We start from the raw sequence: 112,538 nt of genomic DNA on the forward strand, positions 1-112,538 counted from the left end.
ATCACTGACCTGGGACCAAGGCAACGAGATGGCCCAGCACGCCCAGTTCACCCTCGACACCGGCCTGCAGGTCTACTTCTGCAACCCACACAGCCCCTGGGAACGCGGCAGCAACGAAAACACCAACGGCCTGCTACGCCAGTACTGGCCCAAAAGCTCAGACCTGCGCCACCTCACCCAAACCCACTGCGACACCGTCGCCCTCCGCCTCAACACCCGACCACGCCCTACACTCGGCCTGCTCACACCAGCACAAGCACTAGACAAAGCACTACTTGCAACAACCAGTTGAAACCACCCCACTTTAGTCAGATAAGACCTGACGAAAGCCACTTTCGGGCTTTCACTGTTAGGCGAGGGGGTGGCCGCCGGTCGACAGGAGCTGGCCGATGGGCAGGGTGGCCGCGCCCAGTGCGACGGCCTCCTGGCCGAGCTGGCCGAGTTCGATCTCGGTCTGGCCGTACATGTAGTCGAGGGCGTGGCGGCGGACCGCGTCGCGGACGGCCGGGAGGATCGCGGGGCCGAGGGTTTCGCCGGCCCAGCCCGAGAGGACCACGCGGTCGGGCGCGAGGAGGTTGACCAGGTTGGAGATCCCGATGCCCAGATACTCGGCGGTCGTGTCGAGGACGGTGGCCGCCGCGCCCGGCTCGGCGGCGCGGGTGACCAGTTCGACCAATCGGGATTCTGTGTCTGAGGCCCGCAGACGCGTGGCCCCCGGTAACGCTCGGTAACTCCGCAGGATGGCTTCGGCGCCGACGTAAGCCTCGAGGCAGCCGCGCGAGCCGCACCGGCACGCGGCGCCGCCGACCTGGATGACCGTGTGGCCCCACTCGCTGGTCGTGCTGGTCACGCCGCGGCCGGAGTCCGCGGTCATGGCCGCGCCGATGCCGACGCCGAGCAGCGCGATGATCGCCCGGTCCGCGCCCCGGCCCGCGCCGCGCCACATCTCGGCCTGGCCCAGCGTGCGGGCGCAGTTGTCGACGAACAGCGGGCCGTCGACGCCCGCGCGGACCATCGAGGTGAACGGCACCCCGGACCAGCCCAGGGTCGGCGCGTGCACGAGACCGCCGGATTTGACCACGCCGGGCACGCCGATCCCGACACCGAGCACCGGGCCCGGCACCTGCGCGATCACATCGGCGATGCCCGAGATGGCCAGCGCGGCCAGCTTCTCCGGGTCGAGCTTGGCGTCGGCGATGGGGTACGTGGCGGTCGCGACCGTCGTCAGCGCGAAGTCGAACAGCCCCGCCTGCAGGTGCGTCTCGCCGATGTCCACCCCGACCACGTGGCCGAACTCGGGCCGGACCCGCAACAATGTGCGGGGACGGCCACCGTCGGAGTCGATCGAACCGGCCTCGGCGACCAGCCCGTCCGCGACGAGATCGGACACGACATTGCTCACCGTGGCGGAACTCAGCCCCGACGCGCGCATCAGTTCCAGCCTGCTGCCGGGGCCGTGCAAGTACAGCTGCGACAGCAGCGCGGCCCGGTTGTGGCGGCGGAGGTCCCGCGTTGTCTGTTGTACCGCGCGAGTCACACCGGGGATTGTGCCAGACAGTAACCGGATCGGCTGAGGAATCAGTCTTAATTCACTAGTTAATTCATGGCCACAAAATAGGCGATCAGGCATGCTGTCTCATATATGCCCGAAGCCGAGATGGGGAGCTCATGGCAGCGAAGCGCACCACAGTCCGGGACCTCCGGCGCCACAACCGGTCCCTGCTGCTGTCGAAGCTGTACTTCGACGGTCCGCTGAGCCGTCACGAACTCAGCCAGCTGACCGGGTTGAGCGCCGCCACCGTCAGCAATGTCACCGGTGAGCTCGCCGAGGAGCAGCTCATCGTCGAGGCCGGGCTGGTCGAATCGGACGGCGGACGCCCGCGCGTGCTCCTGCGCGTCGATCCGGAGTACGGGCACGTGGCCGGCATCGACATCGGCGAGACCGGGGTCAAGGTCGAGCTGTTCGACCTGGCGATGAACCGGCTCGCCACGGTCGACCACGCGCTGCCGTCGTCGCGCCCGTCGCCGTCCGCGGTGGTCGCGCAGGTCGGCTCCGGGCTGCGCGAGGTGCTCGCGGAGACCGGCGTCGACGAGTCGAGCCTGCTCGGCGTCGGCATCGGCGTGCCCGGCACGGTCGAGCACGGCGACGAGGTGCTGGTGCACGCGCCGACCGTCGGCTGGAACGACGTCGCGCTCGAAGACCTGCTGCGCGCCGAGGGCATCGATCTCCCGCTGTACATCGACAACGGCGCGAAGACCCAGGGCCAGGCCGAGATGTGGTTCGGCGCGGGCCGGGGCGCGCGGCACGCGGTGATACTGCTCATCGGCTCCGGCGTCGGCGCCGCGGTGATCACCGATGGCAACACCTACCGCGGTTCCACGAGCAGCGCGGGCGAATGGGGCCACACGACCATCGCGTACGGCGGGCAGGTCTGCCGCTGTGGTTCGCACGGCTGCCTCGAGGCGTACGTCGGCGCCGCCGGAATACTCGAGCGCTACCGCAAGGCACGCGGCGGGCGGACGGTCCCCGGCGCGGACGAGCCCGCGCAGCTCGAAAGTCTCGTCGCCGCGGCCGCGAAGTCCAAGTCGGCCGCACGCGTGCTCGAAGAGACCGCGGGCTACCTCGGCGCCGGCATCGCGAACCTGATCAACCTGTTCAACCCGGAGCGGATCGTGCTCGGCGGCTGGGCAGGCCTGACCATCGGCGAGGCGTCGCTGGCCGACATCACCGAGTCGGCCAGGCGGCATTCGCTGGACCATCCGTTCGGCCAGACCTCGATCGAACTCGGTCAGCTGGGGCCGGACGCGGTGGCGATAGGAGCCGCCACGCTGCCCGTCGCGGCGTTGCTGGAGCAGGGCGCGGACACCCGGACGGGCGCGCACGGGAGCGCCGTGGCTTAGTTCCCCACCTTTGTTCGTGACTTAAAGTTAGTAGTTGTCTCCATGGTATGGACCATGGATACTCGTTTGTTGCCACGCGCAACAAACGAGAGGTGACAATGATGTCAACCCGACTCGGGCGGTTCGGCCTCCTGCTGGCGACTGCCGCTCTCCTCGTCCCCACGATCACCACCACGATCACCACAGCAGCGTCAGCGGGGCCCGCCGCCATCGAGGCCGCCACCTTCACCGACGACTTCAACGGTCCGGCGAACAGCGGGATCGACGGCTCGAAATGGCAGTTCGAGACCGGCGACAACGTGAACAACCACGAACGCCAGTGGTACACCTCGGGCACGAACAACGCGAAGCTCGACGGCCAGGGCAACCTGGTGATCACCGCCAAGAAAGAGAATCCCGGCAACTACAACTGCTGGTACGGCCGCTGCGAGTACACCTCCGCGCGGCTTTCGACGGCGAGCAAGTTCACCCAGACCTACGGCCGCTACGAAGCGCGGATGAAACTCCCGCGCGGCCAGGGCATGTGGCCGGCGTTCTGGATGCTGGGCAACGACATCGGCAGCGTCGGCTGGCCCAACAGCGGCGAGATCGACATCATGGAGAACGTCGGTTTCGAGCCGAACACCGTGCACGGCACGCTGCACGGCCCCGGTTACTCGGGCAGCGGCGGCATCGGCGCCGGCTACAGCGGCCCCAACTTCTCCGACGGTTTCCACACGTTCGCGATCGACTGGGCGCCCAACAAGATCACGTGGTCCGTCGACGGCAACGTCTACCAGACCCGCACCCCGGCCGACCTCAACGGCAACCGCTGGGTCTTCGACCACCCCTTCTACATCATCCTGAACCTCGCGGTCGGCGGCTACTGGCCTGGCGATCCCAATGGCAGCACCGTCTTCCCGCAGCAGCTGGTCGTCGACTACGTGCACGTCACCACCAGCAACACCGGCTCGGGCAACACCGGGCCGATCACCGGGCTGGCAGGTAAGTGCGTCGACGTCGCGGGCGCCAACAGCGCCAACGGAACCGCCGTGCAGTTGTACGACTGCAACGGCACCGGCGCTCAGCAGTGGACGGTCGGCGGCGGCGCGGTGAAAGCGCTCGGCAAATGCCTCGACGTGACCAGCGCGGGAACGGCCAACGGCACCCCGATCCAGCTCTACGACTGCAACGGTTCCGGTGCGCAGCAATGGACCGCGAACGGGTCCAAACAGCTCGTGAACTCCGGCTCCGGCAGGTGTTTGGACGTCACCGGCAACAACTCCGCCAACGGGACCAGGCTGCAGATCTGGGACTGCGGTGGCGGCGCCAACCAGCAGTGGAACGTGCCCGGCGCGTCACTGGCGAAGACCGAGTCCGTCCAAGCAGGACCGACCGCGGCCCAGCTACTCGCGAAAGTCTCATCGTGTCAGCAGATTTCGAACGGTAAGTACGCCACCGACGAGGGCGGCGCGGCGACCATTCCGGTCTGCAAGACGGGCAGCGCGGTCCACTTCACCGGTGACCTGGACATCGACTGCGACGGCGTCCGTACCACGCAATGCAACGAGAACACCGACTGCTGCTTTTACAACGACACCGCGTTCCACACCTCGACCGACCAGCCGCTGAACGCCGCGCAGCTGCCGTATGTGGTGCTGCCGCAGCCTTCGGGCACCTGGGACTACCGCTCGCAGGGCATCGACGGCGGAGACGTGGTGGCGGTCATCTACAACAACAAAGTCGAATACGCGGTCGTCGGCGACACCGGCCCGGCGGGCATCGCCGGTGAGGCGTCGTACGCGACGGCGGTCGACCTCGGCATCAACCCCGACCCGAAGAACGGCGGCACCGCAGGCCCGGTGACCTACATCGTCTTCCCCGGCTCGCGGGTGAACCCGATCGAAGACCACGGCCGCGCGGTCTCGGTCGGTGAGCAGGCCGCCTCGCAGTTCGTCGGGGGCGGCACCCCGCCGAGCGGCGGCGTCGGGCAGATCACCGGCTACGGCGGCAAGTGCGTCGACGTCGCGGGCGCCAACAGCGCCAACGGGACCGCCGTGCAGCTCTACGACTGCAATGGCACGAACGCTCAACAGTGGACGGTCGGCGGCGGCGCGGTGAAGGCGCTCGGCAAGTGCCTCGCGGTACCCGGCACCGCCAACGGAACCCAGGCGCAGATCACCACCTGCGACGGGTCCGGCGGCCAGCAGTGGACGGCCAACTCGTCACAACAGCTGGTGAATTCGGGCTCCGGCAAGTGTCTCGACGCCACCGGCGTCTCCTCGGCCAACGGCACCCGCCTGCAGATCTGGACCTGCGGCTCGGGCGCCAACCAGAAGTGGACGGTCCCCTCGGCATGAAACGTCTTCTCCCCCTTCTCTCAGCGGCGCTGGTGACCGCCGCGCTCGTCAACGTCCCGGCTCAGGCCGCGGGCGAGAGCGTGAACATCTGGCTCACCACCACTGACGACGGCCGCGGCGTGCACGTCACCCGCGGTCTCCAGCAGCAGGCTTCGATCAACTTCTCGCCGGGCACCGGCTCCGGCGGGCAGACGATCAATGTCAACGAGAACACCAGATATCAGCAGTTCGAAGGTGGCGGAGCGTCCTTCACGGACACCGCGGCCTGGCTCATGAACTCCAGCGGCGCGCTCAGCCAGGCCACCCGCGACGACGTCATGCGCAAGCTGTTCGACCCGGGCAGCGGCATCGGGCTGAGCTTCATCCGCAACCCGATGGCGTCTTCGGATCTCGCCAGGTTCAGCTATTCCTACGACGACCTGCCCGCCGGGCAGACCGACCCGAGCCTGAGCAAGTTCTCCATCCAGCACGACCTCGCCGACGTCGTGCCGCTGACCAAGCAGGCCAAGCAGCTCAACCCGGCGATCAAGATCATGGGCTCGCCCTGGAGCCCGCCGCCGTGGATGAAGGACAACGGCGACTTCAAGCAGGGCTGGCTCAAGTCGGAGTTCTACCAGGCGTACGCGCAATACTTCGTCAAGTACATCCAGGCGTATGCGGGACAAGGGATCCCGATCGACTACGTGTCCGTCCAGAACGAGCCGACCTGCTGTCCCAGCTATCCGTCGATGAACTGGAACGGTTCCGGGCTCGCCTACTTCACCAAGACCAACCTGCTGCCCTCGCTGCGGGGCGCCGGTCTGTCCACCAAGGTACTCGCGCTGGACTGGAACTGGGACAAGTACGACGAGTTCGCCGCGCCGACGGTCGACGACGCCGCCATCCGCAACGACCCGAACTTCGGCGGCATGGCCTGGCACGGCTACGGCGGCGATGTCAACCAGCAGACCGTGGTGCACAACCGGTACCCGTCGATGAACGCGTACAGCACCGAGCACTCCGGCGGCACCTGGGTCTCGAACCAGCACGCCGAGGACATGCTCAACATCGTCGACTACACGCGCAACTGGAGCCGCAGCATCGTCAAGTGGAGCCTGGCGCTGGACCAGGATATGAAGCCGCACAACGGCGGCTGCGACGTCTGCACCGGGTTCATCACCGTCCACAATGGAGACTCCAGGCACGGGCAGGTCGACTACACGGTCGAGTACTACACGATGGGGCACCTGACCAAGTTCGTGAAGCCGGGCGCGTACCGGATCGAGTCGAACGACACGGCCGTGCGCAATGTCGCGTGGAAGAACCCCGACGGCTCGAAGGCGCTGATCGCGTACAACCCGGGAGCGGGCGCGCAGAGCGTGCGGGTCAACTGGGGCAACCAGTCGTTCACGTACAACCTGCCCGGCAAGACTTCGGCGACGTTCACCTGGAACGGCACGCAGGGCAGCGGCGGCGGCAAGACCGGTCCGATCACCGGGCTCGCCGGCAAGTGCGTCGACGTCGCGGGCGCCAACAGCGCCAACGGCACCGCCGTGCAGCTCTACGACTGCAACGGCAGCGGCGCGCAGCAATGGACCGTCGGCGCCGACGGCACCCTCCGCGCGCTCGGCAAGTGCCTCGACGTCACCGGTCAGTCCACAGCGGACGGAGCGCAGCTGCAGCTGTGGGACTGCGCGGGCGGCGGCAACCAGAGATGGACGGCCAACGGGTCGAAACAGCTGGTCGGTGCGGGTTCCGGCAAATGCCTGGACGTCACCGGCAACAACTCGGCCAACGGCACCCGCCTGCAGATCTGGTCTTGTGGATCGGGTGCCAACCAGCAGTGGAACCTCCCAGCGTGAAGGAGTTCACCATGCGTAAGGTTTTCGCGCTGCTAGGCGGCGCGGCCATCCTCACCTCGCTCTTCGCCGTGCCCGCGCAAGCCGCGACCGGCGCGATCACCGGTCTGGCGGGCAAATGCGTCGATGTCGCGGGCGCCAACAGCGCCAACGGCACGGCGATCCAGCTCTACGACTGCAACGGCACCGGGGCGCAGACCTGGACCACCAACGCCGACGGCTCGGTGCAGGCGCTCGGGAAGTGTCTCGACGTGACCGCGGCGTCGACCGCCGACGGCGCGCAGATCCAGTTGTACGACTGCAACGGGACCGGCGCGCAGAAATGGTCCGCGAACGCGTCCAAACAGCTCGTGAACACCGGCTCCGGTAAGTGTTTGGACGTCACCGGCAACACTTCGGCCAACGGGACCCGGTTGCAGATCTGGACCTGTGGCGGTGGCGCGAATCAGCAGTGGAACCTGCCGACCGGCACGTCCGTGCCGCCGGGCCCCGGCGCGATGGCCGTCGCGCCGTACCTCTACAACGGCTGGGGCAACCCGCCGAGCCCGACCACGATCATGCAGGCCACCGGCGTCAAGTGGTTCACGCTCGCCTTCGTGCTGTCCAATGGCTACTGCAACCCGCAGTGGGACGGCGGCCGCGCGCTCACCGGCGGCGTCGACCAGAGCACGGTCAACGCGATTCGCGGCGCGGGCGGCGACGTCATCCCGTCGTTCGGCGGCTACAGCGGCAACAAGCTGGAGTCGTCGTGCGGCAGCGCGGGCGAGCTGGCGGCGGCGTATCAGAAGGTGATCAACGGGCTGGGCTTCAAGGCGATCGACCTCGATCTGGAGGCAGACGCGTACTCGAACCCGACCGTGCAGCAGCGCACGATCGACGCGCTGAAGACCATTCGCGCCAACAACCCCGGAATCAAGCTGTACTTCACGATCGGCACCGGCCAGAGCGGGCCGGACACCAGCCTGATCAACCGGGCGGCGGCCTCCGGGCTGACCATGGACGGCTGGACGATCATGCCGTTCGACTTCGGCGGCGCGGGCCAGAACATGGGCAACCTGACCGTTCAAGCCGCGGAAGGGCTCAAGAACGCGGTCAAGAACGCCTACGGGTACAGCGACGACCAGGCGTACCGGCGCATGGGGATCTCGTCGATGAACGGCATCACCGACGTCAACGAGACGGTGACGCTCAACGACTTCCGCACGATCCTGAACTACGCCAACGCGCACCACCTGGCGCGGCTGACGTTCTGGTCGACCAACCGGGACCGGCCGTGTCCCGGCGGCTACCCGAACAACGACACCTGCTCCGGGGTCGCCCAGCAGAACTGGGACTTCACCCGCATCTTCGCGCAGTACGCGGGCTAACGATTTAGCGGGCTTTATCCCGGTGCTTTCCCGGGATAAAGCCCGCTAAATCCCGTTCTGCCTGCCCGCCGCCGTGGGGAACCCTAGAGTGGCGGGCATGAACATCTGGCAGGGCCGGTTCGCCGGCGCGGACCGCTTCCTCTCCGGCCACCGGCGCCTGACCAGCCGCGAATGGCTGGCGCACCTCGCGGACGCGCCCGGCGCGGACGACGCGCCGGACCTGTACAACGAAGGTCCCGCCCTGCAGCAGCTCGAAACCGATGTCGCGCGGCTGCTCGGCAAGCCGAAAGGTCGTTTTGTCGTCAAAGGCGTGATGGCACAGCAGGCTTTGCTGCGCGTATGGGCCGAACGGTCCCGCCGCCGGACCGTAGCGCTCCATGCGCTCAGCCACATCGAACGCGACGAAGACGACGGCTACCGGCGGCTGCACGGGCTGGAAGGCATCACGCTCGGCGGCACCGGCCCGTTCACCCTCGACGACCTGCGCAAGGTCAACCAGCCGCTCGGGGTGGTCACGGTCGAGCTGCCGATCAGCATGGGCGGGCACCAGCTGCCGAGCTGGGACGAGCTGACCGCGATCTCGCACTGGTGCCGCGAGAACCGCGTCCCGCTGCATTTCGACGGCGCGCGACTGTGGGAGAGCGCGCCGTACTACGGCAAGTCGCTCGCCGAGGTCGCCGCGCTCGCCGATTCGGTGTACGTGTCGTTCTACAAGACGATCGGCGGGCTCGCGGGCTGCGTGATCGCGGGCGACGAGGACGTCATCGACGAAACCGTCCCGTGGACGACGCGGCATGGCGGCAACGTCTTCACCGTGTTCCCGTACGTGCTCGCCGCGCGCGAAGGCCTGCGCGCCCGATTGCCGAAGATCGACGGGTACCGCACGCGTGCCCGTAGCCTGGCCGCGGCGATCGCCCAGGTGCCCGGGGTGTCGGTCAATCCGGATCCGCCGCACACGAACGCGTTCCGGGTCTTCCTGCCCGGCACGCCCGAGCAGCTCACCGAGGCGCACCGCGCGCTCGTCGACGCCGAGGCCGTGTGGTTGTTCAACGCTTTCGAGGCGACCGGGCTGCCGGGGCTGAGCCAGACCGGGGTCACCGTGGGCGACGCGACCGAAGAGCTCACCGACGACGAGGTCGCCAGGCTGATCGGGCTGCTGGTCGCCAAGCTCTGATGGGGTCGTGAGTGGTACGGCCGGTTCTAACCGGCCAAAACACTCACGACTCCAGTTTCGTGTAGGCGTCGACGAGCTGGCGTTCGGCGTCGTTGAGGTAGGACGAGAGCAGCGCGGCGGCGCCCGGGCCTTCGCCCTTGCCGATGAACTCGAGGATGTCGTGGTTGCGCGGCAGGTAGCGCTCGTGGAACCGGCGTGGATCGGTCATCTGCTGGAAGACCAGGCGCAGCTCGGCCGAGAGCACGGTCATCAGCTCGTTGACGCGCTCGCTGTGCGCGAGCGACGCGATGGCGCCGTGGAAGTGGATGTTCGCCGTGCCGAGGTCACGCCAGCGCTCTTCGCGGGCGGCCAGGTCACCGTCGGCGACCGCCTTGGCGAGCTTTTCGTACTCCGCGGGGCGCTTGGTGAGCGCCTGGACCGCCGAGCATTCGATGAGCCTGCGGACCCGGTAGATGTCGCGGACGTCTTCGACCGTCGGCTTGCGCACTGAGACACCGCGGTTGAGCTCATGGGTCAGCAGCCGCTGGTGGGTGAGCAGGCGGAAGGCCTCGCGCAAGGTGTTGCGGGAGACGCCGAGCGCCGTGCCGATGTCGAGCTCGGACAGCCGCTCGCCCGGCTTGAAGAAACCCTCCGCGATGCGCGTGCCGAGGATGTCCGCGACGCGTTGCGCCGTGCTCGTGCGGCCCAGCAGGGCTCTGTCTGCCGCAAGCCCGTCGGCCGCTGGCCCGTCATCGGCGGTGATCACCTTGTCATCTTACTCAACATGAGGCTTTGTCACCATGAGACTCTGTCATCAATAGGACAAGAGTCTTGTGGAATTGTTCAACAATCATCTACCGTGTGAGCCATGCCACGATGAGGTCCTTCGAAGCGAGGTGCTGATGAACGCGATAGCCGCCACAGACGAAGACACCCGGCCGTTCGCCTGGTACCGCACGCTCAGCCCGCGCGGACGCCGTGCGTTCGCCGGCGCGTTCGGCGGGTACGGGCTGGACTCCTACGACTACTGGGTGCTGCCGTTCAGCATCGGCGCGATCATCGCCTACTTCCACATCTCGACCGGGACCGGCGGCCTGCTCGGCACGGTCACGCTCGTGGTCTCCGCGATCGGCGGCGCGGGCGCCGGCATCCTCGCGGACCGGATCGGCCGCGTCAAAACCCTGCAGCTGACGGTCGCGACGTACACCATCTTCACCGTGGCCTGCGGATTCGCGCCCAACTTCGAAACGCTGCTCGTGCTGCGTGGCCTGCAAGGTCTGGGGTTCGGCGGCGAGTGGGCGGCGGGCGCGATCCTGATCGCCGAATACGCCAAGCCGAAGTTCCGCGGCCGCACGGTCGCCTTCGTGCAGAGCTCGTGGGCGGTCGGCTGGGGCCTGCTCGTGTTCGTGCAGACGATCGTGTTCACCGCGGCGCCGGACGACATCGCCTGGCGGATCCTGTTCTGGACCGGTGTCATCCCCGCGCTGCTCGTCCTTTGGGTGCGCCGCAACGTCCAAGACGCCGACGAGGCCACCGAACGCCGCGAGCGTTCGGCGTCGAAAGGCTCGTTCACCGCGATCTTCAAAGGCGACCTGCTCCGCACCACGCTGTTCGCGGCGCTGCTGTCCACCGGTGTGCAGGGCGGCTATTACACGCTCGCGACCTGGCTGCCGACGTACCTGAAGAAGACCCGCGAGCTGACGGTCATCAACAGCACCGGCTACTACGCCGTGCTCATCGCGGGCGCGTTCATCGGCTACGTCTGCGGCGGCTATCTCACGGACCTGTTGGGGCGCAAGAAGAACATCTGGATCTTCGCGGTGCTCTCGGCCGTGCTGATCTTCGCGTACACGCAGGTCCCGCACGGCGCGAACGGGCTGATCCTGGTGCTGAGCTTCCCGCTCGGCTTCTCGATGTCGGCGATCTTCGCGGGCTTCGGCTCGTTCCTCGCGGAGCTGTACCCGACCGAGGTGCGCGGCACCGGCCAGGGCTTCACCTACAACTTCGGCCGCGCGATCGGCGCCGTCTTCCCGACCGTGGTCGGTTTCTACGGCGTCGGCGGCGCGCTCGTGCTCGGCGCGGTCGGCTACGGCATCGCCGCGCTCGCGTTGTTCGGCCTGCCGGAGACCCGGGGCCGCGTCCTCACCTAGGAAGGGGCTGGAGATGACCACCATGCAGGACCCGTCGACGCTCACCCCGGCCGCCGCCCGCGCGTTGTTCCGCTCCGGCAAGACCAGGCCGACGGCGGGCTGGGCGTCCGGCTTCACCCAGGCGAACCTGATCGCCGTGCCCGAGGACTGGGCCTACGACGTGCTGCTGTTCTGCCAGCGCAACCCGAAGCCGTGCCCGGTGCTCGACGTCAGCGAACCCGGCGACCCGACCACCACGCTCGCGCCCGGTGCGGACCTCCGATCCGACCTGCCGCTCTACCGAGTGTGGGAGAACGGCCAGCTCGCGGGCGAGGTGTCGGACGTCAGCGGGTTGTGGCGGACGGACCTGGTCGCGTTCTCGATCGGCTGCAGTTTCACGTTCGAGACCGCGCTCGCCGAAGCGGGCATCCCGTTGCGGCACGTCGATCAAGGCCGCAACGTTGCGATGTACGTGACGAACGTCGAGTGCAGGCCTGCGGGCAGGCTGCACGGGCCGATGGTGGTCTCGATGCGGCAGATCCCGGCGGACCGGGTCGAGGACGCGACCCGGATCAGCGCCGCGATGCCCGCGGTGCACGGCGCACCCGTGCACGTGGGCGATCCCGCCCGGCTGGGTATCCGTGACCTCGGGCGGCCGGACTTCGGCGACCCGGTCGACGCGGAACCCGGTGACGTGCCGATGTTCTGGGCCTGCGGGGTGACGCCGCAGGCCGCACTGATGGCGTCGCGGCCGCCGTTCGCGATCACGCACGCGCCAGGACACATGTTCGTCTCAGACCGGCGAGACTCGGACTATCGGGTGGTGTGAATGGACCTCAACAGTGATTTAGGCGAGGGCTTCGGGGCCTGGAAGATGGGCGACGACGAGGCGATGCTCGACATCGTCTCCAGCGCCAACATCGCGTGCGGCTTCCACGCGGGCGACCCGAGCGTGATGCGCCGCGTCTGCGAGCGGGCGGCCGGACGCGGGGTCACGATCGGCGCGCACGTCGGGTACCGCGACCTGGCCGGGTTCGGCAGGCGCGCGCTCGACATCGCGCCGGACGACCTGACCAACGAGGTGATGTACCAGATCGGCGCGCTCGACACGTTCGCGATCGCGGCGGGCTCCGGCGTGAAGTACGTGAAACCGCACGGCGCGCTGTACAACACGGCCACCGTGGACAGCGCGCAGGCGGCGGCCGTGCTCGACGGGATCCGGCGGTACGGCACCGATCTGGCGGTGCTGTGCCTGCCGGGCTCCGAGCTGGAGCGGCTGGCGCCGGAGTTCGGGCTGACCGCGGTCGCCGAGGCGTTCGCGGACCGCGCGTACACCCCGGCCGGCACGCTGGTCTCCCGCAAGGAACCCGGCGCGGTGCTGCACGACCCCGATCTCGTCGCGAAACGCGCGGTCACCATGGCGACCGCTGGCGAGGTCGAGACGACCGAAGGCGTCCTCAAGCTCGAACCGGCGTCGTTGTGCGTGCACGGCGACACCCCCGGCGCTGTCGAGCTGGCCCGCCGGATCCGCGAGGGACTCGTGGCGGCCGGTGTCGACATCGGATCGTTCGCCTGATGCGCATCCTGCGTTATGGGGCACGGGCCGCGCTGGTCGACTTCGACCGGATCGAAGAGGTGCTCGGCCTGCAGGCCGCGATCGACGGCGAGCCACCGGACGGTCTCGTCGAGCTGGTGCCCGCGGCTCGCACGATCCTGCTGCGCTACGACCCGGACCGCACGAGTTTCGAACGGCTCTGCGACACGGTCCGGCAATACTCGTTCACCGAGACCGACCGTTCCGGTGGCAGCGAGGTCGCCGTGCCCGTGACCTACGACGGTGAAGATCTCGCGCACGTGGCTGCCGAAACCGGGTTCAGCGAGCGTGAGGTGATCGCCCGGCACACCGCAGGCGCGTACACGGTCGCGTTCTGCGGGTTCGCGCCCGGTTTCGGCTACCTGACCGGGCTCGACCCCGCGCTGCGGCTGCCTCGCCGCCGGACACCGCGCACCCGCGTGCCCGCCGGTTCCGTCGCCATCGCCGACGAGTACACCGCCATCTATCCGAACGAGTCGCCCGGCGGCTGGCAGCTGCTCGGGCACACCTCGCTCGCGGTCTGGGACGTCGACCGCGACCCGCCGCAGCTGCTCGCGCCCGGGACCAGGGTCCGGTTCCATGAAGTTTGAGGTTCTCGCGCCCGGTCCGCAGACCACCGTCCAGGATCTGGGGCGGCCCGGCTTGGCCGCGCTGGGTGTCGGCCGTGCGGGTGCGGCGGACCGGGCGTCGCTGCGGCTGGCCAATCGCCTGGTCGGCAACCCCGAGTCGCACGCGGCGCTCGAGGTGACCTTCGGCGGGCTGCGCGTGCGTTTCTCGGAAGACACCTGGGTGGCCGTCACCGGAGCCGTTTGTGTGGTGCGCGGTGGCCGTTCGCCGGGACTGGGCGTGCCGATCCTGGTGCGAGCCGGAGAGGACTTCTCGCTCGACGCACCTTCTCAAGGCTTACGAAACTACGTAGCCATGCGGGGTGGGATCGAGGTCACGCCGGTGCTGGGCTCCCGTTCGACGGACACGCTCGCCAAGCTCGGCCCTCCCGCGCTGACGCCGGGAATGACCGTGCCGCTCGGTCGCGGAACACTGCCGTTCCCAGCCGCGGATTTGGCTCCACAGTGTGCTTTCCCGGACGAATTGGTCCTGCACGTGACCCCGGGGCCGCGCTGGGACTGGTTCGTCACGGGCACTTTGGCCCAGTTGGCCTCGGCCCCGTTCCAAGTGACCTCCGACGTGAGCCGGGTCGGCGTCCGCTTGGCGGGCCCCACTTTGGTGCGCGCCAACGACGCCGAGTTGCCGCCGGAGGCCGCAGTCCCCGGCGCACTGCAGGTCCCGCCCGCGGGCGATCCGATCCTGTTCCTGGCCGATCACCCCGTGACCGGCGGCTACCCCGTGGTCGCCGTGGTGGACGAACCCGACGTGGATCTCGCCGCGCAGGCGCGACCGGGCCAGCATGTGCGGTTCGTGCTCAGAAACCAGAAACCCGGAGCGTGATGTTCAGCCGCCCGCTCAAGTCCAGATCGGGATCACCGTGGTCCGGCAACGTCTTCGTGACGCCGTGAAACGCGAGCCGCGAAGGCCCGCCGAACACGAACAGGTCACCTGAGCGCAGCTCGACGTCGGTCCACGGCCGTCCCCGGTGCTCGGTGTTCCCGAACCGGAACACGCACGCGTCGCCCAGGCTCAGCGACACCACCGGCTCCAGGCTCGCTTCGTCCTTGTCCTGGTGCAGCCCCATTTTCGCGGCGCTGTCGTAGTGGTTGATCAGCGCGATGTCCGGCTGATACTCGACAGCCGCGCCATAAGCGTCCGACACCGCCCGCTGCCCCAGCTCGGCCAGCCATCCGGGGAACGGCGTGACCGGCGCGCCGTCGACGTCGTCGATGGTCTTCGAATACTTGTACGGGTACCAGTGCCAGCCGAGACAGACCGTTCGCACCGACATCACCCCACCATTGGGGAGCCGCGCGGCCCGGAAGCCCGCCCGCGGCGTCGCCCATTCCCGGCAAGCGGCGACCAATCGCCGCCGGGTTTCCAGGTCCAGCCAATCGGGGACGTGCACCGCGCCGGGCGCGACCTCGGCGCGGGGCCGCGGGATGAGGTCCATGCCCCGAAATTACCCTCGCGAACGCTCAACCTTTCCGGCGGCCGCTCGGTCTAGGGGAGGTCTGGGTACGAAGGGGGCAGCTGTGCGGAAGGTCGATGAACGGTTCGAGGCGTTCGTGCTCAGGCACTACGCCGAGCTGTTCCGCTACGCGATGATCCTGTGCGGCGATCGCGCCGACGCCGAGGACCTGGTGCACGACGCGCTGCTGAAACTGGTCCGTCACCTGCGCCGCCTCGACATCGACCACGAGCGCGCGTACGCACGCAAAGCCGTCTTCAACCTCTTCCTCACCGGCAAGCGGCGCAAGCTCAAGGAGTTCCTCACCGACAACCGGCGCCTCGTCCAACCGGACATGGCGCCGGACGTGGTGTCGCGCGACGAGATGCTCGCGTTGCTGCTCACCCTGCCCAGGCGCGAACGGGCCGTGATCACCGCCCGCTTCTACCTCGACCTGTCCGAAGCGGACACCGCCGCGCTGCTCGGCTGCAGCGTCGGCACCGTGAAGTCATCGGCCAGCCGAGGTCTCGCCAAGCTCCGCGAACTGCACACCGAGGTGACACAATGACCGACTTTTCCACTGAGGTACGCGCCCGGCTCGCCGCCGCCACCGTGCCGGGACCGGGCGAAGATCAGGCCGCGCGCGCGGTCCGCGGCGTGCTCCGCGCCCGCGATCGCCGACGCCAGCGCCTGGCCGTCTCAGCGGTCGCGGCCGTCGTGCTCGCCGGGGGTGGAGTGACCGCGATCATGCGGACAAGCGCAGCGCCGGACGTATCCACGCCCGCCTCGAATGTGCTGTCCGAGTCGTCGTCATGGCCTCAACGCGGGCAGTTCACCGGCGACACCAGGTTGATCGACAGCTCGCTCGAAGCGTGGAGCCGGGCGTTCCCCAATGATCGCGCGGCGAACCCGGCAGTGCTTTTCGCCGGGTCGGCCGGCGGCAGCCACGGGGGGCTGATGACGGTCGTCGTCGTGCTGCGAGGCACCGACGAGAACGGCCGCACAGTGGTCGCTTTCGCCACCACGCCGCTGGAAGACGCACTTCCGTCGTACGGCGCGAAGGTGACGATTCGCGCACGGCAGGTGCTCGACAAGCCGCTGGACTCGGTTCCGGTGGTCGGCTTCGTGACCACGAAGCCGTTGGACGGCGAACAGTTCGACTCCAGCTTCGCCTTCGCGCTGACCGCTGCAGGCGTCAGCGACGCCAGGATCGTGTCTTCCATCGACGACGGCCCCGCCACGCCGATGGTGGACGGCGCGTTCTCCGTGGTGCTGCGGCAAGGCGCCGGTAGGTGGAACACCGCGGCGCTGCTCCGCGGGCGCGGCACGTTCGAACTCGCCTCGGGTGTCACTGACGTCGTCGCGCGTGACGTCAAGGTGGTCAAGAGCGACAACAAGCTGATGATCGACGGCCAAGCCGCCGTCGGTGACTTGGTCATAACGGGGTCGGGCGTAGTCGGCATCGTCGCGGCGGGCGGTGTGATCGACACGAACCTCGACCGCCTCAACGAGCTGCAAGCCGTCGACGGCACCTTCGACGGGACGAAGTATCTGCCGGAGCCGGGCAAGAACCCTGCTGACGGCAGCAGTCTCGTCCTCGATCACTTCGGGAGCGCGCTCGTCAAGATCAGCGTGGGCACCATCCACCGGGAAGCCGGCACCTGGCAGGTCACCCGCAGCGTGCCGATACCTGACGGAGTCGAGGGGGCGATGGTGATCAGCCGGTGAACTTTTGTCACGACCTGAAAGAAGTCTGCTAGTTTGCGCCCATGGCCTCCGAACTGGCGAAATCACAGCTTTCAGTCACCATTGTGGACAACATCGAGCACCTCAAAGGCACCCACGCGGGCTACCGTCGCGCCCACGCGCGCGGGGTTTGCTACGACGCCACGTTCACCCCGACCGGCGACGCGGGGCCGCTCACCACTGCGGCCCACCTGCGCGGCGAGCCGGTCAGCGCGACCGTGCGGTTCTCGCACACCGACACCAACCCGCACGTGCCCGACGGTGACCGGGCCGTGCGCGGGTTCGCCACGAAGTTCCACCTGCCGGACGGCACGAACACCGACCTGATCATGGTGAACCTCGACAGGTTCGTCGCGTCCACCCCGGAGTCCTTCCTCGAACTGCTGCACGCCGCCGAGCCGGATCCCGCGACCGGCGCGCCGAATTTGGACAACATCAAGGCGCATGTGGGCGCCCACCCTGAGGCAGGCCCCGGCCTCGCGGCCGCCGCGGTCGTCGGCATCCCGGTCAGCTACGCGGCCACGACCTACTGGGCCATTCACGCGTTCTTCTGGCGCGACGCCGACGGCGCCGCCCGCCCGGTCAAGTACCGCTGGGAGCCGGACCTCGACCCCGCGAACGCCGAAGACACCTCGGGCTGGTCGGCCGAGCACCTCGCCGAAGAACTGGCCGAGCGCCTCAAGTCCGGCCCCGTCGGGTTCAGGCTGATCGTGCAACTCGGCGAAGAGGGCGACAACACCGACGACTCCACGCAGGTTTGGCCCGCGGAGCGGACCGAAATCGTCGCGGGACACCTGTCGATCACCGGCGAGGCGGCCGATCAGGAGTACTGGCACAACCAGGTCTTCGATCCGACACTGCTCACGCCGGGCATCGAAGCCTCCGACGACCCGGTGCTCGCGGCACGCAGCACGATCTACGCGGTCTCCTACGACCGGCGCGTGCACAAGCGTTAGCCGACCCGCGATCCGGCCGAGCTAGCGGGTTTCCACCTTGGACTTGACCTCGGCCGGGTCACGGGGACTCTGAAGGACCCGGTGACCACGGAAAGTGACGCCCGCCTGGCGAATCGTGAGAAGAATTCGGTTCCGCCGATCATGCGCTGAATTCTTTGTCACCACGCGCCGGACATTAGCATTTCCCGCACGGAAAACACAGTTTCTTATCTGTTGGAAATATTTGCTTACCGCCCGTTAGTGGAAAATTCCACCACCGTGACGCCAGCGTGCGGGGGAATTGGATCATTCATCGCGGCCAGCGCGGCGGGCACGTCCTCGAGTCCAATCCGTTTACCGATCATCCGCGCGAGATCGATTCCGGAATCGGCGACCACGCGCAGCATCTCCGGATATTCGTGCGCCTGCAGCCCGTGCGTGCCGATGATCTGCAATTCACCGCCGATCACCCGGTGCATCGGGATCGGCGCGACCCCCTGCGCAGGCGGCATCAATCCGACCTGCACGTGCTTGCCGCGTTTGCGCAGGCTGCCCACGCTCGCCGCGCAGGTCGACGGCGTGCCGACGCAGTCGAGCGAGACATGCGCGCCGCCGCCGGTGATCGTGCGGACGGTCTCGGCGACCGCCTCCGGCCCGTCGAACTCACCCGCGTCGACGGCCGCGACCGCGCCCAGGCTCATCGCGAGCGCACGCGCCTCGGCGGACAGGTCGACGGCGACCACTCGCGCACCCGCGGCGACCGCGAGCATCACCGCCGAGATCCCGGCGCCGCCGCAGCCGTAGACCGCCACCCACTGCCCGGCCTGCAGCGCGCCGTGCCGCAGCACCGCGCGGAACGCGGTGCCGAACCGGCAGCCGAGCGCGGCCGCCTCGGCCGAGCTGAGCGACTCGGGCAGCGCGACCAGGTTGACCTCGGCGAAGTCGATCGCGACGCGCTCGGCGAACGAACCCCAGTGCGTGGCGCCCGGCTGGAACTCCCGGTCGCAGATCTGCTGGTTGCCGCTCGCGCACTGCGCGCACGACCCGCACGCGCACACGAACGGCACGGTCACCCAGTCACCGACCCGCCAGCCGCGCACGCCTTCGCCGAGTTCGGCGATCCGGCCAGCCAGCTCGTGGCCCGCGACGTGCGGGAGCACGACGGCGGCGTCATGACCGAGCCAGGAGTGCCAGTCGCTGCGGCACACCCCGGTCGCCTCGACCTCGATGACCACCCCGCCCGGCGCGGCGACCGGCTCGGGCACCTCTCGCACCGTGGGCAGCACGCCGAACTCTTCGAAGACAACTGCCCGCACCGCACGCTCCCCTTCGTAGGCTTGATCGAGACCTATCCTGCCTTGGTGCGCGGGAGCGACAGGAGATGGGTGAGCGACCCTGGCGGAACCTCCAAAACCTCTTCCAGATGATCGAGCACGAGCAGTGATTCCGCCCGCTCCGGACGGCACCGGCCCGACTGCCAGTGACTGAGCGTGGCGAGACTGATGGACACGCCGCGCCCCCGCAGCCGGTACCTGATGCGGTCCAGCCCGAGCCCCCTGGCGCGGATCGCGGCGCGCAGCGCCGCTTCGAATGGACCGGATTCGAGCAGTCGCTCGACGTCCTGTCCGGTGGCCCCCCGGTCGATGGTGCGCGTTCGCTGACCGGTCATGTTCGCTCCCAAAAGAACAAGCTGGGCCATGCAGCGTAGGCGTGTCTTCGCTTGATCGCCAGGGTCTTGCGACCCGTGATCAGTCCCCTACCAGCCGCTCCACAATGGGCGCGAACTGTTGCAGGTAGCCGGAATTGATGGTGATGTAGGAAATCCCCCACTGGGCACGCCAGCGGCGAAGCGTGTCCGCGGCATGATCGGGGTCTTCCGGCAGCACCGAGACGGCGCCGGACTCGGCGAGCTCTTGAACATCGATACCGTACTGCTTCAGCCACGGCGCGGGTTTCCCAGCGACGGCGGTGAGATTCATCGCCAGCTCCACGTCACGGCCGGGTTCGAAACCGTCCACAATAGACTTCGCCTCGGCCTCGATGGTCTGCGGACGCCACGCGAAACTGAGCGTGTCGGCCTCACGCGCGGCGAGCGCGAGCATCTTCGGACGGCTGCCCGCGAGCAACAGCCGAGGCCCGGGCGCGTGCTCCTTGAGGTAGCCGATCGTCTCGCTCAGCCGCGCCAGCCTCTTTGCGGGAGAAGGGAATTCCCCGCCGAGCGCGACGGAACGCTCACCGGCGCCGGGGTGCCCGACACCCAGCCCGAGCTCGAACCGGCCGCCGGTGATGTCGTGCAGGCTCTTGACCTGCCAGGCCAGCTGCCGCCGGTCGCGGTACGGATCGGCGAGCACGAAGGTGCCGAGCTTCAGCGTGCTGGTGACCGCGGCGGCGGCCGAGAGCAACGTCAGCGGATCGGCGTCGACGACCGGATCGGTCGCCAGGAAGGTGTCGAATCCGAGGTCTTCGGCCTGCCTCGCGAGCTCGGTCCAGGTGGGGAGGTCTCGTGCCATGCCGGCGACGATCCCGAAGCGGAAAGGTTTCATGCCCCCATGGTGGTCAGCACAGCGCGTAACCACATCCGCCCGGCTACGACACTCGCGCGTACGCCCGCTAGCGCAACGCCACGCTGAGTGCCTGCGCGATCTCCTTGCCGATGGCGTGCGTGGCCGCGTCCGGCGGCGACCCGACCTTGACCACCATCGGTCCCCCGAACGGCTGCCGCTCGACGACCTCGATCCGCTCACCGAGCCCGATCGCGTGCTCGGTCAGATAGCGCAGCAGCTCGGGATCGGTGTCCCAGACCCGCACGATCTCCCCGACCGCGCCCGGCGGCAGATCGTCGAGGATGCGCATCGGCAGCTCCTCGACGCTCCCGTCCTCATCCGGGATCGGGTCCCCGTGCGGGTCGCGCACGGGGTTGCCGAGCTTGGCCGCGATCCGCTTGACCAGCCGGTCCGAGACGGCGTGCTCCAGCGCGTCGGCCTCGGCGTGCACCTCGTCCCAGGTGTAGCCCAGCTCGGAGACGAGGTAGGTCTCGATCAGCCGGTGCCTGCGCAGCACCGACCGCGCGAGCTGGCGCCCCTCGCCGGTGAGCTCGATGCCCCGGTACGGGACGTGCGCGACCAGCCCCAGCTGCGAAAGCTTGGTGACCATGCCGGAGGCGGACGACGGGCTGACCTCGAGCCTGCCCGCCAGCGTGGTGTTGGTGACGTCTTCACCGCGCTCGGCCAGTCCATAGATCACCCGCACGTAGTCCTCGATGGACGACGACCGCCGGCTCACACTCATGGTCCCTACTTTACGGTCACGCCTCCCACGCGTACCGCGTCCATTCATGGACCGGGTGCGCCCCGAGCCGCTTGTAGAACTCGGCGGCCTTCTCGTTCCCCTTCTGCATGTCCCACGAGATCCGCCCGGTGGTCCGCGTCCGCAGCGCCATCAGCAGCTCACGCCCCAGCCCGTGCCGCCGGTGCTCCGGCCGGATGAAGAGGTCATCGAGCCAGATCCCCGGCTGAGCCATCCAGGTGGAGAAGTTCCAGTTGCAGAACGCGAACCCCGCGACCCGCCCAGGAGCATCCGGCGCCTCGGCGATCAGCACCCACGCCTTGGGGTCGGGCCCGAACAGGTACTTCGTCATCTCGGCGCGATCGAGGCGCAGGTCGTCCTTGCCCTCGTAGACGGCGTGCTCCTCGATGAGGGCACAGATCTCTTCGAGGTCACCGACCTCGGCGTCACGCACGGGCATCAGGGGTCCTCCTGCTCGGCCGTTCACAGCTGTCCGGCCACTGTATCCAGCGGCCGGTCCGACTTCACCGGACTGAGAGCGAGGTCGCTCAGCGTCCACAGTGACCTAGTCCATGAGCCTCTCCGGCTCCGAACTCAGTGGATCCGTTCGCCTGCCCCGCGCGTCTCACTCTCGTGAGCGACGCCGACGGCTGCCCGAGACGACCGATGAAGCCATTTCGCCCCATCGGGGAAAACCCATGCGGTAATCTCACGCGCGGGCAGTCACATGGGGTGAGGGGATAAAACGCATGGCTACCGCGGGCGACAGCTACCTGAGCAACATCCTCAGAGAACTCGACGAACCACAGGCCATCAAGGCCGCGTCCAGCACCACCGGTGGCGCTCCGGCCGCGCCACGTGACGCCCCGAATCCGCACCCAAAGCCCGGAAAAGACGAGCGCCACGACAAGGCCGAAACCGAGATCGAGGCAGAGCGTCGCCGTGCCCGCGAAGAGGAAGAGGAGCGCACCAACCCGTGGGCGCACCTCAATCCCTGGGAGCACGAAGAGCCCAAGCCCGGCAAAGGCGGCGGTTCCGGCCCTGGCGGCTACAAGTTCGACGACGAAGTCATCGCCAAGAAGATCACCGAGTGGGAGAAACTCCGTGACGACCTCGGCGACGACAATAACAAGCTCTCAGTCGCACGAGACTCCATCAGGCCTCCGTCTCCAGATCAGCCTGCGGCGGAACAGGCGGAAGCGACCAAGAAGTCCATCGGCGCCGCGATGATCCACAACGCGAAGATGCAGGATTACGCGCAGGCATACATCATCAGCCTCAAAAAAGCCAGTGGGAAGTATGTCGAGCAGGACGAAAATTCGCGAATGGATCGCGGCGTCGGCTCCATGGATGCGTAAGGGATAACGGTGTTCACACGCAAAGGGTTCATTCAAACGGCTGCCGCGCTGACAGCACTGGCGATGTTGACTGGGTGCTCGGCAAAGGAACCAGGGACCGCCAGCCCCACCCCGAATCAGCCCGGGTCCTCGGCGGCATCGCCAAACCAGCCGTCCACGAGCAACGGAACCGATTTGTCCGGCGCTCCGCCGGTCAAGACACCTCTGAACGCGGCTAAATTCTACGCCGATCCGTGCCTGACCCTTACGCAGGCGCAACTGCAGTCCTTCAACGTTTCATCGAATCCCCGACGCCTCGACAGCGACCACGGTGTCGGATGCGCCTGGAATTTCGGCGCCGATGGAGGCGTATCAGCAGGCGTAAACTTCCCAAAGCCCGAAAAAGGCCTCAGCCTCCTTTATGCCAATAAGAAAGATGGCACGTACAGGGACGGCTACTTCGATGAAACCAATGTTTCAGGATACCCAGCGATACAGTACGACAGCAATGACCTTCGCCCTGACGGCGACTGCACCGTCGCCGTCGGGATCTCGGATAACCTGTACCTCAGCGTGATCCTCCAGGGTCCGCCTGGATCAGACGGCTGCAAACGAGCGATGAACGTGGCCAAAGACGTCATAGCCACAATCCAAGGGGGGCAGTGAATTGTCATTCTGGGATATCTTCGGCGGCAACGTCTGCATGGACGGCCAGGCGATCTACGAGAACTTCACCAGCAAGGCACAAGGCCCTCGAGGCCTTGTGCAGGGCAGCGTTGAGCTAGGAAAAGTCGAAGCGCTGTACACCCTTCGGGAACAGCAGATCACGGACCTCGCCGCCTCAATGGAGGAAGGCTGGACCGGCGACTCATCGGGTGCGGCCCAGCGTGGCGCGGGTCCCCTCGCTGTGGAGCACGGCCGCGCGGCCCAGGAAATGGCCACCGCGCGCAATCTGCTGATGGACCAGACGGAGAGCTTCTCGAACGCCCAGACCACGGTCGTTCCCGTGCCCAAGACGCCCGAAGAGCCGTCGACGTTCAAGAAGGTCATCACGCTCGGCGGCGCGCAGTCCGACTACGAAAAGGGTGTCCGCGAGTCGCAAGAGGCATCGCAGAAGAACGTCACGGCGATGGACGGCTGGACCAGCGCGTCCAACTACAACGGCTCGATGATGCCGACCGAATACGGTGATCTGCCGAAGAACACGTTCACCATCGAGCGGAACGAACCCAAGATCCCGCCGATCATCGAGCCGCACTGGCCTGGCCCTGGCCCCTATCCCGGCGGGGATGGCGACGGCGACAAGAACAAGCGGGGCAAGCCCGGCACGATCGATCCCGGCAAGGGCAGTGTCGACCCCGGCAAGGACGACGGCCGCAAGCCCGGCGACATCAAGCCTCCGCCGACGGACACCGGCAGGCCGCCCACGCGTGACGAGCGGACCACGCCCGAGGACGACAAGTCCAAGGTGAAGCCGCCGCCTCAGTGGCCGGACGACAGGATTCCGGGCAAGACCGGCAAGACGCCTGGCGACGACACCATCGGCGGTGGCGGCTGGAACACCGGTGGCAACCGGAACCTCGACACCGGAACCGGGTCCGGTCGCAGCATCGGCACCGGTGGTGGGTCCAACAGCGGCTCCGGCAGCGCTGGCGGCAGGCTGACCGGCGGTGGCTCTTCCGGCGCAGGCGCGACCGGGGCGAGCGACCGGCTCGGTGGTGGCCGCGGCAGCGGCGCGGGCGCGATGGGACCGGGTGAGCCCGGTGCCCGCGGTGGCGCTGGTGCGCGCGGTGCCGGTGGACGCGGCGCCGGTCAGGGTATGGGCGGTATGGGTCACGGTGGCCGTGGCGGAGGCGAAGAGGACGAGGAGCACCAGCGGAAGTACGTGCTCGAGGACGACGCCGCCTTCCAGCTGACCGATGAGGACGGCGAGAAGTACGTCGACCCGAGGACCGGCATGTCTCCCGTCACCCCGGTGATCGGCGAGTAGATGTGGTTTGAGAAGCCCGAACAGTTTCGGGTCGAAGAGCTTGCGGCCATCGTGACGAAGACGACCGGCGGCGACCTGCACATCGTGCTGGCGCCGCAGGCCGTCTGGCTTCCGCCCGATGTGAAGGCCCAAGCGGACAGGGCCGTCGAGGAAGCGCTGATGCGCTACCCCGATGACCCTGACGAACGCGATGAGCCGGACTTCAAGGCGATCTGCGAGCTGCTCAGCCGCCCGCCGGAGGCGCGGTACGGCTGGATCAGCGACACCGTCAACGGCACCAAACTGAGCGTGCTGGTGGCGGGCACGTCGTGGTTCGGCCTCATCGCGGTGCGCGAGGGCCATGACGTCTGGGTGCGCACGTTCCACCCGGATCGGCTCAGCCTCATCCTCGCCGAGGTGCTTCCCGAAGCCACCGCCAAGGCGAGCGGCCATCCGATCAGCGTGCTCCGCAGCGAGATGCTCGAGGCGGAGAAGACCGGCAACGGCAGCCAATCGGTACGCCGCGCGCAGCGGTTCGCCGAGCTGACTCCGCACGTGCTCGCCGAGTTCAACGCGGAAACCCGCACGCCCGGTGGCCGGCGGCATCGCAACCAGAGCCCGCTGCGGGTCTACGACACCGAAGAGGGACGCTGGACGCTGCTCATCCGCCCGCACTATGGGGATGAGCAGCTCAACCTGGCGCCCGCCGGTGTCAACGAGGTAGCCGCTCTGCTGGACGAACTCCGGCGCGAACTCGCTTGAGGTCGTGAGCGTTGCGGGCGGTTAGAACCGCCCGCAACGCTCACGAGCCCCTACGCCTCAAACGCCAAGTCCCCACCCACGACGGTGCCCAGCACGCGGATGTCGTCCAAAGCGTCCTCATCCAGCGGATCAGCCGACAGCGCGACGAAGTCGGCGAGCTTGCCGACCTCCAAAGTCCCGAGATCCTGTTCTCGGAACGCCGAGTAAGCGGACCCGTAGGTGTAGGCGCGCAAAGCTTGCGAAGGCGTCAGCCGCTCGTCAGGCCCGAGCAAAACGCCCGAAGCCGTACGCCGGCGGACCATATCGGCCAAGCCCAGCAACGGCGCGCCCGAAACGACCGGCCGATCAGAGCTGGCAGGCAGCACACAACCCGCGTCGAGAACGCTCCGCAAGCGATACAACCAGGCCTCACGCGAAGACCCGACCGCCGCCCGCATGCCGTCGCCGATCTCGTTGACGAACCGGCCTTGGGGTGACGGGATCAGGCCGAGCGAGGCCAGGCGCTTCAGTTCGGCGGGTGGGAGGACCGCGCAATGCTCGATGCGGTGGCGGTGATCGAGGCGGGGGAAGCGGGCCAAAGCCGCTGCGTACGCGTCCAAGACGACCGAGATCGCGCGGTCGCCGATGGCGTGGGTGGCTATCTGCCAGCCTGCGGCGTGGGCGCGCATGATCGTGGTCGCGAGGTCTTCCTCGGGGACCTGGAAGTAGCCGATGTTGTCCGGCTCGCCCTCGAAGGGCTCGTGCATGGCACACGTGCGGCCGATCAGGGAGCCGTCGGCGAAGAGTTTCATCGCGCCGACGCGGAGCCAGTCGTCGCCGAAACCCGTGCGCAGGCCCAAATCGAGGCCGAATTCGATGTCGTCCGCCGGTGAATGCTCGAGTGGGTGCAGCACGCTGGCGGCGACCATGACCGAGGCGCGGACGCGCAGGACGCCTGCTTCGCGGGCCTGCTGATAGGCGGCGAGTTCGATCGGGGTTTGGCCGACCAGGCCGCCGCCGATGCCCGCTTCCTGCACGCTCGTGATGCCTTCGGACAGGTACTGGCGCGACGCGTGATCGAGGCCGCGGACGACGTCCTCGACCGGGGTCGGGTAGATCAGGGGGTTGAGCAGGAGCTGGGCCTGCTCGCGCAGGAGGCCGGTCGGGGAACCGTCCACTTGGACCACGTCGCCGCCGACGGGGACGTGATCCAAGTCCAACTGGGACAGGACGCGGGAGTTCACGACCGTCATGTGGCCGGAAGTGTGCTTGACGCGGACCAAATGCTCCGGCGCCGCGCGGTCGAGGCCTTGGCGGGCGGGGTGGCCGCCGACGAGCTTGTTCTGGTCGTAGCCGCTGGCGACGATCCAGGTGCCCGGCGGCTGGGTCGCCGCGCGGGCGGCGATGGCGTCGTACACCTCGTCGACCGAGTTCAGGCCCGCCAGCGGGACGTCCGTGAGGCTCATGCCGAACCACGCCATGTGGTTGTGGGCGTCGTGGAAACCGGGGGCCACGTGCGCGCCACCGAGATCGATCCGCCGGGATGTCGACAAAGCGACAGCGTCTTCGCCGAGTGCGACGATGCGGCCGTTCAGGACCGCCAGCGCACCGATGACCTGGGCGTTCTCGTAGATCGCGTCAACCCGCATACCTTCGGACCCTATCGATCGATCGATCGGTCGTCTAGGCTCCGGGAGTATGAGCACTGTTGAGCTGACCGTCGACGACGGTGTCGCCACGATCTGGCTGAACCGCCCGGAGCGGCTGAACGCCGTCGTCTCCGGCCTCGTCGACGACTTCCTGACCGCGCTGGACACGGTCGCGGGCTCCGGGGCGGGCGCGGTCGTGCTCGCGGGGCGCGGGCGCGCCTTCTGCGCCGGGCATGACCTCAAGGAGGTGCCGGAGGGGGACTCGCGCCGCCGGCTCGACCGGCTGCAGGACGTCACGCGGCGGCTTCGCGGGCTGCCGCAGCCGGTGATCGCCGCCGTGCACGGCTACGCGATCGGCGCCGGCGCCGAGTTCGCCATGGGATGCGACATGGTGCTTGCCGCCGAAGACGCCGTTTTCGCGTTTCCGGAGGTCTCGCTCGGGCTGAGTGTGACCGGGGCGGCGTCGCGGCTGCTGCCGCTGATGGTCGGGCCGCTCAAGGCCAAGGAACTGCTGCTGCTCGGCGAGCGGATCGACGGGGTGACCGCGCAGCGGATCGGGCTGGTCAACGCGACCGCGCCCGCCGATCAGCTCATGGAGAAGGCCATCGAGTGGGCCCAGCGCATCGCGGGCCACCCGCGCGAGGCCGCGACCATGGCCAAGCGCGCGCTCGACGCGAGCATCGACATCGAGTCCGCGCTGGAGATCGAGGTCGGCCACGCGCTGATCACCGAGCACTCGGCCGCCGTCAAGGCGTCCACCGACGCGTTTCGGAGCCGGGCATGAAGCTGTCCGAAGTGGACGACCTGGTCAAGCTCGTCACCAGGGCCGCGCACATCTGGCCGGACAAGACCGCCTGGGTGTTCGACGCGCTCGGCGAGACGCTCACCTTCGGCGACATCGACCGCCGCAGCAGCAAGCTCGCGCTCGCGCTGCTCGAACTCGGCGTCTCGCGCGGCGACCGCGTCGGCGTGATGCTGCGTAACCAGCCCGAATTCCCGCTGACCTGGCTGGCGCTGGCCAAGATCGGCGCCGCGCTGGTGCCGGTCAACACCAACTACCAGGAGCTCGACGGAGCGCACGTGCTCGCGCACTCCGGCGCGCGGTTCGTGATCGCGGCGGACGAGTTCGTCGGCCTGCTGAACCGGATCGCGCCGCAGACGAGCGTCGAGCGCGTGCTCACGCCGTCGGAGCTCGAAGCGCCGTCGACCGCCGCCACCCACTTCGCCACGGTGCCCGAGCAGCCGGTCAACATCCAGTACACGTCCGGGACCACCGGCGCGCCCAAGGGCTGTGTGCTGACGCATCGCTACTGGACGACGCTGGCCGCCGGGCTGGTCAACGACTTCCCCGCGGTCAACGACACCGACACCCTGCTCACCGCGCAGCCGTTCCACTACATCGATCCACAGTGGAATGTCGCGCTGGGACTCGCCGCGGGCGCGACGCTCGTGGTGCTGGACCGGTTCCACCCCAAGACCTTCTGGGCCAAGATCCGCGAGCACGAGGTCACCTGGTTCTACTGCCTCGGCCTGATGCCGACGCTGCTGCTGCGCATCCCCGAATCGCCGGAGGACAAGAAGCACAAGGTGCGCGCGGTCTCCGCCTCGGCCATCCCGCACGAGCTGCACGCCGATCTCGAGGCGCGCTGGGGTGTGCCGTGGTACGAGGCGTTCGGGATGACCGAGACCGGCGGCGACATCCGGATGGACGACGCCGATCACGACGCGCACGTCGGCACCGGCTGCATCGGGCGGCCGACCCGCGACCGCGAGGTCATGATCGCCGACGACGCCGGGAAACCCCTGCCACGCGGGGAAACCGGCGAGCTGCTGATCCGCGGCACCGGGCTGATGCACGGCTACTTCGATGACGCCGAAGCCACCGCGAAAGCCTTCCAGGGTGGGTGGTTCCACACCGGCGATCTGGCCAGGATGGACGCAGACGGCCGGGTCTACTACGTCGGCCGCACCAAGGACATGATCCGGCGCAGCGGTGAGAACGTCTCGGCCGACGAGGTCGAGCGGGCGCTGCTGCTGCATCCGGCGGTCAAGCTCGCGGCCGTGATCGCGGTGCCGGACGAGCTGCGCGGCGAGGAGATCAAGGCGTATCTCGTGTTCGAGGACGGGCAGCGGCCGGAGCCGGGGGAACTGGCCGAGTTCTGTTCGGGCAAACTCGCCTACTTCAAGGTGCCGCGTTACTGGGCGTTCGCCGATTCGCTGCCGATGACGCCGTCCGAACGCGTCGCGAAGGGTGAGCTGCGCAAGGCGGCCGAACCGACCAAGGGGGCGTACGACCGGGTGGACGAACTGTGGCGATAGGCAAGGACCGTGTCCGCGGTGCGGCGGTGAAGCTGTTCGCGGACAAGGGTTTCCACGGCACCGGGATCCGGGATCTCGCGCAGGAGGCCAACCTTTCCTCGGCGAGCCTCTACCACTACATGGGCACCAAGGAAGAACTGCTCGCCGGCATCATGCGCGAGTCACTGGAACGGCTGATCGCCGCGGCGCGCGAAGCCACTGACGGTGTCACCGATCCGGTGAACCGGCTCGGCATACTGGTCGCGCTCCATGTGATCACGCACGCGGTGCGGCCGGACGAGACGCGCGTGGTGGACAACGAGGTCGCGTCGCTGTCGCCGCACGCCAAGGCGGCGGTCGTCGCGCTGCGCGACGAATATGAGTCCCTCTGGGCGGAAACCATCGACAAGGGGGTCCGTGACGGGGTTTTCCGCACCGATCAGCCCGCCGTGACGAGGTTGGCGTTGCTGGAGATGTGCAGCGGCGTGGCCAGGTGGTACTCCTCACGCGGCCCGCTCGGCCTCGAAGAGCTGGCGGAGCACTACGCACAGCTCGCGATGCGCGCGCTCGGGCGGCTTGACGAGGGCGAACCACCCGATCTGGCTAATTGTCGCGCTGTGGTCTCAAAAACGTGGTCCGTGGCTGTGTAAAGGGCCCTTTTAGGCCGGTACGCCTTGCTCAGACGGCCTCTCTGAGGGACGCTCGAAGGGTGACTGAGCAAACGATCCAACTGGAACTGGACGACTCGGGTCTCTCCCCCAGGTTGCCGGCGCCAAAACACCCTCGGGATCAGGTGCAGGACGTTCCCTATCGCCCCGTCGAATTTCGTGATGACGACCTGCCCTCGGCCCTGGAACGGGCATCGCAGTGGCTGCGCGAGGCACAGGAATGGCTGGGTGAGGCCGTCGACGTGCTGGCCATCCACCTCGACTACGACGACCGCAAGGGTTCGCCGTACTACGACGTGAAGCTCCTGTGCAACGAAGAGGATCTCGCGGGCGTCCCGATCGCGCTCCGCGCCCAAGACAGCGAATCCTGACCACCCGACGTGATTTAGCAGGCTTTACTCCCGGCGCTGGGCGCCAGGAGTAAAGCCCGCTAAATCGCGAGCCCGTTTTCAGCCCAGCGTCCCGCCGACCTTGACGTGGCCCTTCAGCAGGTTGCGCGCGATGGTCCGGCGCTGGATCTCGTCGGTGCCCTCGTAGATCCGCAGCAGGCGGAGCTCGCGGTACCAGCGCTCGACCGGCAGTTCACGCGTGTAGCCCATGCCACCGTGGATCTGCAGCACCCGGTCGACGATCTCGTTCGCCTTCACGCCGCCGTAGAGCTTCGCGACGGACTGCGCGTGGCGCGAGTCCATGCCCTGGTCGACCTGCCACGCGGCGTGCAGCACCAGCCAGCGCAGCGCCTCCAGCTCGACGCCGGAGTCGGCGATCATCCACTGGATGGCCTGGCGCTCGGCGATCTTCTGCCCGAACGTCTCGCGGGTGTTGGCGTGCTCGATGGCCATCGAGATCAGCCGCTCGCACGAGCCGATCGCGCGGGCGGGCAGCAGGTAGCGGCCCGCGCCGATCCACTGCATCGCGAGGTCGAAACCGTGCCCGAGCTCGCCGAGGATCTGAGTCTCCGGCACGCGGACGTCTTCGAAGACCAGCGAGGCCGGGCCCCACTCGCCCATGGTGTCGATGTACTCGGACTTCCAGCCTGCGTCGCGGTCGACCAGGAAGCAGGTGACGCCGCCGTTGGCGCCCTTCTCCGGGTCGGTGATGGCGAAGACCATGACGAAGTCGGCCTCGTTGCCACCGGTGATGAAGGTCTTCTCGCCGTTGATGACCCAGTCGGTGCCGTCCTTGCGGGCGGTCGTGCGGATCGCCTTCGCGTCGGAACCCGCGCCAGGCTCGGTGATCGCGAAGCAGGACTTGCGCTCACCGGAGATGGTCGGCAGCAGGTACGTCCGCTTCTGCTCCTCGTTGGCGTGGTAGAGGATGTTGTCCGCGGCGCCGCCGAAGCGGAACGGCACGAAAGTGCGGCCGAGCTCGGCCTCGAGCAGCGCGGTCATCACCGCGGACAGGCCCATGCCGCCGTACTCCTCGGGCGTCTGCACGCCCCAGAACCCGGACTCCTTGGCCTTGAGCTGGAGTTCGCGCAGCTCATCGGTCGTGATACCGGGCTGACCGGCCCGTTCGCGGCGCAGCACCTCCGGCTCACGCGGGACGAGTTCGCGCTGGACGAAGGTGCGGACCCAGTCACGCACCTCTCGCTCTTCGACGCTCAGGGTGAAATCCATGACACTCCCTCTGACTAAGCGCTTGCTTACCTCAGGGTACCTCGCGCTGTCCCTTGTCGACATACCCCGGCGGTTCCTGTTGTTGACCATGCGGGACTTGTCGTAGGTTTCTGCCGCCGAACCCGGCGTTAAGGAGGGTCAATGACCACCGAAGCACCCACTCAGCGGCGGGATCGCTCGCATCTGCTCTATCTGGCCGTCATCGTCGCCGTGCTGCTCGGCATCGTGGTCGGGCTGGTCTTCCCGGCGTTCGCCAAGGAGCTCAAGCCGATCGGCACCGGCTTCGTCAACCTGATCAAGATGATGATCTCGCCGATCATCTTCTGCACGATCGCGCTCGGCGTCGGCTCGATCGCCAAGGCCGCGAAGGTCGGCAAGGTCGGCGGGCTGGCGATCGGCTACTTCCTGGTCATGTCGACGGTCGCGCTGTTCATCGGCCTGGTGGTCGGCAACCTGCTGCACCCGGGCGACGGGCTGAAGATCAGCTCGTCGGTCGCGAAGGCGGGCCAGTCGCAGGTCACCCAGGCGCAGAACACGACCGAGTTCATCCTCGGCATCATCCCGAAGACGCTGGTCTCGGCGTTCACCAGCGAACTGGTGCTGCAGACGCTGCTGGTCGCGCTGCTGACCGGGTTCGCGCTGCAGAAGCTCGGGCCGTCCGGCGTGCCGATCCGCAAGGGCATCGAGCACATCCAGCGGCTGGTGTTCCGGATCCTGTCGATGATCATGTGGGCCGCCCCGGTCGGCGCGTTCGGCGCGATCGCCGCGGTGGTCGGCGGCACCGGCTGGGCCGCGCTGAAGGGTCTGCTGATCATCATGGTCGGCTTCTACGTGACGTGCCTGCTGTTCGTGTTCATCGTGCTCGGCGCGCTGAGCTGGCTGATCGCGCGGGTCAACGTCTTCAAGCTGTTCAAGTACCTGGGGCGTGAGTTCCTGCTGATCCTGTCGACGTCGTCGTCGGAGTCGGCGCTGCCGAGGCTCATCGCGAAGATGGAGCACCTGGGCGTCAGCAAGCCGGTGGTCGGCATCGTGGTGCCGACCGGGTACTCGTTCAACCTCGACGGCACCGCGATCTACCTGACCATGGCGTCGATCTTCATCTCGGAGGCGCTGGGCCAGCCGCTGTCGCTGGGCGAGCAGGTCTCGCTGCTGGTGTTCATGATCATCGCGTCGAAGGGCGCGGCCGGGGTCACCGGCGCCGGGCTCGCGACGCTGGCGGGCGGCCTCGCCGCGCACAAGCCCGCGCTGGTCGACGGGGTCGGGTTCATCGTCGGCATCGACCGGTTCATGTCCGAAGCCCGCGCGCTGACGAACTTCGCGGGCAACTCGGTGGCGACCGTGCTCGTCGGCACCTGGACCGACGAGATCGACAAGGAGCAGGTACACCGGGTATTGAATGGGGAAGACCCGTTCGACGAGGTGACCATGCTGGACGACCATGGGGGCAAGACCGAGTGATCGACTGCGCGGTGTGGTGGGCCGAGCCGCTGCCCAACGAACCGAGATTCATCGGCCTGCTGGACGAACTCGAGCTCGGCCGCCACGCCGGCTACCGGCAGGAGATCGACCAGCGCCGGTTCCTGACCGGCCGGGTGCTGGCCAAGACGATCGCCGGTGAACGGCTCGGCCGCGCGCCAGCCGACATCGTCTTCGACGCGTCGTGCGACGACTGCGACAAGCCGCACGGGGTACCGAAGGTGCCGGGGCTGGCGCTGTCGATCTCGCATTCGGGCGACCGGATCGGGCTCGCGGTCACCTCGGGCGCGCCCGTCGGCCTGGACGTCGAGTCGGCGTCGCGCCGCGCGGAGGACTCGCTGATCGAGTACGCGCTCAACGAGACCGAACGCCTGGGACTCAAAGGACTCGAGGCGGACGAGCGGGCGTCGGCGTTCTTCGTCTACTGGACGCGCAAGGAAGCCGTGATGAAGGCGACCGGGCGCGGCCTGCGGATCCCGTTGCACAGCATCACCCTGGCGCCCTTCGACGCGCCCGCGGCCTTGCTCGCGTCGAGCACTCCCGCCTTGGACCCCGCAACCACACGCATGGCCGACCTCGACCCCGGCTCCGGCTACCGGGCCGCCGTCGCCGTACTGACCACAGAGGACTTAGCGGTGACCGAGCACTCCTGGCACCCCTGAGCCCGGGAAAAAAATCCCAATGTGGCATTGGTCAGATTTCAGCCCGCCAATGTGGCTTTCGTCAGCTCGAACCTGACGAAAGCCACATTGGGATTTTTTCCCCGGGTCAGATGAGGTCGGGCAGGCCCATGGCTCGGAGGAGGGTCTGGAACTTGGTCGTGGTCTCGTCGAGTTCCAGGCGCGGGTCCGAGGCTTCGACGATGCCGCCGCCCGCGTAGAGGCGCATCGAGGACTCGGCGACCTCGGCGCAGCGGATCGCGACCGCCCATTCGCCGTCGCCATCCGCGTCGACCCAGCCGACGGCGCCCGCGTAGTAGGCGCGGTCGTACGGCTCCAGCTCGGTCACCAGTGCGCGCGCGGCGTCGGTCGGCGTGCCGCAGATGGCGGGCGTCGGGTGCAGGGCCGCCGCGAGGTGCAGCGCGGTGATGTCGAAGTCGATGAGCTCGCCGGTGATCGTGGTGCGCAGATGCCAGATGGTCGGCGTCGAGACGAGCTCGGGGCCGTCGGGCACCGTGAGCTTCCGGCAGAACGGCCGCAGGCGCTCCACGACGGCCTCAGCGGCCGCGGCGTGCTCGATCTGGTCCTTCTTGGACGCGAGCAGGGCGTCTCCGCTGGCCTTGTCGGCGACGGGGTCGGCGAACCGGGGCATCGAGCCCGCGTGTGGGTGCGAGACGACGTGCGAGCCCTCACGGGAAAGCAGCAGCTCGGGCGTGGCGCCGACCAGGGTCCGCGTCGACGGCAACGCCGCCGCGTAGGTGTAGTGCCGCGGGTTGTCGCTGGCCAGGTTGCGCACGATCCGCTCGGGCCGGATCGGCTCGTCGAAGTCGAGATCGAGCGCACGGGCCAGTACGACCTTGCGCATGCCGCGTGCACGCAGCGCGTCGACGGCGTCACGCACGGCCGCCATGTGGCGCTCGGGAGACGGGACCGCGGTCACCGAGACCGGCCGCGGAAGGACCTCGCGGGGCAGTGAACGGTCACCTTGACCGGCGTGCAGCACGGCACGCGGGAGAACCAGGTGCCCGGGTGTGACCGTGCCGGGGCTGGTGTCGAACGGGAGCACGCCGACCGCGAGCGGCGCGGCGCCCGAGGCGAGCGCGCCGGTGACCGTGTCCGCCAGAATCTCCGGATCGGTGCTGGTCACGGATTCGACGGCGCCCTGGGCCAGCAGCACCCGCCGGGCGGTGGCGAAGAAGAAATCGCCACGCTCGTACTGGGCGGCGAGACCGGCTGGGGACGCGGGCGCGATGCGGGTGGTCACCCCTTCAGCGTCGCAGGCTTGCGGGGCGATGGCCGCAAAGTGTTGCCGGTGCGACATCGCGGAACCCGGCCCGTGAGCGTCGGGGCGGTACGGACCGCCCCCACGCTCACGGGCCTGAGCTGCGAAAACGCCTTACTTCAGCGCGGAGATCAGCGCTTCCCGCTGGCGGTCGCCGAGGCCGGCGGCGCGCCGGTCCGGGTCGATGCCTGCCTGCTCGAGCAGGGCGGCGACCTTGACGGCGCCAAGGCCCGGGACGGCCTTCAGGAGCTGCGTGACCTTCGTCTTGCCGATGGTCTTGTCTTCCTTGGCCTTCTTGAGCACCTTGTCGATGCTTTCCTGGCCGGACTTGATCGAGGCAAGCAGCTCCGAGCGGGCCTTGCGCGCCAGGGCCGCCTTGGCCAAGGCGTCCGCGCGCTGCTCCGGAGTCAACGTGGGCAGAGCCAACGTAGTAATCCTTTCCATCTCGAGTGTCCGCATACGCGGCGACGACCTTGCGACCTGGTGCTTGCTTCAGCAAGCGCTGGCCAGCCGTCTCTTACCACGGCCCCAGTAAACGCCACCCAAGTCAAGGGCGTGAAACCGACACGCACTTACTACCCTCGCGAACACCTCGGGGCAACCCGCCGCACCCTGCCCCCAGCCTGCGGAAACATCACCCCTTGGGGCGATCTCGACGCACTCGGCGACTGCGGTCAGTGACCGTTTAGTCCACTGTAGACAAGCTGCGAATCGCCCGGCAGAGGCCGGTCCAGCCATCATTCAAGAGGCAAAAAAGGTTGCACCGCAAGGAAAGCACTCAGACAGCCGCGTGGCGGCCACCGGAGAGTGAAGATCGGCGCTCAGGTCAACTCACGACACCCGATCCACGTGCCGGAAACACCCGGCCGAGCACCCGTCCTGTCCGGAAACCCGTCCGGAACGAGACACCCATTAGTAGGACATCGCACGCACCCGCACGGTGATCTGACCAAACGTGACGGAACGGTTGCGTGCCCAACGGGGCCGCTCTGCATAGAGTCGCGGTTACCCCCCAGTTCACCGGCGCATGGGAGTTGACGATGTTGAGCACGATGCAGGACCTGCCACTGTCACTGGCGAGGCTGCTGCGCCACGGGACCACGGTGCACTCGGAAGCCGAGGTCATCACCTGGAACGGTTCAGAGTCCCGGCGCGAGACCTACGGCGAACTCGGCAAGCACGCGGCGAAGCTGGCGAACGCGCTGCGCGGCCTGGGTGTCACCGGCGATCAGCGCGTCGGCACCTTCATGTGGAACAACGCCGAGCACCTGGCCGCCTACCTCGCCATCCCGGCGATGGGCGCCGTGCTGCACACCCTGAACATCCGCCTGTTCCCCGAGCAGCTGATCTTCGTCGCCAACCACGCCGAGGACCAGATCGTCATCGTCGACGGCACCCTGGTCCCGCTGCTCGCGAAGCAGCTGCCGGAGATGAAGACGGTGCGTCACGTCATCGTGGCCAACGGCGACGCCGCGACCCTGCAGGCGCCGGACGGTGTCCAGGTCCACTCGTACGACGCGCTGCTCGCGGACCAGCCGGACACCTTCGACTGGCCGGAGATCGACGAGCGCTCGGCCGCCGCGATGTGTTACACCTCGGGCACCACCGGTGACCCCAAGGGCGTCGTCTACTCGCACCGCTCGATCTGGCTGCACTCGATGCAGGTCTGCATGAGCGACAGCATGCGGCTCGCGCAGGGTGACAAGACGCTGGCCATCGTGCCGATGTTCCACGCGATGTCGTGGGGCCTGCCCTACGCGGCGCTGATGGTCGGCGCCTCGCTGATCATGCCGGACCGCCACCTGCAGCCCGCCCCGATCGCGAAGCTACTCGAAGCCGAGAAGCCGGACTTCGCCGCGGCCGTGCCGACCGTCTGGTCCGGCCTGCTCGCGCACCTCGACGCCAACCCGCAGGACATCTCCCACCTGCGCGAGGTGGTCATCGGCGGCTCGGCCGTGCCGCCGTCGATGATGCACACCTTCCAGGAGCGCCACGACGTCACGGTCGTGCACGCGTGGGGCATGACCGAGACCTCGCCGCTGGGCAGCGTCGCGCGCCCGCCGCACGGCGTGACCGGCGACGAGGCCTGGAAGTACCGCTACACCCAGGGTCGCTTCCCCGCCTCGGTCACCGCGCGGCTGGTCGACGACGACGGCACGGTGCTGCCGTGGGACAACGAGAGCGTCGGCGAGCTGGAGGTGCAGGGCCCGTGGATCGCCGCGGCGTACCACGGCGGCTCCGAGATCGACCCGGACAAGTTCCACGACGGCTGGCTGCGCACCGGTGACGTCGGCAAGATCAGCGCCGACGGCTTCCTCACGCTGACCGACCGCGCGAAGGACGTCATCAAGTCCGGCGGCGAGTGGATCTCCTCGGTCGACCTGGAGAACGCGGTGATGGGGCACCCGGCCATCGCCGAGGCCGCGGTCGTCGGCATTCCCGACGAGAAGTGGGACGAGCGGCCGCTGGTCGCCGTCGTGCTCAAGGAAGGCCAGCAGGCCACCGTCGAGGAACTGCGCGACTACCTGGCCGACAAGGTCGCGAAGTGGCAGCTGCCGGAGTACTGGACGTTCATCGACGAGGTGCCGAAGACCAGCGTCGGCAAGTTCGACAAGAAGCGCATCCGCGCGTTCCACTCCGAGGGAAAGCTCGACATCAGCAAGCTCTAACCGGTAAATCTTCGGCGAGTCGCGACGCTCTGAAGGCCGTCATGGGCCATCTTGATGGCCTTCAGAGCATGCCGAAGGAGAACTGGGGATGCAGCAGCGCACGAGGCGTGGGTTCCTGTCGTTGGCCGGGCTGGCCGCCGTGGCCACCGCCTGCGGTTCGAACACCGGGCGGCAGGGCAGTCCGCCGCCGTCGACGGCGTCCTCGGCGCCGACCGCTCCGCCGAAACCGAACCTCCAGCAGTGGTACCACGCTTATGGCGAGGACGGCGTGCAGGACGCGGTGAAGCGCTACGCCGCCGCGTATCCCAAGGCCGCCGTGAACGTCCAGTGGAACCCCGGCGACTACGACTCGAAGATCGTGACCGCGCTGCAGAACAGCGCCGTGCCGGACGTCTTCGAGGCGCAGGTCAAGATCGACTGGGTGCGGCAGAACCAGGTCGTGGCGCTCGACGACATCGTCGGGCCGATCGCCGCGGACTTCAGCCCGGCCGTGCTGGCCGCGCAGACCGTCGAAGGCAAGGTCTACGGCATCCCGCAGGCCACCGACACGCAGGTCCTCTTCTACCGCAAGAGCATGCTGCAGGCGGCGGGCGTGAATCCGCCGCAAACGGTCGACGAGCTGATCGACGCGGCCCAGAAGCTCACCAAAGAAGGTGTGAAAGGCTTCTTCGCGGGCAATGACGGCGGTGTCGGCGTGCTCGCCGGCCCGCTGCTCTGGTCCACCGGGCTCGATTACCTGTCCAAGGACAACAAGTCCGTCGGCTTCGACGACCCGCGCGCGGCGGCCGCGTTCGCGAAGCTCCGGGTGCTGAACACGAACAACTCGCTGCTGCTCGGCGCGCCGAGCGACTGGTCCGACCCGGCGGCGTTCATCGACGGGCTCGCCGCGATGCAGTGGACCGGGCTGTGGAACATCCCGAAGATCCAGGCGGCGCTGAAGGACGACTTCGGCGTGCTCCCGTTCCCGAAGCTGGACGCCTCCGGTGCGCCTTCGGTCCCGGTCGGCGCGTACGGCGCGATGATCAACGCGAAGAGCGCGAACGTGGCCGCCGCCAAGGAGTACATCAAGTGGCTGTGGGTCGAGAAGACCGACTACCAGCTCGAATTCGCGACCAAGTTCGGCTTCCACGTGCCGGCGCGCCAGAGCCTCGTCGACAAGGCCGAGAATCTAAAGCTCGGGCCTGCCGCGGATGCCGCGCGATACGTCAAGGAGAACAGCCATTTGGTCGGCGGTCCGGTGTGGACGGCCCAGTCGAACACCGCGTTGTCCGACGCCGTCGCGAAGATCGCCAAGGAGGGCGCGGACCCGGCGGCGGAGACGCGCAAGGCGGTCGACGTGGCCAAGGCTGAGCTCAAGCGCCTGTTCGGATGAAGCGGCGGGACGCACGCGCGTTCTGGCTCTTCGTCGGGCCGTTCCTGCTCGGGCTGGCGATCTTCGCGTATCTGCCGATCGGCTGGAGCGCGTATCTGTCCTTTTTCGACGCTCGCAACACGGTCACGCCGACCGAGTTCGTGGGTGTCGACAACTACGTCTCGATGCTGTCGAACGACGCTTTCCTCTCCAGTTTGGGGACTTTCAGCGTGTTCGCGGCGCTGATCGTGCCGGTGACGTTCGTCCTGTCCCTGGCGTTGGCGCTGGCCGTGAACCAGTTGAAGTTCGCGCGCGCGTTCTTCCGCTCGGTGTTCTTCCTGCCGTTCGCGTGTTCGTACGTGGTCGCTTCGCTGATCTGGAAGACCTCGCTGTTCTCGGGTGTCCGATATGGACTGGTCAACAGCGTGCTCGGTGTGTTCGGCGTCGACCCGGTCGCGTGGACCGGAACGGTCGACCCGCCGCTGTACTGGGTCGTGCTGGTCAGCGCCCGGTTGTGGCTGCAGCTCGGGTTCTACATGATCCTGTTCATCGCGGCGCTGCAACGGATTCCGACGCAGCTGTACGAGGCCGCGGCCATCGACGGTGCGCGGCCCGGCTGGCAGGTGTTCCGGTACATCACGCTTCCGCAGCTGGCGGCGACTTCGGTGGCGGTCCTGTTGCTGAATCTCATCAACGCTTATCAAGCCTTCGATGAGTTCTACAACATCATGGGTGATTCGCGCGGATATCCACCGTTCGCGCGACCACCTCTTGTCTATCTTTATTACACGTCGCTCGGCTCGGGCGGGCAGGATCTGGGCCGGGGCAGCGCGGGCGCGGTGATCCTCGCGTTGCTGATCGCGCTGGTGACGCTGTTGCAGGGCAGGGTTTTCCGCTTCGGGAGGGCCTCGTGAAGATCGTACGCTGGATCTGCCTGCTGATCGCGACGGTGCTGTTCCTGCTGCCGTTCTACCTGCTGCTGCGAAACGGCTTGTCGACGCGTGCCGAAATCACCGCGCCGGACTGGAAACTGTTCCCGGACACCGTGCATTGGGAGAACTTCGGCACACTCTTCGGCAATTCCGAGGTTCCGTTCGCGCGCAGCCTGCTGAACTCGGTCGTCGTCGCGTTGCTGCAGACCGTCGGCCTGCTCCTCATCTGCTCGCTGGCGGGCTACGGGCTCGCGCGAATCCCTTACCGGCACTCGAAAAAGGTGTTCTACGCGGTCATCGCGACGCTGATGATCCCGACCTCGGTGACGTTCGTGCCGAGTTTCGTGGTCGTGTCCAGCCTGGGCTGGATCTCGGATCTGCGCGGTCTGATCATTCCCGGCCTGTTCAGCGCGTTCAGTGTTTTCCTGTTCCGCCAATACTTTCTGGACTTCCCAGCCGAACTCGAAGAGGCCGGGCGGCTGGACGGGCTGACGCGCTGGGGCGTGTTCTGGCGGATCGTCGCGCCCAACTCGCTCGGCTTCTTCGCCGCGCTCGCGGTGATCACGTTCATCGGCAGCTGGAACGCGTTCCTGTGGCCGCTGATCATCGCGCAGGATCCGTCCTCGTGGACCGTGCAGGTGGCGTTGTCCGGCCTGCTGACCGCGCAGAACCCGCAGCTCAACCTGCTGTTCCTGGCCGCGGCCGTGTCGATATTGCCGATCGTGCTGCTGTTCGTGTTCCTGCAGCGTTACCTCGTCCAAGGCGTCGCGGAGTCCGGCCTGAAGGGCTAGCCGGCCGCGAGGTCGTGAGTGTTTTCGCCGGTTAGAACCGGCCGGAACACTCACGAGGGCTTGGCCATGCGCCAAAGGTGACAAATTTTCGCGATGAGCTTCCCGGAAGTTCACGCTCCCGCTAACCTCGTGCGGCACGGTGTAACACCCAGGGTTCGAATGTCACTTACGACTGGGAGCGACCGCATGGCCGAGTTGACCCGCCGCCGATTCGTCACCGCAGCCGGGCTGTCCGGGGCGGGGCTACTGCTCTGCACCCCGACCTCGAACGCGCTGGACCGGGCGCTGGCGCTCACCACGCGCCGCGCGGTCACCACCGCGGGCACGACACTGCAGGCGGCGGCCGCGCCGGTGTCGTCAGGCCCGTCGTACACCAAGCTCGCCGCGGGCCCTGGCTGGCCGGTCGTGCTGCGGCAGGACCTGGCCGCCGCGAACACCGGGCGCGACGATCGGCGTACCCCGCTCGCGTCGTTCGTGCAGTTCACCGACCTGCACATCACCGACACCGAGAGCCCGGCGCGGTTCGAGTACGTGCACCCGTACATCTCGTCGGCGCACCGGCCGCAGGAGGCGCTGGGAACGGTCGCGACGAACGCACTGGTCAAGCGGGTCAACAGCGTGCGGAACGGGCCGTTCACCGGCAGGCCGTTCGACTTCATGGTGACCACCGGCGACAACACCGACAACCACGAGCAGCTCGAACTCGACTGGTTCCTCGGCGTGCTCAACGGCGGCCGGGAGGTCACCCCGAACTCCGGTGATCCGAACCGCTACGAGGGCGTGCAGGCGTCGGGCAGCCCGAACTACTGGAACCCGGGCACGCCGCTGGGCGACGCGTACACGAAGAAGGGCTTCCCGCAGGTGCCGGGCCTGCTGGACGCGGCGATGCGGACGTTCACCCCTGACGGTCTGGACATCCCGTGGTACTGCACGTTCGGCAACCACGACGACAGCGTGGTCGGCTCGCTGCCCGAGGGCATCCCCGGCATCAACGCCTTCTACACCGGCAAGTACAAGGTGATCGGCAAGGACGAGGCCAGCACCAAGAAGATCGCCGACGCGATACTCAAGCCGGGTTCCAGCGTGCCGATCAGCGAGCTGTTCGGCGGCGGCGGGCTGATCCGCGAAGTGACCCCCGACGCGCGGCGCAAACCGTTCACCACGGCCGAATTCGTGCAAGCGCACCTCAAGGCGGCCAACACCGGGCCCGGCCCGTTCGGCCACGGGTTCACCGCGGAGAACGCCGACGGCCAGAACGTCTACTACACGTTCCGGATCGCGCCCGGCGTCACCGGGATCAGCCTGGACACCACCACGCTCGGCGGCTTCGCCGACGGCTCGATCGGGCTCGGGCAGTACAGCTGGGTCGAGAAGACGTTGCAGCGCAACAGTTCCACCTACTACAACTGGTTCAACGCCAAGGTCAGCCACCAGGTGACCGATGAGCTGTTCATCCTGTTCAGCCACCACACCAGTGGTTCGATGGGCAACATCCTGCCGGACTCGCGCCATCTCGCCGAGCCGAGGCTGAACGGCGACACCTTCGTCAACCTGCTGCACCGGTTCCCGAACGTCATCGCCTGGGTCAACGGCCACACCCATCGCAACCAGATCATCCCGCACGTCAACGCCGACGCGAAGCGGAGCTTCTGGGAGATCAACACGGCCTCGCACATCGACTTCCCGCAGCACGCGCGGATCATCGAGGTCGCGGACAACGTGGACGGCACGCTTTCGCTGTTCACCACGCTGATCGAATCCGAAGCGCCGTACTCGGCTTCGTACGACGACCAGTCGACGCAGGGCCTGGCTTCGCTGTACCGCGAGTTTTCCTACAACGACATCCACGCCGACCTCGGTCAGCTGGGTGCCTCGGGCGACCGCAACACCGAGCTGGTGCTCGCGCACCCGCTGCGTTAGTTACCCCGGAGGTAATCGACCCCGCGCGGGCCGTCGGGCAGGCTGTCGGCCATGACCGACGACCTGTTCCACCAGACCATGCCGTTCGCCGCGCGGCTCGGCATCGAAGCTCTGGAGCACTCCGCCGGCCTCGTGCGCGCCCGGCTCGCCTGGGACGAGTCGCTGTGCACGACCGGCGGAGTGCTGCACGGCGGCGCGCTGATGGCGCTGGCCGATTCGGCGGGCGCGGTGTGCGCGTTCCTCAATCTCCCGGACGGCGCGCAAGGCACGACCACGATCGAGTCGAAGACCAACTTCCTGCGTGCCATTCGCGAGGGAAACGCCGTCGCCACCGCGCGCCCCTTGCACACCGGCCGGAAGATCATTGTGGTGGAAACGGAAATCCGCGACGACGCGGGCAAGCTCGCCGCGAAGATCACGCAGACCCAAGCGGTGCTTTGATCGGCAACATGCAGGTGTACAAAAGAAATACAGAGGTTCTTTACGGAACCGCGACCGTGGGCGAAAATCCTCCACAGCTAGGAATGCTAAGAGGGATGGAGCCCACATGCGAGCCCGCCGATTGATGCTGCTGCTCACCGTGGCGATGATGACCGCCGTGACGACGCACGCGGCCGAGGCCCACCCGGGCCGTGACGACGAAGCGGTCGACTACCACGAGTGGGCGGGCTGGGCTTTCCATCAGGGCACGCTGGCCGGGCTGGCGGTCGACCACCGCGGGCTGCGCATCGACCGGCCGATCGGCACGATCGAGCACACCGAGCCGAAGCTGGGCACCACGAAGACCTACGAATACGGCCAGTGGACCTCGCCGAGCTACCGGCTGGGCTTCGACGCGACGCAGCTCATCGCCTCGTGGAACGCGCGCACACCCGAGAAGACCTGGCTCCAGATCGAAGCGAAGGGCAAGACGGGGACGGGCGCCGAAACGGCCTGGTACACGATGGGCCGCTGGGCCAACGGCGACGCCGACATCAAGCGCACGAGCGTCGACGGGCAGTCCGACGCAAACGCTTTCGTGGACGTGGACACGCTGGTCATGAAGTCGGGCGTGACGCTGAAGTCGTACCGGCTGCGGATCAGCCTTTACCGCGAGGCCGGCACCCGCGAGACGCCTTCGGTGACGTCGCTCGGCGCGATGACCTCGCACGTGCCGGACCGCTTCGTCGTACAGGCGACAACGCCGGGCCGCGCGCGCGGAATCGAACTTCCCGTACCACCGTATGCCCAGAACCTCCACAAAGGACAGTTCCCCGAATACGGTGGCGGCGGCGAGAACTGGTGCAGCCCCACTTCGACCGAAATGGTGGCCGAATACTGGGGCAAACGGCCCAAGCCGGCCGACATGACCTGGATCCCGTCCGGCTACGTCGACCCGACCGTGGCGTACGCGGCTCGCTACACCTACGACTACGCCTACGACGGCACCGGGAACTGGCCGTTCAACACGGCTTACGCGGCGTCGCTCGGCCTGCGCGGGCACATCACCAGACTGCACTCGCTGAACGAGCTGGAAAGCTACATCGCGCGGGGCATCCCGGTGATCACGTCGCAGTCGTTCCGCGCCGAGGAGCTCGACGGCGCGGGCTACGGGACGTCCGGGCACATCATGGTCGTCATCGGCTTCACGGCCGACGGTGACGTGATCGCCAACGACCCGGCCTCCTCCAGCAACGACCGCGTCCGCAACGTCTACAAGCGCGCCCAGTTCGAGACGATCTGGCAGCGGACCAAGCGCTACACGGCCTCGGGCGGCGTCGCCTCCGGCCCCGGCGGCATCGCCTACATCATCACCCCCTGGTAACCCCCTGACCTGCCCTTTCCCCGTGCCCGGCCCAGCTAAAAAAATCCCAATGTGGCTTTCGTCAGATTTGAGCTGACGAAAGCCACATTGGCGTGCTCAAACCTGACCAATGCCACATTGGGATTTTTTTCCTGGCTCGGGGGGGTGGGCGGGTGGCGGGCCCTCTGCTCTCGCCACCCGCCCGGGTTTCCTTGGGGCGGCGGGGCTTAGCGGGTTCTATCCCGCTCGCCCGGCGCGGGATAGAACCCGCTAAACCCCGCCGCGGGCAGGGGTGAAGGTGACCGGGAGGTGGCGCAGGCCCCGGATGTTGATGCTCACGCGCCAGGACAGCGAAGCCGACATGTCGAGCTTGATGTCGCGGCACCGCGCCAGCAGCGCGCGGAACGCGATGCGGCCTTCCATGCGGGCGAGCGGCGCGCCCAGGCAGAAGTGGACGCCGTGGCCGAACGCGACGTGGCCGCGGTCGGTACGCGCGATGTCGAGCTCGGACGGCTTGTCGAAGCGGGCGGGGTCGTGGTCGGCGGAGGCGAGGGACAGCGCGATCAGGTCACCGGCTGGGATGTCGACGCCGCCGATCGTCAGGCCGGGCTTCGCGAAGCGCAGGGTCGGGATCGCCGTGGGGCCGTCGAAGCGCAGGAACTCCTCGAGCGCGTTGTCCAGCAGCTCCGGCTGCGAGACCAGGAGTTTCAGCTGCTCGGGGTTGCGGAGCAGGGCGAGCATGCCGTTGCCGATCAGGTCGATCGTCGTGGTGTAGCCCGCGACCAGCAGCAGCCAGCCCATCGCCATCAGCTCGACGTCGCTGAGGCGTTCGCCGGACGTGCGGGCCAGCGCGCCGAGCAGGTCGGTGCCCGCGAAGGCCTCGCGCTGGGTGCGTTTGTACTTGATCAGGTCGCGCAGGTACGCGTTCGCCTCCGCGTGCATTTGCGGGAGGAGCTCCATGTCGCCCTCGCGCACGCCGGTGACGACGTCGGCCCAGTAGCGGAAGTTCTCGCGGTCGCTGCCGGGGACGCCGAGCAGCTCCATGATGATCGTGGCGGGCAGCGGCGCGGCGAAGTCTTCGATCAGGTCGGCCTTGCCCTGGCTCGCGATGCTCTCGATGAGCCAGTCGGTCACCTGCTGGATCCGCGGCTCCAGCGCCGCGAGCCGCCGCGGGGTGAACTCGCGGTTGACCACCCGGCGCATCCTCGAGTGCTCGGGCGCGTCCGCGAAGAGCATGTGGTGGCTCAGATCGCCCGACCAGCCGTGCGCGATCAGCGGGATCTTGCGCACGTCGTCGTTGGCGTTGACCGCGTCGTGCGCGACCAGCGGGTTGCCGAGCGCGGCCTTGACGTCGGCGTAGCGGGTGACCAGCCACATCGGGACCCCGAGGTACTCGACCCGGTGGACAGGGCCGGCTTCGCGTAGCTCGGCCAGCAACGGGTACGGATCACGGGTGAACGCGGGCCGGTGCGAGTCGAGATTCAGCGTGGACATGCCAGCCACACGCGCCGCCGGGCGAGGCGGTTCAACACTTCACCCGGATGGACCAGTCCCTCACCCGCACCCATGCGGATCTCGCGATATCCGCGCTTTCCATGGCAAGCTGCCCGGGGATCTTCTACACGGAGGTGGCAATGCCGTACGAGGTTCAGGGCGTCGTTTCGCGCGCGAAGGGCGAGCCGGTCTCGCTGGAGACCGTCATCGTCCCCGATCCCGGGCCCGGTGAAGCCGTCGTCTCGGTCCAGGCCTGCGGCGTCTGCCACACCGACCTGCACTATCGCGAGGGCGGCATCAACGACGAGTACCCGTTCCTGCTCGGCCACGAGGCGGCCGGGATCGTGGAGCAGGTCGGCGCGGGCGTCACCGATCTGGAACCCGGCGACTACGTCATCCTCAACTGGCGCGCGGTCTGCGGCACCTGCCGAGCCTGCAAGCGCGGTAAGCCCTGGTACTGCTTCTCCACGTTCAACGCGACCCAGCCGATGACGCTGGCCGACGGCACGAAGCTGAGCCCCGCGCTCGGCGTCGGCGCCTTCCTACCCAAAACCTTGGTCCACAGTGGACAGTGCACGAAGGTGGACAGCGCCGCGGAGCCCGCCGTCGCGGGCCTGCTCGGCTGCGGCGTGATGGCCGGGCTCGGCGCGGCGCTCAACACCGGCGCGGTGACCAGGGGCGACTCGGTCGCGGTCATCGGCTGCGGCGGGGTCGGCGACGCGGCGATCGCCGGCGCGAAGCTGGCGGGCGCGACCACCATCGTCGCGATCGACACCGACGACCGGAAACTCCAGTGGGCCAAGGAGTTCGGCGCCACGCACACGCTCAACAGCAAGGGGCTGTCCGAGGACCAGGTCGTCGAGGCCATCCAGGAGCACACGAACTCGTTCGGCGCCGACGTGGTCATCGACGCGGTCGGCCGCCCGGAGACCTGGCGCCAGGCGTTCTACGGCCGCGACCTGGCCGGAACGGTCGTGCTGGTCGGCGTGCCGACGCCGGACATGCGCGTCGGCGACCTGCCGCTGATCGACTTCTTCTCGCGCGGCGGCTCGCTGAAGTCCAGCTGGTACGGCGACTGCCTGCCCTCGCGCGACTTCCCGGTGCTCATCGACCTGTACCTGCAGGGGCGGCTGCCGCTGGACAAGTTCGTCACCGAGCGCATCGGCGTCGACCAGGTCGAGCACTCCTTCGAGCGTATGCACCGGGGTGAAGTGCTGAGGAGCGTGGTGGTGTTTTGAAGCTCTTCACCGACGCCGAATACCCAGCCGATCCCTACCCCGGCGCCCGCCCCGATCATTCCTTCGTGCACTTCGACGGCGCCGGGCACTCACTCGACACGGCGCCGGACGGCTGGCGCGAGCGCCAGGCCGTGCTCGCGTACGGGTCGAACGCCTGCCCGTCCAAGATCACCTGGCTCCGCGAGGAACTCGGGCTCCAGGGCCCGGTCGTCGTGGTGCGCGCGCGATCGGTCGGGCTGGCCGCTGTCTGGGCGTCCGGCCTGCGGGTGCGCGACGGCCAGCGCCCGACGACGCTCGTCGCCATGCCGGGCGTCGTCGAGTGGCACGCTGTCTGGTTCGCCACCCCCGAGCAGATCGAGGTGCTCGACGTCTGCGAGGCACGCGGCTCGCGGCATCACCTGAGCAGGCTCCACACCGGGACGATCACCCTCGAGGACGGCACCGAGCTGGACGACGTCTGCGCCTACGTCGGCGCGACCGACGTCCGGTTCCCGCTGCTCGTCGACGGGGTGCCGGTGCGGGTCGCCGAGGTGCCGCAGTGCGAGGCCGTCGGGCTCGAAGGCTCGCCGGGCACCTCGCACGGCATCGAGATCACCCTGTTGTGAGCTTGCCGGGATTGAGGATGCCGGTCGGGTCCACAGTGGACCGTGCGGCGCGCAGTACCTCGATGCCCAGCGCACCGATCTCGGCACGCAGATAAGGCGCGTGGTCGACACCGACCGCGTGGTGATGCGAGATCGTGCCGAGGCCCTTGATCGCCTCGCACGCGGCCGCTTTCGCGTGCTCCCACTGGCCGACCGGGTCGTCCGCGTCACGCGCGCTGAGCACGGTGAAGTACAGCGACGCGCCCGTCTCGTAGGCGTGCGAGATGTGGCACATGATGATCGGCGAGCCGAGCGCGCCGCTCAGAGCACCGCGGACGGCGTCGCGCAAATGGTCCAATTTGGACCAATGCGCGGACGTCTCCAGCGTCTCGACGCACACACCGGCATCGAGCAGCGTGTCGCGCTGGCGCGGACCGGAGAACCGCCCGTGCCGCCACGATTCGCCGAGCGAGCGGCCGATCTTGACCGCGTTCAGCCGCTTCAAGGTTTCGTTGCGGCGGTTGGAGATCTCCTGGCCTTCCCAGCCGAGGATGAGCAAGCACGGGTTCTTGATGCCACGCGCACGCAGATATTGCTTGAGCGCGGTCGTTTTCAAGCCCGTGTTGAGCGCGAGCGACACTTCGGTCTCGTCCACATCGGACAGACGAGTGATGTCGGCGAGCACGTGGTTCTGCGCGAGTTCACGCACCGCTTCGGCGCCTTTGGCCCAGCCGTCGACGAAGTAACCCTCATACCGTCGCTGGGCAGGCACCGGACGCACCCGCAGCGCGACCTCGGTGATCACGCCGAGCGTGCCCTCACTGCCGATCGCCAGATGCCGCAGGTCGGGACCGGCGGCGGACGCGGGCGCGACACCGAGCTTCCATTCACCGCGCGGTGTGGCGAGCCGGACGCTGGAGACCATGTCCTCGAAGCGGCCGTAGCCCGATGACGCCTGGCCCGCGGACCGCGTCGCGGCGAATCCGCCGATCGTGGCGCGCTCGAACGACTGCGGCACGTGCCCGAGCGTGAAACCGTGCGCGGCGAGCAGGCGCTCGGCCTCCGGCCCGCGCACGCCCGCCTGCAACACGGCGATGTGCGAGACCGGGTCGACGGAAACGAGCTTGTCGAGCCTGGCCAGGTCGAGCGAGATCACGGACGACTTGGCACCGCGCAGCGCGTTTACCCCGCCGACGACCGAGGTACCCCCGCCGAACGGCACGACAGCGACGTCGTGGCGCACGCAGGCCTCGAGCACCTCCTGCACCTGCTCGGGCGTGGCGGGCAGCACGACGGCGTCGGGCACGGCGAGCTCGCCGAGCCCTCGGCGGCGCAGCAGGTCCAGATAGGACAAGCCGCCCGCGCGGCCCAGCCGGTCACCCGATGCGGTGAGCACGAACTCGGCGCCGACGACGGCTTTCAGCTCGTCAGCGGCCTTGGCGTCGAGCCGGGACTCGGGGACGGCGAGCCCCGAGTCGGTCACGACAGGGGCCTGCGGCCCCGGCCGCCCGATACGCTCGACCAGCCAGCGCAGGGCGCGAGCGGGCAGGTCGGCGTGATCTGGCGCCCACGTCGCGCGGAGCCGGTGGTCAATCGTCTCGTTCACCGTTAGAGTGTGACACATGAGCGCCGAACGTCACTCACTCGTGGGACAACGCACACCGAGCGCGCTCGCGGACACCCGCACCCGGCAGCCCGCGGTCCGCGTCTCCGACGACGTGCTGCTCAACGCCGCGCGCAAGTGCGTGCTCGCGGTCGGCGTCCGGCGGACCACGCTCGCCGAGATCGCGCGGACCGCCAAGGTCAGCCGGATGACGCTCTACCGGCGCTTCCCCGACGTGCGCAGCGTGCTCGCCGCGCTGATGACGCGCGAGTTCGGCGAGCTGCTGCGCCGCGCCAGCGCCGAGGGCAGCGACGCGCCGACCGCGCGCGAGCGCTTGGTCGTCATCGCCTCGGCCGGTGTCCGCGCCCTGTCGGCCGACCAGCTGTTCCGCACGCTGCTCGACGTCGACCCCGAGCTCGTGCTGCCCTACATCGTGGCGCGGTTCGGCCAGACCCAGCAGTTCGCCGAGCAGGTGCTGCGGTCGCTGCTCGAGGCCGGGCACGCCGACGGTTCGGTACGGGCAGCCGACCTGATGACCCAGGCGCGCTCGATACTGCTGATCGTCCAGTCGTACGCCTTCTCGCTGCGCCCGGCGACGACGGATGTGAACGAAAACGCGCTGCTGGCCGAGTTCAGCCACATCCTCGACGCATCGCTCAGACCATGATCCCTGGTTCGCTGAACGCTCGCCGGCGAGAACGTGAGCTCGAAGAACTGGCGGGTGGCGAGCGCGTCGACGTGCTCGTGATCGGCGGCGGGGTGACCGGAGCCGGGATCGCGCTGGACGCGGCCTCGCGCGGGCTCTCCGTGGCGTTGCTCGAAGCGCACGACCTGGCCTTCGGGACGTCGCGGTTCTCCAGCAAGCTCGTGCACGGCGGCCTGCGGTACCTGGCCAAGGGCGAGTTCGCACTGGCGCAGGAGAGCGCGATCGAGCGCGGGATCATGATGACCCGCACGGCGCCGCACCTCACCCGCGCGATGCCACAGCTGTTTCCCTTGTACGCCAGCACGTCCCCGTTCCAGCGGCGGCTGACTTCGGTCGGCTTGCACGCGGGCGACGTGCTCCGGCGCATCGCCCGTACCCCGTCGTGGGTGCTGCCGCGGCCGCGTTTCGTGCCGGCGGCGGAGACGCTCGCGCTCGCGCCGGGCTTGCGGCGGCATGGTCTGCGCGGGGGCCTGCTCGGCTTCGACGGCGCACTGGTCGACGACGCCCGGCTGGTCGTCACGATCGCCAGGACGGCCGCGTCCTACGGCGCGCGCGTGCTGACCAAGGTGCGCGCGGTCGAGGTGAGTGGTGACCGGGTGCTGGCCCGCGATGAGCTTTCGGGGCAGACACTGCAGATCTCCGCACGTCAGGTGGTCAACGCGACCGGCGTGTGGGCAGGCTCGGTGGTGCCCTCGGTGCGGCTGCGGCCGTCGCTCGGCTCACACCTGGTGCTCGCGACGGACACGGTCGGCCTCGGCCTCGCGTCGGTCAACGTCGCGGTGCCCGGCGAGACGAACCGCTTCGTGTTCCTGCTCCCCCAGCCCGGCGGACGCGTCTACTTGGGACTCACGGACGAGCCGTTGCACGGGGATGTCCCCGACGTGCCAACGGTTCCCGAATCCGATGTGGACTTCCTGCTCGGCGTCGCCTCATCGGTACTCGCACGGAAACTCACCCGTGAGGACGTGATCGGCTCGTACGCCGGACTGCGCCCGCTGGTCGACCTCCCCGGCACGAGTGGCCGCAGCGCGGACCTCTCCCGCAAGCACGCGGTCGCGACCTCGGCCGACGGCGTGGTGACGGTCATCGGCGGCAAGCTGACGACGTACCGCAAGATGGCACAGGACGGCGTCGACGCCGCGATCGCGCACGCGGGCCTGCACGCGGGCCCGTCGATCACCTCGCACCTGCCGATGCTCGGCGCGGCCGACCGGTCCACGCTGTCCACTTTGGACGCGCCGGAGCGGCTGATCGCGCGCTACGGCACCGAGGCGCCCCGGATCGCGGCGCTCGGCGAGGTGGACCATTCACTCGGCGAAGAGCTCCGCGCGGGCGTCACGGCGGCCGAGGTCGTCTGGGCGGTCCGCCACGAGGGCGCGCTCGACGCCGACGACGTGCTCGCCCGCCGCACCCGCCTCGCGCTGGTCCCTTCGGACGCCGACGCCGTGCGCGAGCGCGTCGAAGAGCTGGTCACCAAGGCACTCGCCGGGCTCTGAGCCCCGCCCCCTGATCGGGTGAGCGACCACTTGTGGTTCGGTGGTCACCTGGCCGCTGTGGTATCGACCAGTGCAGTGCCGGACGATGATCGAAGAAGACCGCGCCGAGGGGGGCTGACCCATGACCAACAGGCTCGAAATACGGGCGATCTCGAAGCGCTACGGCAAGGTCACCGCGCTCGACGGGGTCACCTTCGACGTGCGGGGCGGCGAGCTGTTCGGGTTCGTCGGCAGCAACGGCGCCGGCAAGACCACGACCATGCGGATCGCGCTCGGCGTGCTCACCCCCGACAGCGGCGAGGTCTGGTTCAACGACCTGCCGATCACCCACGAGACCCGCACCCGCATCGGCTACATGCCGGAGGAACGCGGGCTCTACCCGAAGATGAAGGTGCTCGACCACCTCGTCTTCCTCGCCGAACTGCACGGGATGGGCGCCAACGAGGCGCACCGCAGCGCGGAGAACTGGATCGTCAGGCTCGGGCTCGCCGAGCGGCGCAAGGACGAGATCCAGAAGCTCAGCCTCGGCAACCAGCAACGGGTGCAGCTGGCCGCCGCGCTGGTGCACGACCCGGCGGTGCTGGTGCTCGACGAGCCGTTCTCCGGGCTGGACCCGATCGCGGTCGACGTGATGAGCGAAGTGTTGCGGCACAAGGCTTCCCAAGGCGTCCCGGTGGTGTTCTCCAGCCATCAGCTCGACCTGGTCGAGCGGCTGTGCGACCGGGTCGGCATCATCAGGAACGGGCGGATGGTCGCCACCGGCACGGTCGACGAGCTCACCGCGCACGCCGGCACGAAACTCGTGGTCGGCGCGACGCGCGGCTGGGCGACGGGCCTCGCCGGGGTGCGCGTGCTGTCGGAGAACGGGACGCGCACGGTCGTCGAGCTCGACGACGGCGTCGACGACCAGTCGGTGCTCGCGGCGGCGCTGAGCGCCGGGCCGGTGACGGAGTTCAGCCGTCAGCGCCGGTCGCTCACGGAGCTGTTCAGGGACGCGGTCACGACAGGGGCGAAGGCATGAGCACGGTCACGCCGTGGCGGGCGGTCTGGCTGATCGCCAAGCGCGAGATCAACACCCGGCTGCGCACCCGGTCCTTCGTGGTGGGCACCGCGGCGCTGCTGGTGGCGATGCTCGGTTTCCTGGCCGTGCAGGCCTGGATCAGCGACTCGGTCGGCAAGAGCACGGTCGGCCTCACCGGGCAGACGACCGGGATCAGCGAGCAGCTCACCGCGCTCGGCGGGCAGGCCGGGCTGAAGATCGTCACCAAGCAGTTCCCCTCGGCCGAGGAAGGCAGGGCGCAGGTCGAAAGCGGCGACGTCGACGCGCTGCTGTCCGGCACCGCCGCCGAGCTGCGTGTCCTCGTCAAGTCCACTTTGGACGAAAAGCTGCGCGGGGTGCTGGACCGGATCTCCCAGCAGGAGGTGCTCAACGGGAAGCTGTCCGAAGCGGGCCTCGACCCCGGCCAGGTGCTGGCCTCGGTCGCGACCACGCGAGTGGCGGTGACCGAGCTCAAGCCCGCCGATCCGGACCGCTCGCAGCGGCTCGCCATCGGCGCGATCGTGGCGATCCTGTTGTACATCACGCTGTTCACCTACGGCGTGATGGTGGCTCAGGGCGTGGTCGAGGAGAAGGCCAGCCGGGTGGTGGAGATCCTGCTGTCGACGGTGCGGCCGTGGCATCTGCTGCTGGGCAAGGTGATCGGGCTCGGCCTCGTCGGCCTCACCCAGCTGGTGATCCTCGCCGGGGTCGGTGTGCTCGGCGGGCTCGCGACCGGAGTGCTCACGCTGTCCGGGGTCGCCACCGGCGCGCTGCTCTGGGGCGTGATCTGGTACCTGCTCGGCTTCCTGCTCTACGCCACGCTCTATGGCGCCGCGGGCTCGCTCGTGTCGCGCCAGGAGGACACGCAGTCCGTGATCGGGCCGGTGAACCTGGTGCTCATCATGGGGTTCGTCGTCGGGCTCAACCTGATGACCTCGGCGCCGGATGGGCAGGCCATCAAGATCGCCTCGCTGGTCCCGCTGCTCTCCCCGATCCTGATGCCGGGCCGGATCGCGGCAGGCACGGCCGCGCTCTGGGAGATCGCCGCGTCGCTCACGCTGACACTGCTCGCGGTCGCGCTGCTCACCTGGCTGGGCGCGAAGATCTACCAGAACTCGATCCTGCGCACCGGCAGCCGGGTGAAGCTGATGGACGCGCTCAAGAACCGGTGATCTCGCCGTAGCGTTCGAGTGCCACCTGGCGTTCGTGGGCGTGGTCGACCATGGGCGCCGGGTAGTTCTCGTTCGCGGGGATGTACCGGCGCGCGTAGTCGCCCTTCGGGTCGAACTTCTTGCCCTGGGTGGTCGGGTTGAAGACGCGGAAGTACGGCGCCGCGTCCGAGCCAGACCCCGCGACCCACTGCCAGTTGAGCTGGTTGGACGCGAGGTCGCCGTCGACTAGGTGCCGCATGAAGTGCCGGGCGCCCCACTGCCATGGCAAGTGCAGGTCCTTGACCAGGAAGCTCGCGACGATCATTCGCACGCGGTTGTGCATCCAGCCTTCGGCGAGCAGCTGGCGCATGCCGGCGTCGACGATCGGGAAGCCGGTCTTCCCTTGGCACCACAGCTCGAACGCGGCCTTGTCGTCCTCGAGGCGGATCGAGTCGAAGCGCTTGTCGAGGTTCCAGCGCGCGGCTTTCGGGTTGTGCCACAACACATCCGCGTGAAAGTCACGCCACGCGATCTCACCGCGCAGTGTTTCGTCCTCGAGGTCTTTGAGCAGCGTGCGCGGATGGACGCAGCCCCAGCGCAGATACGGGGAAATCTTGGTCGTGCCGGGAAGATCCGGCCGATCGCGACCGTCGGCGTAGTTCACCCCGGAATCGAGGAAATCGCGCCAAAGCTTGAGCGCGGCTTTTTCACCCGGTTCGGGGAGCACCATTTTACCGACGGAGGGCGCCTTCGGGATCTTGAGCGACTTCTTCGGCTCGATCCAGTCCACTTTGGTCTTCTTGGCCGGGCTTGGCCAGGAATGGCGCACCCAGGCGCGGTAGAACGGGGTGTACACCTTGTACGGATCGCCGTCGGCCTTGGTGATCCGGCCCGGGGTGATCGCGTACGGCGAACCCGTCTCGACCCAGTCGATTCCGTTCTGCGCCAAGACTTTCGCGACGGCGGCGTCCCGCTTGCGGCCATACGGCGCGCAGTCGGTGCTGACGTGGACCTCGGTCGCGCCGACCGACTGGGCGGCTTTGAGGACTTCGGTTTCCGGGTCGCCCTTGACGATCAGCAACCGGCCGCCGAGCTGCTCGTTGAGCGCTTCGAGGCAGCCGTACATGAAGGCCAGCCGCGGTTTCCCCGACGGCTTGAGCAGCGCCTCGTCGAGCACGTACAGCGCGAGAACCTCGCCTTGGGCTGCCGCGGCGCAGAGCGCGGGATGATCGCTGAGGCGTAGATCGCGGCGGAACCAGAGCACGGCGGGCATCCGTGAACGGTACCCGGGCGGGATAAAGCCCGCTTAACCACACACCGGGATAAAGCGGGCTTTACTCCGCATCGCGCTTCGCGCTCACGGAGTAAAGCCCGCTTTATCCTGCTAGCGCTCCGAAATGCCGGTGTAGTCCCGAGCCTTCTCGCCGGTGTAGATCTGGCGAGGGCGGCCGATCTTGTTCGCCGGGTCGTTGATCATCTCGCGCCAGTGCGCGATCCAGCCGGGGAGACGGCCCAGCGCGAACAGCACCGTGAAGTACTTCGTCGGGAAGCCGAGCGCCCGGTAGATCAGGCCGGTGTAGAAGTCGACGTTCGGGTACAGCTTCCGCTCGACGAAGTAGTCGTCCGACAGCGCCTTCTCTTCGAGCTTCTTGGCGATGTCGAGCAGCTGGTCGCCGCCCTTGAGCTTCGACAGAATCTCGTCGGCGGTGTTCTTGATGATCTTCGCGCGCGGGTCGTAGTTCTTGTAGACCCGGTGCCCGAAGCCCATCAGCTTCACGCCTTTTTCCTTGTTCTTCACGCGGTTGACGAACTGCTCGACGTCACCGCCGTCGGCCTTGATGCCCTCGAGCATGTCGAGCACGGCCGAGTTGGCGCCACCGTGGAGCGGGCCGAACAGCGCGTTGATGCCAGCCGAGACGCTGGCGAACAAGTTCGCCTCGGACGAGCCGACCAGGCGCACGGTCGAGGTGGAGCAGTTCTGCTCGTGGTCGGCGTGCAGGATGAACAGCAGGTCGAGCGCCTTGGCGACCTCGGGGTCGACGTCGTAGGGCTCGGCGGGCAGCCCGAAGGTCATCCGCAGGAAGTTCTCGACCAGGCCGAGCGAGTTGTCCGGGTAGAGGAACGGCTGGCCGATCGACTTCTTGTAGGCGTACGCGGCCAGCGTCGGGACCTTCGCCAGCAGGCGGATGGTCGACAGCTCGACGTTGGGTTCGTCGAACGGGTTCAGCGAGTCCTGGTAGAAGGTCGACAGCGCCGAGACCGCGCTCGAGAGCACCGGCATCGGGTGCGCGTCGCGCGGGAAGCCGCCGAAGAAGGCCTTAAGGTCCTCGTGCAGCAGGGTGTGCCGCTGGATCTTCTCGGTGAACTCCGTCAGCTGCGCCTGGGTCGGCAGCTCGCCGTAGATCAGCAGGTACGAAACCTCGATGAAGGTCGACTTCTGCGCCAGCTGCTCGATCGGGTACCCGCGGTAGCGGAGGATGCCCGCGTCGCCGTCGATGTACGTGATCGCCGAAGACGCCGCACCGGTGTTGACGAAGCCGGGGTCCAGGGTGATGTACCCGGTCGACGCCAGCAACTTGCCCAGCTCGATCCCGGGCGCGCCCTCGACCGGGTGGACCACCTTGAGCTCGTGTTCGCCGCTCGGCAGCCTTAGCGCGACGGTCTCGCCGCCGGACTGCCCCGCAGTCGTCGCGTCGGACATGCAAGTCCCTCTCACGATTGTCTGATGTATCCCTCCACGCTAGTCGAGGAAGGGGTCAGCGCGCAGCGGGTGGGTTGGCCAGAACAGGCGCTTTGGGACAAGGTTCACACAGCTGACACCATTTCTTCGGCCGTCGGCGGTTCCGCGCCACTGCGGGAAACCGTGATCGACGCCGCTTTCGCCGCGAAAGCGAGTGCCGCACGCCACATTTCCGCGTCCATTTTCGTCAGATCGCGGATTCCGCGCTCGTGCAGATATGTGAGCAACGCCCCTTGGACTGTGTCACCTGCCCCGATCGTGTCGACCACCGCGACCCGCTCGGCGGGAACCTCGGCCAGCTCACCCTCGGCGGTGATCACGGCCAGCCCGTCGGCGCCGCGGGTCAGCACGACCGCGTCCACCCCGGCCGCGACCCACTCCTTGGCGGCCTCGACCGCGTCCTTGCCGCCCGCGAGCCACTCGGCGTCGTCATCGGACAGCTTGAGCAGCCGGACGTACGGCAGCCAGGCCGCGAACCGCGCGCGGTAGGCGTCCGCGTCGCCGATCAGCGCGGCCCGGATGTTCGGGTCGAGCGCGGTCAGCACGCCGCGGGCCGACTCGCGGCGCAGCATCGTCTCGTACACGCTCGCGCCGGGCTCCAGGACCATGCCGAGGGTGCCGAGGCACAGCATGGTGGCGTCTTCGAGCGGGCCGGGGTCGGCGACCAGCCGGTCGGCGGTGCCCTCGGTGTAGAAGGTGTAGTGCGCGGAGCCCTTTTCGTCCAGCGCCACCACGGCGAGCGTCGTCGGCTCGGCGCCGCGCTGCACCAGCGCGGTGTCCACACCGGACTCGTGCAGCCGCTTGAGCAGCGCTTGTCCGAACCTGTCATCGGACACCCGGCTCAAAAAGGCCGACGGCGCGCCGAGCCTGGCCGCGGCCAGCGCGACGTTGTATGGACCACCGCCGAGCCGGGGCAGCAGCGCGCGCAGCCCTCCGTCCACAGTGGAATCCAACGGTTCACCGGGAACGAGGTCGACCAGCGCCTCTCCACCTACGACAATCACGGCCGCGATGTTAGTCCGTCTAGCAAGAGTTCCGACAGCGCTGTGAACGCTTCCGCGTCCGAGACACCGGTCCGCTGGCCGATGAGACCGGCCTGGATGCCCTCGATGATCAACCCGGCCATCTCGGCGACGAGCCGCGCGTGGACATCACGGAACACGCCGTCCTGGACACCCTTGGCGATGAACGCCCTGATCCGTCCCGCGGCCGCCCGGCTGTTCATTTCATAGGTCGCGCGCGCGGGCGGGAATTCCGCGATGTCCGCCATGAACGCGGCCGAGGCCCGTTTCAGGTATTCCGAAACACCGGCGAAGTACTCGCCGATGATTTCGCGGGCGTCTTCCAGCGGCGCGATCCTGGCTTCGATCTGCTCGGCGGCGCCCTTGAAAAAGTGGGCGACGACCTTCACCGCGAGCTGCTCCTTGGACGGCGCGAGCGCGTAGAGGGTCGACTTCGAGCAGCGGAGCTTGCCCGCGAGGTCGTCTAGGGTGAACTGGGCGAACCCCTCGGCGAGGAACAGGTCCTCGAGCTCACTCAGAAGTGCCCGCTGCCGGGCTGTCGGCTGTCGTGCCATCGGATCACTATCCCTTACGCGGCCCAGAACCTTACTGTACTCTGAACGGGCCCACAGTACTGTTTTCAGTACCGCTCCCCGGAGGAAGCCATGCCCGCCGAACGTCTGCTCCCCACGACCGAAGCGCAGGACCTCGTCGCGCTGGCCGCGGACATCGCGCGGGCCGAGCTGGCGCCGGTCGCGTCCGAGTTCGAGAAGGCCGAGCGGTTCCCCCGCGAGCAGTTCCGGCTGCTCGGCAAGTCGGGCCTGCTGGGGCTCCCGTACTCCGCGGACTGGGGTGGCGGCGAGGTCTCCTACGAGGTCTACCTGCAGGTTCTCGAGGAGATCGCGGCCGCGTGGATGTCCGTCGGCGTCGGCCTCTCGGTGCACACGATGTCCTGCTACGCGCTCGCCCACCACGGCACGGACGAGCAGCGCGACCGCTGGCTCCCCCAGATGCTCGACGGTGACCTGCTCGGCGCGTACGCGCTCTCGGAGATGCACGCGGGCTCCGACGCGGCCGCGCTGTCGACCAAGGCCGTCCTCGAGGGCTCGGACTACGTGGTCAACGGCACCAAGGCCTGGATCACGCACGCCGGCCAGGCCGATTTCTACACGACCATGGTCAGGACCAGCGACAACGGCGGCCGCGGCATCTCCTGCCTGCTGGTCGACGGCAAGACGCCGGGCCTGTCCGCCGCAGAGCCCGAGCAGAAGATGGGTCTCACCGCGTCGACCACCGCGCAGCTCCGCTTCGAGGACGCGCGCGTGGCGTCGAACCGACTTATTGGCAACGAAGGTGACGGACTGAAGCTCGCTTTGTCCTCGCTCAGCTCGGGCAGGCTGGGCATCGCGGCGTGCGCGGTCGGGCTCGCGCAGGCGGCGCTGGACGAAGCCGTCGAGTACGCCAAGGGCCGCACCCAGTTCGGCAGGCCGATCATCGAATTCCAGGGCCTGGAATTCCTGCTCGCCGATATGGCCGCGACGGTCGAATCCTCGCGCGCGATGTATTTGGACGCGGCGCGCAGGCGTGATCGCGGCATGCCGTTCCAGCGCCAGGCCTCGATCGCGAAACTGGTCGCGACCGACGGCGCGATGAAGGTGACCACGGACGCGGTCCAGGTGCTCGGCGGCGCTGGCTACACCAAGGACTTCCCGGTCGAGCGCTACATGCGCGAGGCGAAGGTGCCGCAGATTTTCGAGGGCACGAACCAGATCCAGCGCCTGGTCATCGCACGGGAGCTCAAGAACTCCTGACCATTGTTCACTTGTCCGGACATTGACGTCCGGTGCCCGCCGAGCGACACCGGACAACATCTCGCGACTAGAAACTCCCTGGCAGGCGGTGACTTTCGCCGCCATGCGACCACTGGGAGGAAACTCGTGAAGAACAGGATCATCGCCGCCGCCGGCGCGCTCGGCGTCGCGGGGTCGATCATGCTGGCCGGCGCGCCCGCCGCGTCCGCGAGCGTCGAGGCGCCGCCGTGCTCGTGGGGTAACGGGCACTTCTGGTGCTACAACCGGCCCAACATCCCCGTCGAGTGGGCAGGCAAGGTCGTCGGCTACCTCTACGGCGAGTACAACTGGTTCTCCTGCCGCTACGAGGGCGACCCCAACGGCGGCGGCGCACCGCACCCGAACCGCTGGGACTTCACCACCGCGGACAACGGCGCCCGCGGCTTCGTGCGCGATCAGTACATCTACGACGAGACCAACGTCCTGCCCCCCTGCTGATCCAAGGCTCGTGAGCGTTGCGGCCAGTTAGAACCCAATGCCGGGCAGTTAAGGCTTGGCTTGCGTTGTCCCTCGCCGCCTAAGCACGCGAAACCCGAGTTTGGGCCATCCGATGGCCCAAACTCGGGTTTCGCGAAGGCCGGTGGACGTAATGAGCGGAGCGTATGCGTCGCTCAGCGTTGTGAACGCCCCGTTCACAACGTTCAACCGCCCCCAGCGGCCGACATTGGGGTAACACCGGCCGCAACACTCACGACCTACCTGACACCAAGTGGCCTAGGCCTCAGGTAGGATGGTCTGCAAGCGCTTCGGATCATGCGAGAATGCCGGTGACGTGAGGAGACGTAGTGACGGCCCTTCCCGAACCGCCGCAGCATCCGTGGCTGACCGTGCCGGATCACCTGCTGACGATCGAGGAATACTCGGCGCTCGGCGAAACCGATTCCGGCTTCTCGGAGCTTGTGGAAGGTCGCCTTTTGATGTCGCCGAGCCCCCGGCCGAGACACAACATCGCACTGGGAAGCCTGTATGTGCAGCTGCTGCCGCAGCTACCACCGCACCTCATGGCCATTCAAGACGTAGATGTCGACCTCGAACTCGCCCCCTCGCAGGAACCTGGGTTTTCCAGGCGCCCAGACCTCATTGTCATTGACCGGAAAGCGGTCGCCACGGCCGACGATGAGGACAGCATGCTCAAGGCAGGCGACGTGGTCATCATCGTGGAAATCGTGTCACCCGGCTCGAAGCGCACCGACTACGTGACCAAGCATGGCGAGTACGCGGACGCGGGCATTCCGTTCTATTGGATCGTGGACATCGCCGACCCGATCTCGCTGGTCGCGTGTCACCAGGCCGGGGAACTCGGCCACCAGGATTCCCCAGCGGCAACCGGCACATTCACCACGACCGAGCCGTTCCCGCTGACGATCGATCTGGACAGCCTGAGGTCGTGAGTGACGCGGCCGGTTCTAACCGGCCGCAACACTCACGACTCGTCAGGACTCGCGGTAGCGGCGCTCGGCCACCACGCCTTCGCCCTTGGCCTCGCTGAAGGTGTAGACCTCACGGCCACGCACGAACACCCGCATAGCGCGGTTCATCACGTCCAGCGGGTCGCCCGACCAGATCGCGATGTCCGCGTCCAGGCCCGGCTTCAAGGCGCCCACCCGATCGTCCAGGCCGAGCATTTCCGCCGGGTTGATGGTGATCGAGCGCAGCGCCGTCTCCGGGTCGAGACCGTCCTTGACCGCCAAAGCCGCTTGGTACACCAGGAAGTTGATCGGCACCACCGGGTGATCGGTGGTGATCGCCAGCTTCACGCCCGCGCGCGCGAGGATGCCCGCCGAGCGCATGTTGCGGTTGCGCAGTTCGACCTTCGCGCGCGTGGTGAACAGCGGGCCGAGGATCACCGGGACGCCGCGCTCGGCGAGCAGGTCCGCGATCAGATGTCCTTCGGTGCCATGGTTGATCACCAGTTTGTAGCCGAACTCCTCGGCCAGCCGGATCGCGGTGACCATGTCGTCCGCGCGGTGGACGTGCTGGTCCCAGTACAGCTCGCCGTCGAGCACCTTCGCGAGGGTCTCGTGGGTGAGGTCGACGTCGAACGGCTTGCCCTCCGAGCGGGCGTGCTCGCGCTGGGCGGCGTAGTTGCGGGCCTTGGTGAAGGCCTCGCGGATCACCGCGGCGACGCCGAGGCGGGTCGACGGGGTCTGGTTCTTGTCGCCGTAGACGCGCTTCGGGTTCTCGCCGAGCGCGCTCTTGACGCTGACGTGCTCCGCGAAGACCACGTCGAACATGCTGCGGCCCCAGGTCTTCACGCCGATCGTCTGGCCGCCGACCGGGTTGCCCGACCCTGGCTTGATGACGACGCTGGTGATCCCGCCCGCGAGCGCGTCGTCGAACCCGACCTCGTACGGGTCGATGCCGTCGAGCGCGCGGAACCGGGCGCCGATCGGGTCGGTCATCTCGTTGGTGTCGTTGCCGGACCAGCCCTCGCCTTCCTCGTGCACGCCGAGATGCGCGTGCGCGTCGATGAACCCCGGCAGCACCCAGCAGCCCGCCACGTCGATGAGCTCGGCGTCGTCCGGGATGTCCACGTCCGACGCGGTGCCGACCGCGATGATCTTGCCGTCTTCGATGAGCACCGTGCCGCCGTCGATCGGGTCGCCGTCGACGGGGACCACGTAGCCCCCCACAATCGCTTCAGCCATGGTGAGACACGCTAACCGAGATCAGCACAACGCGGGCACCGCCGACGCGTCTTAGGGGCATGGGGAAGAAATCGTTGGCGGCGCTGATGGCCGTGCTCGCGGTGTCCGGCTGCACGTCGAGCACCTTCAGCCGCCTCACGCCCGCCGAACAGGAGACCCGCGGTTCGGGTGAACTCGCCGCCGACCTGCTCGGCGCGCTGCACGAACGCGGCGTCCAGACCACCGACAGCGCCTCCGCGCGCATCAGCGACATCGACCACGCCGCGGCGCTGATCACCGACGGGGACCGGCACGGGATGATCGAGGTCCGCCACGGCTCGATGGGCCAGGGTGACCCCGAATGCACGCGGCCGCAGCCTTGCCAGACCGCCGACGTCAGCGAAAAGAAGATGGTGATCATCGAGACCCCGATCTCGGTCACCATCGAGGTCTACTTGCCGGACAACGGGTTGACAGGCACGCTCACCGAAACGAAGAGCACGTCGCGGTTCTGGTCGGGCGGGCCTGCCTTGGCACACCTCCCGCTCGAATCCATGGCCGCGGCGGCCCTCGCCGCGGACCTGATCAGGTACTAGTGCGCCCGGTCAGGCGATCTCCTTCTCGAAATGCACGAGCTGATAGTCGAACTCCGGCGAACGATGGGTTTCGTGATAGCCCAAGCGTTTGTAGAGCCGTAACGGTCCTTGGCTGTACTCGCCGGTGAACAGCCGGAAGACCGTCACCCCGCGCGGTAGCCTCGCCTCGGCGGCCAGCAGCAGCGAACTGCCGTAGCCGTTCCCTTGCCGGTCGGGGGCGACGACCAGACGGCCCACCTCGCCCACGTTCCCGACCACACGGACACGCACGCTCGCGACCAGCCGCGCCTCTTCGCGGTAGCCCCAGGCGAGACACAACGGGTCGCCCAGCGCTTCCCTGGTCTCCGCCAGAGTCTCCACGAGAGGTGGCAGGTCGAACGTCCGATGTGCCCGCGCTTCAGTCACATACGCCGCACGCTGCAGCGTAAGAATCTCGCCCGCGTCCTGCGGGCCGAGCCTCACCGGTTCCATCATTCGAGGCTAAACCGGGCGTCTCCCGCTGTCGCCCGAATTCAGCCGAGCCGGATGCCCCAGCTGCCTGACCAGGAGGTTCCCGGCTCCAGCTCGATCAGGTCGGTGCCGGTGTTGAGCGCGTCGGCCGGGCAGGTCATCGGCTCGATCGCGATGCCGCGGCCCCGCCCGACGAGCTCGGCCGGGGTGAACACCTGGACCCACTTGAAGTCGGGACCGGCCCACACGTCGAGCGTGGTCTCGCCGTGGGTGAGCGTGTGGTGGTGGCGGCCGTCCTCGCCCGCGGTGAGCCCGCCGAACGCGGTGTCGAGGTCGACGCCGGCGAGCACCTGGCCGCCGCGGAAGTCGTACTCGGTCCCCTCGACGTCGCGTTCGGTGTCGTACGGCATCTGCTCGTCACCCAGGTACGGCCGGACGCGGGTGGCGGGCAGCGTCAGGGTGAGCTCGTCGGTCGGCGCGTCGCCGATGCGGAAGTACGGGTGCGTGCCGAGGCCGACGCCGATCGGCGAGTCGCCCTCGTTGCGGATCTCGTGGGTGATGGTCAGCTCGCGCGGCGCGATCTCGTAAGTGGTGACGGCACGCAGCGGCACCGGCCAGCCGGGCTCGCCGTCGATGTCGACGCACAGCGTGATCGACGATTCGGCGTGCTCGAGCAGCTCCCACTCCTTGTGGCGGGTGAGGCCGTGGATCGCGTTGCCGCGTGCTTCCTCGGTGATCTCCAGCTGCTGCTTCTCGCCTTGATAAACCCACTGGCCGCCCTTGGTGCGGTTCGGCCAGGGCAGCAGCACCTGACCTGCGCCTTTGGGCGGTTTCTCGTCGGCGGCGAACTCCTCGACATAGGGCACTCCACCGACCTCGAACAGGCGCAGCCCGGCGCCGATCTCGGTGACGACGGCGCGCGCGTTGCCGCGGGTGATCTCGAACTGCTGTCCGGTGGGGTTCGCCATGGGCGTCAACTTACCGTTTCAAGAATTACTAGACCGGTCGTCATAGTTTGAGCTACGGTCGTGACATGGTCCGCCGCACCGACACCCGGCAGCGCATGCTCGAAACCGCCGCCGAGCTCTTCCACACCCAGGGCTACCACGCCACCGGCCTCAACCAGCTCGTCGCGGCGGGCGGTGCGCCCAAGGGGTCGCTCTACTTCCATTTCCCCGGCGGCAAGGAGCAGCTGGCCGCCGAGGCGCTCCGGCTGTCCGGCGGCACCTTCCGCGAGATGATCACGCGCATCGTCGAGACCGCGCCGGACGCGGCCGCCGCGGTCTGCGCGGTCATCGACGGGCTGATCGAGGTCCAGCTCGCGTCGGACTTCCAGCGCGGGTGTCCACTCGCGACGGTCGCGCTGGACGCGTCGAGCGAGCCGGTCAGGGAAGCCTGCGCCGACGGTTACGCGTCCTGGCTCGACGGTTTGTCCCAATACTTTGTCTCACAAGGCTTTTCGGCCGAGAAGGCCGACGAGCTGGCCGTCATCGTGCTCACCTCCGTCGAAGGCGCGCTGCTGCTCGCGCGGACCAGGCACGACGTCGCCCCACTGCGCGCGGTCAGGGAACACCTGCGCGCCACCATCGAAAGGGAGCTGCCCTGATGCGGGTACACCATCTCGACTGCGGGACCATGCGGCCGCTCGGCGGCAAGCTCGTCGACGGCCGGTCCTCACTGTTCGGGCGGGCCGAAATGGTCTGCCACTGCCTGCTCGTGGAAACCGGGAACGGGCTCACGCTCGTCGAGACCGGCATGGGCTCGCCGATCGCGAGCCGAGGCGAGGAATGGCTCGGCCGCCGGTTCATCCGCACCAGCGGGCCGATCCTCGACCAGGACGCCGCCGTCACCCAGATCAAGAAGCTCGGGTACGACCCGCGTGACGTGCGGGACATCGTGCTCACCCACCTCGACCTGGACCACGCGGGCGGGCTCGTCGACTTCCCCGAGGCCAATGTCCACGTCTACGCCGAAGAGCTCCGCGCGTTCGAGCGGCCGCGCAAGGACGAGATCGGGCGGTACCGGGCGGTCCAGTTCACCCACAGTCCGAAGTGGACACCGCACGCCGCGCTCGGCGACCCGTGGTTCGGCTTCGACGCCGTGCGGGAGATCGCGCCGGACATCCTGCTGATCCCGCTCGCCGGCCACACGCGCGGGCACGCGGGCGTCGCGGTCGGCACCGGTGACGGCTGGCTGCTCCACGCGGGTGACTCCTACTTCCACCCCGGCGAGATCGACCCCGTCGACCCGCACTGCCCGCCGCTGCTCGCGTTGTTCGAAGGCTTGGTACAGACCGAAAAGCAGGCCAGACTGGACAACCAGCGACGCTTGCGCGACCTTGTCCGTGACCACAGCGGCGAAGTGACCGTCTTCTCCGCCCACAACGCCGCCGAGTTCCACCGGCTGCGTGAGAGGAGCACCGTATGAAGGTCCACCATCTCAACTGCGGGACGATGCGCCCGCTCGGCGGCCGGTTGCCCGAGATGGTGGCGCACTGCCTGCTGGTCGAGGCGGCCGACGGCCTCGTGCTGATCGACAGCGGCTTCGGCAGCCGTGCGCTCGAAGAGCCGGGCAAGTGGCTCGGCACCGCGCTGACCAAGGTCGTCGGCGCGCGGCTTGAGCGTTCGGAGACCGCCGCCGCACAGGTGGCCGCGCTCGGCTACGCGGTCGAGGACGTCCGCCACATCGTGACCACGCACCTCGACTGCGACCACGCGGGCGGCCTCGCGGACTTCCCGCACGCCACCGTGCACGTCCACGCCGAGGAGCACCGCGCGGCGACGGCGCCCGCCAACCTCCGCGAGCGCTACCGGTACCGCTCGATCCAGTTCGAGCACGGGCCGAAGTGGAGCACGTACCGCACCGACGGCGAAAGCTGGTTCGGCTTCGAGGCCGTGCGCGAACTCAAGGGCCTGCCGCCGGAGATCCTGCTGATCCCGCTGGGCGGCCACACCCTGGGCCACGTGGGCGTCGCCGTCGACACCGGCTCGGGCTGGCTCCTGCACGCGGGCGACGCGTACTTCCACCACGGTCAGGTGGATCCGGTGGCGCGGCACTGTCCTGGCGCGCTGGAGGGGTTCCAGAAGCTGGTGCAGACGCAGAAGAAACCCAGGCTGGCCAACGAACGCAGGCTGCGGGAACTCGTGCGCCATCACGGCGACGAGGTGCGGGTGTTCAGCGCCCACGACCACGCCGAGTTCGCGGCCTTCACGGCCTCGTGAGTGTTTAGACCGGTTCTAACCGGCCGCAACACTCACGACCCCTACGCGGGGGTTGCGCTCGCGGGATCGGGCGCGCCGCCGGGCTAGAGGTGACAAGGGCGGCCCTTGTCACCTCTAGCGTGACAAAAGGCGCCCTTGTTCCCCGCCGAACCAGGCAACGCGAGTGTCGTGAGTGCTACGGCCGGTTAGAACCGGCCGGAACACTCACGACTCGGCGTCGATGGCCTGCTTGACGAGGGGCGTCATCTGCTCGGGCGTCATCTTGGCCGGGCCGCTGTAGCTGACCAGGATCGGCACGCCACCGACGACCTTCGCGGCGACCAGGGTCGCGGTCTTGGCTTCCTCGACGTAGTAGAGCGCGCCCTCGGCGATGCCGGGGACGTCGCGGGAGCCGGGCTTCTTCTCCTTGATGCTCGCGATCATCGCGTCCGGCTTGACCTTGTTGCCGTCGTAGCGGGTGACGGCCAGCGCGCCGACCTGCTTGCCCTCGGCCGAGTAGACGCAGGTCTTGGCCTTGCCGCCGTTGGCGGCGGTGTTCTGGTCTGGGCCGGGCGCGCCGGTGACCGACTGGCGTTCGATGGCCTTGCCGACCGCGTCGCCCGCGAGGACCGCGCACGGTTCCTTCAGCGTGACCGCCTTGGTCGGCGACGGCTTCGGGGCGGCGGCGGGCTTCTCGGCGGACGAGCAGCCGACCGTCACCAAGGCAAGAGCGGAAATCAGGACAATTCGCCAGGAACGCATACCGCCACTCTAGGCGGATTCCGGCTCGGCGGGCGCGCGGTAGCGGAAGAACGCGGGCAGCAGGGCCATCGCGATGAGCACGATGACGATCACCAGCAGACCGCCGCCGGTCGCCGCGGCGGCGGTGCCGACACCGGCGGCCGCCCAGCCGTGCGTGAGGTCCGCGATACGCGGTCCACCTGCGACAACGACCGTGAACACGCCTTGCAGCCGTCCGCGCATCTCATCGGTCGTGGCGACCTGCAGGATCGACATCCGGTAGATGGCCGAGACCATGTCGGCCCCGCCAGCCAGCGCGATGAAGATCACCGCGAGCCACAGCGAAGAGCTCAGCCCGAACGCCGCCACGGCCGCGCCCCATGCGCAGATGGCCACCACGACCGCGACACCCTGGCGCCGCACCCGCGTCAGCCAGCCGGAGAACAACCCGACGAGCATCGAGCCGACCGGGATCGCCGCGTAGAGCCAGCCCAGCGCGGGCCCGCCGCCCGGCGGGTCGCCGAAGGTCCGTTCGGCCATTTCCGGGAACAACGCGCGCGGCATGCCGAACACCATCGCGACGATGTCGACGAGAAAAGAAGCCAACAGGACCTTTTGCGTTGCCAGGTAACGGAAACCGTCGATCACGTCGCGCAAGCCCGCGCGTCGCGACGGTCCGTTGAGCGGCGGCAGCGACGGCAGTTTCCAGACCGCGATCAACGTGAGCGACAACGCGGCCACGTCGACCAGGTACAAAGTGGACAGTCCGAGCAGCGGCAGCACCGCGCCGGCCAGCAGCGGCCCGAACACCATGCCGAAGGTCGACATGGTGGAGCCGAGCGCGACCGCTGGCGCGATCAGATGCTCCGGCACCAGCCTGGCGACGACCGCGCTGCGCGTCGGCATGTTGATCGCGAAGAACGCCTGGTTGACGGCCAGCAGCGCGAGCACCAGCCAGACCGAGCGCAGGCCGATGAACGCCTGCAGCCACAGCACGGCCGACGTCAGCGCGATGCCGACGTTGGTCACGAGCAGCAGTTTGCGCCGGTCGACCGTGTCGGCGATCGCGCCGCCCCACAGCCCGAACACCAGCAGCGGCACGAGCGCGACCGCGCCGGTCAGCCCGACGAACCCGGACGAGCCGGTGATGTCGAAGATCTGCTTCGGCACGGCGACGGCCGTCAGCTGGCTGCCGATGGCCGTGACGGCCGTCGACATCCAGAGACGGCGATAGGCGGGGATCTTCAGCGGCCGCCGGTCGACCATGATCGACCCGAGCAGTCTGCGTGCGGTCCCCGCCTTAACGCTCACAACACATGAGCTTAGCCGTGCTAACTATTCAAGATCGAGTGATTTAGCGCGCACGGATCACGGCGCGACGCGCTCGATCCGCCAGCCGTCGTCGGCGCGGACGTAGGTGAGGCGGTCGTGCATGCGGTCCTCACGGCCCTGCCAGAACTCGACCGTGTCGGGACGGATGCGCCACCCGCCCCAGTGCGGCGGGAACGGGATCTCGTCGGTGTCGGCGAAGCGGCGCTGGATGGAGTTCAGCGCGTTGTCGAGCGCGCGGCGGCCGTCGACCACCCGCGACTGCGGCGAGGCCCAGGCCCCGAGCTGCGAGCCGCGCGGGCGCGAGGCCCAGTACTCGGCGCCTTCCTTGATGTCGACCTTCTCGACCTCGCCGCGCACGTGGACCTGGCGGTGCAGCGGGTACCAGGGGAAGGTCGCCGACGCGTACCGGGTGACGGTCAGGTCGTGGCTCTTCGCCGAGGTGTAGTTCGTGTAGAAGACGACGCCGCGCTCGTCCAGGCCCTTCAGGAGCACCGAGCGGGAGGACGGCCTGCCCTCGCCGTCGGAGGTGGCGAGCACCATGGCGTTGGCCTCGGGCACGCCTGCCGCGATCGCCTGGTTCAGCCAGGACTGCAGCTGCTCGGTCCAGGTCGGCGCCAGTGAGGCCTCGGTGAACGCGTCCCCTTCGTACGCCACCCGCATTCCGGGCAGTCGCATCGCTACGTCCGTGATCTCGGTCTCCGGCATCATGGCCAACCCTCCGCGCGTGCCCTGTAGGGCCTCGATGACTTCGGCTGTCTGCTGACGGTATTGCCTGGAAGCCGCCGGGGAAACCCACCTAACGGTGACTCCTGCCACCCCGCGCCGCCATCAGCCCGTAACCGCAGGACAGCAACTCGTAACAAGTCGGTTACCCGATGCGGCTTAATCGACAAAGAGCCGACCTAGCGTCGAGGCCCCCCACCAGCAGCAGGAGGCCACGTCGTGACGGAAATGCTCGAAGAAGCCCCTCCGAAGCCGAAGCGGCGCTACGCCGCGCTGGCCGCCAACGAGAACCGCGAGGACTACTCGCTCCGGTTCGCGGCCCACTCCTTCCGCAAATGGTCCCCGTTCGTGGTGGCGACGACCGCGCTCGGCGGTATCGCCTACCTCGCCGACTTCGCGATCGGCGCGAGCATCGTGCTGTCCTATGGCTTCACCTCCGGCGTGCTCGCCATCCTCGCGGCGGCCGTGATCATCTTCGTGACCGGCGTGCCCATCGCGTCCGCGTGCGCGAAATACGGCGTCGACATGGACCTGCTGACCCGCGGCGCCGGATTCGGCTATTTCGGGTCGACGCTCACGTCGCTCGTGTACGCGAGCTTCACCGTCATTTTCTTCTCGCTCGAAGGCTCGATCATGGGCCAGGCTTTCCAGCTCGCACTCGGTATCCCGCTCCCGGTCGGCTATCTGCTCGCCACCTTGATCGTTTTGCCTTTCGCGCTTTACGGGATGGGCGCGGTCGCCAAAATGCAGACCTGGACCCAGCCGTTGTGGATCGCGGGGCTCGTCCTGCCGTTCGTCGTCGTCGCGATCCGCGAGCCGGGCAAGTTCGCGGAATTCGCGAGTTTCGGCGGGACCCAGGGCGCCGGATCCGGTTTTTCCGCGATCGGTTTCGGCTTCGGCATGGGGATCGCGCTTTCCTTGATCGGCCAGATCGGTGAACAGGCCGACTATCTCCGCTTCATGCCGGAGAAGACCGCCGAAAACAAGCGATCGTGGTGGGCCGCGGTGCTCGCCGCCGGACCCGGCTGGGTCATTCTCGGCGCGCTCAAGCAGATCGGCGGCGCTTTGCTGGCCTTCCTCGCGCTCGGCGTGGTCGGCGAGACGCACGCGCTGGAACCGATCGCGCCGTACCTCGAAGCCGTCAAGCCCGCGCTCGGGCCGGTCGCGCTGACCTTCGCCGCGCTGTTCGTGGTCGTCTCACAGATCAAGATCAACACGACGAACGCCTATTCGGGCTCGCTCTCGTTCGCCAACTTCTTTTCCCGAGTGCTGCACCGCCATCCCGGCCGGGTTTGGTACGTCCTGGTCAACTGCGGCATCGCGCTGGCGCTGATGGAGTTCGGCGCGTTCGCCTTCCTGAACAAGATCCTCGGCTTCTACTCCAATGTCGCGATTGCATGGATCGGTGCCGTCTGCGCCGATCTCGTCATCGCGAAACCGCTCGGGCTCTCGCCGAAGTACATCGAGTTCAAGCGCGCTTATCTGCACAAGATCAATCCCGTCGGCTTCGGTTCGATGCTCGTCGCGTCGGCGGTGTCGATCACGGCCTACTTCGGCGCGTTCGGCCAGCCGCTCGCCGCGTTCAGCCCGCTGCTCGCGCTGGTGATCGCGATCGTGCTGGTGCCGGCGCTGGCCGTGCTCACCAAGGGCAGGTACTACCTGGCCAGGCCGAACACGGTCAGCGGGCCCGGTGTGGACACCGACCAGCGGGCGACCCACGACTGCTCGGCGTGCGGCGACGCTTACGAATTGCCCGATATCGCGGACTGCTCGAAGCAGGGCGGGGCCATCTGCTCGCTGTGTTGCACATTGGACTCGACCTGTCACGACCAGTGCCAACAGAGTGAACCGACCCTGCTTCCGCTACCTACCGTTCGTAAGTGATCTTGCACAAGAGCTGACACTTGCTCTATGGAGATCTTGCGTAACTCGATAGGCTCTCGCCCGAGAACCAAGGGGTGACGATTTCTTCACGGAGAGTGGGGGATTTTCACTGCCTGTGGAACTCCCCCTACTCCCCTTCCCCAGGAGTTTCGCTGTGATTTCCCGTTCCCGACGGCTGACGGCCCTGTTGTGCGCCCTCACGCTGTCCGGTGCCGCCGCCCTGACCGCCTGCTCGAGTGACACCGCCGCCGGTGGCGCCAAGATCACCCTAGGGTTCTCCGCCTGGCCCGGCTGGTTCCCCTGGCAGGTCGCTCAGGAGAAGGGGCTGTTCCAGAAGAACGGCGTGAACGTCGATCTCAAGTACTTCGACAGCTACACCGACAGCATCAACGCGCTGTCGACCGGCGCGATCGACGGCAACAGCCAGACACTCGGCGACACGGTGGCCTCGGTCAGCGGCGGCGCGAAACTGTCCATTGTGCTGGTGAACGACAACTCGACCGGCAACGACAAGGTCATCGCGCGCGAGGGCATCACCAGCGTCGCCGACCTCAAGGGCAAGAAGGTCGCCGTCGAACAGGGCGCCGTCGACCACTACCTGCTGCTGCTGGCGCTGCAGCAGGCGAAACTGACCGAAAAGGACATCACGCTCGTCCCGATGGTCACCGACCAGGCCGCCGCCGCGTTCCTGAGCGGGCAGGTCGACGCCGTCGCCGCGTTCGCGCCGTTCACCTCGAAGGCGCTCGAGCGGACCAACAGCAAGGCCATCGCGACCTCGGCCGAGTTCCCCGGCGCCATCCCCGACCACCTGGTGCTCGGCGAGAAGGTCACCAAGGAGCACCCCAAAGAGGTGCAGGCGATCGTGAACACCTGGTTCGAGACGCTCGCCTGGATCAAGGACAACAAGGACGCGGCCATCGACATCATGGCCAAGCGCGGTGGCGTCAGCGTGGCCGAGTACCGCAGCTACGACTCCGGCACCTCGATCTTCACCAAGCAGCAGAACATCGACGCGTTCACCCCCGGCGTCACCCCGCAGCACCTGAACTTCCAGGCAGGCAAGATCGCCGACTTCATGGTCAGCGTCGGCCTGACCGCCGCCAGGCCGCAGGTCGACAACCTGTTCGACGACACCTTCATCAAGGCGGTGCCGTGACCGAACTGACCGGCTCGGCCAGCCGGACGGCGGCGGGCACCGAGGCGGACGAGCTCGAAGCCCACCGCATCGAGGACGAGCAGCGCCTCGCCGAGGAGCACGCGGCGAAGGCGGCGCTGCCCGAGCGCGCGGACTGGGCGCCGCTGCCGCGGCGGGCCAGGCCCGCGCCGAAGGCCGCGCTGCTCACCATCCGCACGCCGATCTCCGCGCGTGCCAAGTGGACACTGACCGTCCTCTCCGTGGCGCTGCCGCTGGCGATCTGGTGGACGTTGAGCGCGACGGGCGCCGTCTCGCCGACGTTCCTGCCGTCACCGCCCGCGGTGCTCAAGGCCGGTGCGCAGATGGCGTCGACCGGCGAGCTGTTCGGCGACCTCTGGGCCACCGTGCAGCGGATCCTGCTCGGCTTCGGGCTGGCGGTGCTGATCTCGGTGCCGCTCGGCATCGTGATGGGCACCTTCAGCGCGGGCCAGGCGCTGCTCGAACCGCTGGTCGGGTTCCTGCGCTACATGCCCGCCAGCTCGTTCATCCCGCTGCTGATCATCTGGCTCGGCATCGGCGAGGAGTCCAAGGTCGCCGTGCTGGTGCTCGGCACGGTCTTCTTCAACACGCTGATGACCGCCGACGTCGTGCGCGGCGTGCCGCGCAACCTGATCAACGTCTCCTACACGCTGGGCGCGCGCCGCGGCGAGGTGCTCCGCAAGGTGATCATCCCGCACTCGCTGCCCGGGATGCTGGACGCGATCAGGGTCAACATGGCCGCCGCGTGGAACTTCGTGGTGGTGGCCGAGCTGGTCAACGCGACGGCGGGCCTCGGCTACCGGATCACCCGCGCGCAGCGGTTCCTGCAGACCGACAAGATCTTCGCGGTGCTGCTGCTGATCGGGCTGCTCGGCCTGCTCATCGACGTCGCACTGCGACTGGTCCGTACCAAGCTCGGCCGGTGGGCGGCATGACCGGGGTGCTGGAGCTGAGCGGGGTCGCGAAGGACTACGACCGCGGCGCGCGTGCGCTCGACGGGATCGACCTGACCGTCTCGCGCGGCGACTTCCTCTGTGTCGTCGGCGCGAGCGGCTCGGGGAAGTCGACGCTGTTGTCGCTGGTCGCGGGCTTGACCATGCCTTCGGAAGGCCGGATCACCCTCGACGGCGAGCCGGTCGCCGGGCCAGGCCCCGACCGCGGGCTCGTCTTCCAGGACGGCGCGCTGTTCCCGTGGCGGACCGTCGAGCGCAATGTCGCTTATGGACTCGAGCTGCTGCCGGTCGACAGCGCGGAGCGGGCTCGGCGCGTCGACTGGTACCTGGCGGAGACCGGGCTTTCGGCGTTCCGGAAGTCGTTGCCCCGCGAGCTTTCCGGCGGGCAGCGGCAGCGGGTCGCGATCGCCAGGGCGCTGGCGTGCGAGCCGGAGGTGCTGCTGCTCGACGAGCCGTTCGGCGCGCTCGACGTGCAGACCAAAGAGGACATGCAGGTCCTGATCAGGCAGGTGTGGGCCGACACCGGCACCACGGTGCTGATGGTGACCCACGACGTGGAGGAAGCGGTCTTCCTCGGCGGCAGAGTTGTCGTACTGGCGTGCGACCCTGGCCGGGTGCACGCCGATGTCGCGATCGACCTGCCGTCCGATCGCGATCTCTCGGTCAAGCGAACGCCGGAGTTCCTCGCGCTGCGAGCGTCCATCGAGGACCTCGTGCGTGAGCAGCACCGCGGACACGGCGGCTGAGGTCGCAGTTGGGGAAGGTGACCATGAGACTCGGGAAGGTCCGGCGGAAGACCACCGCCGGGTCGCGAACGTGGCAGGCCGTGCTGGGCAGGCTCGGCATCAGGGGCAAGCTCAACCTGCTCCTGATGCTGCCGCTGACCGCGGTCGTGCTGGTGTCCATTCCCTATGTCGCCACGCAGGCGGGCAACGCCCAGTCCGCCGGGCAGACCTCGGAGACGGCGGGCCAGGCCCACGAGCTGGGTTCGCTGGTCTGGGAGCTGCAGCGAGAGCTGCTGCTGACCGTCGACTACGTGGCGTCGCCGTCCGAGGGCAGCGGTCCGCTGATGCAGCAGCACCGGATCGTCACCGAGACGGTCGACCGGGTGCGGGAGACGCTCGGGCCCGACGCGCCGGACGAGGTCGCGGCCGCGCTGGTCCGGATCGGCTCGCTGGCCGAGATCAGGGCGAACGCGCTGCGCCGCGCCGTCTCGCTCGACAGCGCCGCGCGCACGTACCACGCGGTCATCGAGGCGGTCATCGACGCGCCCCGGCTGCTCGGGCAGAAGAACACCGACGCCGAGGGCACCCGGCAGCTGACCTCGCTCGACGCGCTGCTGCGCGCGAACGAGGAAAAGGGCCTGCGCGGGATGGCGCAGATCATCGTCGCCGCCGACGCCGAGTCCGGCCAGGAAGTGCTCTCCGACGCCGCGTCGGAGTCTTCGCTGCAGCTCGAACGGTTCGTGCAGCAGGCCGACATCGAACACGCCAAGGCCGTGGTCAAGGTCGACACCGGCGAGGAGGCGCGGCGGGTCGACGCGCTCGAGGCGCTGCTGCCGAACGTGCGTGACCAGAAGGCGAACCAGGCGTTCATCGCCGACGTGCTGACCGCGGTCGAGGCGCTGAACAAGCAGCGGCGCACCGTCCAGGAACAGGTGACCAGGCAGATCACCGACGCGGCGACCAGCCGTGCGAGCAGCGCCACGAGGCTGGCCTGGCTCATCGGTGGCGGCGCCGCGCTGCTGCTGGTGGTGGTCGCGTTCCTCGCGATCGCGGTCAGCCGCTCGATCGCGGATCCGCTGCGGCGCTTGACCTCCGCCGCCACGACGGTCGCCGACCTCGCGGGAACCGAGCTCGTCCGCGTCGCCGACACCGAGGCGGCCGACGAGCAGGCGCCCCGGCTCGCCACGATCGATGTGTCCTCAAAGGACGAACTGGGCAAGCTGGCGACCGCGTTCAACCGGGTGCAGTCCACCGCTGGCGAGCTGGTCGAGCGCCAGGCGCTCACCCGGCGCAACGTCAGCCTCATGTTCGCCAACGTCGCGAAGCGCACGCAGAACCTCGTCGGCAGGCAGCTGGCGCTGGTCGACGAGCTGGAGCGCAACGAGCAGGACCCCAGGCTGCTGGAAAGCCTGTACCGGCTCGACCATCTGTCGACGCGCCTGCGGCGGAACGCGGAGAACCTGCTCGTCGTCTCGGGCACGCGTGACGAGACCAGGATCGCCGGTCCCGCCGAGCTGTCGACCGCGCTGCGCTCGGCGCTCGCGGAGATCGAGGACTACCAGCGGGTCCGGCTCGGTGTGGTCGCCGACGTGCGGCTCGCGTCGGTGTTCAGCTCCGATGTCGTGCTGATCTTCGCGGAGCTGCTGGAGAACGCGACCTCGTTCTCGCCGCCGGAGTCCTATGTGGACGTCGACACCGAGTTCCTCTCGGACGGCTCGCTGCTGGTCGTGATCGTCGACCAGGGCATCGGCATGACCGACGACCGGCTTGCCGAGGAGAACCGGCGGCTCGTCGAACGCGAGCGGCTGGAGCTGGCGCCGACCAGTGTGCTCGGCCTGTTCGTGGTCGGCCGCCTCGCGCGGCGGCACGGGCTGACGGTCGAGCTGGTGCCGACGCCCGGCACCGGCATCACGGCGCGGATGGTCATCCCGCCCGCGCTGCTGGCGCACCGGGCGGCCGAGTTCCAGGCGCCGCCCGCCTGGCCGGAGTCCGAACCGGCCGACGAGCCCGGCAGGCTGCCCGCGCTCGCGGTGCCGGGGATGGCGCCGCGCGACACGGGTGAGCTCGAGGACTTCCGCTGGTTCAAGCAGGAAGCGGAGGAGCCCCGGGTGCCAGAGCAGCTGCCCGTGCGCGTGCCGGAGACGGTGCCACCGCCCGCCCCGGTCTTCGAACCGGTCGTGGTGGCGGCACCCGTTGCTCCGGTCGCTGCTCCGGTCGCCGCGCCCGTCACCGTGCCGTCGGCCGACTCCGGCGAGGTCAGGGGCGGGCTGCGCCGCCGTGTCGCCGGTGCGCAGCTTCCCGGCGTCGGCGAGTCCACTTTGGTCAGCATGCCCGCGAAGAAGAAGGCACAGCACGACCCCGAGGCGGCGAAATCCGCCTTCGACGCCTACGAATCGGGCTTCGCCAAGGCGAACGCACCGGCGCCGGAGCCGGTCGCACCGCCGCCACCCCCGGCCCCGGAACCGGTGAAACCACCGCCGTTCCAGCCGGTCGCCCCACCTGCCCCGGCCGCGCCGCCCGCGGCGCGCTCGGGACTCACCAGGCGGGTGCCCGGCGCGCAGCTCGCGCCGGGGCTCGCCCAGCAGCCTGCCGGACGTCAGCCGGCACGAGTGGCCGCCACAGCACCAAGGCACCAACGGGACCCCAACGCCGAACGCGCCGCCTTCGACGCGTTCAGCACGGGCTTGGCCATGGCCGATCGGGATACCGAACAGAGAGAAGAGAGCAAGGAATGACCACCGGAGTCAGCGTCGAGGCGCGCAATTTCAACTGGCTGGTGACCCGCTTCGCGCAGAACACCGCCGGCGCGATCGGGGCCATCGCCGTGTCGGCCGACGGCCTGCTGATCGCCATGTCGTCCCAGCTGGAGCGGGCGAACGCCGACCGGCTGGCCGCCATCTCGTCGGCGATGCTCGGGCTGGCGCACGGCGTCTCCGAGAGCCATCCGCTCGGACGGCCCGACAAGATCATCATCGAGCTGGAGCACGGCTACCTGCTGGTCTGCACGATCAGCATCGGCTGTTCGCTGGGCGTGCTGGCCACCAAGCAGGCCAGCCTGGGCACGATCGCCTACGAGATGGCCATGTTCGCGAACCGGGCCACCGAAGTGCTCACACCAGGCCTTATCGAGGAGCTCAAAAACACCGTCGGGAGCTAGTGATGAGAGATGATGATCCGGACGTTTCGCCATTGCGCCCGTATCTGCTCACCTCTGGTCGCACGAAACCGGTCGACCACACATTGGAAATCGAGGCCCAGGTCCTGACGAGCAGGCTCGGCGCGGCCTCGCAGCCGAAGCTCACCTTCGAGCGGCGCGAGATCGTCTCGCTGTGCCGCAACACCAAATCGGTGGCGGAGATCGGCGCGCTGCTCGGCCTGCACATCGGCGTGGCGCGGGTGCTGGTGGCCGATCTGGCCGCGCTCGGCTACGTGGTGCTGCGGCGGCCCGCGACGAAGTTCGCCCAGGACCTCGGCATGATCGAAAGGGTCATTCGTGGACTCGAAGCCATACGCTGAGCCCGACGCGGGCGCCAAGCCGCCCACTCCGGTCAAGATCGTCATCGCCGGCGGGTTCGGGGTCGGCAAGACCACGGCCGTCGGCGCCATCTCCGAGATCAAGCCGCTCACCACGGAGGCGGCGATCACCTCGGTGGCGGCGGGCATCGACCGGACCGGGCACGTGCCGTCGAAGACCACCACCACGGTGGCGCTGGACTTCGGCTGCATCACCATCGACTCCGACGTCAAGCTGTACCTGTTCGGCACGCCGGGCCAGGACCGCTTCGGCTTCATGTGGCAGGACATCGTGATCGGCGCGCTGGGCGCGCTGGTCATCGTCGACACCCGCCGCCTCGACGACTGCTACCCGGCGGTCGACTACTTCGAGAAGGCCGGCCTGCCGTTCGTCGTCGGGATCAACCGGTTCGACGGGCTGATGGCGCACGAGCTCAACGACGTGCGCTGGGCACTGGCCGTCAGCGACGACGTGCCGGTGATCGCCTTCGACGCGCGGAACAAGCTGTCCGTGCGCGACGCGCTGCTCGCGGTGCTGCACAACACCTTCGCGAAGGCCTCGGCCAACGCCTGACCGAACCCCGGGATAAAGCCCGCTTTACTCCCGGGGATAAAGCGGGCTTTATCCCGCGAAGTAAAGCCCGCTTTATCCCGTGCTCACGAGGGCGTGCGGGTGATCGCGGCCAGCATCAGGCCGCGCAGCTCTTCGGTGACGTCGCCGACCGGTAGCTCGCGGGCCTGCCACTCACGCAGCAGGCCCGTGAACGCGCCGACCAGCGCGATGGCCGTCAGCCGGTAGTCCCGCTTCGGCGCGAGACCGTGTTCGGCCGCGTGGCGGGCTTCGGCTTCGATGAAGTCCGCCCAGCGGTCGACCCATTCCTGGTGCTGCGCCTCGAGTTCCTGATTGACCCCGACGGCCTCGACGTAGTTGAGCCTCGGCATGCGCGGATCCGCGGTGACCGTCGCGACGAAGACGTCGAGCAGCGTCTCGATGCGGGCGACGGCGTCGGTGTCGGTGAGCTCGGCGAGCGTCGCGGTGACGTGCTCCAGCGCGAGCCGGTTGATGCTGTCGTGCAGTACGAGCAGCACCTGCTCCTTGTTCTCGAACTCCTCGTAGAAGTTGCGCGTCGAGACACCGGCCAGCTTGCAGAGGTGGGTGATCTTCGCCTGCTGGAAGCCCTCACTGGTGAAGAGCTCGAGCGCGGCCGTCAGCAGCCGCTCGCGGCGCTCGGCCTTGCGCTGCTCCGGGGGGATGCCGCCATAGGAGCGGACCACCGAACCTCCAAGATTCTGGTAATGGGGATTGCCAGACGTCGCACGGGGCGCTTACATTGTGAAAACTATAGTTACCACACTCTGGAGGCAACGGTGCTTCGTCGAGTCCTGGTTCCACTACTGGCCCTACTACTGACGGGCGCGGTGGCCACGCCGGCCGCCCAGGCGTCCAGCCCAGGTGACCTGCTCGACCAGCATCGGGTGACCGCGATCGTGCCCGCGCCGGTCCAGGCGTGGGAGCTGCTCTATCAGTCGACTTCGGCGACCGGCAAGGCCAACGCCGTCTCCGGCATCCTGCTGGTCCCGTCGATCCCGTACACCCGCGGCCCGCGTCCGCTGATCACGTACGCCGTCGGCACGCATGGCATCGGCGACCAGTGCGCGCCTTCGGTCAAGCTGCAGAACGGCACCGAGAACGAGGTCGCGATCATCTCGCAGGCCCTCTACAAGGGCTGGGCCGTGGTGCTCACCGACTACGAAGGCCTTGGCACGCCGGGCACCCACACCTACGCGGTCGGCCAATCCGAAGGCCGCGCCGTCCTCGACGCCGCCCGCGCGGCTTACAAAGTCCCGGGCACCGGGCTCTCTTCCGACGGCCCTGTGGGCGTCTTCGGTTACTCGCAGGGCGGCCAGGCGGCGGCCTTCGCGGGCGAGCTGCAGGGCGGCTACGCGCCCGACCTGAACGTCGTCGGCGTCGCCACCGGCGGCGTGCCCGCCGACCTCAACGCGGTCATGAAGTCCAACGACGGCGGCCCGGCCTTCGGCCTGGTGCTCGGCGCGGCGCTCGGCCTCGCGACGGCCTACCCCGAGGTCCCGTTCGCGTCGGTGCTGAACTCACGCGGCAAGGCGACCGTGGAGAAGATCAAGGACTACTGCACGATCGCACTCGGCGCGGCGGCCCCGTTCTCCCGCCTCCGCGACTTCGTCACCGACCCCGACATCGTCTCCGACCCCCGCTGGCAGAAGCGCCTCGCCGAGAACTACGCGGGCACGATCAAGCCCAAGGCCCCGGTCTTCCTCTACCACGCCCAGCTCGACGAACTGATCCCGCTCGCGGTCGGCAAGGGCCTTCTCGCCCGCTACAAGGCCTTGGGCGCCAACGTGACCTGGACCGAATACCCCCTGCTCGAACACATCGGCGGCGTCTCGGTCGGCGGCCCGGTCGCCATGGAATGGCTCGGCACCAAGTTCTAGCCCCAGGCCCCAAAGTCACTTTCGGGGCATGCCTAACCCCGAAAGTGACTTTCGTCAGGTCCCATACCCCGAAAGTGACGTTCGTCAGGTCCTATCTGACGAAAGTCACTTTCGGGGTTTCGGAGGCGGCGAGGGGGGCGAGGGCTGTGACGGCATCGGGGGCCAGGGAGGTGGTGAGGGTGCCGCCCGCGGCGAGGGGGCTGCGGGACCACCACTCACCCGAGGCGGCGGGGAGGTCGGGGCCGCCGACGACCAGGTCGGTGGCGAGGACCCGGCGACCCGCCAGGTGGGCGAGCGAGGCGTCCAGGTCCGAGCCGATGGTCAGGGTTTGGCGCAGCACAGGGGTTTCGGCGCGGGTGACGTGTTGCGTCGTCGTCAGGTGACCTGGGCGTTCCGAAGCCCGGCCGAGCACCAGGACCTCGCGGGTGTGCAGGTACGCGTCGGCGGCGAGCGAGGCGCGCAGCAGGGCGTTGTGCCGAGCGTGAGCCGTGATGACGGTCGGCTCCGGCAGGTATTCGAGCGACCCGCCCGCGTCGACCGTGATGTCCACAGTGGACGAACTGGGCTCGCCTCGCAGGCCGGGCAAGGCGATCGTCGCGGCGACACCGGACAGGCGCAGCGAGGCGCCCGGTCCGACGTGCACGCTCAGAAGAAGTTCGTCGCCACCCAAGGGAGCGGTCGCCGAGCTGACGAGGTGGACCACGGCCGTGGCGCCCGTGCCTCGCTTGGGGAACAGCGTGAGCGGCGCCATCGAGCGCAGCTCACGCAGGATCGTCCGGCCGTCCAAGAAGCAGGCGACCAGGCGGGCGTGCGCTTTCACCCGGCCTTGACCAGCGAACGCACCCAGTCGGCCACCGCGGGCGCGTTGGGAGTGTCCACAAGGGACTGGGTGATCACCGGCAGCGAGCCGCGCATGCGGTGGGCGTCGGAGGTCATGACGTCCATGTCCGCGCCGACCAGGTGCGCGATGTCGATCTTGTTGATCACCAGCAGATCCGCGGTCGTGACACCGGGGCCGCCCTTGCGCGGCACCTTGTCGCCGCCCGCGACGTCGACCACGAACACCTGCGAGTCCGCCAGGCCGCGGCTGAACACGGCCGTCAGGTTGTCGCCACCGCTCTCGATGATCACGAGATCCAGCCCGGGGAACCGGTCTTCGAGCCGCTCGACCGCGTCCAGGTTGGCCGTGATGTCGTCGCGGATCGCGGTGTGCGGGCACGCGCCGGTCTGCACCGCCTCGATGCGTTCTACATCGAGCACGCCCGCCTTGCGCAGGAAGTCGGCGTCCTCGGTGGTGTAGATGTCGTTGGTGACGACCGCGAGATTCAGCTCGTCGCCCAGCGCGCGGCACAGCGCGGCCACCAGCGCGGTCTTGCCGCTGCCGACCGGGCCGCCGATGCCGATCCGGTACGCGCGCCCGGCCGTCGGCGCGGCGTCGTAATGATCGGGTTCCGCCGCAGTCGGGTCGAAGTTGACCGGGTGGACGTGACCGTGGCCGTGACTGTGCTCAGCTGGCAAAGAGACGCACCTCTTCCTGATGGTGCCGGGCATGTGCCTCGGCGAACAGATCCAGCGCCGGCGAACCCGGCGAAGGCAGATCGGACGGCGCGAGCCCGGCCGACGCGGCGGCGGCGAGCGCCACCGCGTGCACGCCGAGACGAGCCACCGCGGCGTTGACGGCGAAAGGATCCAAGCCCAGCAAGCGAACCGCGGCCGAAGCCGGTCCGCTCACCGCGAGGTACGCGACGGCGGTCGCCGCGTCGAGCGGCGAACCACCCGCGACGCCGACCAGTACGCCCAGCATGATCGGGTGATGCGGCCGCGGCGTCTCGGCGAGCATCGCGTTCAGCATCGGCGACGGCCACGCCGCCTTGCCAGCCCGCGCGGTCCCGCGCCCCTGCGCGCGCGACGCTTCCCGCTGCGCCAAGGACGGCGTCCGCGCGTCCAGCTCCGCGTCGAGCCGCTTCCAATATCCACTTTGGACACCACGCGCCGCCGCATGTGCCGCTGCCGCCGCGAAAACGGCGGCGAGAGATCCGGCCGTACGCAAACGGCCCGAGATAAAGCCTGCTAAATCCCGGACATCGACGATCAAGCGGCGTGCGACGGCCTCTTCCAAGCCGCCGGAGTGGACGTGGCCGCCACCGGGAAACCGGGAGTCGGCCAAGATCAGCGCTGACAGGTCCATCAGAACAGGAAATACCGTTGGGCCATCGGCAATTCCGTCACCGGCTGAGGCTCGATCAGCTCACCGTCGACGTGCACGGCGAAGCTGTCCGGCTCGACCCTGATGTCCGGCAGCGCGTCGTTGAGCACCATGTCCGCCTTGGTGCGCCGCCGCATGTTCGACACCGGCACCAGCGGCCGCGTGATGCCGAACCGTTCCCGGACACCGGAATCGACGGCTTCCGGCGCCACGAAATGCAGCGACGAGGCCGCCGCCACCACGGGCGAGGCGCCGAACATCGGCCGCGCCAGCACCGGCTGCGGGGTCGGGATGGACGCGTTCGCGTCACCCATCGCGGCCCACGCGATGAACCCGCCCTTGAGCACCACATGCGGGCGCACGCCGAAGAACTTGGGCTCCCACAGCACGAGATCCGCGAGCTTGCCGATCTCGACCGAGCCGATCTCGGCCTCCATGCCGTGCGCGACGGCCGGGTTGATCGTGTACTTCGCGACGTAGCGGCGGGCACGCAGGTTGTCGGCCCTGTCGTCGCCGGGCAGCGCGCCGCGCCGGCGTTTCATCACGTGCGCGGTCTGCCAGGTCCTGATGATGACCTCGCCGATGCGGCCCATCGCCTGCGAGTCGGAGCTCATCATCGAGATCGCGCCGATGTCGTGCAGCACGTCCTCGGCCGCGATCGTGGTCGGCCGGATCCGGCTCTCCGCGAACGCCAGATCCTCCGGCACGGACGGGTTCAGGTGATGGCACACCACGAGCATGTCGAGGTGCTCGTCGAGGGTGTTGGCCGTGTGCGGGCGCGTCGGATTCGTCGACGACGGCAGCACGTTCGCCAGCCCGGCGACCCGGATGATGTCCGGCGCGTGCCCGCCGCCCGCGCCTTCGGTGTGGTACGCGTTGATCGAGCGGCCGGCGATGGCGTCCACAGTGGACTCCAGGAACCCGGCTTCGTTGAGCGTGTCGGTGTGGATGGCGACCTGGACACCGGACTCGTCGGCCACGGTCAGGCAGGCGTCGATCGCAGCCGGGGTCGTGCCCCAGTCCTCGTGCAGCTTGAACCCGCCGGCCCCGGCGGCCAGCTGCTCACGCAGCGCTTCGTGGCGGACGGTGTTTCCCTTGCCCAGCAACAAGACGTTGATCGGGTACGCGTCCATCGCCTGCAGCATCCGGCCGAGGTTCCAGGCGCCGGGCGTGATCGTGGTGGCCTTGGTGCCCTCGTTGGGACCGGTGCCGCCGCCGACCAGTGTCGTCAGCCCGGACGCCAGCGCGGTGTCCACCAGCTGCGGGCAGATGAAGTGGACATGACAGTCGATTCCGCCCGCGGTGAGGATCTTCCCGTTGCCGGACAGGATCTCCGTCGACGGCCCGATCACCAGCGCCGGGTCGACACCGTCCATGGTGTCCGGGTTGCCCGCCTTGCCGATGCCGATGATGCGCCCGTCGCGGACACCGACGTCGGCCTTGACGATGCCCCAGTGGTCCAGGATCACCACGCCGGTGATGACCAGGTCCGGCGCACCTTCCGCGCGGGTGGCCATGCCCTGGCCCATCGACTCGCGGATGACCTTGCCGCCGCCGAAGAGCACCTCGTCACCGCTGCCCGCGCCCATGCTGCGATCCTCGGTGACCTCGATCAGCAGATCGGTGTCGGCCAGGCGGATCCGGTCGCCGACCGTCGGGCCGAACAGCTCGACGTAGCGCTCGCGGTCGATATGCGTCAAGACGGCTCCCTACGCAACCCCGGAACCTTCCGGCTCCCGGCCAGCGGAACAAGGTCGACTTCGCGTTCGACGCCCGGCTCGAACCTGACCGAGGTGCCCGCGGGCACGTCGAGCCGGTGCCCGCGCGCGGCGTCGCGGTCGAAGTCGAGGCCGGGGTTGACCGACGCGAAGTGGAAATGCGAACCGACCTGCACCGGCCGGTCGCCGAGGTTGCGCACGAGCAGCCGCACCCTGGCACGGCCGGGGTTCAGCTCGACCGGCTCGTCGCCGGGAATGATCTCTCCTGGGCGCATCGCCTGCTCGCTCCTAGACGATCGGGTCATGCACGGTGACGAGCTTGGTGCCGTCCGGGAAAGTGGCCTCGACCTGCACCGAATCGATCATTTCGGGGATCCCCGACTGCACCTGCGCACGAGAGAGCACGCTACGGCCACTGGCGACGAGCTCGCTGACCGTGCGGCCGTCGCGGGCACCCTCGAGCACGTGGTCGGTGATCAGCGCGACCGACTCCGGATAGTTGAGCAGCACCCCGCGTTCCAGCCGCTTGCGTGCGACGTCGGCGGCGACGTGGACGAGCAACTTGTCCCGCTCCTGAGGGCTCAGATGCATGGCGCATGTGTATCACCCGCCGGGGCGGCGCGCCCCTGGATGAAACACAGGATTTACGTGTCACACGCCGCCTGGACTGAATCGTTCTCGTAATCGTGACACAAACCACCCATTCTTTTGATTGCTACCGGCCGGTTCGAGGAGCAAGGTTGCTCCAAACCGTGCGATGAGGCGCGCTTTGCGTGTAGCCCGTCAGCGTGGGATACAAAAGCCGGGGAACGCGCATTGAAAGGTCAACGGATAGTGACTACGTCAGCGCCCGTATCTACGAAGACCGCGTCCACAGACGAGGTCGACGACGGATTCCGTCCAGGTCTCGAAGGGGTCATCGCCTTCCGCACCGAGATCGCCGAGCCCGACCGTGATGGTGGCGCGCTGCGCTACCGCGGTGTCGACATCGAAGACCTCGCCGGCAAGGTGAGCTTCGGGGATGTCTGGGGCCTGCTGGTGGACAGCCGGTTCGGCCACGGCCTGCCGCCCGCCGAACCCTTCCCGCTGCCGGTGCACACCGGTGACGTGCGGGTCGACGTGCAGGCCGCGCTCGCCATGCTGGCGCCCATCTGGGGCTACCGCCCCCTGCTCGACATCACCGACGAGGAGGCCCGCGACCAGCTCGCGCGCGCCTCGGTCATGGCGCTGTCCTACGTCGCGCAGTCCGCGCGCGGCATCGGCCAGCCCGCGGTGCCGCAGTCGCGGGTCGACGAGGCCCACTCGATCACCGAGCGGTTCATGATCCGCTGGCGTGGCGAGCCGGACCCGGCCCACGTCAAGGCCATCGACGCCTACTGGGTGTCGGCCGCCGAGCACGGCCTGAATGCGTCGACGTTCACCGCCCGCGTCATCGCCTCGACCGGTGCGGACGTCGCGGCGGCCATGTCGGGCGCGATCGGCGCCATGTCGGGGCCGCTGCACGGCGGCGCGCCGGCGCGCGTGCTGCCGATGATCGAAGAGGTCGAGCGGACCGGTGACGCCGCTGGTCTGGTCAAGGGCATCCTCGACCGCAAGGACCGCCTGATGGGCTTCGGCCACCGCGTCTACCGCGCGGAGGACCCGCGTGCGCGCGTGCTGCGCCGCACCTGCCGCGAGCTGGGCGCGACCCGCTACGAAGCGGCCGCCGCGCTGGAGCAGGCCGCGCTGGCGGAGCTGCGTGAGCGTCGCCCCGATCACCCGATCGAGACGAACGTCGAGTTCTGGGCCGCGGTCATCCTCGACTTCGCCGAGGTCCCGCCGCACATGATGCCCGCGATGTTCTCGTCAGCTCGTACCGCGGGCTGGGCGGCGCACATCCTGGAGCAGAAGCGGACCGGGCGCCTGGTGCGCCCGTCGGCCAAGTACGTCGGCCCCGGCCCGCGCCGTCCCGAGGACGTCGAGGGCTGGGACATGGTCCCCCACGCCTGAGCCTCGTTAAAGCCCGAAAGCCACTTTCGTCAGATAAGACCTGCCGAAAGTGGCTTTCGGGCTTTCGTCAGGGGGTGGTGGCCAGGCGGGCCTGGGTGACGGCCATCATCGCGACCAGCTGGTCGACCAGCCATTCGTCGAGGCCTTCGCGGGGGAGCTTGCCTTCCTGGAGCCAGGCGAGCAGGGTGCCCTCGACCACGGCCGTCCAGCAGCGCAGCGTGAGCAGGAGCAGCGGGGTGGGTTCGTCGATCTCGATCGCCTCGAGGATCAGCTCGACCGCGCGGTCGCGGACCTGGTCGACCACCGCGTCGGTCTCCGAGGTCGCGATGACCGAACCGCCGCGCAGCAGCGCGATGTAGCCGGCGCGGTAGTTGCCCGCGACCGAGATCAGGCCGCGCACGGCCGCGCGCAGCCGGTCCAGCGGCGGGCCGTCGTCGAGGTGCGCGAGACCGTCGATCAGGCCGTCCGTGACCGTGCGCAGTGCTTCGATCTGCAGCTCGCGCAGGCTGGAGAAGTACCGGTAGAACAGCGGCCGTGAGACGTCCGCGCGCGAGACGATGTCGTCGACCGTGACCAGCTCGGGCGCACGGCTGGAGAACAGGTCGAGCGCCGCGGCGATCAGGTCGTCGCGGCGTGCCTGCGGGGTCATGCGGCGGGGCTTGCGTGTCACGGGGTGACGTCCAGCTTGGCCGCCGCGCGCAGCAGGCCGGGGGTGAGCCGGGACAGCAGCAGCGCGCCCTTGGCCTCCGGTGTCGACGGCGCGATCGCCTTGTCCTTGGCGACGGCCTTGAGGATGTCCCGCGCGACCTTGTCCGGCCCGAAGCCGCGCCGCGCGTACAGGCCGGTGCTCGCCTTCCGGCGCCGGTGCTCCTCGTCCGGGTTGACGCCGACGAAACGCGTCGTGTTCGTGATGTTCGTGGCCACGATGCCGGGACAGACCGCGGTGACGCCGATGTGGTCGGCCGCGAGCTCGGCGCGCAGGCAGACGCTCAGCGTCAGCACGGCGGATTTCGTGGTGGCGTAAGCGGAAAGGATCTTCGACGGCAGGTACGCCGCCGCCGAGGCGAGGTTGACGATCTGCCCGCCCTCGCCGCGTTCGCGCATCTGCTCGGCGAACACCCGGCAGCCATGGATCACGCCCCACAGGTTGACGTCGATCACGCGCTCCCAGTCCGCGACCGAGGTGTCGAGGAACGGCCCGGACACCCCGATGCCCGCGTTGTTGATGACGATGTCCGGCACACCGTGGTCGTCACGAACCTGCTTCGCGAACTGCCCCATGGCCTCGGCGTCCGAGGAGTCCACTGTGTACTCGGCAGCCGTGACACCCTTGGCGCGCAACAGCTTCACGGTCTCCGCCGCGCCGTCCGAGTTGATGTCGGTGATGACGACGTCGGCACCCTCGTCCGCGAACGCCAGCGCGGTCGCCCTGCCGATACCGCTGCCGCCACCGGTGATCACCACCAGCTGGTCGGCGAACTTCTTCCGGCGGCTGACCTTCGCGCGGCGCAGTGCGCGCGGCTCCTCGCCGCCTTCGACGAAGTCGACCAGCTCCGCGGCCGCGTCCGCGATGACCCTCGGCTTGGAGCGGGCGATCCAGTGCCTCCCGACCACCCGCCGGATCCGCAGGTCGGGCACCCACTTGGCGATTTCGGTCTGCATCGGGGTCGACACGTACGGGTCACCGGTCGGCGCGAGCACCTGCACGGGGATGTGGACCTGCTTCGGCTTCGGCCGCCCGAGCCGCGTGAAGATGTTGGCGCGGTACAGCTTGATCCCGTGCACGCCGTCCGAAACCTCGGGGTCGGCCAGCTCCGGCTCGGCGAGCTGGAACAGCTTGCGCATGATCCCGAGCCGCCAGAAAAGCTGTGGCACCAAGGGAATGTGGAAGAACAGGATGTAGGTCGAGTGCGCGAACTGGTTCAGCGCGTGCCACAGCCGCTTCGGCGTCGGCCGCCGCAGCTGGTCACGGAACCAGGCGCCGACGTAGTCCAGGTCCGGTCCCGAGATCGAGGTGTACGACGCGATCCGCGGGTCGCCGCCGGTGACCGCGTGCCAGCCCTGGATCGACCCCCAGTCGTGCGCGAGCAGGTGGAACCGGCCGGCCGGGACGACCGCGTCGGCGACGGCGAAGAGGTCTCGGGACAGCTGGTCCAACTTGTAGGACTTGCGACCTCGCGGCTTGTCCGACAGACCCGCGCCGCGCACGTCGTACACGACCACGCGGTACCGGCTGGACAGCTCGGCCACCACCCCGTCCCACAGTGAGCCGTTGTCCGGATAACCGTGCACACAGATCACTGTGGGTGCGTCATCCGGGCCCGTCACGCGGACCGAAAGACGCACGCCGTCGCTGGCCGTCACCCACGTATGAGACATCCTGTCATGTTAGACAAGTTGTCAACAGCTACGCATCCTTCGCCTGGTTGTTCGTCCCCGGTTTCACCTCGTTGGCCGATTTCGCGCCGTCTTCAGGCATGCCTTGACCTGGATTTTCCGAGTTTTCCGGGGTTTTCGAATGTTCCACGGGAAACTTCGCAACCCCGACACGCCGAATCGCGCCGGAAACCAAGATCGATCCGAGCAAAAGCACGCCCGCAGCACCCCAGCAGGCGACCCGCCAGCCACCGCCCGTGTCGTAAAGCTGGCCCGCCGCGAACGTCCCGATCGTCGCTCCGAGTAACGTCGCGCTCTCGTAGACGCCCATCGCGCGCCCCAGGCTGAGCCCCGCCGCCTCGGTTACGATCGCCTGCTCGACCGGCATCGCCGCGGCGAACGCGGCCGCCGACAGGATCCACAGCACGGTGATCACCTTCGGATCCGGCGCGAACGAGAGCCCGAGCGCGAACGCCGTGCTGACGAGCATGGCCAGCGAGAGCATGAGCGGACGGCCGATCCGGCGCACGACCTTGTGCAGCACGTCCGGGAGCAGGCTGTAGACGATGAATCCCGGCAGGAACACGGCCGCGATCTGGCCCAGGTTCAGCTGATGACCGCGCTGCAGATGCATCAGGAGCAGCAGCGCGATCCCGGCCTCGACCATCGCGGTGATCGCGACCAGCACCAGCATCGGCCGCAGCCGTTTCCCCAGCTGGCGCAGCTTCGGCGCGTTTTCGACGACCTGGTTCTCACCGATCCTGAGCAGCATCACCACGGCCGCGGCCAGGCACGCGATGGCACTCAGCCAGAACACCCCGCGATAATCGATGTACTTGATCAGGATCATCGCCGCGACGAACGCGATCCAGGTGCCGCCGCCCTCGGCGGCGAAGAGCTTGCTGAACGCACCGCTGTCATCCAGCAGCCCTTCGCCGACACGGGCCCGCAGCGCCACCCAGAACAACGCGCCACCCGCGCCCCCGAGCACGGCCGCCACGTACGCGAGCCCGATCCCCGGCGCCGCCGCGTAGCCCACAAAGGACAGTCCATAAAGGACCGCCCCGACGGCGGCGACGCGTCCCCGGTCGTGCCGATCGGCCAAGTGCCCGGCGAGCGGCCGGACCAGGAACGACACGAGCGTCTCCAGCGCCGTCAGCGCGCCGACCTCTCCCGCCGACGCGCCGAGCTGACTACCCACCCAGAGCGGCAGGAAGAAGTCGAGCACCTCCACCGGCCCTTTGGTCAGCATCGCCGCGAGTTCGTTCTGCTCACCGCGTTTCAGCGCCGCCCCCATGCCTGACAACGGTAAGCACGCCACGTCGAGGGTGCGTCCTTCGAAAGGAGGACCGCGCGTGCGACCAGGGTCTGATGTCCACCGTTCGGTTGACAACCAGGTTCAACCGCGCAGTCGTCCCGTAAAGGTGCTCCCGCGACGGAAGCTTGTCCCATGACAGCAGCAGTGACAGTGCGCGGACTGCGCAAGGAGTATCCCGGCCACGTCGCGGTGGACGGCCTGGATCTCGACATCCACCGCGGCGAGGTGTTCGCGCTGCTCGGGCCCAACGGCGCGGGCAAGACGACCACGGTCGAGATACTCGAAGGCCACCGTGACCGCACCGCGGGTGACGCGCTCGTGCTCGGCGAGGATCCCCGCAAGGCGGGCCGCGCCTGGCGCGCCAAGCTCGGCATCGTGCTCCAGACGGCCAACGACGCCGCCGAGCTCACGGTCGCCGAGACCGTCCGGCACTTCGCCAGGTACTACGGCGACGCGCGTGACCCCGACGAGGTGATCGAGAAGGTCGGGCTGACCGCGAAGGCCAAAAGCCGCGTCAAAACGCTCTCCGGCGGGCAGCGCAGGCGCGTCGACGTCGCGCTCGGCATCATCGGGCGCCCGGAGCTGCTCTTCCTCGACGAGCCGACCACCGGGTTCGACCCCGAAGCGCGCCGCCAGTTCTGGGGGCTCATCTCCGGGCTCGCCGCGGAGGGCACCACGATCCTGCTCACCACCCACTACCTCGACGAGGCCGAAGCGCTGGCCGACCGGGTGGCGGTCATCGCCCGCGGCCGGATCGTCGCCGAAGGCACCCCGCAGAACCTGGGCGGACGCGAGAAGGCCGAAGCCGTCGTGAGCTGGGTCGAAGCGGGCGTCCCGCACTCGGAGCACACGAACTTCCCCACCAAGCTCATCAATCAGCTCTCTGCTGGGGGTAGGGAGCTGGCCGAACTCACCGTCACCCGGCCCAGCCTGGAGGACATCTACCTCGATCTGATCGGAGAACGCGCATGACCACGCTGGCACTGCCCGGCACCCTCACCGTCGGGCTGATCCGGGGCGGCGCGGAGCTCAAGGAGTTCTTCCGCCACAAGGAACAGGTCGTCTTCACCTTCGCCATGCCCGCGTTCATCATGATCCTGCTCGGCTCGATGCTGGGCGGCGACATCCCCGGCGGGGTCACCTCCGGCACGGTCCTCGCCGCGGGCATGATCGGCTCCGGCATCATCTCGACCTCGTTCAACAGCATCGGGATCGGGCTGGCGGGCGACCGTGAGGACGGCACGCTGAAACGCCTGCGCGGCACGCCGATGCCGGCCGCCTCGTTCTTCATCGGCAAGATCGTGCTGGTCGCGGTGTCGAGCCTGGCGCAGGCGGTGCTGATGATCGTGGTCGGCACCCTGCTGTTCGACCTGACGCTGCCGACGGACCCGGCGAAATGGCTCACGCTGGTCTGGGTGTTCCTGCTCGGCATCACCACCTGCACACTCCTCGGCATCACCATCGGCTCGCTGGTCAAGTCGGTCAGCGGCGCGGTCGCGGTGATGAACCTGGTCTTCATCTCGCTGCAGTTCGTGTCGGGCGTGTTCGTCACGCCGATCACGCATCTGCCGAAGGTTATGGTCGACATCGCGTCGTTCTTCCCGGTGAAATGGATCTGCCAGGGCTTCCGGTCGGTGTTCCTGCCGGACAGCGCTGTCATCAACGAAATGGCTGGCTCATGGGAACTTCCCCGGATCGCATTGGTGCTTGGCATCTGGGTCGTCGCCGGGCTGCTGCTGGCGAGGCTGACCTTCCGGTGGACGAACAACGGCCGGTAGACATCTGGGACCGCTGGTACTGGATCTGGGAGATCTACTTCGCGGTCGCGTACCTGGCCACCATCGCGCTGATCCTGATCAACGATGCCACCGACGCCGCCAAGCTGGTCAGCTCGGCGGCGTTGACCGGCATCGTGGTGGCCTACGTGCTGCTGGGCAGGCGGTCGGTGCGCGACCACGAGCCCAAAGGGAAGGGCTACCTGTTCGGCGTCATCGTGCTGGTGCTGTTCCTGATCGCGGTGGTCTCCTGCTCGGCGACCGGCTACGCGTTGTTCGCGATCTGCCCGATGGCGTTCATGACGCAGCCGGTCGGGATGGCGTCGGCGCTGACCGGGCTGCTGGTGCTCACCCCGGTGGTGTCGGTGGTGGTGCACAACGGTTTCGGCGACCCGGCGCTCGGGACGCTGCTGCCGATGAGCGCGCTGATGATCGTGTTCGGCGTGTTCATCGGCCGCTGGATCACCAAGGTCATCGAGCAGAGCAAGGAACGCGCCGAGCTGATCGAGAAGCTCGAAGCCAGCCAGGCGGAGGTCGCGCGGCTGTCCCGTGAAGCGGGCACGGCAGCGGAACGCGAACGGCTGGCGCGGGAGATCCACGACACGCTCGCGCAGGGCTTCACCAGCATCGTGACGCTCACCCAGGCCATCGAGTCCGAAATGGACACCGACGCGGCCGCGGCGAAGCGGCACCTGGCGCTGGCGGCGCGGACCGCGCGGGAGAACCTCGCCGAGGCGCGGGCGATGGTCGCCGCGCTGACCCCGTCCGCGCTCGCCGCCGGCACGCTCGAAGACGCGATCCGGCGGCAGGCCGAGCGGCTCGGCGAGGAGTCGGCGCTGCGGGTGAACTGCGTGATCTCGCCGCTGCCGCCGCTCGGCACGGCCGCCGAGGTGGTCGTGCTGCGCGCGGCGCAGGAGGCGTTGACCAACATCGTCAAGCACGCCGCCGCGTCCACAGTGGAACTCCGGCTGGCCGCCTCCGGCGGCGTCGTGCGGCTTATGGTGATCGACGACGGCGCCGGGTTCGACACCGCCGAGCCGTCGGAAGGGTTCGGGCTGCGCGGGATGCGGGCGCGGGCGGAGCAGGTCGGCGGGTCACTGACGATCCAAAGTGGACGTTCGGAAGGGACGACCGTGACACTGGAGGTACCGGCGTGATCACCGTGATGCTGGTGGACGACCACCCGGTCGTGCGCGAGGGGCTGCGCGGGATGCTGGAGGCCGAGCCGGACCTGACCGTGGTCGGCGAGGCGGGCTCCGGTGACGAAGCAGTGGCGTTGACCAGGGTCAAACAGCCGGACGTGATCCTGATGGACCTGCGCATGCCCGGTCTCGACGGCGTCGGGGCGACCCGCGAGATACTGGCCGAGTCCCCGTCCCAGCGGGTCGTGGTGCTGACGACTTACGAGAGCGACGCCGACATCCTGCGCGCGGTCGAGGCGGGCGCGGCGGGGTACCTGCTGAAGGACGCGTCGCGCACGGAGCTCGCGGACGCGATCCGCGCGGCGTCGCGGGGCGAGACCGTGCTGGCGCCGTCGGTGGCGGGCAAGCTGGTCAACCGGGTGCGCAACCCGGCGGCGCAGTCGTTGTCCGCGCGGGAGATCGAGGTGCTGCGGCTGGTGTCGAAGGGCAGCACGAACGCCGACATCGGGCGGGCGCTGCACATCAGCGAGGCGACGGTGAAAACCCACCTGCTGCGGGTTTTCGCGAAACTCGACGTGTCCGACCGGACCGCCGCGGTGATGGCCGCGATGAACGCGGGGGTTCTCTGAGCGCGGCGCGGCGGCGCACGACAGAATGACCGCCATGCTGCCTACCACCGAGCTAGCGCTGCTTCGCCGGATCGCCACCGAGCAGGCGACGCGCCGGGTCCCCTCACTGGTCGCCGCCGTCGTCCGCGATGGGGAAATCGCCTGGTCAGGCGCGCGCGGGCGGGTCGACGGCCAGACGCCGGGCGACGACACGCAGTACCGGCTCGGCTCGATCACCAAGTCCATCGTGGCCGCGGTCGTGATGCGCCTGCGTGACGAGGGCAAGCTCGACCTCAACGACCCGCTCGACAAGCACGTCGCGGGCACGTCGTTCGGCGCGTCGACGATCGGCCAGCTGCTCTCGCACACGGCGGGGCTCACGGCGGAGTCGCCGGGCCTGTGGTGGGAACGCACGGTCGGCGACGACTGGAAGGCGCTCGAGACGAGTCTCGCGACCGACTCGCTGAAGCACCGCCCCGGCGCCCGCTTCCACTACTCGAACGTCGGCTACGGCGTGCTCGGCGAGGTCATCGCGCGCCACCGCGGCACCGGCTGGTTCGACGCGGTCCGCGACGAGATCCTCACGCCGCTCGGCATGACCCGCACGACGCCCGAGCCTGCCGCGCCGTTCGCGCCGGGACTGGCCGTGCACCCGTTCGCGGACGTCGTGCTCCCCGAGCCGTCGCACGACGCGGGCGCGATGGCGCCCGCCGGTCAGCTGTGGTCGACCATCAACGATCTCGCCCGCTGGACCACGTTCGTCGGCGGGCACACCGGCGGCGTGCTGCGTCCCGAGACGGTCGCCGAGATGCGCGACATGGTCACGGTCGACGACGGCGACGTCTGGACGTCCGGCTACGGCCTGGGCATGCAGCTCGTGCGCACGCAGGGGCGGGCGCTGGCCGGGCACACCGGCTCGATGCCGGGCTTCCTGGCCTGCTCACTGATCGACCCGGCGACCCAGACCGGCGCGCTGGTCATGGCGAACTCGACCGCCGGGGTGGCGCTGGTCCAGCTCGCGATCGACCTGATCAACCTCACTGAGGAGCACGAGCCCCGCTTCCCCGCCGAGTGGGTCCCGTCCATCGTGGACTCTTCCGCTTTGGCTCTGACAGGGTTGTGGCACTGGGGTCCGACGGCCTACCACCTGCGCATGCTGCCCGACGGCAACTTCAGCCTCGCGCCCGCCGAGGGCTCCGGGCGCGCCTCGCGGTTCCGGCCGGTGTCCGACGACGTCTGGCTGGGCCTCGACGGCTACTACGCGGGCGAGACGCTCACCGTCGGCCGGGATGCTTCTGGGGTCGCGCGGAGCCTGGACCTGGCCACGTTCATCTTCTCGCGCACCCCCTACGCCCCCGACGCCCCGATCCCGGGCGGCGTCGACCCCGACGGCTGGCGGGCCTGAGGTCTGGGTCGCCTCGGGTTGCCTGGGGTTGCCTCGGGTTGCTTGGGGTCGCCTCGGGTTGCTTGGGGTTGTGAACGCCTCGTTCACAACCTTGCGCGTTGTGAACGAGGCGTTCATTCCTTCGCTCCGAGAGCCCGGCCGGGCGCCGAGGTTCCAAGGGGCGCCTTTGTCACGCCTGGTGTTTCAAGGGTGGCCCTTGTGAAGTCCCAAGCTGGCCACCCTTGGGGATTCGTCCCTTTTGTCCTTGTTTCGATGGAACGAGCGGGGCTTGTGCCGCTCAGCGTTACAAGAGTGGCGTTTGTGTGCTCAGAAGCGCCTACTCACGCGTCGACGAGGGCCAGCTTTCGCCTGCCAAGCCCAGCCAAAACGGGATCGGTCACGGCCTGGCGCGACTACGCTCGAAGCACCCGAAGAACCCGCTCTGACCTGGTCTTATGTCGGCAATCCACAGTTGGTCGCCCCTGTGGACAACTCGGCTTCCGGCCGGGTTCGCGGCGCGGGCTTCGATAAGCTGGACGTGGGGCCGGCCCCCTGGGAGTGGCGGGGGATGGGGAGTTGCGGGGGCGGGGGAATCTCACATCGTGAGCGTGGGCCGGGCGGAGCGAAACCGGGTGGACGGGGCCTGAGAGACTGCCTGCATGACCGATGCAGCTGAGGTGACCATCCCCGCAGAACTCAAGCCTGCCGACGGACGGTTCGGCTGCGGACCCTCCAAGGTCCGCGAGTCGCAACTGGCCAACCTGGCGAAATCCGGGGCGGAGTACCTCGGCACGTCCCATCGCCAGAAGCCGGTGAAGTCGCTCGTCGGCCGCGTCCGCGCCGGGCTGACCGAGCTGTTCGGGCTGCCCGACGGCTACGAGGTCATCCTCGGCAACGGCGGGACGACCGCATTCTGGGACGCCGCGGCCTTCGGGCTGATCAAGGAGCGGTCGCAGCACTTCACCTACGGCGAGTTCTCGTCGAAGTTCGCCACGGTGACCAAGGGCGCCCCGTTCCTCGCCGACCCGATCGTCGTCAAGTCCGACCCCGGCACCGCGCCGGAGATCGCCTACCAGTCCGGCGCCGACCTGGTCGGCTGGGCACACAACGAGACCTCGACCGGTGTCGCGGTGCCGGTCAAGCGCCCCGAGGGCAGCGAAGGCGCGCTCGTCGCGATCGACGCGACCAGTGGCGCGGGCGGCCTGCCCGTCAAGGCCGAGGACTTCGACGTCTACTACTTCGCGCCGCAGAAGTCGTTCGCCTCCGACGGCGGCCTCTGGATCGCGCTGGCCTCGCCCGCCGCGGTCGAGCGCATCGGCGAGATCGGCGCGAGCGACCGCTGGATCCCCGAGTTCCTCTCGCTGACCACCGCGCTCGACAACTCGCGCAAGGACCAGACGTACAACACCCCCGCGGTGGCGACGCTGTTCATGCTGGCCGACCAGATCGAGTGGATGCTCGGCAACGGCGGGCTCGAGTGGACCACCGCGCGCACCAAGGACTCCTCGAGCCGCCTCTACGAATGGGCCGAGAAGACCAGCTACACCACGCCGTTCGTGGCCGACCCGGCACTGCGCTCGCAGGTCGTCGGCACGATCGACTTCGCCGACGAGGTCGACGCCTCCGCCGTGGCGAAGGTGTTGCGCGCCAACGGGATCGTCGACACCGAGCCGTACCGCAAGCTGGGCCGCAACCAGCTACGCGTCGGCCTGTTCCCGGCCATCGACCCTGACGACATCACGCTGCTCACCCAGAGCATCGAGTTCGTGGTCGACAAGCTGAGCTGACCCGGATCGGCGTGCTGATGCCCACCAGATCGTGGCGAGCATCAGCACGCCGGCGATGGTGTACGCCTCGGCCCCGGTCCGCGCGCCGACGGTCAGCGCGGGGAACGGCATCAGCCACGGCAGATAGCTGACGAACAGCAGGGCGCTCAGCCCGGCGAACACCAGCAAACCGTTGCCCAGCAAGCGGTCCGACTCCCGCCACCGCAAGCCGAGCGCACCCAGCAGCACCACCGCGGGCGCGCACCAGACCCAGTGGTGCGTCCACGAAACCGGCGAGACGAGCAGTCCGCCGACCGCGCACGCGACCAGTGCCAGCGGCACCTGCCCGGCACGCAGCGCCGCCCTGATCGCGAAGACCGTCAGCGCGAGCAGCACCAGCACCCCGAGCACCCACAGCAGCGAGCCCGAGTACCCGGCACGCGCGAGCACGCCGCGGAACGACTGGTTGCCGACGTACCAGAGATCACCGATCCGGCTGGTCGCCAGCATCAGGTGCAGCCAGAACCGCTCCGAAGCCGACGGCAGCACCGCCCACATCACCGCGGCCACGCCCGCGAACGTGCCGACGCAGCGTCCCAGCGAGCGGTAATCCTTGCGCAGCAAGAAGAACAGGCAGAACACCAGCGGCGTCAGCTTGATCGCGGCGACCAGGCCGACCAGCACGCCGCGCGGCCAGCGCCGCCATGGGACCAGCACGTCGACGACCACGGCGAGCATCAGCAGGATGTTGATCTGACCGTAGTTGAGCGTCGCCAGCACCGGCTCGACCAGCGTCGCGCTCAGCTGGACGGCGACCGACACGTAGGCCGCGGTACGCCGGGTCACTCCGGTCTTGACCAGGCAGAGGAACGCCACCACGCCGAGACCGAGCAGCGAGAGCACGTTCAGCACCACCAGCACGGCCTTCACCGGCGCGATCGTCCCGGCGAGGAACAGCACGGCGGCGAACGGCGTGTAGGTGAACGGCAGCGAGATGTTCTGCGTGGTCACGACCATGCCCTCGTACGGCGTGCCGCTTTCCGCGAGCTTGCGCGCGCCGCCGACGTACACCTCGAGATCGAGCCCCGGGAAGCCCCTGAGCAGGAACACCGCGACGATGACCGCCACTTCCAAGGCGAGCAGCGTCCCCAGGGTCTTCTTCGACATATGGTCATCCAACACGACGGCCCGTGCCCTTGAGCAGCAGGGCTTTAGCGACAAGTCGCCTCGAAAAGATTCTCGCGAAGAGTTGAACCGTTCAAGGAAACGCTCCGTGTGAAGGGGCGTCGGGCACCGCGAACGGCGCGGCGCCCCGCTCTCCGAAGAGGTAACCCATGCGCAAGATCCTGCTCTCCGCTGTCGCCGTCTCGCTCGGTATCGCCGCAGGCACCGGCATCGCGTTCGCGCACGACGACCACCCGGCGCCCGCACCGGGCCCGGCGGACACCAGCGGGGCCCCGGTCTTCCTCGCCGCCGAGCTCTCCGGCAAGAACGAGATTCCGGTGCCAGGCGGGCCAAAGGTCGGTGATCCGGACGGCAAGGCCGTCCAGGTCATCAGGATCCAGGGCAACCAGGTGTCGTTCGGCATCAAATGGAAGAACATCGGCGCCCCGACCGCGGGCCACATCCACCAGGGCGACGCCAAGTCGAACGGCCCGGTCAAGGTCGGCTTCTTCGCCACCGCGCTGCCCGCCACGCTCAGCGCGGTGACCGGCAAGGTGACCGTCGACGACAAGGCGCTGCTCGACGCGCTCAAGACCAACCCGGGCACCTTCTACGCGAACCTGCACACGGCCGAGTTCCCCGGCGGCGCGGTGCGCGGCCAGTTCAAGAAGATCGACAGGCAGGTCGACCTCAACCGCGTGCTGCACGCGGGTGACCTGAGCTCGCTCGCGAGCGGTGACCAGGAGGTCCAGGCCCCCGGCGGCCCGGCAGCAGGCGACCCGGACGGCTCCGCGACGTCGTTCGTCTCGGCCAAGCACGGTGAAGTCGACTTCTCGTTCGCCTTCTCCAACATCGGCGCGCCCACCCTCGGCCACATCCACCAGGGCGCGGCAGGCGTCAACGGCGCGGTCGTGGTGCCGCTGTTCACCGCTGACGGCGGGCTTCCGGCCTCGATCACCGGCATCGCGGGCACGGCCACGAAGGTCCCCGGCGACATCACCCGCAAGCTGAACGCCAACCCCGGCGACTTCTACACCAACCTGCACACGGCGGCGTTCCCCGGCGGCGCGGTGCGCGGGCAGCTCTTCGACACCTCGGAGAACAACCGCTGGTAGGGACTCGTGCGCGTTGCGGGCGGTTAGAACCGCCCGCAACGCGCACGACCCGTCAGCAGCAGCTTTGCTTGGCCAGGCGCCGGAGCGTGGCCGCGCGCGCCGGGGCGGGTGGCTGCGAAGCCGCCGCCTCGACGTCCGCGAGCAGCTTTTCCCGTGCGGCCCGGTCGATCACGCGGCCGCGGGTGACCACCGCGTGGATCTTCTGGGTGTTGCGGATGTCGTCGAGCGGGTTGGCGTCGAGCACGACCAGATCGGCCGACTTGCCGGGCGTGATCGTGCCGGTGCCGCGCTCCAGCCCGAGGAACCTGGCCGCCTCGCTGGTCACCGCGCGCAGCGCGTCCATCGGGCTGAGACCGGCTTCGACCATCAGCTCGAGTTCGTCGTGCAGGCTGAAACCCGGGAAACAGTAGGGATTGAGGCAGTCCGTGCCGCCGATGATCCCGACGCCCGCCTCGTGCATCGCCCCGACCATTTCGATCCTCGACGCCAAATAGACGCGCTGCTGCTCGATTTCCAGCGGGGTCTTCGGCGCGAACAGCTGGATCCGGTCGGCCCAGTGGGCCTCCAGGTCGGCGGGGATGTACTTGAGCCGCGGATCGTGGAGGTAGGTGTCCGCCGGCTTCGAGATGACCCGGTTGACCACCAGGGTCGGCGACTGCCATGTCCCGTTGCGGACGAACCGCGCGAAGAGCCGGTCGGCCTTCGGCTTGCTGTATTCGAGCATCGCCTGCCGCTCGAGATCTCGGGCAAGATTGAAGAAATCGCGGGGTGCTTTCGGGTCGATCGGAGTCGCCGCCAAGCGCGCGAGGAACTCGTTTTCCTTCAGCGAGACCTGGAACGGGGTCCCGAAAAGGTGCTCGAAACTGTGCTGGCCCGCTTCACTGGCCTCTGCCACGCTGAGCCGGTACGGCAGGTGCCCGGCGAAGGTGAGCCCCTGCCGCCGCGCCTCGTCGGCGATCGCGTACAGCTCGTCGCGGCCGAGGTACGAGTAGACCTTGATGAACGCGGCGCCCAGCGCCTTCTCGGCGCGCACGAACGCGCGGGCCTCGGCCTCGTTCGCGACATGGCTGACCGGCGGCTGCAGCAGCGAGATGGGACCGTCCACGATGCTGCTGCCGATGACCGCGCGCGGGCCGAGCAGCGAGCCGTCCTCGATCCGGTCCCTGACGGCGCGATTCTCCTCGTAGCCCCACATCTCGCGGATGCCGGTGACCCCGTTCGCGATATAGAGCGGCGGGAAGATGTCCACAATGTCCAGGCCGTGGGTGTGCATGTCCCAGAGCCCGGGTATGACGTACTTGCCCCGGCAGTCCGCGGCGCGCACACCCTCCACATCGGGCAGCTCGCGGTCCCGGCCCAGCCAGGCGATCCGGTCGCCGACGAGCACGACGGCCATGTCCCGCCGGGGCGCCGCGCCGGTGCCGTCGATCACCGTGACCTGCTTCAAAACGGTGATATCCGCGGCGGCCGCCCGCGCGCCCGGTGCGATCACCCCCGGAAGCGCGACCCCGGCGCTGCCCGCCGCCACCCATTTGAGAAAGTCACGCCGCCCGAGCATTTTTCGGCCCTCCACAGAACCCAGCCATACGCCTGAGAGTCACCTTAGGGGAAATCTCCCCCAAGGTGACTGCCCAAAAAATGCTCAAGCGAGTGCCTGGGTGGGTGGCAGCTTGGCCGCCCGCATCGCCGGATACGCACCGGCGATCGCGCCGACGAGTGCGGCGACACCGACCCCGCCGAGCAGTGTCCCGAGCGGGAGGACCGCTGGCCAGCCTTGGCTGAGCGCGTAGCTCGCGGTGACCACCACCCCGACGATCACTCCACATAAGCCACCGAGGCCGGACAGCAGCACCGACTCGGTGAGGAACTGCCCGCGAATCTGGCGTTTCGTCGCACCCAGCGCCCGCCGCAGCCCGATCTCACGGCGTCGTTCGAGCACCGAGATCACCATCGTGTTCGCGACACCGACGCCGCCGACGAGCAACGCGACGCCGCCGAGCCCGAGGAACAGCGCGTCGTAGGTGCTGCTCGTGAGTTTCTGCGCCGCCAACGCCTCCGACGGACGGCGCACCTCGACCTCGTTGGGCGCCTGCGGGCTCAGCGTCTGGCCGAGCACACTGCGCACACTGTCCACATCGGACTCCGGAGCACGCAGGTACACCGCGCTCGGGTGCCCGTCGAAGCCGAGGTACTTGACGGCCGCGTCCCAGCCGACGAGCACCGATCGCTCCACTTCGGGCGCGAGCGGCATCGGCGAAAGAATGCCGGCCACGGTGAACCACTGGTCACCGATCCACACCTGCGGCGGGTGCTTCGGGTCGATGTGGTCGATGCCCAGCCGCTGCGCGGCGATGGAACCGAGCACGACGGCCGGGAAACCCGAGTTGGCCGCGGTCAGGAACGTGCCCTCGCGCGCCTTACCGCCGAGCACGTCGAGAAGATCGGGCCGCGCCGCGTTCACGGTGAGTCCCGAGGTCTCCCCCGCGTCGATCTTGTCGTTGCGCCGCACCGTTTTCCCGGTCTTGCCGGTGGCCGACGCAGCCGTGACCGGCGCGATGCGCTTGGCCATCGGCACGGCGGTGTCGGGCAGCTTGGCCTCCTTGTCGAACATGGTCTTGCCAGGTCCCGCGACGAGCAGGTTGGTGCCGAGCGCGGCGAGCTTGTCGTGCAGCGCCTGCGCGCCGGACGCCGGGATCGCCAGCACCGCGACCATGGCCGCGACCCCGATCCCGATGCCGAGCGCGGAGAGCACGGCGCGCATCGGTCTGGTCCGCATCCCATGCGCACCAAGGGAAACCACATCGCCCGGGCCCAGCCGAGCCGGATCCGGCGGAGCGATGGCCGTCGTCATACCGCCACCCCCATCGGGGATCCGGTGTCGAGCCGGAGCGTGCCGTCGAGCAGCTCGATCCGTCTCGGCATGCCCGCCGCGATCTCCCGGTCGTGCGTGATGATCACGATCGTGGTGCCGTCCGCGCTGAGATCGGCCAGCAGGCCGAGAATGGCCTCGCCGTTGCGGGTGTCGAGGTTGCCGGTCGGCTCGTCGGCCAGCAGGATCGCGGGCCGGTTGACCACCGCGCGAGCGATCGCGACGCGCTGCCGCTCACCACCGGAGAGCTCGCCGGGGAAGTGCCCGGCGCGATGACCGAGCCCCACCCGGTCGAGCGCGGCCAGCGCGAGCGGACGCCGTTTCCGTTTCGGCACACCGGCGTACAGCAGTCCCTGCGCGACGTTGTCGACAGCGCTCACCCCGTCACTGAGGAAGAATTGCTGGAACACGAACCCGATCCAGCGTGACCGCAGCGCCGAGATGCTGCGGTCGGAAAGCTTCGCGACATCGTTCCCGCGCAGTTCGATCCGGCCGGACGACGGCTTGTCCAGCGTGCCCATCAGCTGGATCAGGGTGGACTTGCCGGACCCCGACGGGCCGACGATGGCGACCATCTCTCCGTCCATGATGGACAGTGAGACCGCGCGCAGTGCCGCCACCCCGCCCGGATAGGTCCTGGTGGCCTCGTGCACGGACAGCACCGGGATCACGAGGTGGTCACCACCTTCATGCCCGCCTTCAGCCCGTCACCGGTGATCTCGACCTTGCCACCACTGAACAGTCCGGTTTGGACGGCCACGAGCCTGCGCTTGCCGCCCTCGTCGACCTCGACGGCGAAGCCGCCTTCGGCCAGCGCGAGCAGCGCGCCGACCGGCACCGCGAGCACGTTCTCGCGCTTGCCCTTGGTGAAGTGCACGGTGACCGGCGCCGAGTCGAGCGAGCCTGCCGTCGCCTGGTCGTCGAGCTTGATCGACACCTCGATCTTCGGCTTGGCGTTCGGGTCGTTCTGGTCCTTGTCGACACTGGTGCCGATCTTGTCGACGGTCCCGGTGCCCTGCTTCCCGCTGATCTCGAGACCGACCTTCCCGCCCTGCTGGGCGAGCGACTGCTTCTTGGCGTCGAGCTTCGCGGTGACGACCCGGTCCGTCCCGGTGAATTTCAGTATCTCCGAGCCCGCCGGGGAACCCGGCTGCGCGGAAACGGCCGACACCCGGATCGGGCCGGCCGCGAGCACCACGTCGCCCTGGCCGAAGGTCCCGGTCTGCTCCAGCCCCAGCGACTTCTGCCACTTCTTGAGCGCGGCGGCGGTGGCCGAGGTGAACTTCTCGTCCGGCGCGCCGAAACCGCCGAAGCCCAGCGCCTTCAGGTTTTCTTCGAGCTGCTTGACGTCCGGGCCTTTGTCGACGCCGTCGGAAAGGTCGCGATAGAACGGCAGCGTGCCATAAAACAGCGGTACCGGCTTCGCATTGACATCGTAAACCTTTTTACCCCGGTCGATCTTCGCGCCGACCTGCGGCAGCGAGGTGATCGTGCCCTCCTTGCGGCCGGACACCGAGGTCTCCGAGCCGTAGCCGAGCGTCGCGTCGGCGGTCTCCTCCTCGGTGAGCGTGGTCTTCACGATGTCCGTCGTGGACGCGCCCGGCGCCGGCGCCTGGTCCCCTGTGGACGCTCCGGCCGACACCCTGGTCAGCACCACCACCGAACCGGTGCCCAGCAACACGATCGCGATCGCCGCGGTGATCAGCCAGCGTGCCCGGCGTCCTTTGCGGACGGCGGACGGTCCCTCGTGCTCGCTCATTTGCCCGGGTCCGACGGAGCCCTGACCACGCCGCCCATGCCGCAGGCCTTCATCGCCTCGTCCATCTTCCCCATGTCACCGTCGGGGCCGCCGAGTGTGATGCCACGCTTGCCGTTCTCGGCGTCGGGGTCCGGCCAGTCGACGCCGTGCTCACGCATGCACTTGGCCTGCTTGCGCATCTTGTCCATTTCCTCGGGGCTCGGCGGCTTCATCTCGCCACCGTTCGGCTGCAGGTGCTTGCAGGCCGCGTCCGCGGCGTTCAGCTTGTCCTCTTGGCCAGGGGTGAACGGGATGGCCTGCGACATGGCACCGCCGTCACCCACCGGCTTCGGGTCCTCCATGGGAATCCCGTGCTCACGCATGCATTTGGCGAACGCACGCTGTTTTTCCTCGTCGCTGCCCGCGTTGACGGCGCCGGGCGGCGCGGACTCACTCGACTTCGGCCCGTTGATCGAGGCGACCTTGTTCCCGCCGTCGTCGCCACCGCCACACGCGGACAGCGCTAACACCCCGGCGAGTACGAACGCGTATCGCAGTTTCATGCCTGTTCCCTTTCGGTGTGAAATCCGTGAGTGGCGGACCGGCCCCCGGCAAAACCGGTCCGCCACGGCCATAGGTCTACGGATCGGGTGATTTCGGCGCGTTAAGCGAAGTTGTTTATGTCGCGCTTATCCCCCGATACCTGACACTGATCGAGTGCGGGTATTGGTGGTTGAAGACGAGCGGCTGATGGCGGACACGATCGCCGAGGGACTGCGGCGGCTTTCGATGGCCGTCGACGTGGTCTACGACGGCGCCGAGGCCCTGTTGCGGGTCGGTGTGCACGACTACGACGTGGTCGTGCTCGACCGCGATCTGCCCGTGGTGCACGGCGACGACGTGTGCCGCGCGGTGCTGTCGGCGGGCGGGGAGGCCAGGGTCCTGATGCTGACCGCGGCCGCGGATGTCACCGACCGCGTGAACGGCCTCGGGCTCGGCGCCGACGACTACCTGACCAAGCCGTTCGCGTTCGCCGAGCTGGTGGCCAGGGTGCAGGCGCTCGCCCGGCGCGCCAGGCCCGCGTTGCCGCCGGTGCTCGAACGCGGCGGCGTCGTGCTCGATCTGCCGCGCCACCAGGCCGCGCGCGACGGCCGGTTCCTGCCGCTCTCGCCGAAGGAGTTCGCCGTGCTCGAGGTGCTCATGCGCGCGGAGGGCACGGTGGTCAGCGCCGAAGACCTGCTCGAGAAGGCCTGGGACGAGCACGCGGACCCGTTCACCAACGCGGTCCGCGTCGCGGTGATGACCCTGCGCCGCAAGCTCGGGCAGCCGCAGCTGATCGAGACCGTGCCCGGCGCGGGTTACCGGTTCGGCTCATGAACGGCATCTCGGTGCGCGCCAAGCTGACCGCGCTGTACGGCGGGCTGTTCCTGCTGGTCGGCGTCGCCCTGATGTTCATCAACTACCTGCTGGTGAGCGACAAGCTGCCGCAGGCGACCAGCTTCGTCGCGGCCAAGACGCAGCAGCTGAACGTGACGATGGCCCCCGCCATCCCGATGCAGCAGATCAGCCCGACCAGCGCGCCGACGCAGGCCGCGGTGTTCGCCGTCGACTCGCTGGAGGACTACCGGTCGACCACACTGTCCACTTTGCTCGGTCAGTCGATTCTCGCGCTGGTGATCACGGCCGTGCTGGCGGTGCTGCTCGGCTGGGTGGTGGCGAGCCGGGTGCTGCGGCCGCTGCATTCGATCACCGCGACCGCGCGCAAGCTCGGCGCCGAGAACATGGAACGCCGGATCAACCACGAGGGTCCCCAGGACGAGCTGAAGGAGCTGGCCGACACCTTCGACGGCATGCTCGACCGGCTCGCGGTCTCCTTCGACAGCCAGAAGCGGTTCGTCGCGAACGCGTCGCACGAGCTGCGGACCCCGCTGGCGGTGCAGCGCACCCTGGTCGAGGTGGCGATGGCCGACCCGGACGTCAAGCCCGAGGTGCGCAAGCTCGGCGAACAGCTGCTGTACACGAACGAGCGAAGCGAAAGGATGATCGAGGGCCTGCTGGTGCTCGCTCGCAGTGACCGCGGCCTGGTGTCGCGGTCGCCGGTCCGGCTGGACGAGGTCGTCAACGCGGTGATCCGGTCGTCGGCGGCGATGGCGGAGGAGGCGGGCGTGACGATCGAGTCGCGGGTGCGGCCGCGGCCGGTCTCGGGTGACCCGGTGCTGCTGGAGCGGCTCGTGACGAACCTCGTGCACAACGCGATCACATACAACCAGCGCGGCGGCTGGGTGCACGTCGACGTCGGGAACGACCCGGCGCTGGTGGTCCGCAACTCCGGCCCGGTCGTCCCGCTCGACGCGGTCCCCGGCCTGTTCGAGCCGTTCAGGCGCTTGTCGGGCGAGCGGACGGACTCGCGCAACGCCGGGCTCGGGCTGTCGATCGTGCGCTCGGTGGCGCAGGCGCACGGCGGGACGGCGATGGCGGAGCCGGGGCGCCGGGGCGGGCTGATCGTCACCGTGCGGCTCGCTCGCTGATGACACACCTTCGTGGCCTAGCGTGCCCGGCGTGTCACACAAAGTCGACTGTTCCGGTGGGTGACACTCATGATCAACGAGAAAACAGAAGAGTGAATACTCGGCGCGCCTAGCCCGTCAAGTCGACGCGCCGTTCTAACGTGGACACCCACAACGGTGAAGTATCCGGGGAGGCGGAGATGCGAGCGCTACGGGTTGTCGGGTTGCACGAGGACGGCAAGTCCATCGTGTGCGAAGACCCGGCGAGCCGCACGCGTTTCCTGCTGCCCGCCGATGAGAGACTGCGGGCGGCGGCGAGGGGAGACATCACCCGGCTCGGCCAGATCGAAATCGAGTTGGAGAGTCAGATGCGGCCACGCGAGATCCAGGCCCGGATCCGGGCAGGCGAGTCCGTCGCCCAGGTCGCGGCCACGGCGGGGGTTCCGGAGCAGCGCATCGAGCGGTACGCGTACCCGGTCCTGCTCGAGCGCTCACGCACCGCCGAACTCGCCCAGCACGCGCACCCGATCCGCGAAGACGGCCCCGACGTGCAGACGCTCGGCGAGGTCGTCGCGTACTCCTTCGGCGTGCGCGGCCACGACTACTCGCAGGCCAAGTGGGACTCCTGGAAGGGCGACGACGGCAAGTGGGTCGTCGTGCTCCGCTGGAAGGCGGGCCGCTCGGACAACCGCGCGCACTGGTCGTTCTCGCCGGGAGCGCACGGCGGCACCGTCCACGCGCTCGACGAGCACGCCGACGACCTGCTCGACCCCAATTCCTACCGCGCGCCCCGCCAGCTGCGCGCGGTCGAGCCCGACCCGGTCGAGGACGCCGAGCAGCCGACGCTCGACTCGGCCGAGCCGCTCGCCGACGTCATCGAGGTCGAGCCCGAGGAGGAGACGCGCGAGATCCCGCGCGTGCCCGCCGAGGAGCCGGCGCCCCAGGCCAAGCCCGAACCGGCGCCGCGCCCGAAGTCGAAGAAGAACCACCCGACGATCCCGTCGTGGGAAGACGTCCTGCTCGGCGTCCGCTCCCAGCGCGGCTAACGCGGGATAAAGCGGGCTTTATCCCGGGTGCTTTTCCGGGATAAAGCCCGCTTTATCCCGTTCTCACGACTCTTTGGCGGCGTCCAGCTCGGCCAAGAGCTTCTTGGGCGCGACCAGGCGGTAGGCGTCGAGCACGATCGCCGCGATCTCGTCCCAGTCGACGTCGACGTCCAAGCGCACGCCCAGCCAGCCGTGCACACCGACGTACGGCGGCCGGTAGAAGCGCTCCGGCTCGGCGCCGACCAGCTCCTCCTGCGCGCCGGGCGGGGCCGGGCACCAGAAGCCGACGCGGTCGTCGTGATGGCGGTCCGCGAACATCGCGAAGGTCTTCTTGCCGCGGACGAACCACGCAGGCTCGTTGTGGCTGAGCCGTTCGGTCGCCTCCGGCAGCGCGAGGCAGATGCGGCGCAGCGACTCGAGGGGTGTCACAGCGACACGACCAGTACGCCGATCCAGGCGATCGCCACGCCCGCGCCTGCGCCGAGCGCCACCCAGCGCACGATCGGGAGCTTGCGGGCGAGCCACAGCGACGGGGTGAGCCCGGCGGTCACCACCGCCGAGGCCGCGATCGCGAGGAAGCCGGTGGTCTCCTTGGCGAGGGTGGTCGCCAGCGCGAGCATGGCCACGACGATCACCGCGCCGACGAAGAGCGAGATCGTGAGACCGGTCAGCCACGGGGTCGGCTCGTCCTCGGAAGCCCGCGCGCCGAGCAGGCGTTCGGTCACCGAGATGGCGGGTTCGGTCACCTCGGGCGGGTGCGGGTCGACGACCGTCTCGACCTCGGTGACCGGGTCGAGGTAGCGGACCGGGGTGTTCATCACCGCCGCGACGCGCGCGGCCAGTTGCCTGCCGCGCTGGGAAACCACCGCCGCCGCCTCGGATTCGCCGTTCTCGCGCTGGACGGCGGACGCGACGCGCGCCCACTCGTGCAGTGCCTCGGCCAGGTCGGCGCCGATCGCCAGCGAACGCGGGTCGATCTCGCGCGCGGCGGGCCCGCCGGGCCCGGCCAGCACCGCACGATCACCGCGGATCCGCAGCTCCACCCAGGTACCTCCCGTCAGCCGAGCTCAATTTACCGGCCAGTTCGTAAAACGCCACGGCCGCCGCGGTGGCCACGTTGAGCGAGTCGACCCCGCCTGCCATCGGGATGCGCACCGCGAGGTCGGACGCGGCCAGCGCGACCGGGGTCAATCCTGGCCCTTCCGAGCCCAGCAGCACCGCGACGCGCTCGAAATCACCCAAGGAACGCAAGGAAACCGCGTCCGCACGCGGGGTCAGCGCGGCGATGGTGAAGCCACGTTCCCGCAACTGGTCCAGTCCATTCGGCCACTCGTCGAAGGTCGCGAACGGGACGCGCAGCACGTGCCCCATCGAGACCCGCACGCTCCGCCGGTACAGCGGGTCGGAACAGCCGGCGCCGAGCAGCACGCCGTCGATGCCGAGCGCGGCGGCGTTGCGGAAGATCGACCCCAGGTTCTCGTGGTCCTGCACGCCTTCCAGCACGGCGACCACGCGCGCGCCGTCGATGATCTCCCCGGCCGTCGGCTGCACCGGCCGGTCGGCCACCGCGAGCACGCCGCGGTTGAGGTGGAACCCGACGACCCGCGCCATCGTGTCGGCCGACGCGACGTACGCGGGCGCGTCGACACCGGAGAGGTCGAGTTCGCCGATCCGGCGCTCCACCCCGAGCAAAGCCCGTACCGGGTAGCGGGATTCCAGCAGCCGCCCGACGACCACGGTCCCCTCGGCGATCACCAGGCCACGGCCGCCGGGGCGGTCGGGGCGGCGATCGGCCGTGGCGAGATCACGGAAATCGTCAAGTCTCGAATCGGTCACATCATCGACGGAGATCATCTGTACCACCAGATGAGTGTTTCATCCGCCGGGTTGGAGCCGCATTGGTCCGAACGCCATGGCCTCCCCTGCGACGAACGGCGCAGTTTTGGCTCGCTGTTAACCACCGGTGACAGACAGCACCAGATTGGCGCTATACCGATTCCGTCGTGCGTGAAACGGTGGTCAACCGGGTAGTAACAACGCCCGGGCAGCACCACAACGACGACGAGCGCAAAGGACCACCATGGGCCAGGACCTGTCGGCGGACACCTTCACCTCGCGTGATCGAGGGCGGTACCGCCGTAAGGTCCAGCGCTGTCTCGACACGCTCGCCCGCATGCTTTCGGACGGCAGTTTTTCCTTTCCCCGCAAGAACATCGGCCTCGAGGTCGAGCTGAACCTGGTCGACCGCGAGATGCGGCCGTCGATGACCAACACCACGGTGCTGGACGCGCTGAACGACCCCTCGTTCACCACCGAACTGGGCCAGCACAACCTGGAACTCAACGTGCCGCCCCGCCCGCTCGCCGGGGATTCCGCGCTGACACTGGAAGAAGACCTCCGCGCGTACCTCTCAGCGGCGCGCTCGAAGGCCGAAGGCGCCGGCTCGCTGCTCGCGATGATCGGCATCCTGCCCACGCTGAGACATGAGCACTTCGACCAGAAGTGGCTCACCAACAACGCGCGATACTCGTTGCTGAACGACGAAATCTTCGCCGCCCGCGGCGAGCACACCGTGCTGGCCATGGAAGGCGCGGCACTCGAAGGCCACAAACCCGAGCGGCTGCGCAGTTACGCCGAGTCGATACTGCCCGAGGCGGCCTGCACCTCCGTGCAGCTGCACCTGCAGGTCGCGCCGGAGGAGTTCGCCGCGCATTGGAACGCCGCGCAGTGCCTGGCCGGCGTACAGGTCGCGCTCGGCGCGAACTCGCCGTTCCTGCTGGGCAAGGCACTGTGGCACGAGACCCGCATCCCGCTTTTCCTGCAGGCGACCGACACCAGGCCGGAGGAGCTCAAGAACCAGGGCGTGCGGCCGCGCGTGTGGTTCGGCGAGCGCTGGATCACGTCGATCTTCGACCTGTTCGAGGAGAACGTCCGCTATTTCCCCGGCCTGCTCCCGGAAACCGACGCCGAGGACCCGATCGAGGCGCTCGAGTCCGGCAACGCGCCCAAGCTCACCGAGCTCCGCATGCACAACGGGACCGTGTGGAGATGGAACCGCCCGGTGTACGACGTCGTGGACGGCCTGCCCCACCTCCGGGTGGAGAACCGCGTGCTGGCGGCGGGCCCGACCGTGCTCGACATCGTCGCCAACGCGGCGTTCTTCTATGGCGCGCAACGGGCACTCGCCGAGTCCGACCGCCCGGTCTGGTCCCAGATGTCCTTCCAAGCCGCCGAGGAAAACCTTTACGCGGGCGCACGCCAGGGTTTCGACGCCCAGCTCTACTGGCCGGGCATCGGCTGGATCCCGCCGGACGAGCTCGTCCTGCGCGTCCTGCTGCCCATGGCACACGAAGGCCTGCGCCGCTCCGACGTCTCCGACGAAGCCCGCGAGCGCTACCTCGGCATCATCGAGCAGCGCTGCCTCGCGCGCCGCACCGGTTCGTCCTGGCAACGCGACTACGTCCTGCGGGCGCAGGAACACGGCCTCGAGCGCGACGCGGCGCTGACCCGCATGCTCGGCCGCTACCTCGAGCTGTCCGAGGGCGAGACCCCGGTGCACACCTGGCCGGTCGAAGACTGACCCACCTCAGGAGTCGTGAGTGTTCCGGCCGGTTAGAACCGGCTATACCACTCACGACCCCAGGCCTGGTGTTCGTCCGAGATCCGCACGGAAGCCACTTTCGTCACCCTCACCGTTACAAACGCCCCGTTCGTCACCCGCCCAGCAAGGAACGCACGCGAAGGAGGTGACAAGGGCGCCCCTTGTCACCTCTAGCGTTACTAAGGCGCCCCTTGTTCCCACCCCAGAACCGGCCGCAACGCTCACGGCCTTTGTGTAACGATGGTGGGATGCAGCGAGCGTGGCGTACCCGCGACGAGGTCGCGGACATCTTCTGGCGCGAAGCGAGCAGCTGATGCCGAAGATCATCGGCGGGTCGCTCGAGGCGCATCGGCAGCAGGTCCGCGCCAAGGTCTTCGACGTCCTGCGCACCCAGCTCTACGAACGCGGTTTCGACGCGGTGACGCTGGCCGGGGTCGCGGCAGAGGCCGGGCTCGGCCGCACCGCGATGTACAACCACTTCCCCGACAAGGAATCCCTGCTCGTCGCCTTCGTCGAGGACGAGGCGACGCGCTACGTCGAGCGTCTCGACGAAGCCGTCGGCGCGGTCGAAGACCCGGTGGCCAAGCTGGCCACCTTCGTCAGGCTCCAGCTGCGGGTACTCGCCGAGTACCACCTGCCGCCGGGCACCGCGCTCGCGTCGGCGCTGGCGCCCGCCGCGTACCGGCGGATCAGCGCGCACGCCGACCCGATCACCGGGCAGCTGCGCGAAATCCTCGCGGCGGGCAGGCGCAGCGGGCAGCTCGCCGATGAGGATCCGGACATCCTGATCCCGATGATCACCTCGGCGCTGTCCACCCGCTCGATCATCGACGTGCCACCTGAGCAGGTCGAATCCGCCATCGACGCGGCGGTCCGGTTCGTGCTGCGCGCGGTCGGTTCGAGTGAATCACGCTAATTTAGGGTAGCCTAACCCGGATCCATCACCTAAGCTCTTTCTGACAGCTTGTCAGAAAGAGGAGTCGACGGATGACCACGGACCTCGAGCAGATCCCGTTCTCGAAGACGCTCCGCAGCTCCACACTGGGCGTGCACGACAAGGCCAACCACTCCGGCTACATGAACGCGCTGCTCGGTGGCGAGCTCACACTGGCGGGCTACACACAGCTGGCCGTCCAGTACTACTTCATCTATCAGGCGATCGAGCAGGCCAGCGACCGGATGCGGATCGACCCGGTCGGGTCGGCCTTCGTCTTCGACGAGCTGCGCAGGCTGCCGAAGCTCGACCGCGACCTGAACCACCTCATCGGCCGGGACTGGCCGGCCAAGGTCACCCCGCTGCCCGCGACGCTGGCGTACGCGCGGCGCGTGCGCGAGGCGTCCTCGTGGGCGGGCGGCTACGTCGCGCACCACTACACGCGCTATCTCGGCGACATCGCGGGCGGCCAGGTGATCCGGCGGCTCATCGCGAAGAAGTACGAGGTCACCGGGGACGGCTCGCTGTTCTACCACTTCGACGAGATCGGCAGCGCGCCCGCGTTCCGCGACCGCTACCGCACGCTGCTCGACGAGGCGCCGTGGTCCGAAGACGAGCGCGCCCGGATCATCGACGAGACGCTGGTGGCGTTCGAGTGCAACATCGCCGTCTTCGCGGAACTCGCCGACGGCATGGACAAGTACCGGGCGGCCTGACTTCCCAGGCCGCCCGGCCACCACTACGCGTTCGGGTCGAACGGGATGCCCGCGGGCTTCGCCTTGGCGAGCTGCCCGGCGAAGTTGCCGTCCTTCAAGGCGAAGCTGGCGCTGCCGAAGTCGGCGTTGACCAGCTTGTCGCGCAGGCCGCTCGGATAGCCGTTCCAGCCGACGAGCGCCGGGTACCGCCAGTTGTGATAGTGGTTCTCCGGTGGCTCGTCGTTGCCGTTCGCGGCGCGGAAGCAGTGCGTGCTGATGCCGTCCTTGTGGTAGACGACCTTGGGATGCGTGCCGTCCCAGCGGATGTTGTCGCGCGTGTGGATCGCGTAGCCGCCGTGCTGTGAGGTCGAGACGTACTGGGCGACGTTGTCCTTCACCCAGACGACGTTGTGCTCCCAGTCGTGCCGGTGCCCGGCGGAGCCGGGGCCGAGTGAGACCTGGTCCTTTTCGAAGTACGAGCCGTACATGATGGCGCACCAGCCGTTGTTGCACTTGTAGCGCGCGTAGGTGTTGACGTTGTCGAGGTCGGACTGGTCACGGCACTGGCCGTTGACGTCGCCGCCCATGCCGAGACCGGGTGCGATCGTGCCGTCGCGGCCGATCGCGGGCGAGGCGTAGCAACCGTCCTTGTCGTAGTCGTAGGCGGGCGAAAACGTCTGTTCCAGCCCGTCCGCGTTCTGCGGGAGCGCGCTGGGCGGGGTGGCGCCGGCGACGGCGGGGACCGACACGGCGAGCGCGAAGGCGCCCGCCAGAGCCGTGAACAGGTGACGGCTGGGGATCAAGGTGGTTC

Annotated in this window: 111 protein-coding genes; 67 read left to right on the forward strand and 44 right to left on the reverse strand. The window is 68.5% G+C overall.

Annotation, left to right across the window (positions count from 1 at the left end; translation table 11 throughout):
- Window positions 1-292 (forward strand): IS30 family transposase (locus BLV57_RS07630; RefSeq protein WP_143047012.1); only part of this gene is annotated, 292 nt, incomplete at its 5' end.
- A 57-nt stretch (window positions 293-349) separates the two neighbouring features.
- Here BLV57_RS07630 and BLV57_RS07635 read toward each other — a convergent pair.
- Window positions 350-1,537 (reverse strand): ROK family transcriptional regulator, encoded by a 1,188-nt coding sequence (locus BLV57_RS07635; protein ID WP_091287951.1) that lies wholly within the window; start codon window positions 1,535-1,537, stop codon window positions 350-352.
- Window positions 1,538-1,668: 131 nt separating this feature from the next.
- Here BLV57_RS07635 and BLV57_RS07640 point away from each other — a divergent pair, with 131 nt between their 5' ends.
- The 5 genes from BLV57_RS07640 (at window position 1,669) to BLV57_RS07665 (ending at window position 9,619) form a co-directional block, all read left to right on the forward strand.
- Window positions 1,669-2,901, forward strand: a complete 1,233-nt coding sequence (locus BLV57_RS07640; RefSeq protein WP_091287952.1) for an ROK family transcriptional regulator — start codon at window positions 1,669-1,671, stop codon at window positions 2,899-2,901.
- Between the two features lie 101 nt (window positions 2,902-3,002).
- A complete protein-coding gene (locus BLV57_RS44390) occupies window positions 3,003-5,240 on the forward strand; it encodes an RICIN domain-containing protein (protein ID WP_425425965.1) in 2,238 nt (745 codons plus the stop codon).
- A complete protein-coding gene (locus BLV57_RS07655) occupies window positions 5,237-7,081 on the forward strand; it encodes an RICIN domain-containing protein (RefSeq protein ID WP_091289008.1) in 1,845 nt (614 codons plus the stop codon). Before BLV57_RS44390 ends, BLV57_RS07655 begins: the two co-directional genes overlap by 4 nt.
- An 11-nt stretch (window positions 7,082-7,092) precedes the next feature.
- The gene (locus tag BLV57_RS07660) at window positions 7,093-8,445 is read left to right on the forward strand and encodes a chitinase (RefSeq protein ID WP_091289009.1); all 1,353 of its coding nucleotides are present in this window, start codon (window positions 7,093-7,095) and stop codon (window positions 8,443-8,445) included.
- A 97-nt stretch (window positions 8,446-8,542) separates the two neighbouring features.
- Window positions 8,543-9,619, forward strand: coding sequence for a threonine aldolase family protein (locus BLV57_RS07665; protein ID WP_091287953.1), 1,077 nt, complete (start codon window positions 8,543-8,545; stop codon window positions 9,617-9,619).
- A gap of 43 nt (window positions 9,620-9,662) precedes the next feature.
- Here BLV57_RS07665 and BLV57_RS07670 read toward each other — a convergent pair whose 3' ends face one another.
- Entirely contained in the window at window positions 9,663-10,364 is a 702-nt protein-coding gene (locus tag BLV57_RS07670) for a GntR family transcriptional regulator (protein WP_091287954.1), read from the reverse strand.
- 136 nt (window positions 10,365-10,500) lie between these two features.
- On the opposite strand from BLV57_RS07670, the gene BLV57_RS07675 reads away from it, so the two are divergent.
- The 5 genes from BLV57_RS07675 to BLV57_RS07695 are packed head-to-tail and all read left to right on the forward strand — an operon-like array spanning window position 10,501 to window position 14,767.
- On the forward strand, window positions 10,501-11,748 hold the full coding sequence (locus BLV57_RS07675) for an MFS transporter (RefSeq protein WP_091289010.1): 1,248 nt from the start codon (window positions 10,501-10,503) through the stop codon (window positions 11,746-11,748).
- Window positions 11,749-11,761: 13 nt separating this feature from the next.
- On the forward strand, window positions 11,762-12,556 hold the full coding sequence (locus BLV57_RS07680) for a putative hydro-lyase (protein WP_091287955.1): 795 nt from the start codon (window positions 11,762-11,764) through the stop codon (window positions 12,554-12,556).
- Window positions 12,557-13,303 (forward strand): LamB/YcsF family protein, encoded by a 747-nt coding sequence (locus BLV57_RS07685; protein WP_091287956.1) that lies wholly within the window; start codon window positions 12,557-12,559, stop codon window positions 13,301-13,303. It abuts the gene before it with no gap.
- Window positions 13,303-13,911: a 5-oxoprolinase subunit B family protein gene (locus BLV57_RS07690; RefSeq protein WP_091287957.1), complete on the forward strand. Its 609-nt coding sequence runs from the start codon at window positions 13,303-13,305 to the stop codon at window positions 13,909-13,911. Before BLV57_RS07685 ends, BLV57_RS07690 begins: the two co-directional genes overlap by 1 nt.
- Window positions 13,901-14,767 (forward strand): 5-oxoprolinase subunit C family protein, encoded by an 867-nt coding sequence (locus tag BLV57_RS07695; RefSeq protein WP_091287958.1) that lies wholly within the window; start codon window positions 13,901-13,903, stop codon window positions 14,765-14,767. Before BLV57_RS07690 ends, BLV57_RS07695 begins: the two co-directional genes overlap by 11 nt.
- On the opposite strand, the gene BLV57_RS07700 is transcribed toward BLV57_RS07695, so the two are convergent.
- Window positions 14,742-15,380: an alpha-ketoglutarate-dependent dioxygenase AlkB family protein gene (locus BLV57_RS07700; protein WP_091287959.1), complete on the reverse strand. Its 639-nt coding sequence runs from the start codon at window positions 15,378-15,380 to the stop codon at window positions 14,742-14,744. The two genes, BLV57_RS07695 and BLV57_RS07700, sit on opposite strands and share 26 nt — an antisense overlap.
- An 82-nt stretch (window positions 15,381-15,462) precedes the next feature.
- Here BLV57_RS07700 and BLV57_RS07705 point away from each other — a divergent pair, with 82 nt between their 5' ends.
- The 3 genes from BLV57_RS07705 to BLV57_RS07715 are packed head-to-tail and all read left to right on the forward strand — an operon-like array spanning window position 15,463 to window position 18,079.
- Window positions 15,463-15,945: a SigE family RNA polymerase sigma factor gene (locus BLV57_RS07705; RefSeq protein ID WP_176968539.1), complete on the forward strand. Its 483-nt coding sequence runs from the start codon at window positions 15,463-15,465 to the stop codon at window positions 15,943-15,945.
- Complete coding sequence (locus BLV57_RS07710) at window positions 15,942-17,105, forward strand: hypothetical protein (RefSeq protein ID WP_091287961.1); 1,164 nt, start codon at window positions 15,942-15,944, stop codon at window positions 17,103-17,105. The genes BLV57_RS07705 and BLV57_RS07710 overlap by 4 nt, the downstream gene beginning before the upstream one ends.
- 41 nt (window positions 17,106-17,146) lie before the next feature.
- The gene (locus tag BLV57_RS07715) at window positions 17,147-18,079 is read left to right on the forward strand and encodes a catalase family peroxidase (RefSeq protein WP_091287962.1); all 933 of its coding nucleotides are present in this window, start codon (window positions 17,147-17,149) and stop codon (window positions 18,077-18,079) included.
- 227 nt (window positions 18,080-18,306) lie between these two features.
- Here BLV57_RS07715 and BLV57_RS07720 read toward each other — a convergent pair whose 3' ends face one another.
- The 5 genes from BLV57_RS07720 to BLV57_RS07740 all read right to left on the reverse strand — a co-directional run bounded on the left by BLV57_RS07720 (window position 18,307) and on the right by BLV57_RS07740 (window position 21,803).
- Window positions 18,307-19,374: a zinc-binding dehydrogenase gene (locus BLV57_RS07720; protein WP_091287963.1), complete on the reverse strand. Its 1,068-nt coding sequence runs from the start codon at window positions 19,372-19,374 to the stop codon at window positions 18,307-18,309.
- Between the two features lie 32 nt (window positions 19,375-19,406).
- The gene (locus BLV57_RS07725; RefSeq protein ID WP_091287964.1) at window positions 19,407-19,727 is read right to left on the reverse strand and encodes a transcriptional regulator; all 321 of its coding nucleotides are present in this window, start codon (window positions 19,725-19,727) and stop codon (window positions 19,407-19,409) included.
- Between the two features lie 79 nt (window positions 19,728-19,806).
- A complete protein-coding gene (locus BLV57_RS07730; protein ID WP_091287965.1) occupies window positions 19,807-20,601 on the reverse strand; it encodes an LLM class flavin-dependent oxidoreductase in 795 nt (264 codons plus the stop codon).
- Between the two features lie 67 nt (window positions 20,602-20,668).
- A complete protein-coding gene (locus BLV57_RS07735; RefSeq protein ID WP_091287966.1) occupies window positions 20,669-21,346 on the reverse strand; it encodes a metal-dependent transcriptional regulator in 678 nt (225 codons plus the stop codon).
- Between the two features lie 16 nt (window positions 21,347-21,362).
- Window positions 21,363-21,803 carry a GNAT family N-acetyltransferase gene (locus tag BLV57_RS07740; protein ID WP_091287967.1) on the reverse strand — a complete coding sequence of 147 codons (441 nt, stop codon included), beginning with the start codon at window positions 21,801-21,803 and terminating at the stop codon, window positions 21,363-21,365.
- Between the two features lie 289 nt (window positions 21,804-22,092).
- On the opposite strand from BLV57_RS07740, the gene BLV57_RS07745 reads away from it, so the two are divergent.
- The 4 genes from BLV57_RS07745 to BLV57_RS07760 are packed head-to-tail and all read left to right on the forward strand — an operon-like array spanning window position 22,093 to window position 25,411.
- A complete protein-coding gene (locus BLV57_RS07745) occupies window positions 22,093-22,701 on the forward strand; it encodes a hypothetical protein (protein ID WP_091287968.1) in 609 nt (202 codons plus the stop codon).
- Window positions 22,702-22,710: 9 nt separating this feature from the next.
- A complete protein-coding gene (locus tag BLV57_RS07750; RefSeq protein WP_091287969.1) occupies window positions 22,711-23,346 on the forward strand; it encodes a DUF3558 domain-containing protein in 636 nt (211 codons plus the stop codon).
- Window position 23,347: 1 nt separating this feature from the next.
- Window positions 23,348-24,670 (forward strand): hypothetical protein, encoded by a 1,323-nt coding sequence (locus BLV57_RS07755; RefSeq protein ID WP_091287970.1) that lies wholly within the window; start codon window positions 23,348-23,350, stop codon window positions 24,668-24,670.
- On the forward strand, window positions 24,671-25,411 hold the full coding sequence (locus tag BLV57_RS07760) for an ESX secretion-associated protein EspG (RefSeq protein WP_091287971.1): 741 nt from the start codon (window positions 24,671-24,673) through the stop codon (window positions 25,409-25,411).
- A gap of 50 nt (window positions 25,412-25,461) precedes the next feature.
- Here BLV57_RS07760 and BLV57_RS07765 read toward each other — a convergent pair whose 3' ends face one another.
- Entirely contained in the window at window positions 25,462-27,039 is a 1,578-nt protein-coding gene (locus BLV57_RS07765) for an amidohydrolase (protein ID WP_091287972.1), read from the reverse strand.
- A 49-nt stretch (window positions 27,040-27,088) separates the two neighbouring features.
- On the opposite strand from BLV57_RS07765, the gene BLV57_RS07770 reads away from it, so the two are divergent.
- From BLV57_RS07770 to BLV57_RS07785, 4 genes are read left to right on the forward strand one after another with little or no spacing between them, the layout of a single operon-like run.
- Window positions 27,089-27,823: an enoyl-CoA hydratase/isomerase family protein gene (locus tag BLV57_RS07770; protein WP_091287973.1), complete on the forward strand. Its 735-nt coding sequence runs from the start codon at window positions 27,089-27,091 to the stop codon at window positions 27,821-27,823.
- Window positions 27,820-29,358 (forward strand): ATP-dependent acyl-CoA ligase, encoded by a 1,539-nt coding sequence (locus BLV57_RS07775; RefSeq protein WP_091287974.1) that lies wholly within the window; start codon window positions 27,820-27,822, stop codon window positions 29,356-29,358. Before BLV57_RS07770 ends, BLV57_RS07775 begins: the two co-directional genes overlap by 4 nt.
- Window positions 29,349-29,987 (forward strand): TetR/AcrR family transcriptional regulator, encoded by a 639-nt coding sequence (locus BLV57_RS07780; protein ID WP_091287975.1) that lies wholly within the window; start codon window positions 29,349-29,351, stop codon window positions 29,985-29,987. Before BLV57_RS07775 ends, BLV57_RS07780 begins: the two co-directional genes overlap by 10 nt.
- 59 nt (window positions 29,988-30,046) lie before the next feature.
- Window positions 30,047-30,376 (forward strand): hypothetical protein, encoded by a 330-nt coding sequence (locus BLV57_RS07785; RefSeq protein ID WP_091287976.1) that lies wholly within the window; start codon window positions 30,047-30,049, stop codon window positions 30,374-30,376.
- A gap of 78 nt (window positions 30,377-30,454) precedes the next feature.
- Here BLV57_RS07785 and BLV57_RS07790 read toward each other — a convergent pair whose 3' ends face one another.
- A complete protein-coding gene (locus tag BLV57_RS07790) occupies window positions 30,455-31,624 on the reverse strand; it encodes an acyl-CoA dehydrogenase family protein (protein ID WP_091287977.1) in 1,170 nt (389 codons plus the stop codon).
- Window positions 31,625-31,765: 141 nt separating this feature from the next.
- Here BLV57_RS07790 and BLV57_RS07795 point away from each other — a divergent pair, with 141 nt between their 5' ends.
- Both BLV57_RS07795 and BLV57_RS07800 read left to right on the forward strand, forming a co-directional pair.
- Window positions 31,766-33,082, forward strand: a complete 1,317-nt coding sequence (locus tag BLV57_RS07795) for a cation:dicarboxylate symporter family transporter (protein ID WP_091287978.1) — start codon at window positions 31,766-31,768, stop codon at window positions 33,080-33,082.
- Window positions 33,079-33,762 (forward strand): 4'-phosphopantetheinyl transferase family protein, encoded by a 684-nt coding sequence (locus tag BLV57_RS07800; RefSeq protein WP_091287979.1) that lies wholly within the window; start codon window positions 33,079-33,081, stop codon window positions 33,760-33,762. The genes BLV57_RS07795 and BLV57_RS07800 overlap by 4 nt, the downstream gene beginning before the upstream one ends.
- 106 nt (window positions 33,763-33,868) lie before the next feature.
- Here BLV57_RS07800 and BLV57_RS07805 read toward each other — a convergent pair whose 3' ends face one another.
- Together BLV57_RS07805 and mihF are read right to left on the reverse strand one after the other, a co-directional pair.
- The gene (locus tag BLV57_RS07805) at window positions 33,869-35,023 is read right to left on the reverse strand and encodes an isochorismate synthase (protein WP_245757216.1); all 1,155 of its coding nucleotides are present in this window, start codon (window positions 35,021-35,023) and stop codon (window positions 33,869-33,871) included.
- Between the two features lie 132 nt (window positions 35,024-35,155).
- Entirely contained in the window at window positions 35,156-35,467 is a 312-nt protein-coding gene (gene mihF, locus BLV57_RS07810; RefSeq protein ID WP_176968540.1) for an integration host factor, actinobacterial type, read from the reverse strand.
- Window positions 35,468-36,081: 614 nt separating this feature from the next.
- Here mihF and BLV57_RS07815 point away from each other — a divergent pair.
- The 7 genes from BLV57_RS07815 to BLV57_RS07845 all read left to right on the forward strand — a co-directional run bounded on the left by BLV57_RS07815 (window position 36,082) and on the right by BLV57_RS07845 (window position 44,508).
- Window positions 36,082-37,710, forward strand: coding sequence for a long-chain fatty acid--CoA ligase (locus BLV57_RS07815; protein WP_091287982.1), 1,629 nt, complete (start codon window positions 36,082-36,084; stop codon window positions 37,708-37,710).
- An 88-nt stretch (window positions 37,711-37,798) separates the two neighbouring features.
- On the forward strand, window positions 37,799-39,082 hold the full coding sequence (locus BLV57_RS07820; RefSeq protein ID WP_091287983.1) for an ABC transporter substrate-binding protein: 1,284 nt from the start codon (window positions 37,799-37,801) through the stop codon (window positions 39,080-39,082).
- The gene (locus tag BLV57_RS07825; protein WP_091287984.1) at window positions 39,079-39,975 is read left to right on the forward strand and encodes a carbohydrate ABC transporter permease; all 897 of its coding nucleotides are present in this window, start codon (window positions 39,079-39,081) and stop codon (window positions 39,973-39,975) included. The genes BLV57_RS07820 and BLV57_RS07825 overlap by 4 nt, the downstream gene beginning before the upstream one ends.
- Window positions 39,976-40,001: 26 nt before the next feature.
- The gene (locus BLV57_RS07830) at window positions 40,002-40,784 is read left to right on the forward strand and encodes a carbohydrate ABC transporter permease (protein ID WP_091289011.1); all 783 of its coding nucleotides are present in this window, start codon (window positions 40,002-40,004) and stop codon (window positions 40,782-40,784) included.
- 186 nt (window positions 40,785-40,970) lie between these two features.
- Window positions 40,971-42,704 carry a TIGR03767 family metallophosphoesterase gene (locus BLV57_RS07835; protein WP_091287985.1) on the forward strand — a complete coding sequence of 578 codons (1,734 nt, stop codon included), beginning with the start codon at window positions 40,971-40,973 and terminating at the stop codon, window positions 42,702-42,704.
- 51 nt (window positions 42,705-42,755) lie between these two features.
- Window positions 42,756-43,145 (forward strand): PaaI family thioesterase, encoded by a 390-nt coding sequence (locus tag BLV57_RS07840; RefSeq protein ID WP_091287986.1) that lies wholly within the window; start codon window positions 42,756-42,758, stop codon window positions 43,143-43,145.
- Window positions 43,146-43,251: 106 nt separating this feature from the next.
- The gene (locus BLV57_RS07845; RefSeq protein ID WP_176968541.1) at window positions 43,252-44,508 is read left to right on the forward strand and encodes a peptidase C39 family protein; all 1,257 of its coding nucleotides are present in this window, start codon (window positions 43,252-43,254) and stop codon (window positions 44,506-44,508) included.
- 249 nt (window positions 44,509-44,757) lie between these two features.
- On the opposite strand, the gene BLV57_RS07850 is transcribed toward BLV57_RS07845, so the two are convergent.
- The gene (locus tag BLV57_RS07850) at window positions 44,758-45,981 is read right to left on the reverse strand and encodes a cytochrome P450 family protein (protein ID WP_091287987.1); all 1,224 of its coding nucleotides are present in this window, start codon (window positions 45,979-45,981) and stop codon (window positions 44,758-44,760) included.
- Between the two features lie 140 nt (window positions 45,982-46,121).
- On the opposite strand from BLV57_RS07850, the gene BLV57_RS07855 reads away from it, so the two are divergent.
- Together BLV57_RS07855 and BLV57_RS07860 are read left to right on the forward strand one after the other, a co-directional pair.
- The gene (locus BLV57_RS07855; protein ID WP_091287988.1) at window positions 46,122-47,219 is read left to right on the forward strand and encodes an S-(hydroxymethyl)mycothiol dehydrogenase; all 1,098 of its coding nucleotides are present in this window, start codon (window positions 46,122-46,124) and stop codon (window positions 47,217-47,219) included.
- Window positions 47,220-47,284: 65 nt separating this feature from the next.
- Complete coding sequence (locus BLV57_RS07860; protein WP_091289013.1) at window positions 47,285-47,824, forward strand: gamma-glutamylcyclotransferase; 540 nt, start codon at window positions 47,285-47,287, stop codon at window positions 47,822-47,824.
- Here BLV57_RS07860 and BLV57_RS07865 read toward each other — a convergent pair.
- Window positions 47,811-49,409, reverse strand: a complete 1,599-nt coding sequence (locus BLV57_RS07865) for an FAD-binding oxidoreductase (protein ID WP_176968542.1) — start codon at window positions 49,407-49,409, stop codon at window positions 47,811-47,813. The genes BLV57_RS07860 and BLV57_RS07865 overlap by 14 nt on opposite strands.
- A gap of 16 nt (window positions 49,410-49,425) precedes the next feature.
- Here BLV57_RS07865 and BLV57_RS07870 point away from each other — a divergent pair, with 16 nt between their 5' ends.
- The 4 genes from BLV57_RS07870 to BLV57_RS07885 all read left to right on the forward strand — a co-directional run bounded on the left by BLV57_RS07870 (window position 49,426) and on the right by BLV57_RS07885 (window position 53,819).
- Window positions 49,426-50,073, forward strand: a complete 648-nt coding sequence (locus tag BLV57_RS07870; RefSeq protein WP_091287990.1) for a TetR/AcrR family transcriptional regulator — start codon at window positions 49,426-49,428, stop codon at window positions 50,071-50,073.
- The gene (locus tag BLV57_RS07875; protein ID WP_091287991.1) at window positions 50,070-51,608 is read left to right on the forward strand and encodes a glycerol-3-phosphate dehydrogenase/oxidase; all 1,539 of its coding nucleotides are present in this window, start codon (window positions 50,070-50,072) and stop codon (window positions 51,606-51,608) included. The genes BLV57_RS07870 and BLV57_RS07875 overlap by 4 nt, the downstream gene beginning before the upstream one ends.
- 121 nt (window positions 51,609-51,729) lie before the next feature.
- Window positions 51,730-52,629, forward strand: a complete 900-nt coding sequence (locus BLV57_RS07880) for an ABC transporter ATP-binding protein (RefSeq protein WP_091287992.1) — start codon at window positions 51,730-51,732, stop codon at window positions 52,627-52,629.
- Window positions 52,626-53,819 (forward strand): ABC transporter permease, encoded by a 1,194-nt coding sequence (locus BLV57_RS07885; protein ID WP_091287993.1) that lies wholly within the window; start codon window positions 52,626-52,628, stop codon window positions 53,817-53,819. Before BLV57_RS07880 ends, BLV57_RS07885 begins: the two co-directional genes overlap by 4 nt.
- On the opposite strand, the gene BLV57_RS07890 is transcribed toward BLV57_RS07885, so the two are convergent.
- From BLV57_RS07890 to BLV57_RS07905, 4 genes are all read right to left on the reverse strand, one after another.
- Window positions 53,806-55,071, reverse strand: a complete 1,266-nt coding sequence (locus BLV57_RS07890; RefSeq protein WP_091287994.1) for a cryptochrome/photolyase family protein — start codon at window positions 55,069-55,071, stop codon at window positions 53,806-53,808. The two genes, BLV57_RS07885 and BLV57_RS07890, sit on opposite strands and share 14 nt — an antisense overlap.
- A gap of 111 nt (window positions 55,072-55,182) precedes the next feature.
- Window positions 55,183-56,499, reverse strand: a complete 1,317-nt coding sequence (locus BLV57_RS07895; RefSeq protein WP_091287995.1) for a citrate synthase — start codon at window positions 56,497-56,499, stop codon at window positions 55,183-55,185.
- Between the two features lie 104 nt (window positions 56,500-56,603).
- A complete protein-coding gene (locus tag BLV57_RS07900; RefSeq protein ID WP_091287996.1) occupies window positions 56,604-57,542 on the reverse strand; it encodes a carbohydrate kinase family protein in 939 nt (312 codons plus the stop codon).
- Window positions 57,539-58,114 (reverse strand): TetR/AcrR family transcriptional regulator, encoded by a 576-nt coding sequence (locus tag BLV57_RS07905; protein WP_091287997.1) that lies wholly within the window; start codon window positions 58,112-58,114, stop codon window positions 57,539-57,541. Before BLV57_RS07905 ends, BLV57_RS07900 begins: the two co-directional genes overlap by 4 nt.
- A gap of 90 nt (window positions 58,115-58,204) precedes the next feature.
- On the opposite strand from BLV57_RS07905, the gene BLV57_RS07910 reads away from it, so the two are divergent.
- From BLV57_RS07910 to BLV57_RS07920, 3 genes are all read left to right on the forward strand, one after another.
- On the forward strand, window positions 58,205-59,350 hold the full coding sequence (locus BLV57_RS07910) for an acyl-CoA dehydrogenase family protein (RefSeq protein ID WP_091287998.1): 1,146 nt from the start codon (window positions 58,205-58,207) through the stop codon (window positions 59,348-59,350).
- A 126-nt stretch (window positions 59,351-59,476) separates the two neighbouring features.
- Window positions 59,477-59,827 (forward strand): hypothetical protein, encoded by a 351-nt coding sequence (locus BLV57_RS07915; RefSeq protein WP_091287999.1) that lies wholly within the window; start codon window positions 59,477-59,479, stop codon window positions 59,825-59,827.
- Between the two features lie 347 nt (window positions 59,828-60,174).
- Window positions 60,175-60,780: a Uma2 family endonuclease gene (locus BLV57_RS07920; protein WP_091288000.1), complete on the forward strand. Its 606-nt coding sequence runs from the start codon at window positions 60,175-60,177 to the stop codon at window positions 60,778-60,780.
- 42 nt (window positions 60,781-60,822) lie between these two features.
- Here the strand turns inward: BLV57_RS07920 and BLV57_RS07925 are convergent, their stop codons facing one another.
- Window positions 60,823-62,037: an amidohydrolase gene (locus tag BLV57_RS07925; protein ID WP_091288001.1), complete on the reverse strand. Its 1,215-nt coding sequence runs from the start codon at window positions 62,035-62,037 to the stop codon at window positions 60,823-60,825.
- Between the two features lie 59 nt (window positions 62,038-62,096).
- Here BLV57_RS07925 and BLV57_RS07930 point away from each other — a divergent pair, with 59 nt between their 5' ends.
- A complete protein-coding gene (locus BLV57_RS07930) occupies window positions 62,097-62,612 on the forward strand; it encodes a hypothetical protein (RefSeq protein WP_091288002.1) in 516 nt (171 codons plus the stop codon).
- Between the two features lie 9 nt (window positions 62,613-62,621).
- Here the strand turns inward: BLV57_RS07930 and BLV57_RS07935 are convergent, their stop codons facing one another.
- Window positions 62,622-63,086 carry a GNAT family N-acetyltransferase gene (locus BLV57_RS07935; RefSeq protein WP_091288003.1) on the reverse strand — a complete coding sequence of 155 codons (465 nt, stop codon included), beginning with the start codon at window positions 63,084-63,086 and terminating at the stop codon, window positions 62,622-62,624.
- Between the two features lie 38 nt (window positions 63,087-63,124).
- Window positions 63,125-64,030 (reverse strand): aldose 1-epimerase family protein, encoded by a 906-nt coding sequence (locus tag BLV57_RS07940; RefSeq protein WP_091288004.1) that lies wholly within the window; start codon window positions 64,028-64,030, stop codon window positions 63,125-63,127.
- A 65-nt stretch (window positions 64,031-64,095) separates the two neighbouring features.
- Between BLV57_RS07940 and BLV57_RS07945 the strand changes: the two genes are divergently transcribed.
- From BLV57_RS07945 to BLV57_RS07955, 3 genes are read left to right on the forward strand one after another with little or no spacing between them, the layout of a single operon-like run.
- On the forward strand, window positions 64,096-64,668 hold the full coding sequence (locus tag BLV57_RS07945; protein WP_091288005.1) for a TetR/AcrR family transcriptional regulator: 573 nt from the start codon (window positions 64,096-64,098) through the stop codon (window positions 64,666-64,668).
- Complete coding sequence (locus BLV57_RS07950) at window positions 64,668-65,489, forward strand: MBL fold metallo-hydrolase (protein ID WP_091288006.1); 822 nt, start codon at window positions 64,668-64,670, stop codon at window positions 65,487-65,489. The genes BLV57_RS07945 and BLV57_RS07950 overlap by 1 nt, the downstream gene beginning before the upstream one ends.
- Window positions 65,486-66,283, forward strand: coding sequence for an MBL fold metallo-hydrolase (locus tag BLV57_RS07955; protein ID WP_091288007.1), 798 nt, complete (start codon window positions 65,486-65,488; stop codon window positions 66,281-66,283). Before BLV57_RS07950 ends, BLV57_RS07955 begins: the two co-directional genes overlap by 4 nt.
- Before the next feature lie 204 nt (window positions 66,284-66,487).
- On the opposite strand, the gene BLV57_RS07960 is transcribed toward BLV57_RS07955, so the two are convergent.
- From BLV57_RS07960 to pdxH, 3 genes are all read right to left on the reverse strand, one after another.
- Window positions 66,488-67,024, reverse strand: a complete 537-nt coding sequence (locus BLV57_RS07960; protein ID WP_091288008.1) for a DUF3558 domain-containing protein — start codon at window positions 67,022-67,024, stop codon at window positions 66,488-66,490.
- Between the two features lie 9 nt (window positions 67,025-67,033).
- A complete protein-coding gene (locus BLV57_RS07965) occupies window positions 67,034-68,269 on the reverse strand; it encodes an MFS transporter (protein WP_091288009.1) in 1,236 nt (411 codons plus the stop codon).
- A gap of 102 nt (window positions 68,270-68,371) precedes the next feature.
- Window positions 68,372-69,043, reverse strand: a complete 672-nt coding sequence (gene pdxH / locus BLV57_RS07970) for a pyridoxamine 5'-phosphate oxidase (protein ID WP_091288010.1) — start codon at window positions 69,041-69,043, stop codon at window positions 68,372-68,374.
- Between the two features lie 243 nt (window positions 69,044-69,286).
- Here pdxH and BLV57_RS07975 point away from each other — a divergent pair, with 243 nt between their 5' ends.
- From BLV57_RS07975 to BLV57_RS08010, 8 genes are all read left to right on the forward strand, one after another.
- A complete protein-coding gene (locus tag BLV57_RS07975) occupies window positions 69,287-70,942 on the forward strand; it encodes a purine-cytosine permease family protein (protein WP_245757298.1) in 1,656 nt (551 codons plus the stop codon).
- Between the two features lie 154 nt (window positions 70,943-71,096).
- Complete coding sequence (locus tag BLV57_RS07980; protein WP_091288012.1) at window positions 71,097-72,098, forward strand: ABC transporter substrate-binding protein; 1,002 nt, start codon at window positions 71,097-71,099, stop codon at window positions 72,096-72,098.
- Window positions 72,095-73,051 carry an ABC transporter permease gene (locus BLV57_RS07985; RefSeq protein WP_245757217.1) on the forward strand — a complete coding sequence of 319 codons (957 nt, stop codon included), beginning with the start codon at window positions 72,095-72,097 and terminating at the stop codon, window positions 73,049-73,051. Before BLV57_RS07980 ends, BLV57_RS07985 begins: the two co-directional genes overlap by 4 nt.
- Window positions 73,048-73,815, forward strand: coding sequence for an ABC transporter ATP-binding protein (locus tag BLV57_RS07990; protein ID WP_091288013.1), 768 nt, complete (start codon window positions 73,048-73,050; stop codon window positions 73,813-73,815). The genes BLV57_RS07985 and BLV57_RS07990 overlap by 4 nt, the downstream gene beginning before the upstream one ends.
- Before the next feature lie 23 nt (window positions 73,816-73,838).
- Window positions 73,839-76,529: a sensor histidine kinase gene (locus tag BLV57_RS07995; protein WP_091288014.1), complete on the forward strand. Its 2,691-nt coding sequence runs from the start codon at window positions 73,839-73,841 to the stop codon at window positions 76,527-76,529.
- Complete coding sequence (locus BLV57_RS08000) at window positions 76,526-76,951, forward strand: roadblock/LC7 domain-containing protein (protein WP_091288015.1); 426 nt, start codon at window positions 76,526-76,528, stop codon at window positions 76,949-76,951. The genes BLV57_RS07995 and BLV57_RS08000 overlap by 4 nt, the downstream gene beginning before the upstream one ends.
- Before the next feature lie 2 nt (window positions 76,952-76,953).
- A complete protein-coding gene (locus BLV57_RS08005) occupies window positions 76,954-77,310 on the forward strand; it encodes a DUF742 domain-containing protein (RefSeq protein WP_091288016.1) in 357 nt (118 codons plus the stop codon).
- Window positions 77,288-77,881, forward strand: a complete 594-nt coding sequence (locus tag BLV57_RS08010) for a GTP-binding protein (protein ID WP_091288017.1) — start codon at window positions 77,288-77,290, stop codon at window positions 77,879-77,881. Before BLV57_RS08005 ends, BLV57_RS08010 begins: the two co-directional genes overlap by 23 nt.
- An 83-nt stretch (window positions 77,882-77,964) precedes the next feature.
- Here the strand turns inward: BLV57_RS08010 and BLV57_RS08015 are convergent, their stop codons facing one another.
- Window positions 77,965-78,582, reverse strand: coding sequence for a TetR/AcrR family transcriptional regulator (locus BLV57_RS08015; RefSeq protein WP_091288018.1), 618 nt, complete (start codon window positions 78,580-78,582; stop codon window positions 77,965-77,967).
- Between the two features lie 93 nt (window positions 78,583-78,675).
- Between BLV57_RS08015 and BLV57_RS08020 the strand changes: the two genes are divergently transcribed.
- Entirely contained in the window at window positions 78,676-79,776 is a 1,101-nt protein-coding gene (locus BLV57_RS08020; RefSeq protein WP_091288019.1) for a lipase family protein, read from the forward strand.
- A 91-nt stretch (window positions 79,777-79,867) separates the two neighbouring features.
- Here BLV57_RS08020 and BLV57_RS08025 read toward each other — a convergent pair whose 3' ends face one another.
- From BLV57_RS08025 to BLV57_RS08050, 6 genes are read right to left on the reverse strand one after another with little or no spacing between them, the layout of a single operon-like run.
- The gene (locus BLV57_RS08025) at window positions 79,868-80,596 is read right to left on the reverse strand and encodes an urease accessory protein UreD (RefSeq protein ID WP_091288020.1); all 729 of its coding nucleotides are present in this window, start codon (window positions 80,594-80,596) and stop codon (window positions 79,868-79,870) included.
- Window positions 80,593-81,294 (reverse strand): urease accessory protein UreG, encoded by a 702-nt coding sequence (gene ureG / locus BLV57_RS08030; protein WP_091288021.1) that lies wholly within the window; start codon window positions 81,292-81,294, stop codon window positions 80,593-80,595. Before ureG ends, BLV57_RS08025 begins: the two co-directional genes overlap by 4 nt.
- On the reverse strand, window positions 81,284-81,964 hold the full coding sequence (locus BLV57_RS08035; RefSeq protein ID WP_091288022.1) for an urease accessory protein UreF: 681 nt from the start codon (window positions 81,962-81,964) through the stop codon (window positions 81,284-81,286). Before BLV57_RS08035 ends, ureG begins: the two co-directional genes overlap by 11 nt.
- Window positions 81,964-83,682 carry an urease subunit alpha gene (locus BLV57_RS08040; protein WP_091288023.1) on the reverse strand — a complete coding sequence of 573 codons (1,719 nt, stop codon included), beginning with the start codon at window positions 83,680-83,682 and terminating at the stop codon, window positions 81,964-81,966. Before BLV57_RS08040 ends, BLV57_RS08035 begins: the two co-directional genes overlap by 1 nt.
- Entirely contained in the window at window positions 83,679-83,975 is a 297-nt protein-coding gene (locus BLV57_RS08045) for an urease subunit beta (RefSeq protein WP_091288024.1), read from the reverse strand. The genes BLV57_RS08040 and BLV57_RS08045 overlap by 4 nt, the downstream gene beginning before the upstream one ends.
- 13 nt (window positions 83,976-83,988) lie before the next feature.
- On the reverse strand, window positions 83,989-84,291 hold the full coding sequence (locus BLV57_RS08050) for an urease subunit gamma (RefSeq protein ID WP_091288025.1): 303 nt from the start codon (window positions 84,289-84,291) through the stop codon (window positions 83,989-83,991).
- Between the two features lie 243 nt (window positions 84,292-84,534).
- On the opposite strand from BLV57_RS08050, the gene BLV57_RS08055 reads away from it, so the two are divergent.
- On the forward strand, window positions 84,535-85,689 hold the full coding sequence (locus BLV57_RS08055; RefSeq protein WP_091288026.1) for a citrate synthase 2: 1,155 nt from the start codon (window positions 84,535-84,537) through the stop codon (window positions 85,687-85,689).
- Window positions 85,690-85,756: 67 nt separating this feature from the next.
- Here BLV57_RS08055 and BLV57_RS08060 read toward each other — a convergent pair whose 3' ends face one another.
- Genes BLV57_RS08060 through BLV57_RS08070 form a run of 3 tightly spaced genes read right to left on the reverse strand, consistent with a single transcriptional unit; the run spans window position 85,757 to window position 89,362 of the window.
- A complete protein-coding gene (locus tag BLV57_RS08060; RefSeq protein WP_091288027.1) occupies window positions 85,757-86,338 on the reverse strand; it encodes a TetR/AcrR family transcriptional regulator in 582 nt (193 codons plus the stop codon).
- A 17-nt stretch (window positions 86,339-86,355) separates the two neighbouring features.
- The gene (locus BLV57_RS08065) at window positions 86,356-88,068 is read right to left on the reverse strand and encodes an SDR family oxidoreductase (protein ID WP_245757218.1); all 1,713 of its coding nucleotides are present in this window, start codon (window positions 88,066-88,068) and stop codon (window positions 86,356-86,358) included.
- 28 nt (window positions 88,069-88,096) lie between these two features.
- Window positions 88,097-89,362, reverse strand: a complete 1,266-nt coding sequence (locus tag BLV57_RS08070) for an MFS transporter (protein ID WP_091288029.1) — start codon at window positions 89,360-89,362, stop codon at window positions 88,097-88,099.
- A gap of 153 nt (window positions 89,363-89,515) precedes the next feature.
- Here BLV57_RS08070 and BLV57_RS08075 point away from each other — a divergent pair, with 153 nt between their 5' ends.
- The 6 genes from BLV57_RS08075 to serC all read left to right on the forward strand — a co-directional run bounded on the left by BLV57_RS08075 (window position 89,516) and on the right by serC (window position 96,079).
- Entirely contained in the window at window positions 89,516-90,355 is an 840-nt protein-coding gene (locus BLV57_RS08075) for an ABC transporter ATP-binding protein (RefSeq protein WP_091288030.1), read from the forward strand.
- Window positions 90,352-91,161 (forward strand): ABC transporter permease, encoded by an 810-nt coding sequence (locus tag BLV57_RS08080; RefSeq protein WP_091288031.1) that lies wholly within the window; start codon window positions 90,352-90,354, stop codon window positions 91,159-91,161. The genes BLV57_RS08075 and BLV57_RS08080 overlap by 4 nt, the downstream gene beginning before the upstream one ends.
- The gene (locus tag BLV57_RS08085) at window positions 91,140-92,315 is read left to right on the forward strand and encodes a sensor histidine kinase (protein WP_245757219.1); all 1,176 of its coding nucleotides are present in this window, start codon (window positions 91,140-91,142) and stop codon (window positions 92,313-92,315) included. Before BLV57_RS08080 ends, BLV57_RS08085 begins: the two co-directional genes overlap by 22 nt.
- The gene (locus BLV57_RS08090; RefSeq protein ID WP_091288033.1) at window positions 92,312-92,929 is read left to right on the forward strand and encodes a response regulator; all 618 of its coding nucleotides are present in this window, start codon (window positions 92,312-92,314) and stop codon (window positions 92,927-92,929) included. Before BLV57_RS08085 ends, BLV57_RS08090 begins: the two co-directional genes overlap by 4 nt.
- 34 nt (window positions 92,930-92,963) lie before the next feature.
- Window positions 92,964-94,313, forward strand: a complete 1,350-nt coding sequence (locus tag BLV57_RS08095; RefSeq protein WP_091289015.1) for a serine hydrolase domain-containing protein — start codon at window positions 92,964-92,966, stop codon at window positions 94,311-94,313.
- Between the two features lie 638 nt (window positions 94,314-94,951).
- Window positions 94,952-96,079, forward strand: a complete 1,128-nt coding sequence (gene serC / locus BLV57_RS08100; RefSeq protein WP_091288034.1) for a phosphoserine transaminase — start codon at window positions 94,952-94,954, stop codon at window positions 96,077-96,079.
- On the opposite strand, the gene BLV57_RS08105 is transcribed toward serC, so the two are convergent.
- Window positions 95,990-97,225 carry a glycosyltransferase 87 family protein gene (locus BLV57_RS08105; RefSeq protein ID WP_091288035.1) on the reverse strand — a complete coding sequence of 412 codons (1,236 nt, stop codon included), beginning with the start codon at window positions 97,223-97,225 and terminating at the stop codon, window positions 95,990-95,992. The genes serC and BLV57_RS08105 overlap by 90 nt on opposite strands.
- Before the next feature lie 167 nt (window positions 97,226-97,392).
- On the opposite strand from BLV57_RS08105, the gene BLV57_RS08110 reads away from it, so the two are divergent.
- Window positions 97,393-98,337 (forward strand): CHRD domain-containing protein, encoded by a 945-nt coding sequence (locus BLV57_RS08110; protein WP_091288036.1) that lies wholly within the window; start codon window positions 97,393-97,395, stop codon window positions 98,335-98,337.
- A 52-nt stretch (window positions 98,338-98,389) separates the two neighbouring features.
- Here BLV57_RS08110 and BLV57_RS08115 read toward each other — a convergent pair whose 3' ends face one another.
- The 5 genes from BLV57_RS08115 to BLV57_RS08135 all read right to left on the reverse strand — a co-directional run bounded on the left by BLV57_RS08115 (window position 98,390) and on the right by BLV57_RS08135 (window position 103,507).
- On the reverse strand, window positions 98,390-99,895 hold the full coding sequence (locus BLV57_RS08115; protein ID WP_091288037.1) for an amidohydrolase family protein: 1,506 nt from the start codon (window positions 99,893-99,895) through the stop codon (window positions 98,390-98,392).
- 84 nt (window positions 99,896-99,979) lie between these two features.
- Window positions 99,980-101,188: an ABC transporter permease gene (locus BLV57_RS08120; protein WP_091288038.1), complete on the reverse strand. Its 1,209-nt coding sequence runs from the start codon at window positions 101,186-101,188 to the stop codon at window positions 99,980-99,982.
- Complete coding sequence (locus BLV57_RS08125) at window positions 101,185-101,877, reverse strand: ABC transporter ATP-binding protein (protein ID WP_091288039.1); 693 nt, start codon at window positions 101,875-101,877, stop codon at window positions 101,185-101,187. Before BLV57_RS08125 ends, BLV57_RS08120 begins: the two co-directional genes overlap by 4 nt.
- Complete coding sequence (locus BLV57_RS08130; RefSeq protein WP_091288040.1) at window positions 101,874-102,965, reverse strand: peptidoglycan-binding protein; 1,092 nt, start codon at window positions 102,963-102,965, stop codon at window positions 101,874-101,876. The genes BLV57_RS08125 and BLV57_RS08130 overlap by 4 nt, the downstream gene beginning before the upstream one ends.
- A complete protein-coding gene (locus tag BLV57_RS08135; protein WP_091288041.1) occupies window positions 102,962-103,507 on the reverse strand; it encodes a hypothetical protein in 546 nt (181 codons plus the stop codon). Before BLV57_RS08135 ends, BLV57_RS08130 begins: the two co-directional genes overlap by 4 nt.
- 154 nt (window positions 103,508-103,661) lie before the next feature.
- On the opposite strand from BLV57_RS08135, the gene BLV57_RS08140 reads away from it, so the two are divergent.
- The 3 genes from BLV57_RS08140 (at window position 103,662) to sepH (ending at window position 106,497) form a co-directional block, all read left to right on the forward strand.
- Window positions 103,662-104,321, forward strand: a complete 660-nt coding sequence (locus BLV57_RS08140) for a response regulator transcription factor (RefSeq protein ID WP_091288042.1) — start codon at window positions 103,662-103,664, stop codon at window positions 104,319-104,321.
- Complete coding sequence (locus tag BLV57_RS08145) at window positions 104,318-105,472, forward strand: sensor histidine kinase (protein ID WP_091288043.1); 1,155 nt, start codon at window positions 104,318-104,320, stop codon at window positions 105,470-105,472. Before BLV57_RS08140 ends, BLV57_RS08145 begins: the two co-directional genes overlap by 4 nt.
- 179 nt (window positions 105,473-105,651) lie before the next feature.
- Window positions 105,652-106,497, forward strand: a complete 846-nt coding sequence (sepH, locus tag BLV57_RS08150) for a septation protein SepH (protein ID WP_091288044.1) — start codon at window positions 105,652-105,654, stop codon at window positions 106,495-106,497.
- A gap of 63 nt (window positions 106,498-106,560) precedes the next feature.
- Here the strand turns inward: sepH and BLV57_RS08155 are convergent, their stop codons facing one another.
- The 3 genes from BLV57_RS08155 to BLV57_RS08165 are packed head-to-tail and all read right to left on the reverse strand — an operon-like array spanning window position 106,561 to window position 108,351.
- A complete protein-coding gene (locus BLV57_RS08155) occupies window positions 106,561-106,926 on the reverse strand; it encodes an MmcQ/YjbR family DNA-binding protein (RefSeq protein WP_091288045.1) in 366 nt (121 codons plus the stop codon).
- Entirely contained in the window at window positions 106,923-107,540 is a 618-nt protein-coding gene (locus tag BLV57_RS08160) for a DUF2537 domain-containing protein (protein WP_091288046.1), read from the reverse strand. Before BLV57_RS08160 ends, BLV57_RS08155 begins: the two co-directional genes overlap by 4 nt.
- A complete protein-coding gene (locus BLV57_RS08165; protein ID WP_425425967.1) occupies window positions 107,518-108,351 on the reverse strand; it encodes a TrmH family RNA methyltransferase in 834 nt (277 codons plus the stop codon). Before BLV57_RS08165 ends, BLV57_RS08160 begins: the two co-directional genes overlap by 23 nt.
- Before the next feature lie 226 nt (window positions 108,352-108,577).
- Between BLV57_RS08165 and BLV57_RS08170 the strand changes: the two genes are divergently transcribed.
- The 3 genes from BLV57_RS08170 to BLV57_RS08180 all read left to right on the forward strand — a co-directional run bounded on the left by BLV57_RS08170 (window position 108,578) and on the right by BLV57_RS08180 (window position 111,748).
- A complete protein-coding gene (locus tag BLV57_RS08170; RefSeq protein ID WP_091288048.1) occupies window positions 108,578-110,077 on the forward strand; it encodes a glutamate-cysteine ligase family protein in 1,500 nt (499 codons plus the stop codon).
- A gap of 334 nt (window positions 110,078-110,411) precedes the next feature.
- Complete coding sequence (locus BLV57_RS08175) at window positions 110,412-111,014, forward strand: TetR/AcrR family transcriptional regulator (RefSeq protein ID WP_091288049.1); 603 nt, start codon at window positions 110,412-110,414, stop codon at window positions 111,012-111,014.
- Window positions 111,015-111,085: 71 nt separating this feature from the next.
- A complete protein-coding gene (locus BLV57_RS08180; protein WP_091288050.1) occupies window positions 111,086-111,748 on the forward strand; it encodes a biliverdin-producing heme oxygenase in 663 nt (220 codons plus the stop codon).
- A gap of 23 nt (window positions 111,749-111,771) precedes the next feature.
- On the opposite strand, the gene BLV57_RS08185 is transcribed toward BLV57_RS08180, so the two are convergent.
- Complete coding sequence (locus BLV57_RS08185; RefSeq protein ID WP_091288051.1) at window positions 111,772-112,530, reverse strand: NPP1 family protein; 759 nt, start codon at window positions 112,528-112,530, stop codon at window positions 111,772-111,774.
- Window positions 112,531-112,538 lie beyond the last annotated feature (8 nt).

Source organism: Amycolatopsis xylanica (genome assembly GCF_900107045.1).
Classification (GTDB): domain Bacteria; phylum Actinomycetota; class Actinomycetes; order Mycobacteriales; family Pseudonocardiaceae; genus Amycolatopsis; species Amycolatopsis xylanica.

Bases quoted from the DNA above. Each gene is read 5' to 3' on its own strand.
- BLV57_RS07640 (WP_091287952.1), top strand. From the start codon at position 1,669: ATGGCAGCGAAGCGCACCACAGTCCGGGACCTCCGGCGCCACAACCGG.
- BLV57_RS44390 (WP_425425965.1), top strand. From the start codon at position 3,003: ATGTCAACCCGACTCGGGCGGTTCGGCCTCCTGCTGGCGACTGCCGCT.
- BLV57_RS07655 (WP_091289008.1), top strand. From the start codon at position 5,237: ATGAAACGTCTTCTCCCCCTTCTCTCAGCGGCGCTGGTGACCGCCGCG.
- BLV57_RS07660 (WP_091289009.1), top strand. From the start codon at position 7,093: ATGCGTAAGGTTTTCGCGCTGCTAGGCGGCGCGGCCATCCTCACCTCG.
- BLV57_RS07665 (WP_091287953.1), top strand. From the start codon at position 8,543: ATGAACATCTGGCAGGGCCGGTTCGCCGGCGCGGACCGCTTCCTCTCC.
- BLV57_RS07675 (WP_091289010.1), top strand. From the start codon at position 10,501: ATGAACGCGATAGCCGCCACAGACGAAGACACCCGGCCGTTCGCCTGG.
- BLV57_RS07680 (WP_091287955.1), top strand. From the start codon at position 11,762: ATGACCACCATGCAGGACCCGTCGACGCTCACCCCGGCCGCCGCCCGC.
- BLV57_RS07685 (WP_091287956.1), top strand. From the start codon at position 12,557: ATGGACCTCAACAGTGATTTAGGCGAGGGCTTCGGGGCCTGGAAGATG.
- BLV57_RS07690 (WP_091287957.1), top strand. From the start codon at position 13,303: ATGCGCATCCTGCGTTATGGGGCACGGGCCGCGCTGGTCGACTTCGAC.
- BLV57_RS07695 (WP_091287958.1), top strand. From the start codon at position 13,901: ATGAAGTTTGAGGTTCTCGCGCCCGGTCCGCAGACCACCGTCCAGGAT.
- BLV57_RS07700 (WP_091287959.1), bottom strand. From the start codon at position 15,380: ATGGACCTCATCCCGCGGCCCCGCGCCGAGGTCGCGCCCGGCGCGGTG.
- BLV57_RS07710 (WP_091287961.1), top strand. From the start codon at position 15,942: ATGACCGACTTTTCCACTGAGGTACGCGCCCGGCTCGCCGCCGCCACC.
- BLV57_RS07715 (WP_091287962.1), top strand. From the start codon at position 17,147: ATGGCCTCCGAACTGGCGAAATCACAGCTTTCAGTCACCATTGTGGAC.
- BLV57_RS07725 (WP_091287964.1), bottom strand. From the start codon at position 19,727: ATGACCGGTCAGCGAACGCGCACCATCGACCGGGGGGCCACCGGACAG.
- BLV57_RS07730 (WP_091287965.1), bottom strand. From the start codon at position 20,601: ATGAAACCTTTCCGCTTCGGGATCGTCGCCGGCATGGCACGAGACCTC.
- BLV57_RS07735 (WP_091287966.1), bottom strand. From the start codon at position 21,346: ATGAGTGTGAGCCGGCGGTCGTCGTCCATCGAGGACTACGTGCGGGTG.
- BLV57_RS07740 (WP_091287967.1), bottom strand. From the start codon at position 21,803: ATGCCCGTGCGTGACGCCGAGGTCGGTGACCTCGAAGAGATCTGTGCC.
- BLV57_RS07745 (WP_091287968.1), top strand. From the start codon at position 22,093: ATGGCTACCGCGGGCGACAGCTACCTGAGCAACATCCTCAGAGAACTC.
- BLV57_RS07760 (WP_091287971.1), top strand. From the start codon at position 24,671: ATGTGGTTTGAGAAGCCCGAACAGTTTCGGGTCGAAGAGCTTGCGGCC.
- BLV57_RS07765 (WP_091287972.1), bottom strand. From the start codon at position 27,039: ATGCGGGTTGACGCGATCTACGAGAACGCCCAGGTCATCGGTGCGCTG.
- BLV57_RS07770 (WP_091287973.1), top strand. From the start codon at position 27,089: ATGAGCACTGTTGAGCTGACCGTCGACGACGGTGTCGCCACGATCTGG.
- BLV57_RS07775 (WP_091287974.1), top strand. From the start codon at position 27,820: ATGAAGCTGTCCGAAGTGGACGACCTGGTCAAGCTCGTCACCAGGGCC.
- BLV57_RS07790 (WP_091287977.1), bottom strand. From the start codon at position 31,624: ATGGATTTCACCCTGAGCGTCGAAGAGCGAGAGGTGCGTGACTGGGTC.
- BLV57_RS07795 (WP_091287978.1), top strand. From the start codon at position 31,766: ATGACCACCGAAGCACCCACTCAGCGGCGGGATCGCTCGCATCTGCTC.
- BLV57_RS07815 (WP_091287982.1), top strand. From the start codon at position 36,082: ATGTTGAGCACGATGCAGGACCTGCCACTGTCACTGGCGAGGCTGCTG.
- BLV57_RS07820 (WP_091287983.1), top strand. From the start codon at position 37,799: ATGCAGCAGCGCACGAGGCGTGGGTTCCTGTCGTTGGCCGGGCTGGCC.
- BLV57_RS07825 (WP_091287984.1), top strand. From the start codon at position 39,079: ATGAAGCGGCGGGACGCACGCGCGTTCTGGCTCTTCGTCGGGCCGTTC.
- BLV57_RS07835 (WP_091287985.1), top strand. From the start codon at position 40,971: ATGGCCGAGTTGACCCGCCGCCGATTCGTCACCGCAGCCGGGCTGTCC.
- BLV57_RS07840 (WP_091287986.1), top strand. From the start codon at position 42,756: ATGACCGACGACCTGTTCCACCAGACCATGCCGTTCGCCGCGCGGCTC.
- BLV57_RS07845 (WP_176968541.1), top strand. From the start codon at position 43,252: ATGCGAGCCCGCCGATTGATGCTGCTGCTCACCGTGGCGATGATGACC.
- BLV57_RS07850 (WP_091287987.1), bottom strand. From the start codon at position 45,981: ATGTCCACGCTGAATCTCGACTCGCACCGGCCCGCGTTCACCCGTGAT.
- BLV57_RS07855 (WP_091287988.1), top strand. From the start codon at position 46,122: ATGCCGTACGAGGTTCAGGGCGTCGTTTCGCGCGCGAAGGGCGAGCCG.
- BLV57_RS07870 (WP_091287990.1), top strand. From the start codon at position 49,426: ATGAGCGCCGAACGTCACTCACTCGTGGGACAACGCACACCGAGCGCG.
- BLV57_RS07875 (WP_091287991.1), top strand. From the start codon at position 50,070: ATGATCCCTGGTTCGCTGAACGCTCGCCGGCGAGAACGTGAGCTCGAA.
- BLV57_RS07880 (WP_091287992.1), top strand. From the start codon at position 51,730: ATGACCAACAGGCTCGAAATACGGGCGATCTCGAAGCGCTACGGCAAG.
- BLV57_RS07885 (WP_091287993.1), top strand. From the start codon at position 52,626: ATGAGCACGGTCACGCCGTGGCGGGCGGTCTGGCTGATCGCCAAGCGC.
- BLV57_RS07890 (WP_091287994.1), bottom strand. From the start codon at position 55,071: ATGCCCGCCGTGCTCTGGTTCCGCCGCGATCTACGCCTCAGCGATCAT.
- BLV57_RS07895 (WP_091287995.1), bottom strand. From the start codon at position 56,499: ATGTCCGACGCGACGACTGCGGGGCAGTCCGGCGGCGAGACCGTCGCG.
- BLV57_RS07905 (WP_091287997.1), bottom strand. From the start codon at position 58,114: ATGGCACGACAGCCGACAGCCCGGCAGCGGGCACTTCTGAGTGAGCTC.
- BLV57_RS07910 (WP_091287998.1), top strand. From the start codon at position 58,205: ATGCCCGCCGAACGTCTGCTCCCCACGACCGAAGCGCAGGACCTCGTC.
- BLV57_RS07925 (WP_091288001.1), bottom strand. From the start codon at position 62,037: ATGGCTGAAGCGATTGTGGGGGGCTACGTGGTCCCCGTCGACGGCGAC.
- BLV57_RS07930 (WP_091288002.1), top strand. From the start codon at position 62,097: ATGGGGAAGAAATCGTTGGCGGCGCTGATGGCCGTGCTCGCGGTGTCC.
- BLV57_RS07935 (WP_091288003.1), bottom strand. From the start codon at position 63,086: ATGATGGAACCGGTGAGGCTCGGCCCGCAGGACGCGGGCGAGATTCTT.
- BLV57_RS07940 (WP_091288004.1), bottom strand. From the start codon at position 64,030: ATGGCGAACCCCACCGGACAGCAGTTCGAGATCACCCGCGGCAACGCG.
- BLV57_RS07945 (WP_091288005.1), top strand. From the start codon at position 64,096: ATGGTCCGCCGCACCGACACCCGGCAGCGCATGCTCGAAACCGCCGCC.
- BLV57_RS07950 (WP_091288006.1), top strand. From the start codon at position 64,668: ATGCGGGTACACCATCTCGACTGCGGGACCATGCGGCCGCTCGGCGGC.
- BLV57_RS07955 (WP_091288007.1), top strand. From the start codon at position 65,486: ATGAAGGTCCACCATCTCAACTGCGGGACGATGCGCCCGCTCGGCGGC.
- BLV57_RS07960 (WP_091288008.1), bottom strand. From the start codon at position 67,024: ATGCGTTCCTGGCGAATTGTCCTGATTTCCGCTCTTGCCTTGGTGACG.
- BLV57_RS07965 (WP_091288009.1), bottom strand. From the start codon at position 68,269: ATGGTCGACCGGCGGCCGCTGAAGATCCCCGCCTATCGCCGTCTCTGG.
- pdxH (WP_091288010.1), bottom strand. From the start codon at position 69,043: ATGATGCCGGAGACCGAGATCACGGACGTAGCGATGCGACTGCCCGGA.
- BLV57_RS07975 (WP_245757298.1), top strand. From the start codon at position 69,287: ATGCTCGAAGAAGCCCCTCCGAAGCCGAAGCGGCGCTACGCCGCGCTG.
- BLV57_RS07990 (WP_091288013.1), top strand. From the start codon at position 73,048: ATGACCGGGGTGCTGGAGCTGAGCGGGGTCGCGAAGGACTACGACCGC.
- BLV57_RS07995 (WP_091288014.1), top strand. From the start codon at position 73,839: ATGAGACTCGGGAAGGTCCGGCGGAAGACCACCGCCGGGTCGCGAACG.
- BLV57_RS08000 (WP_091288015.1), top strand. From the start codon at position 76,526: ATGACCACCGGAGTCAGCGTCGAGGCGCGCAATTTCAACTGGCTGGTG.
- BLV57_RS08005 (WP_091288016.1), top strand. From the start codon at position 76,954: ATGAGAGATGATGATCCGGACGTTTCGCCATTGCGCCCGTATCTGCTC.
- BLV57_RS08035 (WP_091288022.1), bottom strand. From the start codon at position 81,964: ATGGACCTGTCAGCGCTGATCTTGGCCGACTCCCGGTTTCCCGGTGGC.
- BLV57_RS08045 (WP_091288024.1), bottom strand. From the start codon at position 83,975: ATGCGCCCAGGAGAGATCATTCCCGGCGACGAGCCGGTCGAGCTGAAC.
- BLV57_RS08050 (WP_091288025.1), bottom strand. From the start codon at position 84,291: ATGCATCTGAGCCCTCAGGAGCGGGACAAGTTGCTCGTCCACGTCGCC.
- BLV57_RS08060 (WP_091288027.1), bottom strand. From the start codon at position 86,338: ATGACCCCGCAGGCACGCCGCGACGACCTGATCGCCGCGGCGCTCGAC.
- BLV57_RS08065 (WP_245757218.1), bottom strand. From the start codon at position 88,068: ATGTCTCATACGTGGGTGACGGCCAGCGACGGCGTGCGTCTTTCGGTC.
- BLV57_RS08070 (WP_091288029.1), bottom strand. From the start codon at position 89,362: ATGGGGGCGGCGCTGAAACGCGGTGAGCAGAACGAACTCGCGGCGATG.
- BLV57_RS08075 (WP_091288030.1), top strand. From the start codon at position 89,516: ATGACAGCAGCAGTGACAGTGCGCGGACTGCGCAAGGAGTATCCCGGC.
- BLV57_RS08080 (WP_091288031.1), top strand. From the start codon at position 90,352: ATGACCACGCTGGCACTGCCCGGCACCCTCACCGTCGGGCTGATCCGG.
- BLV57_RS08095 (WP_091289015.1), top strand. From the start codon at position 92,964: ATGCTGCCTACCACCGAGCTAGCGCTGCTTCGCCGGATCGCCACCGAG.
- serC (WP_091288034.1), top strand. From the start codon at position 94,952: ATGACCGATGCAGCTGAGGTGACCATCCCCGCAGAACTCAAGCCTGCC.
- BLV57_RS08105 (WP_091288035.1), bottom strand. From the start codon at position 97,225: ATGTCGAAGAAGACCCTGGGGACGCTGCTCGCCTTGGAAGTGGCGGTC.
- BLV57_RS08110 (WP_091288036.1), top strand. From the start codon at position 97,393: ATGCGCAAGATCCTGCTCTCCGCTGTCGCCGTCTCGCTCGGTATCGCC.
- BLV57_RS08115 (WP_091288037.1), bottom strand. From the start codon at position 99,895: ATGCTCGGGCGGCGTGACTTTCTCAAATGGGTGGCGGCGGGCAGCGCC.
- BLV57_RS08120 (WP_091288038.1), bottom strand. From the start codon at position 101,188: ATGACGACGGCCATCGCTCCGCCGGATCCGGCTCGGCTGGGCCCGGGC.
- BLV57_RS08130 (WP_091288040.1), bottom strand. From the start codon at position 102,965: ATGAGCGAGCACGAGGGACCGTCCGCCGTCCGCAAAGGACGCCGGGCA.
- BLV57_RS08135 (WP_091288041.1), bottom strand. From the start codon at position 103,507: ATGAAACTGCGATACGCGTTCGTACTCGCCGGGGTGTTAGCGCTGTCC.
- BLV57_RS08145 (WP_091288043.1), top strand. From the start codon at position 104,318: ATGAACGGCATCTCGGTGCGCGCCAAGCTGACCGCGCTGTACGGCGGG.
- sepH (WP_091288044.1), top strand. From the start codon at position 105,652: ATGCGAGCGCTACGGGTTGTCGGGTTGCACGAGGACGGCAAGTCCATC.
- BLV57_RS08165 (WP_425425967.1), bottom strand. From the start codon at position 108,351: ATGATCTCCGTCGATGATGTGACCGATTCGAGACTTGACGATTTCCGT.
- BLV57_RS08170 (WP_091288048.1), top strand. From the start codon at position 108,578: ATGGGCCAGGACCTGTCGGCGGACACCTTCACCTCGCGTGATCGAGGG.
- BLV57_RS08175 (WP_091288049.1), top strand. From the start codon at position 110,412: ATGCCGAAGATCATCGGCGGGTCGCTCGAGGCGCATCGGCAGCAGGTC.
- BLV57_RS08180 (WP_091288050.1), top strand. From the start codon at position 111,086: ATGACCACGGACCTCGAGCAGATCCCGTTCTCGAAGACGCTCCGCAGC.